Annotated in this window: 104 protein-coding genes and 1 tRNA gene (2 of these 105 cut by a window edge); 45 read left to right on the top strand and 60 right to left on the bottom strand. The window is 49.8% G+C overall.

Annotated features, from left to right (window positions below; translation table 11 throughout):
• The 5 genes from pcnB to panD form a co-directional block, all read left to right on the top strand.
• On the top strand, positions 1–1,099 hold the 3' portion of the coding sequence (gene pcnB / locus LVQ76_RS15460; RefSeq protein WP_226812135.1) for a polynucleotide adenylyltransferase PcnB. 299 nt of this gene lie to the left of the window's left edge; 1,099 of the gene's 1,398 nt are visible here — the last part of the coding sequence; its start codon lies off the left edge, out of view; it ends in the stop codon at positions 1,097–1,099.
• Complete coding sequence (gene folK / locus LVQ76_RS15455) at positions 1,096–1,575, top strand: 2-amino-4-hydroxy-6-hydroxymethyldihydropteridine diphosphokinase (RefSeq protein WP_232922007.1); 480 nt, start codon at positions 1,096–1,098, stop codon at positions 1,573–1,575. Before pcnB ends, folK begins: the two co-directional genes overlap by 4 nt.
• Positions 1,576–1,641: 66 nt before the next feature.
• The gene (gene panB, locus LVQ76_RS15450; protein WP_232922006.1) at positions 1,642–2,436 is read left to right on the top strand and encodes a 3-methyl-2-oxobutanoate hydroxymethyltransferase; all 795 of its coding nucleotides are present in this window, start codon (positions 1,642–1,644) and stop codon (positions 2,434–2,436) included.
• Positions 2,437–2,449: 13 nt separating this feature from the next.
• A complete protein-coding gene (gene panC / locus LVQ76_RS15445) occupies positions 2,450–3,304 on the top strand; it encodes a pantoate--beta-alanine ligase (RefSeq protein ID WP_034460889.1) in 855 nt (284 codons plus the stop codon).
• A gap of 93 nt (positions 3,305–3,397) precedes the next feature.
• Complete coding sequence (gene panD / locus LVQ76_RS15440) at positions 3,398–3,778, top strand: aspartate 1-decarboxylase (RefSeq protein WP_034460890.1); 381 nt, start codon at positions 3,398–3,400, stop codon at positions 3,776–3,778.
• A gap of 54 nt (positions 3,779–3,832) precedes the next feature.
• Here the strand turns inward: panD and LVQ76_RS15435 are convergent, their stop codons facing one another.
• The 4 genes from LVQ76_RS15435 to LVQ76_RS15420 form a co-directional block, all read right to left on the bottom strand.
• Positions 3,833–5,083: a polysaccharide deacetylase family protein gene (locus LVQ76_RS15435; RefSeq protein ID WP_232922005.1), complete on the bottom strand. Its 1,251-nt coding sequence runs from the start codon at positions 5,081–5,083 to the stop codon at positions 3,833–3,835.
• Positions 5,084–5,167: 84 nt separating this feature from the next.
• On the bottom strand, positions 5,168–5,599 hold the full coding sequence (locus LVQ76_RS15430) for a PTS sugar transporter subunit IIA (RefSeq protein ID WP_151994977.1): 432 nt from the start codon (positions 5,597–5,599) through the stop codon (positions 5,168–5,170).
• Positions 5,600–5,717: 118 nt separating this feature from the next.
• Positions 5,718–6,488, bottom strand: a complete 771-nt coding sequence (locus tag LVQ76_RS15425; RefSeq protein WP_034460895.1) for an ABC transporter permease — start codon at positions 6,486–6,488, stop codon at positions 5,718–5,720.
• Positions 6,485–7,411: an ABC transporter ATP-binding protein gene (locus LVQ76_RS15420; RefSeq protein ID WP_064516268.1), complete on the bottom strand. Its 927-nt coding sequence runs from the start codon at positions 7,409–7,411 to the stop codon at positions 6,485–6,487. Before LVQ76_RS15420 ends, LVQ76_RS15425 begins: the two co-directional genes overlap by 4 nt.
• A gap of 120 nt (positions 7,412–7,531) precedes the next feature.
• On the opposite strand from LVQ76_RS15420, the gene can reads away from it, so the two are divergent.
• Positions 7,532–8,212, top strand: coding sequence for a carbonate dehydratase (gene can, locus LVQ76_RS15415; RefSeq protein WP_064516266.1), 681 nt, complete (start codon positions 7,532–7,534; stop codon positions 8,210–8,212).
• 55 nt (positions 8,213–8,267) lie between these two features.
• Here can and hpt read toward each other — a convergent pair whose 3' ends face one another.
• Positions 8,268–8,804 (bottom strand): hypoxanthine phosphoribosyltransferase, encoded by a 537-nt coding sequence (gene hpt / locus LVQ76_RS15410; protein WP_064516264.1) that lies wholly within the window; start codon positions 8,802–8,804, stop codon positions 8,268–8,270.
• A gap of 160 nt (positions 8,805–8,964) precedes the next feature.
• On the opposite strand from hpt, the gene LVQ76_RS15405 reads away from it, so the two are divergent.
• Positions 8,965–11,379, top strand: a complete 2,415-nt coding sequence (locus LVQ76_RS15405) for a glucose/quinate/shikimate family membrane-bound PQQ-dependent dehydrogenase (RefSeq protein ID WP_233338010.1) — start codon at positions 8,965–8,967, stop codon at positions 11,377–11,379.
• Positions 11,380–11,455: 76 nt separating this feature from the next.
• On the opposite strand, the gene cueO is transcribed toward LVQ76_RS15405, so the two are convergent.
• Positions 11,456–13,033 (bottom strand): multicopper oxidase CueO, encoded by a 1,578-nt coding sequence (gene cueO / locus LVQ76_RS15400; RefSeq protein WP_232922004.1) that lies wholly within the window; start codon positions 13,031–13,033, stop codon positions 11,456–11,458.
• Positions 13,034–13,177: 144 nt separating this feature from the next.
• Between cueO and LVQ76_RS15395 the strand changes: the two genes are divergently transcribed.
• Positions 13,178–13,525, top strand: coding sequence for a YacC family pilotin-like protein (locus LVQ76_RS15395; protein ID WP_134187024.1), 348 nt, complete (start codon positions 13,178–13,180; stop codon positions 13,523–13,525).
• An 85-nt stretch (positions 13,526–13,610) separates the two neighbouring features.
• Here LVQ76_RS15395 and yacL read toward each other — a convergent pair whose 3' ends face one another.
• The 5 genes from yacL to LVQ76_RS15370 all read right to left on the bottom strand — a co-directional run bounded on the left by yacL (position 13,611) and on the right by LVQ76_RS15370 (position 20,302).
• Positions 13,611–13,976 carry a protein YacL gene (gene yacL / locus LVQ76_RS15390; protein WP_151994975.1) on the bottom strand — a complete coding sequence of 122 codons (366 nt, stop codon included), beginning with the start codon at positions 13,974–13,976 and terminating at the stop codon, positions 13,611–13,613.
• 152 nt (positions 13,977–14,128) lie between these two features.
• Positions 14,129–16,726 (bottom strand): bifunctional aconitate hydratase 2/2-methylisocitrate dehydratase, encoded by a 2,598-nt coding sequence (gene acnB / locus LVQ76_RS15385; RefSeq protein ID WP_232922003.1) that lies wholly within the window; start codon positions 16,724–16,726, stop codon positions 14,129–14,131.
• A 248-nt stretch (positions 16,727–16,974) separates the two neighbouring features.
• A complete protein-coding gene (locus tag LVQ76_RS15380) occupies positions 16,975–18,405 on the bottom strand; it encodes a 6-phospho-beta-glucosidase (protein ID WP_232922002.1) in 1,431 nt (476 codons plus the stop codon).
• A 14-nt stretch (positions 18,406–18,419) separates the two neighbouring features.
• The gene (gene bglK, locus LVQ76_RS15375; protein WP_232922001.1) at positions 18,420–19,310 is read right to left on the bottom strand and encodes a beta-glucoside kinase BglK; all 891 of its coding nucleotides are present in this window, start codon (positions 19,308–19,310) and stop codon (positions 18,420–18,422) included.
• A 272-nt stretch (positions 19,311–19,582) separates the two neighbouring features.
• Positions 19,583–20,302 (bottom strand): GntR family transcriptional regulator, encoded by a 720-nt coding sequence (locus LVQ76_RS15370; protein ID WP_232905128.1) that lies wholly within the window; start codon positions 20,300–20,302, stop codon positions 19,583–19,585.
• Positions 20,303–20,497: 195 nt separating this feature from the next.
• Between LVQ76_RS15370 and LVQ76_RS15365 the strand changes: the two genes are divergently transcribed.
• The 6 genes from LVQ76_RS15365 to LVQ76_RS15340 all read left to right on the top strand — a co-directional run bounded on the left by LVQ76_RS15365 (position 20,498) and on the right by LVQ76_RS15340 (position 26,131).
• Positions 20,498–20,812, top strand: coding sequence for a PTS sugar transporter subunit IIB (locus tag LVQ76_RS15365; protein ID WP_232922000.1), 315 nt, complete (start codon positions 20,498–20,500; stop codon positions 20,810–20,812).
• 91 nt (positions 20,813–20,903) lie between these two features.
• The gene (locus LVQ76_RS15360) at positions 20,904–22,226 is read left to right on the top strand and encodes a PTS sugar transporter subunit IIC (RefSeq protein WP_232921999.1); all 1,323 of its coding nucleotides are present in this window, start codon (positions 20,904–20,906) and stop codon (positions 22,224–22,226) included.
• A gap of 71 nt (positions 22,227–22,297) precedes the next feature.
• Positions 22,298–23,959 (top strand): carbohydrate porin, encoded by a 1,662-nt coding sequence (locus tag LVQ76_RS15355; RefSeq protein WP_232866145.1) that lies wholly within the window; start codon positions 22,298–22,300, stop codon positions 23,957–23,959.
• Between the two features lie 204 nt (positions 23,960–24,163).
• Positions 24,164–24,607 (top strand): hypothetical protein, encoded by a 444-nt coding sequence (locus LVQ76_RS15350; protein ID WP_232921998.1) that lies wholly within the window; start codon positions 24,164–24,166, stop codon positions 24,605–24,607.
• A gap of 126 nt (positions 24,608–24,733) precedes the next feature.
• Positions 24,734–25,447 carry a hypothetical protein gene (locus LVQ76_RS15345; RefSeq protein ID WP_232921997.1) on the top strand — a complete coding sequence of 238 codons (714 nt, stop codon included), beginning with the start codon at positions 24,734–24,736 and terminating at the stop codon, positions 25,445–25,447.
• 204 nt (positions 25,448–25,651) lie between these two features.
• Entirely contained in the window at positions 25,652–26,131 is a 480-nt protein-coding gene (locus LVQ76_RS15340) for an Hcp family type VI secretion system effector (protein ID WP_232921996.1), read from the top strand.
• Between the two features lie 29 nt (positions 26,132–26,160).
• Here the strand turns inward: LVQ76_RS15340 and LVQ76_RS15335 are convergent, their stop codons facing one another.
• Complete coding sequence (locus LVQ76_RS15335; RefSeq protein WP_232921995.1) at positions 26,161–26,367, bottom strand: hypothetical protein; 207 nt, start codon at positions 26,365–26,367, stop codon at positions 26,161–26,163.
• 167 nt (positions 26,368–26,534) lie between these two features.
• Here LVQ76_RS15335 and LVQ76_RS15330 point away from each other — a divergent pair, with 167 nt between their 5' ends.
• Both LVQ76_RS15330 and LVQ76_RS15325 read left to right on the top strand, forming a co-directional pair.
• The gene (locus LVQ76_RS15330) at positions 26,535–28,241 is read left to right on the top strand and encodes a DUF3300 domain-containing protein (protein WP_232921994.1); all 1,707 of its coding nucleotides are present in this window, start codon (positions 26,535–26,537) and stop codon (positions 28,239–28,241) included.
• 12 nt (positions 28,242–28,253) lie between these two features.
• Entirely contained in the window at positions 28,254–29,102 is an 849-nt protein-coding gene (locus LVQ76_RS15325) for a DUF2950 domain-containing protein (protein ID WP_232921993.1), read from the top strand.
• Between the two features lie 50 nt (positions 29,103–29,152).
• Here LVQ76_RS15325 and lpdA read toward each other — a convergent pair whose 3' ends face one another.
• The 4 genes from lpdA to pdhR all read right to left on the bottom strand — a co-directional run bounded on the left by lpdA (position 29,153) and on the right by pdhR (position 36,245).
• Entirely contained in the window at positions 29,153–30,577 is a 1,425-nt protein-coding gene (lpdA, locus tag LVQ76_RS15320; protein ID WP_232921992.1) for a dihydrolipoyl dehydrogenase, read from the bottom strand.
• 201 nt (positions 30,578–30,778) lie between these two features.
• Positions 30,779–32,662, bottom strand: a complete 1,884-nt coding sequence (aceF, locus tag LVQ76_RS15315) for a pyruvate dehydrogenase complex dihydrolipoyllysine-residue acetyltransferase (protein ID WP_232921991.1) — start codon at positions 32,660–32,662, stop codon at positions 30,779–30,781.
• 15 nt (positions 32,663–32,677) lie between these two features.
• On the bottom strand, positions 32,678–35,341 hold the full coding sequence (aceE, locus tag LVQ76_RS15310) for a pyruvate dehydrogenase (acetyl-transferring), homodimeric type (protein ID WP_232921990.1): 2,664 nt from the start codon (positions 35,339–35,341) through the stop codon (positions 32,678–32,680).
• 139 nt (positions 35,342–35,480) lie between these two features.
• Positions 35,481–36,245: a pyruvate dehydrogenase complex transcriptional repressor PdhR gene (pdhR, locus tag LVQ76_RS15305; RefSeq protein WP_034493407.1), complete on the bottom strand. Its 765-nt coding sequence runs from the start codon at positions 36,243–36,245 to the stop codon at positions 35,481–35,483.
• Between the two features lie 703 nt (positions 36,246–36,948).
• Here pdhR and aroP point away from each other — a divergent pair.
• From aroP to LVQ76_RS15290, 3 genes are all read left to right on the top strand, one after another.
• Entirely contained in the window at positions 36,949–38,310 is a 1,362-nt protein-coding gene (gene aroP / locus LVQ76_RS15300) for an aromatic amino acid transporter AroP (RefSeq protein ID WP_134187047.1), read from the top strand.
• 176 nt (positions 38,311–38,486) lie between these two features.
• The gene (locus LVQ76_RS15295) at positions 38,487–39,887 is read left to right on the top strand and encodes a glycoside-pentoside-hexuronide (GPH):cation symporter (RefSeq protein ID WP_232866413.1); all 1,401 of its coding nucleotides are present in this window, start codon (positions 38,487–38,489) and stop codon (positions 39,885–39,887) included.
• Between the two features lie 10 nt (positions 39,888–39,897).
• Positions 39,898–40,854, top strand: a complete 957-nt coding sequence (locus LVQ76_RS15290) for a glycoside hydrolase family 43 protein (RefSeq protein ID WP_232921989.1) — start codon at positions 39,898–39,900, stop codon at positions 40,852–40,854.
• An 18-nt stretch (positions 40,855–40,872) separates the two neighbouring features.
• Here LVQ76_RS15290 and ampE read toward each other — a convergent pair whose 3' ends face one another.
• Together ampE and ampD are read right to left on the bottom strand one after the other, a co-directional pair.
• On the bottom strand, positions 40,873–41,727 hold the full coding sequence (ampE, locus tag LVQ76_RS15285) for a beta-lactamase regulator AmpE (protein ID WP_232921988.1): 855 nt from the start codon (positions 41,725–41,727) through the stop codon (positions 40,873–40,875).
• Entirely contained in the window at positions 41,724–42,287 is a 564-nt protein-coding gene (ampD, locus tag LVQ76_RS15280; RefSeq protein ID WP_232921987.1) for a 1,6-anhydro-N-acetylmuramyl-L-alanine amidase AmpD, read from the bottom strand. The genes ampE and ampD overlap by 4 nt, the downstream gene beginning before the upstream one ends.
• A gap of 82 nt (positions 42,288–42,369) precedes the next feature.
• Here ampD and nadC point away from each other — a divergent pair, with 82 nt between their 5' ends.
• From nadC to hofC, 4 genes are all read left to right on the top strand, one after another.
• The gene (gene nadC / locus LVQ76_RS15275; protein ID WP_232921986.1) at positions 42,370–43,260 is read left to right on the top strand and encodes a carboxylating nicotinate-nucleotide diphosphorylase; all 891 of its coding nucleotides are present in this window, start codon (positions 42,370–42,372) and stop codon (positions 43,258–43,260) included.
• A gap of 188 nt (positions 43,261–43,448) precedes the next feature.
• The gene (ppdD, locus tag LVQ76_RS15270) at positions 43,449–43,898 is read left to right on the top strand and encodes a prepilin peptidase-dependent pilin (RefSeq protein WP_232921985.1); all 450 of its coding nucleotides are present in this window, start codon (positions 43,449–43,451) and stop codon (positions 43,896–43,898) included.
• 3 nt (positions 43,899–43,901) lie between these two features.
• Complete coding sequence (gspE, locus tag LVQ76_RS15265) at positions 43,902–45,281, top strand: type II secretion system protein GspE (protein ID WP_232921984.1); 1,380 nt, start codon at positions 43,902–43,904, stop codon at positions 45,279–45,281.
• Positions 45,274–46,479 (top strand): protein transport protein HofC, encoded by a 1,206-nt coding sequence (hofC, locus tag LVQ76_RS15260; protein WP_232921983.1) that lies wholly within the window; start codon positions 45,274–45,276, stop codon positions 46,477–46,479. The genes gspE and hofC overlap by 8 nt, the downstream gene beginning before the upstream one ends.
• 39 nt (positions 46,480–46,518) lie before the next feature.
• Here the strand turns inward: hofC and LVQ76_RS15255 are convergent, their stop codons facing one another.
• Positions 46,519–47,562 (bottom strand): GMP reductase, encoded by a 1,044-nt coding sequence (locus LVQ76_RS15255; RefSeq protein WP_064556719.1) that lies wholly within the window; start codon positions 47,560–47,562, stop codon positions 46,519–46,521.
• A gap of 309 nt (positions 47,563–47,871) precedes the next feature.
• Between LVQ76_RS15255 and coaE the strand changes: the two genes are divergently transcribed.
• The 3 genes from coaE to yacG are packed head-to-tail and all read left to right on the top strand — an operon-like array spanning position 47,872 to position 49,442.
• Positions 47,872–48,492, top strand: coding sequence for a dephospho-CoA kinase (gene coaE / locus LVQ76_RS15250; RefSeq protein ID WP_232921982.1), 621 nt, complete (start codon positions 47,872–47,874; stop codon positions 48,490–48,492).
• On the top strand, positions 48,492–49,235 hold the full coding sequence (gene zapD, locus LVQ76_RS15245) for a cell division protein ZapD (protein WP_232866393.1): 744 nt from the start codon (positions 48,492–48,494) through the stop codon (positions 49,233–49,235). Before coaE ends, zapD begins: the two co-directional genes overlap by 1 nt.
• A gap of 9 nt (positions 49,236–49,244) precedes the next feature.
• Entirely contained in the window at positions 49,245–49,442 is a 198-nt protein-coding gene (gene yacG / locus LVQ76_RS15240) for a DNA gyrase inhibitor YacG (RefSeq protein ID WP_034460927.1), read from the top strand.
• Here yacG and mutT read toward each other — a convergent pair.
• From mutT to secM, 3 genes are all read right to left on the bottom strand, one after another.
• Positions 49,439–49,828: an 8-oxo-dGTP diphosphatase MutT gene (gene mutT, locus LVQ76_RS15235; RefSeq protein WP_232905141.1), complete on the bottom strand. Its 390-nt coding sequence runs from the start codon at positions 49,826–49,828 to the stop codon at positions 49,439–49,441. The two genes, yacG and mutT, sit on opposite strands and share 4 nt — an antisense overlap.
• Before the next feature lie 64 nt (positions 49,829–49,892).
• Complete coding sequence (gene secA / locus LVQ76_RS15230; RefSeq protein WP_232866386.1) at positions 49,893–52,598, bottom strand: preprotein translocase subunit SecA; 2,706 nt, start codon at positions 52,596–52,598, stop codon at positions 49,893–49,895.
• Between the two features lie 67 nt (positions 52,599–52,665).
• Positions 52,666–53,172: a secA translation cis-regulator SecM gene (gene secM / locus LVQ76_RS15225; protein ID WP_232921981.1), complete on the bottom strand. Its 507-nt coding sequence runs from the start codon at positions 53,170–53,172 to the stop codon at positions 52,666–52,668.
• Between the two features lie 22 nt (positions 53,173–53,194).
• On the opposite strand from secM, the gene LVQ76_RS15220 reads away from it, so the two are divergent.
• The gene (locus LVQ76_RS15220; RefSeq protein ID WP_232921980.1) at positions 53,195–53,713 is read left to right on the top strand and encodes a DUF721 domain-containing protein; all 519 of its coding nucleotides are present in this window, start codon (positions 53,195–53,197) and stop codon (positions 53,711–53,713) included.
• Between the two features lie 8 nt (positions 53,714–53,721).
• Here the strand turns inward: LVQ76_RS15220 and lpxC are convergent, their stop codons facing one another.
• The 20 genes from lpxC to leuO form a co-directional block, all read right to left on the bottom strand.
• Positions 53,722–54,639, bottom strand: a complete 918-nt coding sequence (gene lpxC, locus LVQ76_RS15215) for a UDP-3-O-acyl-N-acetylglucosamine deacetylase (RefSeq protein ID WP_034460936.1) — start codon at positions 54,637–54,639, stop codon at positions 53,722–53,724.
• Positions 54,640–54,739: 100 nt separating this feature from the next.
• A complete protein-coding gene (gene ftsZ / locus LVQ76_RS15210) occupies positions 54,740–55,891 on the bottom strand; it encodes a cell division protein FtsZ (RefSeq protein WP_064539921.1) in 1,152 nt (383 codons plus the stop codon).
• 63 nt (positions 55,892–55,954) lie between these two features.
• Positions 55,955–57,211, bottom strand: coding sequence for a cell division protein FtsA (ftsA, locus tag LVQ76_RS15205; protein ID WP_034460940.1), 1,257 nt, complete (start codon positions 57,209–57,211; stop codon positions 55,955–55,957).
• 2 nt (positions 57,212–57,213) lie between these two features.
• Positions 57,214–58,050 carry a cell division protein FtsQ gene (ftsQ, locus tag LVQ76_RS15200; protein WP_151994952.1) on the bottom strand — a complete coding sequence of 279 codons (837 nt, stop codon included), beginning with the start codon at positions 58,048–58,050 and terminating at the stop codon, positions 57,214–57,216.
• A gap of 1 nt (position 58,051) precedes the next feature.
• Positions 58,052–58,972 carry a D-alanine--D-alanine ligase gene (locus LVQ76_RS15195; RefSeq protein WP_232921979.1) on the bottom strand — a complete coding sequence of 307 codons (921 nt, stop codon included), beginning with the start codon at positions 58,970–58,972 and terminating at the stop codon, positions 58,052–58,054.
• Positions 58,965–60,440: a UDP-N-acetylmuramate--L-alanine ligase gene (gene murC, locus LVQ76_RS15190; protein ID WP_232866381.1), complete on the bottom strand. Its 1,476-nt coding sequence runs from the start codon at positions 60,438–60,440 to the stop codon at positions 58,965–58,967. Before murC ends, LVQ76_RS15195 begins: the two co-directional genes overlap by 8 nt.
• 67 nt (positions 60,441–60,507) lie before the next feature.
• Complete coding sequence (gene murG / locus LVQ76_RS15185; protein ID WP_232921978.1) at positions 60,508–61,575, bottom strand: undecaprenyldiphospho-muramoylpentapeptide beta-N-acetylglucosaminyltransferase; 1,068 nt, start codon at positions 61,573–61,575, stop codon at positions 60,508–60,510.
• Positions 61,572–62,816 carry a cell division protein FtsW gene (gene ftsW / locus LVQ76_RS15180; protein ID WP_154151501.1) on the bottom strand — a complete coding sequence of 415 codons (1,245 nt, stop codon included), beginning with the start codon at positions 62,814–62,816 and terminating at the stop codon, positions 61,572–61,574. The genes murG and ftsW overlap by 4 nt, the downstream gene beginning before the upstream one ends.
• Positions 62,816–64,132 carry a UDP-N-acetylmuramoyl-L-alanine--D-glutamate ligase gene (murD, locus tag LVQ76_RS15175; protein ID WP_232921977.1) on the bottom strand — a complete coding sequence of 439 codons (1,317 nt, stop codon included), beginning with the start codon at positions 64,130–64,132 and terminating at the stop codon, positions 62,816–62,818. Before murD ends, ftsW begins: the two co-directional genes overlap by 1 nt.
• A 2-nt stretch (positions 64,133–64,134) precedes the next feature.
• Entirely contained in the window at positions 64,135–65,217 is a 1,083-nt protein-coding gene (gene mraY, locus LVQ76_RS15170) for a phospho-N-acetylmuramoyl-pentapeptide-transferase (RefSeq protein WP_034460947.1), read from the bottom strand.
• Entirely contained in the window at positions 65,211–66,569 is a 1,359-nt protein-coding gene (murF, locus tag LVQ76_RS15165; protein ID WP_232921976.1) for a UDP-N-acetylmuramoyl-tripeptide--D-alanyl-D-alanine ligase, read from the bottom strand. Before murF ends, mraY begins: the two co-directional genes overlap by 7 nt.
• Positions 66,566–68,053, bottom strand: a complete 1,488-nt coding sequence (gene murE / locus LVQ76_RS15160; protein WP_232921975.1) for a UDP-N-acetylmuramoyl-L-alanyl-D-glutamate--2,6-diaminopimelate ligase — start codon at positions 68,051–68,053, stop codon at positions 66,566–66,568. The genes murF and murE overlap by 4 nt, the downstream gene beginning before the upstream one ends.
• Entirely contained in the window at positions 68,040–69,806 is a 1,767-nt protein-coding gene (locus LVQ76_RS15155; protein ID WP_064516179.1) for a peptidoglycan glycosyltransferase FtsI, read from the bottom strand. Before LVQ76_RS15155 ends, murE begins: the two co-directional genes overlap by 14 nt.
• Positions 69,807–69,821: 15 nt before the next feature.
• Positions 69,822–70,187 (bottom strand): cell division protein FtsL, encoded by a 366-nt coding sequence (gene ftsL / locus LVQ76_RS15150; RefSeq protein ID WP_134187112.1) that lies wholly within the window; start codon positions 70,185–70,187, stop codon positions 69,822–69,824.
• Positions 70,184–71,125 carry a 16S rRNA (cytosine(1402)-N(4))-methyltransferase RsmH gene (gene rsmH / locus LVQ76_RS15145; protein ID WP_064516175.1) on the bottom strand — a complete coding sequence of 314 codons (942 nt, stop codon included), beginning with the start codon at positions 71,123–71,125 and terminating at the stop codon, positions 70,184–70,186. The genes ftsL and rsmH overlap by 4 nt, the downstream gene beginning before the upstream one ends.
• Before the next feature lie 3 nt (positions 71,126–71,128).
• Entirely contained in the window at positions 71,129–71,587 is a 459-nt protein-coding gene (gene mraZ, locus LVQ76_RS15140; protein WP_064516173.1) for a division/cell wall cluster transcriptional repressor MraZ, read from the bottom strand.
• Positions 71,588–72,151: 564 nt separating this feature from the next.
• Complete coding sequence (gene cra / locus LVQ76_RS15135; RefSeq protein ID WP_232866370.1) at positions 72,152–73,156, bottom strand: catabolite repressor/activator; 1,005 nt, start codon at positions 73,154–73,156, stop codon at positions 72,152–72,154.
• Between the two features lie 174 nt (positions 73,157–73,330).
• Positions 73,331–73,822, bottom strand: coding sequence for an acetolactate synthase small subunit (ilvN, locus tag LVQ76_RS15130; RefSeq protein WP_034460956.1), 492 nt, complete (start codon positions 73,820–73,822; stop codon positions 73,331–73,333).
• A 2-nt stretch (positions 73,823–73,824) separates the two neighbouring features.
• Complete coding sequence (ilvI, locus tag LVQ76_RS15125; protein ID WP_064516169.1) at positions 73,825–75,549, bottom strand: acetolactate synthase 3 large subunit; 1,725 nt, start codon at positions 75,547–75,549, stop codon at positions 73,825–73,827.
• Positions 75,550–75,959: 410 nt separating this feature from the next.
• A complete protein-coding gene (gene leuO / locus LVQ76_RS15120) occupies positions 75,960–76,904 on the bottom strand; it encodes a transcriptional regulator LeuO (RefSeq protein WP_151994942.1) in 945 nt (314 codons plus the stop codon).
• An 843-nt stretch (positions 76,905–77,747) separates the two neighbouring features.
• Here leuO and leuA point away from each other — a divergent pair.
• Genes leuA through leuD form a run of 4 tightly spaced genes read left to right on the top strand, consistent with a single transcriptional unit; the run spans position 77,748 to position 82,432 of the window.
• The gene (gene leuA, locus LVQ76_RS15115; RefSeq protein ID WP_232921974.1) at positions 77,748–79,319 is read left to right on the top strand and encodes a 2-isopropylmalate synthase; all 1,572 of its coding nucleotides are present in this window, start codon (positions 77,748–77,750) and stop codon (positions 79,317–79,319) included.
• A gap of 1 nt (position 79,320) precedes the next feature.
• Positions 79,321–80,412 carry a 3-isopropylmalate dehydrogenase gene (gene leuB, locus LVQ76_RS15110; RefSeq protein WP_232921973.1) on the top strand — a complete coding sequence of 364 codons (1,092 nt, stop codon included), beginning with the start codon at positions 79,321–79,323 and terminating at the stop codon, positions 80,410–80,412.
• Positions 80,413–80,414: 2 nt separating this feature from the next.
• Positions 80,415–81,815: a 3-isopropylmalate dehydratase large subunit gene (gene leuC / locus LVQ76_RS15105; RefSeq protein WP_232866363.1), complete on the top strand. Its 1,401-nt coding sequence runs from the start codon at positions 80,415–80,417 to the stop codon at positions 81,813–81,815.
• An 11-nt stretch (positions 81,816–81,826) separates the two neighbouring features.
• Positions 81,827–82,432: a 3-isopropylmalate dehydratase small subunit gene (leuD, locus tag LVQ76_RS15100; protein ID WP_232866361.1), complete on the top strand. Its 606-nt coding sequence runs from the start codon at positions 81,827–81,829 to the stop codon at positions 82,430–82,432.
• Between the two features lie 139 nt (positions 82,433–82,571).
• Here leuD and LVQ76_RS15095 read toward each other — a convergent pair whose 3' ends face one another.
• The 3 genes from LVQ76_RS15095 to trmB are packed head-to-tail and all read right to left on the bottom strand — an operon-like array spanning position 82,572 to position 84,388.
• A complete protein-coding gene (locus tag LVQ76_RS15095; RefSeq protein WP_232921972.1) occupies positions 82,572–83,288 on the bottom strand; it encodes a YggN family protein in 717 nt (238 codons plus the stop codon).
• A gap of 54 nt (positions 83,289–83,342) precedes the next feature.
• Positions 83,343–83,669 carry a YggL family protein gene (locus tag LVQ76_RS15090; protein WP_064516156.1) on the bottom strand — a complete coding sequence of 109 codons (327 nt, stop codon included), beginning with the start codon at positions 83,667–83,669 and terminating at the stop codon, positions 83,343–83,345.
• Complete coding sequence (trmB, locus tag LVQ76_RS15085; RefSeq protein WP_232905150.1) at positions 83,669–84,388, bottom strand: tRNA (guanosine(46)-N7)-methyltransferase TrmB; 720 nt, start codon at positions 84,386–84,388, stop codon at positions 83,669–83,671. Before trmB ends, LVQ76_RS15090 begins: the two co-directional genes overlap by 1 nt.
• A gap of 151 nt (positions 84,389–84,539) precedes the next feature.
• Between trmB and mutY the strand changes: the two genes are divergently transcribed.
• From mutY to LVQ76_RS15065, 4 genes are all read left to right on the top strand, one after another.
• The gene (gene mutY, locus LVQ76_RS15080; RefSeq protein WP_232921971.1) at positions 84,540–85,625 is read left to right on the top strand and encodes an A/G-specific adenine glycosylase; all 1,086 of its coding nucleotides are present in this window, start codon (positions 84,540–84,542) and stop codon (positions 85,623–85,625) included.
• Positions 85,626–85,627: 2 nt separating this feature from the next.
• Positions 85,628–85,900: an oxidative damage protection protein gene (locus LVQ76_RS15075; RefSeq protein ID WP_034460971.1), complete on the top strand. Its 273-nt coding sequence runs from the start codon at positions 85,628–85,630 to the stop codon at positions 85,898–85,900.
• A gap of 63 nt (positions 85,901–85,963) precedes the next feature.
• The gene (mltC, locus tag LVQ76_RS15070; protein ID WP_064516152.1) at positions 85,964–87,040 is read left to right on the top strand and encodes a membrane-bound lytic murein transglycosylase MltC; all 1,077 of its coding nucleotides are present in this window, start codon (positions 85,964–85,966) and stop codon (positions 87,038–87,040) included.
• Between the two features lie 256 nt (positions 87,041–87,296).
• The gene (locus LVQ76_RS15065) at positions 87,297–88,550 is read left to right on the top strand and encodes a nucleoside permease (RefSeq protein ID WP_232866357.1); all 1,254 of its coding nucleotides are present in this window, start codon (positions 87,297–87,299) and stop codon (positions 88,548–88,550) included.
• A 140-nt stretch (positions 88,551–88,690) separates the two neighbouring features.
• On the opposite strand, the gene LVQ76_RS15060 is transcribed toward LVQ76_RS15065, so the two are convergent.
• Positions 88,691–90,826 (bottom strand): ornithine decarboxylase, encoded by a 2,136-nt coding sequence (locus LVQ76_RS15060; protein ID WP_232921970.1) that lies wholly within the window; start codon positions 90,824–90,826, stop codon positions 88,691–88,693.
• Positions 90,827–91,304: 478 nt separating this feature from the next.
• Between LVQ76_RS15060 and LVQ76_RS15055 the strand changes: the two genes are divergently transcribed.
• A tRNA-Phe gene (locus LVQ76_RS15055) sits at positions 91,305–91,380 on the top strand.
• Between the two features lie 218 nt (positions 91,381–91,598).
• Here LVQ76_RS15055 and LVQ76_RS15050 read toward each other — a convergent pair.
• Entirely contained in the window at positions 91,599–91,955 is a 357-nt protein-coding gene (locus LVQ76_RS15050) for a TehB family protein (protein WP_232921969.1), read from the bottom strand.
• A gap of 234 nt (positions 91,956–92,189) precedes the next feature.
• Between LVQ76_RS15050 and LVQ76_RS15045 the strand changes: the two genes are divergently transcribed.
• Positions 92,190–93,551 (top strand): HdeD family acid-resistance protein, encoded by a 1,362-nt coding sequence (locus LVQ76_RS15045; RefSeq protein WP_232866352.1) that lies wholly within the window; start codon positions 92,190–92,192, stop codon positions 93,549–93,551.
• A 2-nt stretch (positions 93,552–93,553) separates the two neighbouring features.
• Here the strand turns inward: LVQ76_RS15045 and LVQ76_RS15040 are convergent, their stop codons facing one another.
• The 4 genes from LVQ76_RS15040 to LVQ76_RS15025 all read right to left on the bottom strand — a co-directional run bounded on the left by LVQ76_RS15040 (position 93,554) and on the right by LVQ76_RS15025 (position 97,080).
• Entirely contained in the window at positions 93,554–94,912 is a 1,359-nt protein-coding gene (locus tag LVQ76_RS15040) for an 8-oxoguanine deaminase (RefSeq protein WP_232921968.1), read from the bottom strand.
• Between the two features lie 205 nt (positions 94,913–95,117).
• On the bottom strand, positions 95,118–95,648 hold the full coding sequence (locus LVQ76_RS15035; protein WP_232866348.1) for an OmpH family outer membrane protein: 531 nt from the start codon (positions 95,646–95,648) through the stop codon (positions 95,118–95,120).
• Between the two features lie 174 nt (positions 95,649–95,822).
• Positions 95,823–96,383: an NlpC/P60 family protein gene (locus LVQ76_RS15030; RefSeq protein WP_232905155.1), complete on the bottom strand. Its 561-nt coding sequence runs from the start codon at positions 96,381–96,383 to the stop codon at positions 95,823–95,825.
• A gap of 193 nt (positions 96,384–96,576) precedes the next feature.
• Positions 96,577–97,080, bottom strand: a complete 504-nt coding sequence (locus tag LVQ76_RS15025) for an ESA_00282 family adhesion-associated protein (RefSeq protein WP_232866207.1) — start codon at positions 97,078–97,080, stop codon at positions 96,577–96,579.
• A 103-nt stretch (positions 97,081–97,183) separates the two neighbouring features.
• Here LVQ76_RS15025 and LVQ76_RS15020 point away from each other — a divergent pair, with 103 nt between their 5' ends.
• Positions 97,184–97,582, top strand: coding sequence for a hypothetical protein (locus tag LVQ76_RS15020; RefSeq protein ID WP_232905157.1), 399 nt, complete (start codon positions 97,184–97,186; stop codon positions 97,580–97,582).
• Entirely contained in the window at positions 97,582–97,974 is a 393-nt protein-coding gene (locus LVQ76_RS15015; RefSeq protein ID WP_232921967.1) for a cytoplasmic protein, read from the top strand. Before LVQ76_RS15020 ends, LVQ76_RS15015 begins: the two co-directional genes overlap by 1 nt.
• Positions 97,975–98,043: 69 nt before the next feature.
• Here LVQ76_RS15015 and LVQ76_RS15010 read toward each other — a convergent pair whose 3' ends face one another.
• The 3 genes from LVQ76_RS15010 to exbB form a co-directional block, all read right to left on the bottom strand.
• Positions 98,044–99,495 carry a methyl-accepting chemotaxis protein gene (locus LVQ76_RS15010; RefSeq protein WP_232921966.1) on the bottom strand — a complete coding sequence of 484 codons (1,452 nt, stop codon included), beginning with the start codon at positions 99,493–99,495 and terminating at the stop codon, positions 98,044–98,046.
• Positions 99,496–99,838: 343 nt separating this feature from the next.
• Positions 99,839–100,264, bottom strand: a complete 426-nt coding sequence (gene exbD, locus LVQ76_RS15005; protein WP_151994910.1) for a TonB system transport protein ExbD — start codon at positions 100,262–100,264, stop codon at positions 99,839–99,841.
• A gap of 4 nt (positions 100,265–100,268) precedes the next feature.
• Positions 100,269–101,003: a tol-pal system-associated acyl-CoA thioesterase gene (gene exbB / locus LVQ76_RS15000; protein WP_151994909.1), complete on the bottom strand. Its 735-nt coding sequence runs from the start codon at positions 101,001–101,003 to the stop codon at positions 100,269–100,271.
• Between the two features lie 188 nt (positions 101,004–101,191).
• On the opposite strand from exbB, the gene metC reads away from it, so the two are divergent.
• Positions 101,192–102,382: a cystathionine beta-lyase gene (metC, locus tag LVQ76_RS14995; RefSeq protein WP_232866217.1), complete on the top strand. Its 1,191-nt coding sequence runs from the start codon at positions 101,192–101,194 to the stop codon at positions 102,380–102,382.
• A gap of 180 nt (positions 102,383–102,562) precedes the next feature.
• Positions 102,563–103,222, top strand: coding sequence for a DedA family protein (locus tag LVQ76_RS14990; RefSeq protein ID WP_232921965.1), 660 nt, complete (start codon positions 102,563–102,565; stop codon positions 103,220–103,222).
• 48 nt (positions 103,223–103,270) lie between these two features.
• On the opposite strand, the gene LVQ76_RS14985 is transcribed toward LVQ76_RS14990, so the two are convergent.
• A complete protein-coding gene (locus tag LVQ76_RS14985) occupies positions 103,271–104,161 on the bottom strand; it encodes an AraC family transcriptional regulator (protein WP_151994906.1) in 891 nt (296 codons plus the stop codon).
• A 193-nt stretch (positions 104,162–104,354) separates the two neighbouring features.
• Here LVQ76_RS14985 and yqhD point away from each other — a divergent pair, with 193 nt between their 5' ends.
• Positions 104,355–105,518: an alcohol dehydrogenase gene (gene yqhD / locus LVQ76_RS14980; RefSeq protein WP_232866223.1), complete on the top strand. Its 1,164-nt coding sequence runs from the start codon at positions 104,355–104,357 to the stop codon at positions 105,516–105,518.
• Between the two features lie 105 nt (positions 105,519–105,623).
• The gene (dkgA, locus tag LVQ76_RS14975; RefSeq protein ID WP_232921964.1) at positions 105,624–106,451 is read left to right on the top strand and encodes a 2,5-didehydrogluconate reductase DkgA; all 828 of its coding nucleotides are present in this window, start codon (positions 105,624–105,626) and stop codon (positions 106,449–106,451) included.
• A 112-nt stretch (positions 106,452–106,563) separates the two neighbouring features.
• Here the strand turns inward: dkgA and LVQ76_RS14965 are convergent, their stop codons facing one another.
• The 5 genes from LVQ76_RS14965 to LVQ76_RS14945 form a co-directional block, all read right to left on the bottom strand.
• Positions 106,564–108,921 carry a YgiQ family radical SAM protein gene (locus tag LVQ76_RS14965; protein ID WP_502258294.1) on the bottom strand — a complete coding sequence of 786 codons (2,358 nt, stop codon included), beginning with the start codon at positions 108,919–108,921 and terminating at the stop codon, positions 106,564–106,566.
• 141 nt (positions 108,922–109,062) lie between these two features.
• Complete coding sequence (gene ftsP, locus LVQ76_RS14960) at positions 109,063–110,475, bottom strand: cell division protein FtsP (protein ID WP_232866226.1); 1,413 nt, start codon at positions 110,473–110,475, stop codon at positions 109,063–109,065.
• A gap of 94 nt (positions 110,476–110,569) precedes the next feature.
• Positions 110,570–111,325, bottom strand: coding sequence for a 1-acylglycerol-3-phosphate O-acyltransferase (locus LVQ76_RS14955; protein WP_232866228.1), 756 nt, complete (start codon positions 111,323–111,325; stop codon positions 110,570–110,572).
• A gap of 179 nt (positions 111,326–111,504) precedes the next feature.
• Positions 111,505–113,775: a DNA topoisomerase IV subunit A gene (gene parC / locus LVQ76_RS14950; protein ID WP_232921963.1), complete on the bottom strand. Its 2,271-nt coding sequence runs from the start codon at positions 113,773–113,775 to the stop codon at positions 111,505–111,507.
• Between the two features lie 285 nt (positions 113,776–114,060).
• Positions 114,061–114,465, bottom strand: coding sequence for a YgiW/YdeI family stress tolerance OB fold protein (locus LVQ76_RS14945; protein WP_034460999.1), 405 nt, complete (start codon positions 114,463–114,465; stop codon positions 114,061–114,063).
• Between the two features lie 192 nt (positions 114,466–114,657).
• Between LVQ76_RS14945 and qseB the strand changes: the two genes are divergently transcribed.
• Positions 114,658–115,317 carry a quorum sensing response regulator transcription factor QseB gene (qseB, locus tag LVQ76_RS14940; RefSeq protein WP_232921962.1) on the top strand — a complete coding sequence of 220 codons (660 nt, stop codon included), beginning with the start codon at positions 114,658–114,660 and terminating at the stop codon, positions 115,315–115,317.
• Positions 115,314–115,343 carry the 5' portion of a quorum sensing histidine kinase QseC gene (gene qseC / locus LVQ76_RS14935; protein WP_232905162.1) on the top strand. 1,326 nt of this gene lie beyond the right edge of the window, so the window shows 30 of its 1,356 coding nt (coding positions 1–30); its start codon is at positions 115,314–115,316; its stop codon lies off the right edge, out of view. Before qseB ends, qseC begins: the two co-directional genes overlap by 4 nt.

The raw sequence follows: 115,343 nt of genomic DNA, 5'->3' as shown, positions 1-115,343 counted from the left end.
TCTGGTGGGTCGTCGCTTCCGTCTGGCGCACGTGATGTTTGGGCCGGAAATCATCGAAGTTGCTACTTTCCGTGGTCACCACGAAGAGCAAAAGTCTGACAAACAGACTTCGCAGACCGGTCAAAACGGTATGTTGCTTCGTGACAACATCTTCGGTTCTATCGAAGAAGATGCACAACGCCGCGATTTCACAATCAACAGCCTCTATTACAGCGTGGCTGATTTCTCTGTTCGCGATTATGTCGGTGGCCTGCGTGATTTACGCAATGGCGTTATCCGTCTGATTGGCGATCCTGAAACACGCTACCGTGAAGACCCTGTACGTATGCTTCGTGCAGTGCGCTTTGCAGCCAAGCTGAATATGACGATTAGCCCGGAAACTGGCGAACCAATTCCGCGCTTAGCGACCTTGATTAACGATGTACCACCTGCTCGTTTGTTTGAAGAATCACTGAAACTTCTGCAAGCTGGCCACGGTTATCCAACTTACGAATTACTGCGCGAATATCAGCTGTTCCAGCCGTTATTCCCGACCATCACCCGCTACTTTACCGAGCAGGGTGACAGCCCGATGGAACGCATGATCGTTCAGGTGCTGAAGAATACCGATAACCGCATTCAGAATGATATGCGTGTTAATCCGGCCTTCTTGTTCTCTGCCATATTCTGGTATCCGCAACTTGAGATGGCCCAAAAGCTGACTCAGGAAAGTGGCCTTGCCTATATGGACGCTTTTGCACTGGCGATGAACGAAGTGCTGGATGAAGCTTGCCGTGCGCTGGCGATTCCAAAACGTATCACCACGCTGGTTCGTGATATCTGGGGCCTGCAGCTTCGCCTGTCACGCCGCCAGGGAAAACGCGCATGGAAGCTGATGGAGCATCCTAAATTCCGTGCAGCTTACGATTTGCTGGCACTGCGTGCTGAAGTGGAAAATAACCAGGAATTACTGCGCCTGACCAAATGGTGGGGTGAGTTCCAGGTTGCAGCTCCGCCGGCACAGAAAGATATGCTCGATGTTTTAGGTGATGAGCCAGCAGTACGCCGCCGCCATCGTCGTCCACGCAAGCGTGCACCACGCAGCGGTGGAAGTGCATGACGCTTGCGTACATCGCACTCGGCAGCAACCAGGCGTCTCCGCTTGAGCAAGTGACTCATGCGTTAGACGCCATTGCAACCATTCCGCAAAGCCGGGTGGTTGCAACATCTTCGTACTACCGCACTCCGCCGCTCGGCCCGCAAGACCAACCTGATTATCTCAATGCTGCTGTTGCCCTGGAAACCGAACTGTCTCCTGAAGCATTACTGGCCCATACTCAACGTATTGAGTTGGAGCATGGTCGCGTGCGCAAAGCTGAACGCTGGGGGCCACGCACGCTTGATCTCGACATTATGCTGTTCGGTAATCTGACTGTCGCAACACCAACGCTTATCGTGCCGCATTATGATATGAAAAATCGCGCGTTTATGTTGATTCCGCTGCTGGAAATTGCACCTGACTGCACCTTCCCCGACGGCAAGCGCGCCGCTGATATTTTAGATACTCTCTCCCAGGATGGGATTACGTTTTGGTAACCACGGACGTGTTCTGTTTGCTAATGTAGCGATTTGACCTCTCATTCTTATTTCTCTGGGATTGCCATGAAACCAATCACCATGTCTCAGTTGCGCCAGTGGAAACAGGCTCAACGCAAATTCGCCACCATCACCTCTTATGATTTCAGCTTTGCAAAACTGTTTGCCGATGAAGGCATTGGTGTGCTGCTGGTTGGCGATTCATTAGGGATGACTGTTCAGGGGCACGACTCCACTTTACCCGTTACCGTGGAAGATATTGCCTACCACACTCGCGCGGTACGTCGTGGTGCTCCAAACTGCCTGCTGCTTGCAGACCTGCCATTTATGGCATATGCCACACCTGAACAAGCGTTTGCCAATTCAGCCATCGTTATGCGCGCTGGTGCTAATATGGTCAAAATCGAAGGCGGACGCTGGTTGGTTGAAACAGTCAAAATGCTGACCGAACGTGCCGTTCCGGTATGCGGGCATTTGGGCCTGACGCCGCAATCCGTGAACATCTTCGGTGGCTATAAAGTCCAGGGACGTGATGAGGCAGCCGCACAGACACTATTCGATGATGCCGTGGCACTCGAAGCGGCAGGTGCACAATTGTTGGTGTTGGAATGTGTTCCGGTCGCTCTGGCAAAACGCATCACTGAAGCGCTGAGCATTCCGGTCATCGGTATTGGCGCGGGTAATGTCACTGATGGACAGATTCTGGTTATGCACGATGCATTTGGTATCACCGGTGGCCATATTCCAAAATTTGCCAAAAACTTCCTTACAGGAAACGGCGACATGCGAGCCGCGGTACGCCAGTACATAGCTGAAGTTGAATCAGGCACCTACCCAGGTGAAGAACATAGTTTCCACTGACAGGAGAAGGGTTGTGTTGATTATCGAAACGATACCGCTGTTACGTCAGCAAATCCGCCGCTGGCGCCAGGAAGGCAAGCGCATCGCACTGGTGCCGACCATGGGCAACCTGCACGACGGCCATATGAAACTGGTCGATGATGCGAAAAGCCGCGCCGATGTGGTGGTTACCACCATTTTTGTGAACCCAATGCAGTTTGACCGTCCGGATGATTTAACTCGCTACCCGCGCACCTTGCAGGAAGATTGCGAGAAACTAAACCGTCGCAAAGTCGATTTGGTGTTTGCCCCTGCCCCAGCCGATATTTATCCACAAGGACTGGACTCACAGACCTTTGTTGAAGTCCCTGGGCTTTCTACCATGCTCGAAGGCGCAAGTCGCCCAGGCCATTTCCGTGGCGTCTCTACCATTGTCAGCAAGCTCTTTAACATGGTGCAACCTGATATCGCCTGCTTCGGTGAGAAGGATTTCCAGCAAGTCGCCGTGATCCGCAAGATGGTGGCGGATATGGGCTATGACATCGAAATTATCGGCGTGCCAACGGTTCGCGCAAAAGATGGCCTGGCACTGAGTTCACGCAACGGTTACCTAACTGCAGAACAACGCAAAATTGCCCCAGGTTTGCATAAAGTGATGCAGTCTCTGGCAGATAAACTGCGGTCTGGTGAGCGTGATACCGAAGAAATGTTGGCTATCGCCGCCACCGAACTGAATGAAAAAGGTTTTCGTTCTGACGACCTACAAATCCGCGATGCCGATACCTTGTTAGAGCTGAACGTTGAGAGTAAACGTGCGGTGGTATTAATGGCTGCATGGCTTGGTCAGGCGCGTTTGATTGATAATATTCAGGTTGATCTGGCGCAGTAGACAGCATTCATAAATCGGGCAATACTGCCCGCTTATATTCATAGAGCTGATAAAATCAGCTCTATTCGGACCCCGTAATAAAGGTTTAATTTTATGATACGCACCATGCTGCAAGGCAAACTTCACCGTGTCAAAGTGACGCAGGCGGATTTGCATTATGAAGGCTCCTGCGCCATCGATCAGGACTTCCTTGAGGCGGCAGGCATTCTGGAATATGAAGCCATTGATATTTATAACGTCACCAACGGTAAGCGTTTTTCAACTTACGCTATCGCGGGTGAGCGCGGTTCAAAAATCATTTCGGTGAATGGTGCTGCAGCGCATTGTGCTGATGTGGGCGACATTATGATTATTGCCACTTACGTGACTATGCCAGATGAGCAAGCACGCACCTGGCAGCCGAAAGTCGCCTATTTCGATGGCGACAACGAAATGAAACGTCTCGCGAAAGCCGTACCGGTTCAGGTTGCATAACAACCTCCGAACGAATGAAAAAGACCTGCTTTGTTAAGCAGGTCTTTTTTTATCTTAAGACTTAGTCTGGTTACTAATTAGCCGTGACATCGTTTCTAGCGAGTCAGTTCTCAGTATATAAAGCCGTTTTAGCAAAAACGGATTATCCCCCGGCTTCACTTTCCCACGCACTGTCGTCACTGCCATATGGAACCCCGCATCGTTAGCGGCTGTTACCGCCTTATCGTTGTAACCGCCGAACGGATACGAAAGGTATAAAACATGCGGATTAAACTGCGCAAGCGCGCGTCGCGAGTGTTCAAAATCAAGCAGGATATTACGATAGGTGCGGCGTAAAAGTGTCGGCTGACGATTAGCGTCAACGCGATGCAAGAAATGGGTATGCGACTGGATATCAAACACATCCTGGCTGGCCTGTAATTCCGAGATACTCATAAATTGCAGCGTTTTCGGGTTCCAGGTTTGCGGATGCGCCTTGATGCGTGAAGAAATAATAAAGGACGTCGCTTTGAATCCATACTCTTTAAGAATCGGATAAGCGTAGCGATAGACCGATTTCAGCCCGTCGTCAAAGGTAATCACTACCGCCCGCGCAGGCAGATTCATACGGTTACGCACGTAGCCTTCGAGCTGATACATCGTAAGGGTGGTGTACCCCGTATCGCGCAACCAGGTCATTTGGTTGCTGAAAGCTACCACCGAGGTAGTTGTTGATGTATGGCGAAAGCGTGTGTTCTCTTCATCACGCAAAATATGGTGGTAGGTGAGTACCGGAATACCATTGTCCTGCTGCGCATCGAGACTGCTGACATACCCAAGACGATTGCCAATACGAATTTGATACCAGGTTTGGTTTAAATGGTCTTTCAGACTGGCAATAATTGGGTAGCGTAAATTATCGGCCAATGTACCAAACGTGGCGCTGCGGGTATCCGGTTCGTTATACACGGTAACATCACGGAAAGTGACCAGATTTTGGTTGCTCAGCGGTTTATTCAGGTCACCAAGTCGGTCTTCAATTCGTTGCTTACCAACAACCGGTTCAAGATGCGCTTTATCAATAAAGCCGGTGCCAAAACCAAAGTTAAATTCGTAATAGTCTGCCGCCATTGGCACGACCGCCAGAATCTGCCCTTCCTGAACAGTGCCAACAGAGATGACTTTATCCCCCACCTGCGCCCAGATATCAGCATCTTCAGTGGTTTGCATATATTGCGCGGGAGTGTGATTGCTGCTGAGCAGACTGGCATTAGCGCTACTGCCACAAATCAGCATCAGCACAGCAAAAATAAGGCGAGTTAGCATAACGAATTTGATAGCACTGAGTGTCTCAACGACGGAAAGAGGGTGTCATTCTAACAAAAGCCCACCCAATACCAACCTTTCAAATCAATATTGGTGGAGTAACACAAATGGTGGATTTTTTTGCTGTTGATGCCAGAGGCTGGTGATGTCATCGCCGCCCTGCTCAACAATGCGGTCACGGAACTCTTCGCTGGTCAGCGTTTCTCGATGCATACGCATCGCAAATAGCACAGGCAGCGTGACGCCAGAGATCACTTCACAATGGGAATGTTGGTGGCTCATGAGTGCAGCCGTACGATAAGGTGCAGCCCCGGTTTTATCGGTCAGAAAGACCACTCCATCCCCAGAATCGCAGTTGTACAATGCATCACACATCATACGGCTCAGCATATTGGTGCTAAGCCCATTCCAATAATTCACCGCATAACATTGCGGTTGCGGCCCAAAACGTCGCTCGATTGCATCCAGCATATCCTGAGCGTAATAGTCATGACCGGCAATAACCCAACCTAACATGGCGTTCTCCTTTTCGCAGAGCGCAAGTGTGCCAGAGCGAAAAATTTGCCACGTGATGCTAATCAAAACGGAGTAAGAAAACTCTCAGAAACCTCCCCTTTCGGGGAGGTTAGCAGAATTAGCTGCGCAGACCGCGGCCACGTTGAATCAGATACCAGCACAAGATATAGAAGGCGGCGATAAAGCCCACCAATACTGTGACAGTAAACAGCAATGGTACGTCGTTGATACCGAGGAAACCGTAACGGAAGCCACTGATCATATACACCACTGGGTTCAGGTGGGATAAAGCCTGCCAGAATGGCGGCAATAGTGTCAGGGAGTAGAACACACCGCCTAAATAGGTCAGCGGAGTCAGCACGAAGGTTGGGATCAGGCTGATGTCGTCAAAGGTCTTGGCAAACACGGCATTGAGCAAACCAGCTAGCGAGAACAGGATTGCAGTCAATAGCAGCGTCAGGGCGACAAAAAGCCATGAGTGAACCTGGAAAGGCACGAAGAACAGCGATACTGCCGTCACCAGAATCCCAACACACAGACCGCGCGCCACGCCGCCGCCAACATAACCGGCAATGATAATGTGTGTCGGCACCGGTGCCACCAGCAGCTCTTCAATGTTGCGCTGGAACTTCGCACTGAAGAACGAAGATGCCACGTTAGCGTAAGAGTTAGTAATCACCGCCATCATGATAAGGCCCGGCACGATAAACTGCATGTAGGTAAAACCATGCATTGAGCCAATCTGTGAGCCAATCAAATTACCGAAAATAATAAAATACAGGGTCATGGTGATGACCGGCGGCACCAGAGTCTGGATCCAGATACGCGTGAAACGGTGGATTTCTTTAGTCCAGATACTTTTTAGCGCCACCCAATAGAGATGCATCATGCCTGCTCTCCTTTCGAGCCATTTACCAGCGTGACGAACAACTCCTCAAGACGGTTAGCTTTGTTACGCATACTTAATACCTGAACCCCTTGCGAGCTTAACTGACTGAAGACACTATTTATTCCTTGCTCACGCAGCACTTCTACTTCCAGAGTGGAAGTATCCACCAGCCGATATTGGTAGCCATCAAGCTTCGGTAATGGGCTTTTCGGTGCTAAATCGAGAATAAAAGTTTCTGACTTCAGTTTTGAAAGTAGTGATTTCATCGAGGTGTTTTCGACTAGCTCACCGTTTTGAATAATGCCGATATTGCGGCACAGCATTTCTGCTTCTTCAAGGTAGTGAGTGGTCAGAATAATAGTGGTGCCTTTATCGTTCAGATCCTTCAGGAATCCCCACATCGAGCGACGCAGTTCTATGTCGACACCCGCTGTTGGTTCATCAAGAATCAGCAACTTTGGCTCATGCATTAAGGCACGAGCAATCATCAGGCGGCGTTTCATACCACCTGATAACATACGTGCACGTTCGTTGCGTTTTTCCCACAGATCGAGCTGTTTCAGGTACTTTTCGCTACGCGCGATGGCTTCGTTTTTTTCAACGCCATAGTATCCCGCCTGGTGTACAACGATTTGCTGTACGGTCTCAAATGGGTTGAAGTTAAACTCCTGCGGCACCAAACCAAGCTGGCGTTTAGCATTAACAATGTCTTTTTGCAGGTCATAACCAAACACGCGTACCCGACCAGAGGTTTTATTTACCAGCGAGCTGATAATACCGATGGTAGTGGATTTCCCTGCGCCATTCGGCCCCAGCAGAGCGTAAAAGTCCCCTGCCTCAACACGAAGATCTATGCCACGCAGTGCCTGAACACCGCCGGGATAGGTTTTCGTTAACTGTTCCAGTTCTAATGCAATGGTCATTATTTGCGGTTACCTTGTTCGGTACAAAAAAGTTAAGCTGTTTAAAAATTATTTCAGTTGCACAATCAGTTGCCCTATATTACCTCAACGCACTTCATCCGTTACAGGTTGTTAACCTCCATGAAAGACATTGATACCCTCATCAGCAATAACCAGGTCTGGTCAAAACTGATGGAGGACGAAGACCCGGGCTTTTTCGAACGTTTGTCTCAGGCCCAAAAACCTCGCTTCTTGTGGATTGGCTGTTCTGATAGTCGCGTACCAGCTGAACGTCTGACTGGCCTTGAACCTGGAGAGTTATTTGTTCACCGTAATGTGGCAAACCTGGTCATTCATACGGATTTAAATTGCCTTTCTGTAGTGCAGTACGCGGTAGATGTTCTGGAAGTTGAACACATAATCATTTGCGGTCACTACGGGTGCGGTGGTGTACAAGCGGCGGTTGAAAACCCGGATTTAGGGCTAATTAACAACTGGCTGCTGCATATCCGCGATATCTGGTTCAAGCATAGTTCGCTACTGGGAGAACTCCCACCGGAACAGCGTCTGGATACACTTTGCGAGCTCAATGTGATGGAGCAGGTTTATAACCTTGGCCATTCAACCATTATGCAATCCGCATGGAAACGCGGGCAGAAAGTCACTGTCCACGGTTGGGCTTACGGTATTCACGATGGACGCTTGCGTGACCTGGAAGTCACCGCAACCAGTCGCGAATCACTGGAGCAAGGTTACCGCAGCGGGATTTCGAACCTCCAGAACTCCCATCGCAGCCACAAGAATAGAACACCTTCGCAGTAATGCTGATAGCAAAAAGGGCCTTAAAGGCCCTTTTTTAATGGATGTAGCAAAAGACTTACTCGTCCAGCAGAACCACTTTACCAACGTATGGCAGATGGCGATAACGCTGAGCGTAATCAATGCCGTAACCCACTACGAACTCATCAGGAATAGCGAAACCAACCCACTCAACATTCACTTCCACTTCGCGGCGCTCTGGTTTATCCAGCAGCGTACAAATGGCCAGTGATTTTGGTTCACGCAGGCTAAGAATCTCACGGACTTTGCTCAGTGTATTACCAGAGTCGATAATATCTTCGACGATCAGCACGTCTTTGCCGCGGATATCCTCATCGAGATCTTTCAGGATTTTCACATCGCGGGTGGTCGACATGCCGCTGCCATAACTGGATGCGGTCATAAAATCCACTTCGTGGGGCACTTGCACTTCACGGCACAGGTCCGCCATGAACATAAATGAGCCACGCAGCAAGCCAACCAGCACCATATCACTACCGCTATCACGATAATGTTCAGTGATCTCACGACCCAATTCAGCGATACGGGCTTTGATCTCCGCTTCGGGGATCATCACTTCAACAGTATGTTTCATAGTTATAACCATATGATTTAAAAATAAATCATTCGATGCTGGTTAGATTTTAACCAACACAAAATATTCAGGCCAGCAGTATAACAGCAAAACCCATTCCCGTGCCCAATTGGTAAAAAAGCCATTTATGTGATGAATCTCACACTTGTTAATAACTATAATGAATTGCTATCAAACTTTTAAGAGCGTGATAATTGTGAAAACAAATAACTCAGGTTCGCGGGTAATCGCAACCTTAACAGTCCTGTTTGCGGTACTGACTGGACTGTATTTATTAATTGGCGGGATATGGTTAGTGGCAATTGGTGGGTCCTGGTACTACCCAATTGCAGGGGTGGTGATGTTAATCACCGCATGGTTACTTTGGCAACGCAAAGCTCTGGCCCTGTGGCTCTATGCTGCACTACTGCTTTGCACCGTGGCGTGGTCTGTCTGGGAAGTTGGTTTTGATTTCTGGGCATTAACACCACGTTTAGACGTTCTGTTCTTCTTCGGCGTATGGCTGCTACTGCCATTTGTTTATCGTCATCTGATTTTACCCACTGCAGGTGCGGCTCCGGCCCTTGGTGCGGTGCTGGCGATTACCGTTGTGGCACTGGCCTGGGCGGTATTTAACGATCCGCAAGAAATCAATGGCACGCTGACTGCGGATGCAACAACGCCAACTGCCACTTCATCAACCATTCCTGATGCCGACTGGCCTGCATATGGTCGTAATCAGGAAGGCCAACGCTACTCTCCTTTAAAGCAGATCAACGATAAAAACGTCGGCCAGCTTAAAGAAGCGTGGCGTTTCCAGACTGGCGATGTGAAACGCCCAAGCGATCCGGGTGAAATCACCAACGAAGTCACTCCGATTAAAATCCGCGACACGCTTTACCTGTGTACCGCACACCAGCAGTTGTTTGCGCTGGATGCGACCACCGGTAAACAGAAGTGGAAATTCGATCCGCGTCTGGATACGAATCCTTCGTTCCAACACGTGACTTGCCGTGGTGTTTCTTACCACGAAGCAACCGCGGATAACGCGACTCCGGATGTGGTTTCAGATTGCCCACGTCGTATCATTCTTCCTGTGAATGACGGACGTCTGTTTGCCATTAATGCCGATAATGGCAAGCTTTGCGAAAGCTTTGCTAACAAAGGCATCCTGAATCTGCAAACCAACATGCCGGTCACGACGCCTGGCATGTACGAACCGACTTCACCTCCGATTATCACCGATAAAGTTATCGTGATTGCCGGTGCGGTCACCGATAACTACTCCACTCGCGAGCCGTCTGGTGTTATCCGTGGCTTTGATGTGAACAGCGGTAAATTGCTGTGGGCATTCGATCCTGGTGCTAAAGATCCCAACACCATCCCTGGTGATGAGCATCATTACACCATTAACTCACCAAACTCCTGGGCACCAGCGGCCTATGACGCGAAGTTAGATTTGGTGTACCTGCCGATGGGTGTTACCACACCCGATATTTGGGGCGGCAACCGCACGCCGGAGCAAGAGCGTTATGCCAGCAGCATCGTGGCACTGAACGCGACCACCGGGAAACTGGCCTGGTCATATCAAACAGTTCATCACGACCTGTGGGATATGGATATGCCATCGCAGCCGACGCTTGCGGATATTACGGTTAAAGGCGAAACCGTTCCGGTTATCTACGCGCCTGCGAAAACCGGTAACATCTTTGTGCTCGACCGTCGTGACGGCAAGCTGGTGGTTCCGGCTCCGGAAAAACCTGTTCCACAAGGTGCCGCAAAAGGTGATTACGTGACGCCAACTCAGCCGTTCTCGGATTTGAGTTTCCGTCCGAAGAAAGACCTGAGCGGCGCGGATATGTGGGGCGCGACCCTTTATGACCAGATGGTTTGTCGCATCATCTTCCATAAGCTGCGTTATGAAGGCATTTTCACACCACCGTCTGAGCAAGGCACGCTGGTGTTCCCAGGTAACCTGGGGATGTTCGAGTGGGGTGGGATTTCCGTTGATCCTAACCGCCAGGTGGCAATTGCCAACCCAATGGCACTGCCGTTTGTATCTAAACTGATGCCACGTGGCCCAGGCAACCCGATGGAGCCGCCGAAAGACGCTAAAGGGTCTGGCACAGAAACTGGCATTCAGCCGCAGTATGGCGTGCCGTATGGCGTGACGCTTAATCCGTTCCTCTCTCCGTTTGGCTTACCGTGTAAGCAGCCGGCATGGGGCTACATCTCTGCGGTAGATTTAAAAACCAACGAAGTGGTATGGAAAAAACGTATTGGTACCGTGCGCGACAGCTCACCGCTTCCTCTGCCGTTTAAAATGGGGATGCCAATGCTGGGTGGCCCAATTTCTACCGCAGGTAATGTTCTGTTTATTGGCGCAACCGCAGATAACTACCTGCGTGCTTATAACATGAGCAATGGTGAGAAATTGTGGGAAGCGCGTTTGCCAGCCGGTGGCCAGGCAACACCGATGACCTATGAAGCGAATGGTAAACAGTACGTCGTGATTTCTGCGGGGGGCCATGGCTCCTTCGGAACCAAGATGGGTGACTATATCGTAGCGTACGCGTTACCGGACGACGCTAAGTAAAAAACTGTCGGATGGCGCTGCGCTTATCCGACCTACGAAACTGGCGGATGAACAGACTTCTGTTCATCCGCCTTTTTTACGCCACCGTAAAGCCAAGCATCATACCGGTGTCTTCATGTTCCAGCAGATGGCAGTGCGCCATATACGCCTGCTCTTTAGAAGCCGCATGATCGAACTTCACCAACACTTCACTGCGCCCACCTTCCACGCGAACAGTGTCCTTCCAGCCTTGCCGATGTTTTTCAACCGGCTTACCGTTTTCGCTCAAAATACGGAACTGCGTACCGTGAATATGGAATGGGTGAAGCATCATGTCGCCCTCACCGGAAATCGTCCATTTCTCGTATTTGCCTTTTTCAGCCGTAAAGGCTGGCGTGTTCATATCAAATGCTTTGCCGTTAATCTTGTTGGCATTATGGAAATCGAAGCCCTGCTTACCGTGGTTCATTCCGCCATGGTTCATCTTCCCATGATCCATCTGTCCCATATTACCCATGTTGCCATGCCCGGCCATGTTCATACCCGCCATTGCCTGCTGACCATATTTGTCCATCAGCGCCTGCATCCCCATCATATCTAGCATCGGGTCCATCATCAGTTGCAGCCAGCGCTCGGTGATCCCTTCAATATTTGGCAGAGCCGGGACGGTAACCAGTTTGTCTGGCATTTCGCCGGACGCCGCAATAATCAGTGGCTGAATGTGCACAACGGGCTGGGGTTTGTCGAAAGGCTTAACCGTCATACCCATTTGTTTGACTGGCAGCGTGACGATATCAAACGCTTTACCGTCGCTCGTATCCACCAGCACTTCGAAACGCTCGCCCATCAGCATAGGAAGTTCAGTGACTTTCACTGGCTCCGCGAGTAAGCCACCATCACTGCCAATCACGTATAGCGGGCGGTTATCGCTAGCTGCAATATTGAGCGAACGCGCGTTACAACCATTGAGTAAACGCAAACGCAACCAACCACGTGGGTTGGCATGTTGAGGATAAACCGCGCCATTGCACAGCAGAGTGTCACCAAACCAACCTACTGCGGCACTCATTACGTCTAGCTGATAATCAATTTGCCCATCGGCAGCAAAGCGTTTGTCCTGGATAATCAGCGGGACATCATCGATACCCCACTGTTTTGGTAAGCGTAGCGCGCGACTTTCTTTATCATCGATTAATACCAACCCTGCGAGTCCCATCGCAACCTGATGGCCCGTTTTGCCATGCTGATGTGGGTGGAACCAACACGTTGCAGCGCGTTGTTGCGGAGTAAATTTCACGGAGCGTTTACCACCTGCGGCAATTACTCCTTGTGGCCCACCGTCAACATCACCGGGAACTTCTAAACCATGCCAGTGAACCGTGGTTTCTTCTGTGAGGTTATTATTAATCTCAACGGTGACCTCTTCGCCCTGAGTCAGTTGCAAAGCAGGTCCTAGCAAGTTGCCGTTATAGCCCCAGGTCGTTGCAGTTTTTCCATTGAATGTGCTTTTGCCCGCTTGCACAGCTAAACGAATGCTATTCTTTGCATCAGGGGCGAGAATTCCGGGGATCGGTAGTGCGGGTCTATCAGCGGCCAATGCCGCTTTACTCCAGAGCGGTAAGGCGCTAAACGCACCAATGGCAGCAGAATATTTTAGAAAATCACGACGATGCATATTCAATTCCTTTAGGTTGCAGGCGTGCCATTAAGCATAAACCCTGCCCTTACAGGAAGGTCAAGTTTAGAGCAGATAATAATTCTCGTCGTGCCTCATTTAACTGTGTTACCGTTTCGTATCTGATAAAAAGTGGTAGATGTGATGAAGATGGGAGTTAGGGCGTTAATGCTGGGTTTGTTGCTGGCTTTTTCCACCAGCAGTCAGGCACTTAGCGAGTCTGAAGCAGAAGATATGGCCGATCTTACTGCGGTATTTGTGTTCCTGAAAAATGATTGTGGCTACCAAAACCTGCCTAACGGACAAATTCGCCGCGCATTGGTCTTTTTTGCCCAGCAAAACCAGTGGGATTTGAGCAACTACGACACCTTCAACATGAAGGCGCTTGGCGAAGATAGCTATCGTGATTTAAGCGGTATTGCCATTCCGACTGCCAAGAAATGCAAATCCCTTGCCCGGGACTCGCTCAGCTTGCTCGCCTACGTGAAATAGCCCGAACTTCCACAGCCCTTTGCGGAAAGTTATGCCGTCCCAAAAGTCTTCACACAGGCTTTTGGGACACTGCTTTGAAAATAAGTTATCGGTTCTGTGCGATAAACTCTCGGTATGCGTTCACAACCTGCATAAAATCCTCGACGCCGCAGAATGACAAACTCTCTTCATCGTAGTAGTTCATCCCTTCTTCCATTTCATCACCTGAAATTTCCAGCTGATTAGCACGAATCATCACTTCTTCACCATCGAGCAACACTGTGTATTCATGCCCGACACGCTGCCACTGGCGTTCACTGCCTTTGACTGAATTTGCCGCTTCTTCTACTTCATCAAGCAAGCCGAGATTATCTTTCACTTCTTCGTTAAACCAATGGCCCACGACTTCATGACCCATCGACATACGCACTTTCACCAAACCGGTGACATCGCGCAAAAATTCATATTCCATGGTGTTTTCCTCTACCCTGCCCGGGGAAATACAGTACCCCTTAGCGTATAGAGTAAGTATCGCAGCAAAGTCGTCGAAAAACAGCGTTCAGGCACGAGCGTGGCAAATAAAAAGGGAGGCCTAAGCCTCCCTTGTCGCAGATTGGGTAAATGTTATACCGCAGTCTGGAAAATCACGCCGTCAGCTTTCTCGGTGTACTGAGAAAGTTTGTCGAAGTTCAGGTAACGGTAAGTATCAACCGCCGTCTTATCCACCTGCGCCATAAAGGTCTGGTACTCGTCAGGCGTTGGCAGTTTGCCCAGCAGTGATGCCACTGCGGCCAGTTCTGCGGAAGCCAGGAACACGTTCGCACCAGTGCCTAAACGGTTAGGGAAGTTACGGGTAGACGTTGAAACCACGGTTGAACCGTCTGCCACACGCGCCTGGTTACCCATGCACAGTGAACAGCCTGGGATTTCGATACGCGCACCGCTCTTACCAAACACGCTGTAGTAGCCTTCTTCAGTTAACTGAGCGGCATCCATACGCGTTGGTGGCGCAACCCATAGACGAGTTGGTAACTGGCCTTTGTGGCTATCGAGCAGTTTACCCGCCGCACGGAAGTGGCCGATGTTGGTCATGCAAGAACCGATAAATACTTCATCGATTTTCTCGCCGGCGACATCAGACAGCAGACGCGCGTCGTCAGGATCGTTTGGCGCACAAAGAATTGGCTCTTTGATGTCATTCAGATCGATTTCGATGATTTCTGCGTATTCCGCATCAGCATCGGCTTCCATCAACTGAGGATCAGCCAGCCATTTTTCCATGCCCTGGATACGGCGCTCAAGCGTACGACGATCGCCGTAACCTTCTGCGATCATCCACTTCAGGAGCACAATGTTAGAGCTCAGATACTCTTCGATCGGCTCGCGATCCAACTTGATGGTACAACCAGCAGCTGAACGCTCAGCGGAAGCATCGGTCAGCTCAAACGCTTGCTCTACTTTCAGAGTTGGCAGGCCTTCGATTTCCAGGATGCGGCCAGAGAAGATGTTTTTCTTACCTTTCTTCTCAACAGTCAGCAGGCCTTGTTTGATGGCATACAGTGGGATCGCGTGAACCAGGTCGCGCAGCGTAATACCCGGCTGCATTTTGCCTTTAAAGCGCACCAGAACAGACTCAGGCATATCCAGTGGCATCACACCCGTTGCCGCAGCAAACGCCACCAGGCCAGAACCCGCAGGGAAGGAGATCCCGATTGGGAAACGGGTATGCGAGTCACCGCCAGTCCCGACGGTATCAGGCAGCAGCATACGGTTCAGCCATGAGTGAATAACACCATCACCCGGACGCAGCGACACGCCGCCACGGTTCATAATGAAGTCAGGCAGTGTATGGTGAGTATTCACATCCACAGGCTTAGGATAAGCCGCCGTGTGGCAGAAGGACTGCATCACCAAATCAGCGGAGAAGCCCAGGCACGCCAGGTCTTTCAGTTCATCACGGGTCATTGGCCCGGTGGTGTCCTGAGAGCCGACAGAAGTCATTTTTGGTTCGCAGTACTGGTTCGGGCGAATGCCTTCCACGCCACATGCGCGGCCAACCATTTTCTGCGCCAGAGAGAAGCCGCGCGTGCTGGCGACAACATCTTTCGCCTGCACAAACACTTCGCTGCGTGGCAAATCCAGCGCTTCGCGAGCTTTGGTTGTCAGACCGCGACCGATGATCAGCGGAATACGGCCACCGGCACGAACTTCGTCCAGCAACACGTCAGTTTTCAGCTCGAAGTTTGCGATAACTTCGTTGGTTTCGTGGTTACGCACTTCGCCTTTGTATGGATAGATGTCAATAACATCGCCCATATTCAGGTCGTTTACGTCAACTTCGATTGGCAGCGCACCGGCATCTTCCATAGTGTTAAAGAAGATTGGCGCGATTTTGCCACCAAGCACCACACCGCCGCCGCGCTTGTTCGGCACGTTCGGGATGTCATCGCCCATGAACCACAGCACGGAGTTAGTCGCAGATTTACGCGAAGAACCGGTACCAACAACGTCGCCCACATAAGCCAGAGGGAAACCTTTTTTGTTCAGCTCTTCGATCTGTTTGATCGGGCCAACGCTGCCAGGCTGATCCGGCTCGATACCTTCGCGGGCGTTTTTCAGCATCGCTAACGCGTGCAGAGGGATATCCGGGCGCGACCAGGCATCTGGAGCTGGAGACAAGTCATCGGTATTCGTTTCGCCGGTGACTTTAAATACGGTAACAGTGATTTTCTCAGCCAGTTTTGGACGAGACAGGAACCATTCGGCATCAGCCCAGGATTTCAGCACTTTTTGCGCGTGAACGTTACCCGCTTTGGCTTTCTCTTCTACGTCGTAGAAGTTATCGAACATCAGCAGCGTGTGAGACAGCGCTTTGCCCGCAATCGCGGCCAGTTTTTCGTTATCCAGCGCGTCAATCAGCGGATGAATGTTGTAGCCGCCTTGCATGGTACCAAGCAGTTCTACAGCTTTCTCAGGGGAGATTAACGGGGAAGTGGCTTCACCTTTGGTGATAGCAGCCAGGAAACCGGCTTTAACGTAGGCGGCTTCATCAACGCCTGGCGGAACACGATTGGTAATAAGATCTAAAAGGAATTCTTCTTCACCCGCTGGCGGGGATTTCAGCAGCTCGACCAGTGCGGCCATTTGGGATGCTTCTAAAGGTTTTGGAACAATCCCATCTGCAGCACGTTCGGCTACGTGCTTACGGTATTCTTCTAGCACGACGGTTCTCCTCGCTCTCATTGTCATTTCGGTTCCGGCTATTCTCTTCACGCTCCTGTGAGACAGCAGTTTGTAGGGTAAATGCCCGGTACCGCGACGGGCAGCATAGCAGGATTTTCAGGGGGGGTGAATGTGTTTACAAAAAAGCAACATTAAATACTTGCTGAATCGTTAAGGGCAAAATGAGAGGGTTTTGTAAGGTGGATAAGCAGCGTCATCCACCATTTACACAGAATAAATAAGAAGAGTTACAGTTGTTCGCCGTTAGACTTAATCACCTGCTGATACCAGGCGAAAGATTTCTTGCGGCTGCGCTCCAGCGTTCCATTACCTTCGTTATCTTTATCTACGTAGATTAAGCCGTAACGCTTTTTCATCTCACCGGTTCCTGCAGAAACCAGGTCAATACATCCCCACGGGGTGTAACCCATAAGGTCAACGCCGTCCTCAACTACCGCTTTTTTCATCTCGGCGATATGAGCAGACATATAGTCGATACGGTACTGATCATCCACCACGCCATCGCTTCCCTGAACATCAATCGCTCCAAAGCCATTTTCAACGATAAACAACGGCAGTTGATAATGATCCCAGAACCAGTTCAGTGAGTAGCGAAGCCCTACCGGATCAATCTGCCAACCCCAGTCTGATTTTTTAACGTGCGGATTTGAAACCAGGCTTTTGGATTCGTCGTAATCCAGCTGCGGGTTGTCGTCGGTGGCTTTGGTGGCAAACGACATGTAATAGCTAAAGCCGATGTAATCGACACAACCCTGTTTCAGATCTGCGAGGTCTTCATCGGTGATATCCAGCTCGAAACCACGGCGTTCAAAATAATTGAGCAGATGTTTAGGGTACGTGCCGCGCACATGAACGTCAGTAAACCAGTAACGACGGTGCATGGCGTTCATCGCCATCATCATATCGTTAGGCGCACAGCTCAACGGGTAGATTGGGCACATTGCGATCATGCAGCCTACCAGCAGATCGGGATTGATCTCACGCGCTGCTTTCACGGCCAGCGCGCTGGCGACCAGCTCGTAGTGCGCGGCCTGGAACATCACCGGCTCACGATCCTCGCCCGGTTCATACTTCAGGCCCGAGTTGGTAAACGGTGCAAAGTCTTCGTGGAAGTTAGCCTGATTGTTGATCTCGTTAAAGGTCATCCAGTACTTCACTTTGTGCTGATAGCGGGTGAATACCACTTTGGCAAAACGCACGAAGAAATCGATCAGCTTGCGGTTGCGCCAGCCGCCGTATTCGGTCACTAAGTGATAAGGCATCTCGAAATGCGAAAGGGTAATCACCGGTTCGATACCGTGCTTCAGGCACTCATCGAACAAATCATCATAAAATCGCAGACCTGCTTCATTAGGCTCCAACTCATCACCAAGCGGGAAGATACGCGTCCAGGCAATCGAGGTGCGGAAACATTTAAAGCCCATCTCGGCAAACAGCTGAATATCGTCTTTATAGCGGTGGTAGAAATCTATTGCGTCGTGGTTAGGGTAATTTTTGCCCGGCAACACGCCGTCGGTAATTTCGCGTGGCACACCATGAGCGCCAGCGGTCATGACATCAGCAACGCTTATCCCCTTGCCGCCCTCTTTCCAGCCGCCTTCCAACTGATGAGCTGCAACCGCGCCGCCCCATAGAAATCCATCTTTAAATCCGGACATATTCTTTCCCTCAATTAGAGATCGCGAGTTTGCGACCGGTATTGCTGATTGAAATGGTAGACCGCCCCGATAAGTCCGGCGTCATTGCCATGGCTGACGGTATCGACAAACTCGCCAATTCCAAACCAGGCCAGATGTTCACGAAGCAGCGCAAGAAACCCAGGGCGTTCGACAATGCCGCCACCCACCAGAATCGTTTGCGGATCGAATAAGTTGACGAGGTTATAAAGGCCGGTACCAATACCGTTGAAAAACTCTGCGACCAGACGCTGACAAACCACATCGCCAGCGTCATAACCATCGAAAACGTCTTCACCGGTCACCTCTTCCAGCGGCCTGGCTGCGTAATCAGCGTAGAGCTGACGCAGCACGCGCATGGTGCAGGTTCCATTCATCGTGTAGTGAGGGACATCGCGCGGGCCGGCACGTTCAGTCAGCATGTAACCGAACTCCCCCGCTCGAAAACGCGCCCCATGCACCAGTTGGTTATTGCAGAAAATTGCACCGCCGATACCCGTTCCAATCGTCAGCACCAGAAAGTTGGCCATCTCAGCCGCCTTGCCTTGCCAGCGCTCAGCAAGCAGCACGCAATTTGCATCGTTTTCAATGGCAACAGGCAGCTGGGTTTGTTCTTCGAGCCACGTTTTGATAGCGAAATTATCGAACTTGCGGATCGCCCCGCCCATCGAGATAAAGCCGGTATGCGGGTTCACGTAACCTGGAGCGCTGATTGCTATTCCTTCGCATTCCGGATGTGCCGCAATCCATTTAACAATGGCCTGCAAAATCTGTTCACCGTCGCTATGACTAATCGGCTGTTTTCTCTTCTCCAGAACTTCTCCGTCTGAGGCAATAACGCCCATTTTTAGCGCCGTACCACCGATATCAAATGCAGCAATTTTCATGCGGTTCGTTCCTTAATAATGAGTCGTTCCAGGTTATTTTTATTATCGAGCGTGGAGACGAAATCAATCTTATGAACCAGTAGTTCAATTAGCAAACCGCAACCCAATAATGCTTAAACCACTTTTGAACCTCTTTAGAAAGCCAGCACGCAAGAGGCTTGTGGCTACGTGTCAAATAATCATGGCGAGATGTGCATTTATTACTGGATTTATGAACAACTTTTTTACCGGGAATTGTGATCGATGATCGGAATTAACGCCCCTGCTCAGGATCATTTTTCGGCCTGAGTCATCTTACGAGGCAAGAAATATTTCACCTGGAACTCAAACACGTTGGTGTAAAGAATCGAATAATCGATGGGGCTGTTTTCTTCGTCTATCGATTGCGTCTCCATTTTAATAATGGGATCACGAACGCTGATATGCAGCATTTTGGCTATTTCCGGGGAAGGCAGCACGGGTTGAAACGACTCATAGCAGCCCTGAATGACGACCTGACATTCGTCTTCAATGTAAGAAAATTTTGATTTCTTCATGTGATTAACCGTCAGATCAGGAAAGCGATTGACGGAAAGCCAGGTTTCTTCAAGTTGCATCGGCACGTTATCAATATGGCGTAGCCGCTTTGAATAATATACGGGTTCACCGGTAGCCAACTGCAAGCGGATGGCGATTTCCTCTGATGCCGCCTGCAACTCAAATCTCAACACCTGGCTGGTGGGCTTTTTCCCTTCGCTACGGGCAATTTCCGTAAAGCTATCCAGATGGGTGACAAAAGCCTGGAAATGCTTGTTGCGTAAATAGGTTCCTGAGCCGTGTCTACGCTCAATTAATTCTTCTTCCTCCAGGACTTTTAACGCTTTACGCAACGTATTGCGGGAGACATTGCAGTACTCCGCCAGTTCCTTTTCCGACGGGAGAATATCGCCAATGCTGTACGCTGGACTGCTAATTTTGTTTTTTAGTACATTGACAACATCTTTGTAAACCACTTTTGCACCTCTACAATTCTTTAAGAATCACTAAGTTATATTATTTCTAGTTGTTACAGCCAATCACACGTTCATTTATAAAGGACATATTAAACAACTCAGCCCTTACTAACTGTGATCAAAATTGCAGATGCTTTAGTGAATATTCATTAAGTTACCCCGCACTGAACATCAACCTATATTAAGAGGATCGAAATGAAAAATATATTATTGGTTTGTGCTGCGGGGATGTCCACGAGCATGCTGGTAAAGCGTATGAAAGAACATGCTGCTACGAATAATGTTGAAGTCAATATTAACGCGCTGGCAATTTCTGAAGCAAAAGACAGAATAAAGAAAAATGAAGCAGATATCGTACTTCTTGGGCCACAGGTGCGCTTTCAGAAAGGTGAAATAGAAGAAATAGCCCAGGGGAAAATACCTGTCGCCGTCATCGATATGAAACATTACGGGCAAATGGACGGAAAAACCGTGTTAGAAAATGCGTTAACCCTGCTTGCCAGTCATTAAGATTTTTTGTTTTAGGACATTAAGTTACGCCCCGTAATTAATTACATACTTTCGTTCCCCCATATATATACATAACCCTAAGGGACTCGTCATGAGTTTAATGGATACTTTTGAACGCGGCATGGAGAAAATCCTTGTCCCGGTTGCTATTAAATTAAATTCTCAGATACATGTTTCTGCCATTCGCGATGCCTTTATTTTGTCATTTCCTATCGTGATGGCAAGCTCGCTAATCGTTTTAATTAACTTTGCTATTCTTTCACCCGATGGTTTCATTGCTTCACTATTGCATTTAGGAACGTTATTCCCCAATTTAGCCGAAGCGCAAAAAATATTTTCTCCAGTCATGAATGGCTCCGTCAACATCATGTCCATTATGATTGCCTTCCTGGTTGCGCGAAATATTGCGATTAACTACCAGCAAGATGATTTACTTTGTGGACTTACGGCTATCGGCGCTTTCTTTGTCGTTTATACGCCTTATCAAATGGTAGGAGGGCAAGCGTATTTAACCACCCAATATTTGGGGCCACAGGGGCTTTTTGTTGCCATTATTGTCGCCATGTTGACCAGCGAGATTTTTTGCCGTCTTTCGCGTAACCCTAAAATCACCATCACGATGCCAGATGCCGTTCCTCCTGCAGTGGCCCGTTCCTTTAAGGTACTGATCCCGATTTTCTGCGTGATGATTTTCTTCTCCGTCGTTAACTACTGCCTGACGAAGATATCGCCAAATGGGCTGAATGAGCTTATTTACACACTTATTCAGGCACCGCTGAAAAATATGGGTACCAATATTTTTGCGGTGTTAATACTTGGCGTAGTCGCGAACTTCTTGTGGGTGTTGGGGATCCACGGGCCAAATACGGTCGCAGCGATTCGTGAAACCATTTTCTCTGAAGCCAATCTGGAAAACTTATCATTTGCCGCATCTAACGGGACGACCTGGGGTGCGCCTTACCCGATTACCTGGGGTGGCATAAACGATGCCTTTGCCAACTATGGTGGCTCAGGTATGACACTAGGCTTGCTGTTAGCAATATTTATTGCCTCACGCCGCGCCGATTATCGCGACATGGCAAAAATGGCCTTCGTTCCTGGATTATTTAATATTAACGAGCCCATTATTTTTGGCTTACCGGTTGTTTTGAACCCAATACTCATCATTCCATTTATTACCGTACCATTTGTTAATTCATTGGTGGGATATTTCTTTGTCAGCATGGAAATCATTCCACCTATTGCTTATGCCGTCCCCTGGACAACCCCCGGCCCGTTAATCGCATTCTTCGGAACAGGAGGAAACTGGCTGGCACTCTTTGTGGGAATATTGTGCCTGGCGATATCAACATTAATTTATTTACCTTTCGTTATTGCGGCAAACAAAGTGAACACCGCACAAGCAGCACAGTAATCATCGTCTGAATTACCCTCCTTCAGTCTCCCAAACTGAAGGAGAATAATAATTATATTTAGAGGTATAACATGTATTCAAAACCATTGAAGGTTAGCTTATTGTCTTTATCAATACTTCTGGCTTTATCCTCAACGAATGTTCTGGCGGCTAAATTAACCGTTGAGCAGCGCCTTGAGCTTCTTGAAAACCAATTATTAGAAAACCAAACTGAACTAAAGAAAACGCAGAAAGAATTAGCCAGTTATAAAAACAAAGTGGCGAGTTTAGAAAAAAACACACCACCGCAAATTGCTCAAGTCACTCAATCAGAATTATCACCAGCTGCGGATAATATCGAGAACGAGAATAAACCCGTGGGTGAGGTTTCGTCTCCGACACCAGTGAATGGCACCCAGAAAGTTGCGGTAATTAACCACGAAGGAGGGAAAACCCGCGTAGAAAGCGTCACATTAAAAGATATCAGCAAGTTTATTAAGGATGATATCGGCTTTAGCTACCAGGGTTACTTCCGCTCAGGCTGGGCGGCTTCTAATCGTGGCTCAGCACAAACCTATGCGGCAGGGTCGCTCGGCCGTTTTGGCAACGAGATGAGCGGTTGGTTCGACTTGACCCTGAATCAGCGGGTCTATAACCAGGACGGTAAAACCGCCAACGCCATTGTCACCTACGACGGTAACGTTGGTGAGCAATACAATGATGCCTGGTTTGGTGACAGCGATAATGAAAATATTCTGCAATTTAGCGATATTTTCCTGACCACCCGGGGCTTCCTTCCGTTTGCACAAGAGGCTGATTTTTGGGTAGGTAAACATAAACTGCCAGAATATGAAATCCAGATGCTCGACTGGAAGACACTCACCACCGATGTTGCCGCAGCCGTCGGTATTCAGAACTGGCAACTTGGGCCGGGGCAATTGGACGCATCCGTGAGTCGTAATGACGTTGACGTTTACTCGCGAGATTTCAGCCACACCACGCAGATGAACACCAATTCCGTGGATTTACGCTACCGCAATATCCCACTGTGGCAGGACGGATCGTTATCATTAATGGGCAAATACGCGTTTGCCAATAAAACAGACGATCAGAAATCCAATGAAGATAATGGTTCCTTCTTCAAGCTGGAGGATACCTGGATGACGACCGCCATCGTGCGCCAGAATCTGCCACGCGATGCCTTCAATGAGTTCACGCTCCAGGTTGCCAACAACTCTTATGCCAGCAGCTTCGCCAACTTCTCAGGTGCCAGTAACTCGATGGCAGCAGGGCGTTATTATTACGGCGATCATTCCGACGGCATTGCCTGGCGTCTGATTTCTCAGGGTGAGATGTACCTCGCAGACCGAATCATTATGGCGAATGCGTTAGTCTGGTCTCACGGTGAAGATGTCTACAGTTATGAGAGCGGTGCCCACAGCGATTTCAATAGCCTGCGCGCGGTGATCCGCCCGGCATGGATTTGGGATACCTGGAATCAGACCGGTGTGGAACTAAGCTGGTTTGCTCAGAAAAACAAAACGGAACAAGGCGTTAACCTGAAAGAGTCAGGATTTAAAACGACGCTTTACCATGCACTTAAAGTCGGGCCAAGTTTGCTGGGTTCGCGTCCGGAAATTCGTTTCTACGGCACCTACCTGAACATCCAGGATAACGAACTTTCGCAGTACAAGTTTAATGACGACAGCAATAACGAATTTATGGCGGGAGTTCAGGCAGAAGTCTGGTGGTAATCATCCCCTAAATATTGTGGAGCGCGTGACCCACTTTGAGAGCAGCACGTTTTACGTTAACCGCGTCATTCTGGCTGTGCCACTTGATGCCAGCAGCACAGAGAGTAAATCCTGATTAATGTATTAAACGGAGATTTCCGCGCCATCGTTGTTAACCCAGTAGATCCGAATGACGGCAATAAGTGCCAGCTGAAAGTATTGGGCATGATGGAGGGTATAACGGATGAGGATTTACCCTGGGCTGAATACCTGCTACCGCTTAACTACCAATTCACGCCTAACCAAAAAGGTGATCACGTGTGGGTAGACTTCCCTTACAACGGCGATACGCGTCGCCCGCGCATATGCGGGGCCGCTATGGATTGGCAAGGCGATGGAAAAGCAAACGTCCCGGCTGAAGCTGGTGGCAAGGGTACGGCATATACACCGCCGAGTGGTGGCGACCGTCCAGCAGGCGTTAAGGTAACCAGCCAACAAGACCAGGTGATTAACCGCAACAAACTGTTAGAAGTGCGCTCAGTCGGTGGCGGGTATCAGACCGCAAACGGCGCGCCTGCATCATTGCGTGAAGGGATAGCGCACATGTTTTTAGTCGAAAGTGTAGAAAGCGATTTTAATACTTTTGATGAAGATTTTAAGCTGGAATAAATCTATCTATCAAAGCCTCCATTTTGGGGGCTTTTTGTGCGCTGAATTATCTCAAAACTCCAGCTCATATTGTCCATGATGGATATAGGGTTTAATCTAACTAAAATTATAAGGAGATAATTCAGTATGTCGGCATCGGATTTATTGAGAGCAAAATATACCAGCGACAGACATTTAGCTATGGCAGCTCAAAACGCTTTTGGCGGTGTCATGCAATCAGCGAGAGGTGTGGCTTCAGATATATATTCAGGCGTTGAGCGGGCAAGCTGGTATTCATCATGCCTTATTCCAAAGTACAACGATGTGTGTCAGGAGCTAAAAAAAGAAGAAATAAGGATGGTCTATTCCATTCACTCGATATATAGATACCGCGATGTTATTGCTCAAATGCTGATTATATATTTCAAGCTAATAAGCAAAGACGTTAAAGATGGCAATGAGGGCGGTTCGGCGCAAAACTTTATCAGAAAGGTAACGGGCGTTTTGACTCAGATCAGAGTTGCTGGAGGCACCCGGTACGCTTTTTCTGAGGCGGCAAGTCAGGCGCTGGCACATTCTAACCTTATGTCTAAAATCGTTGTTGAGCGCATAGCGGCAAAGGCTCCAAAGGCTGTGTTTGGGCTGCAATATTTTGGCATGGAGCAAAAAGCCGCGCTGGCGGCACGACATCTTAAAGCGATGTACCCCGATTATTATTGGGCGCTCTATGAGGCAAAGCTGGAAATGCTTTATTATTTTGCCGAACCAATTATTGAGCCAATGATTAAAAAGACTTTATCCGGCGCGCTTGCCACGCTGGACGATCTGGCTGACTTCTTGAGCGAGGATTTCGGTGTTTAAAATCGAAATTGCGATGTTTATCGACGGCGTGATATTCCCTGCGCTGGTGATAGGCTTCGGCATGATATGGCTGCATTTCTTTCCTGAATATTTCGTATTACTTACATTTATCACGTCTATTGTTTTGCTGTGTATATTCCCGGACTACCCGAGGAAAGTTAAAAAAATCAAATCCAGATTCAAAAACAAATAAAAGGAATTTATATGTCTAACCCAGCTTACTTATGGTTAACGGATGAGAACGGATCGCCTATGGTTGGCGGTTCGCTGGTGGTTGGGCGCTTAGGTGCCATCGAAATGAAATCACTCACCCATAATGTGAACATCCCGACCGACTACAACACAGGGCGACTGACGGGTACGCGCATTCACGCACCAATTCAGTTTCAAAAGGAGTTTGATAGGGTTACGCCGCTATTGTACCGGGCATTAACCCGAGGCGACGTGCTCAAGTCCGGTACGATAAAAATGTACAACATCAATGAAACTGGGATGGAGCGGGAATATTTCAACATCATTCTGGAAAACGTGAAAATCACGTCCATTACTCCCGACCTGTTTCCGAGCGCTGCCACTGGCACACACCTGGAAACCATACTGGTTCATTACGAGAAGATTACCTGGAAGCACTGCGACGGCAATATTATTTATACTGACCAATGGAATACCCACGCCACTTACTGAAAAAAGCCCCCAGCTCGGGTCCTTTCGTTTTATGGCGCTACGGTAACCGCTACCGTTACGTCAGTTCCTCCCGCGGCATGAACGGTGATTGTCGCCGTACCCGCTTTGGCCTTCGGCGTGATAGTGAATACGCCGCTGGTTGGTGTCGCTGGCACATCGGCTATCGTTGCATTTAGGTACGCAAATGCCTGAGCCTTTTCCTGGAAAGTCACCTGAATACCCTCATAACACTTCACTTTCCCAACACGCCTTCAGCGCAATTCGAAATAATATTTCACGATTTCGGACAAGATTCCCAGCAAGAATCACCGTTTAAGTCAAAAATTAAACTATCAGCTCTCTATACTCGCCAGAATTGCCGCTTCCCGGCACAGCTCTACTTCTGAATACCAGGAGAAGTTAAATGAAGTTGCCCTTTAAGCCTCATATTCTTGCCATTATTTGCAGTGCCGGAATTCTGGCGGCGTCTGGTGTTCTTTTCGTTAAGAGCCAGACGATTGAACCCGCGCCCGCAGCCTCAGCCGCACAAACGGCACCGGTAGCCGCTCCAGCGACGCCAACAACTCCAGCCCCGGCGGCGCCCGTGGCGACGGCGGCTACACCACCAACGTTCAGCACCGCTCAACTCGACCAGTGGGTTGCGCCTGTTGCGCTTTATCCTGACCCGCTTTTGTCACAGGTTTTGATGGCGTCAACTTACCCGGCCAACGTGGTTCAGGCGGTGCAATGGTCACGCGATAACCCGAAGATGCAGGGCGATGCGGCGATTCAGGCGGTAGCGAACCAGCCGTGGGACCCGAGTGTGAAATCTCTCGTCGCCTTCCCGCAGTTAATGGCTTTGATGGGTGAAAACCCGGAATGGGTGCAAAATCTGGGGGATGCGTTTTTAGCCCAGCCGCAGGATGTGATGGATTCCGTGCAGAAATTGCGCCTGCTGGCGCAGCAAACGGGTTCGTTAAAAACCACGCCGCAGCAAACGGTGACCAGCACGCCCGTAACGGTTAACCAGAATACAACGGTTGCCGCACCCGCTCCGGCCACCAACAGTTCATCATCATCAAAAACCGTCGCGGCAGCGCCTGCGGAAACCATCATTAAAATCGAGCCAACCGACCCGCAGGTGGTGTATGTACCGAATTACAACCCGTCAACGGTGTATGGCACCTGGCCGAACACGGCCTATCCGCCGACATATCTCCCACCGCCTCCGGGGCAACAGTTTACCAACAGCTTTGTGAATGGCCTGGGGTTCAGTCTGGGAGTGGCGACCACCTATGCGATATTCAGTAACATCGACTGGGACGATGACGATTATCACCATCATGATGATTACCATGGCGGCGGCAGCAACAATAATATCAATATCAACAACGTGAATAACTTCAACCGTATTTCCGGGCAAAACCTCCAGAACCGCAACACGACCTGGCAGCATAATCCGGCCTATCGCGGTGGCGTTCCCTATCACGACAACGCAGTCGCCCAGCGTTATCACCAGACCAACGTTGCAGGTGGTTTGAGTGCAACACAACGCGCGCCGGTTAATCGTGATGCCCAACGGCAGGCGGCGGCCACACAGTTGCAGCAAAATAAAGGGCGTATTGACGCGGCAGCGCCGCAGCTGGCTTCGCGCGATGCCCAGCGTAAGGCTTCAACGCAGCAACTGAATCAGATTGCCCAGCGCAATAACTATCGTGGCTATGATTCGCAAAATACCGACGCGCGCCGCGATGCCGCAAAACAGCAGTTCAACAACTCGACATCCCAGCAGCGTAAAGACGCGGTCAAAAATCAGGTCAATCACCCGACCGCGCAGCAGCAACAGCGTCGTGAAACGGCTAAATCGCAAGCCAACCATCCGACTGCTCAGCAACAACAGCGTCGCGATAACGTCCAGCAACACCGGAGTAGTGGCAATCTTGGTCAGGAACAACGCCTGCAACGCACTGCGTCCACACGTTCAAATGCGTTTAGCGGCAATGACAGCCGCTCCCCTTCCTGGCAGGCACAAAGTCAGCGCGGGCAGCAAAGTCTTAATCGCGCCAGTCATCAACAACGCCCGGCAAACCGAGAACGTCCAGCTGAGCATCGTGAATTTCATCGTCGCTAACGGGGAGGCATCATGAAAAATCGTATGAAGTTAAGTGCACTTGTAATGTTGATGCTGCCTGCCTTTGTTCAGGCGCAACAAATGTTTACCACGCCCGAAAAGGCGGCCACCTCATTTGCTACGGCGGTGATAAACCAGGATGAAGCGGCGCTGACCGAAGTGCTGGGCGATAACTGGCGGCAATATTTGCCAGACGAAAAAGCCGACCCGGAAGCCGTTGCCCGTTTTGTTCGTGACTGGAAAGTCAGCCACAATATCGATGAACAAGGCGATACCGCGCATCTGAATGTCGGGCAGGAAAACTGGCAGTTGCCGATCCCGATGGTGAAATCGGACGCGGGCTGGCATTTCGACATGCAGAAAGCCGCAGATGAAATTCTCACCCGCACAATCGGCCTGAACGAGCTATCAGCCATTCAGGCTGTGCAGGCCTACGTTGCGGCACAGCAGGATTATTACCAGCTCGATCAACAATACGCCCAGAAATTTCTCAGTTCGGAAGGCAAGAAAGACGGCTTGTACTGGCCCGCCACGCCTGGCGAAGCACCCAGCCCACTCGGCCCCAGTTTCAGCCCAGAACACCCGGAAATGGGTTATCACGGCTACCATTTCCGGATTCTGACTGCTCAGGGTGCAGACGCACCTGGCGGGGCGAAGAACTATATTCGCGACGGGAAAATGGCGGATGGCTTTGCTTTAGTCGCCTGGCCTGTGGAATACGGGGAAACGGGCGTCACCACGTTTATGGTGAATAACCAGGGCGTGGTTTATCAGAAGGATTTGGGCGAAGAAACCGCGCAGAAAGTGCAGGAAATAAAAGAGTTCAAGCCGGATAAAAGCTGGCAAGAAGAGCAACAATAAATCATAAAAAAAAGCGGCCTGGGCCGCTTTTTTTCTTATCCTTCAGGCGATTACTTCTTTTTCGCTTTCGGGTTTGGCAGGTCGGTGATGCTACCTTCGAAGATCTCAGCAGCCAGGCCGACAGACTCGTGCAGAGTCGGGTGCGCGTGGATGGTGAGCGCGATATCTTCAGCGTCACAACCCATTTCGATAGCCAGACCGATTTCACCCAACAGCTCGCCGCCGTTAGTGCCGACAATCGCACCACCGATAACACGATGAGTTTCTTTGTCGAAGATCAGTTTGGTCATACCGTCTGCGCAATCGGAAGCGATAGCACGGCCAGAAGCTGCCCACGGGAAGGTGGCGGTTTCGTAGCTGATGCCTTTTTCTTTCGCTTCTTTCTCGGTCAGACCAACCCATGCAACTTCTGGTTCGGTATAAGCGATTGAAGGAATCACTTTCGGGTCGAAGTAGTGCTTCATGCCGGCGATAACTTCAGCGGCAACGTGGCCTTCGTGAACACCTTTGTGAGCAAGCATTGGCTGGCCCACGATGTCGCCGATAGCATAGATGTGCGGCACGTTAGTGCGCATTTGCTTGTCGGTACGAATGAAGCCACGGTCATCAACTTCAACGCCAGCAGCGCCAGCATCGAGAAGCTTACCGTTAGGTACGCGGCCGATTGCCACCAGAACCGCGTCGTAACGCTGTGGTTCAGCAGGCGCTTTTTTGCCTTCCATCGTGACGTAGATACCATCTTCTTTGGCTTCTACCGCAGTCACTTTGGTTTCCAGCATCAGGTTGAACTGCTTGCTGATACGCTTGGTGAACACTTTCACCACGTCTTTGTCGGCAGCCGGGATAACCTGGTCGAACATTTCAACCACGTCAATCTCTGAACCCAGCGCATGGTACACAGTACCCATTTCCAGACCGATGATCCCGCCGCCCATTACCAGCATGCGTTTTGGTACGGATTTCAGTTCCAGTGCGTCGGTAGAATCCCATACGCGTGGATCTTCATGCGGAATGAATGGCAACTGAATCGGACGAGAACCCGCCGCGATGATTGCATTGTCGAAGGTGATAGTCGTTGGACCATTTTCGCCTTCAACAACCAGGGTGTTAGCGCCGGTAAATTTACCCAGGCCGTTCACCACTTTAACTTTACGACCTTTTGCCATACCGGACAGGCCACCAGTCAACTGGTTGATAACCTTTTCTTTCCAGGTACGGATTTTGTCGATGTCAGTTTTCGGCTCGCCGAAAACGATGCCGTGCTCAGCCAGTGCTTTCGCTTCTTCGATAACTTTAGCAACGTGCAGCAGGGCTTTAGAAGGGATACAGCCAACGTTCAGACAAACACCACCGAGGGTGCTGTAACGCTCTACAATGATGGTCTCCAGACCTAAATCAGCGCAACGGAATGCAGCAGAGTAACCTGCCGGGCCTGCCCCAAGTACGACGACCTGAGTTTTGATTTCAGTACTCATCATGACCTCTTAATTTATTTCCGGCGGTCCCTGGTCTTTAACGCCCATTGCCACCGGGACGTTCTATCCGCACGTAGTCTACAAAACTGTTAACAATTTTGAAACAACAAACGGCAAACGAATTGTCCTTTGCATCAGATAATCTCGAACTGCATCACGAGATTACCAGAAAAAAGCCGACCGAATGGCCGGCTTTTTGGCTTACATCACCAGACGGCGAATGTCGGCCAGCGTATTGTTGATGATGGTAATAAAGCGCGCACCATCAGCACCGTCGATCACGCGGTGGTCGAAGGAAAGAGACATCGGCATCATCAGACGCGGAGTGAACTCTTTACCATTCCAGACCGGCTCGATAGCAGACTTGGAAACACCGAGGATGGCCACTTCCGGCGCGTTAACGATTGGCGCGAAGTGAGTCGTCCCGATACCGCCGAGGCTTGAAATGGTGAAGCAACCGCCCTGCATTTCGCCAGCAGTCAGCTTGCCATCGCGAGCTTTCTTAGAAATCGCCATCAGTTCGCGGGACAGCTCAGAGATGCTCTTCTTGTTCACATCTTTGAACACCGGAACAACCAGACCGTTTGGCGTATCAACCGCCACACCGATGTTGATGTATTTCTTCAGCGTCAGCTTCTGGCCGTCTTCAGACAGAGAACTGTTGAAGCGTGGCATCTGCTCAAGAGCAGCAGCAACCGCTTTCATGATGAACACGACAGGCGTGAACTTCACATCCAGCTTACGCTTAGCAGCTTCGTCGTTCTGCTGCTTGCGGAACGCTTCCAGATCGGTGATATCGGTTTTGTCGAAGTGCGTAACGTGCGGGATCATCACCCAGTTACGGCTCAGGTTCGCACCAGAGATTTTCTGGATACGGCCCAGTTCAACTTCTTCGATTTCGCCGAACTTGCTGAAATCAACTTTCGGCCATGGCAGCATGCCTGGCAGACCGCCGCCGGTAGCCGCAGCTGGTGCAGATTCTGCACGCTTAACCGCGTCTTTCACGTAAGCCTGAACGTCTTCGCGCAGGATACGACCTTTACGGCCTGTCCCTTTCACTTTCGCCAGGTTCACACCAAACTCACGCGCCAGGCGGCGAATCAGTGGGGTGGCGTGAACGTATGCGTCGTTTTCAGCGAATTCAGTTTTGCCTTCCGCTTTCGCAGGAGCCGCAGCTGGTTTTTGCGCCGCAGTCGCAGGAGCCGGAGCTGCTGCTTCTTGCTTAGCGGCAGGAGCTGGTGCAGCACCTTCCACTTCAAAGACCATAATCAGGGAACCGGTAGACACTTTGTCTCCAGTATTGATTTTGATTTCTTTAACAACACCCGCGAACGGAGCCGGGACTTCCATAGAAGCTTTGTCGCCTTCTACGGTGATAAGTGATTGTTCAGCGGCAACTTTATCGCCCACTTTAACCATCACTTCAGTCACTTCAACTTCGTCACCGCCGATGTCTGGCACGTTAACTTCTTTCGAGCCAGATGCCGCTGGTGCCGCTGCCGGAGCCGCTTCTGATTTGGCTTCGGTTGCAGCTGGCGCAGCGCCCGCTACTTCGAAGACCATAATCAGAGAACCGGTAGACACTTTGTCGCCAGTGTTGATTTTGATTTCTTTTACAACGCCTGCGAACGGTGCCGGGACTTCCATAGAAGCTTTGTCACCTTCAACGGTGATAAGACTTTGTTCTGCTTCTACTTTGTCGCCAACTTTAACCATAATCTCGGTAACTTCTACTTCGTCACCGCCGATGTCTGGCACGTTCACTTCTTTAGCAGCAGCGGCTGCTGGAGCTGCTGCTGGCGCTGCTTCTTTCTTCTCTTCAGCCTGAGCAGGTGCAGCTTGCGCTGCACCTTCGGCGGATTCGAAAATCATAACCAGTTTGCCGGTTTCAACTTTGTCACCTACCGCAACTTTGATCTCTTTGACCACGCCTGCTTGCGGAGAAGGGACTTCCATTGAAGCCTTGTCACCTTCCACGGAGATAATGGACTGGTCAACTTCAACCTTGTCGCCCACTTTCACCATGATTTCGGTCACTTCAACTTCGTCTGCACCGATGTCCGGCACTTTGATTTCGATAGCCATTTTATTCTTTACCTCTTATGCCAGACGCGGGTTGACTTTATCTGCATCGATGTTGAATTTGGTGATAGCGTCTGCCACCACTTTCTTATCGATTTCGCCACGTTTAGCCAATTCGCCAAGTGCTGCAACAACCACGTAAGATGCGTCCACTTCGAAGTGGTGACGCAGGTTTTCGCGGCTGTCTGAACGACCGAAGCCATCAGTACCCAGTACGCGGTAATCGCTAGCCGGGATGAAGTTACGGATCTGCTCAGCGAACAGTTTCATATAGTCAGTAGATGCCACTGCTGGTGCATCGCTCAGAACCTGAGCAACGTACGGTACACGTGGTTCTTCAGTTGGGTGCAACATGTTCCAACGCTCACAGTCCTGGCCATCACGAGCCAGTTCAGTGAAGGAAGTTACGCTGAATACATCAGAGCCAACGCCGTAATCTTTCGCGAGGATCTGCGCTGCTTCACGAACGTGACGCAGGATGGAGCCTGAGCCCATCAGCTGAACTTTACCTTTGCTACCTTCAACTGTTTCCAGTTTGTAGATACCTTTACGGATGCCTTCTTCCGCGCCTTCTGGCATGGCTGGCATGTGGTAGTTTTCGTTCAGTGTGGTGATGTAGTAGTAAATGTTCTCTTGTGCTTCACCGTACATACGCACCAGGCCGTCATGCATGATGACTGCAACTTCGTAAGCGTAAGATGGATCGTAAGAGATACAGTTAGGGATAGTCAGAGACTGAATATGGCTGTGGCCATCTTCGTGCTGCAAACCTTCACCGTTCAGAGTCGTACGACCGGAAGTACCACCGACCAGGAAGCCACGCGCCTGTTGGTCACCCGCTGCCCAGCACAGATCGCCAATACGTTGGAAACCGAACATGGAGTAGTAGATGTAGAACGGGATCATTGGCAGATCGTTGGTGCTGTAAGAGGTCGCAGCAGCCAGCCAGGAAGAACCTGCGCCCAGCTCGTTGATACCTTCTTGCAGAATCTGGCCTTTCTCGTCTTCTTTATAGTAAGCAACCTGCTCACGGTCCTGCGGGGTGTACTGCTGGCCGTTCGGGCTGTAAATACCAATCTGACGGAACAGACCTTCCATACCGAAAGTACGCGCTTCATCAGCAATGATTGGAACCAGACGGTCTTTGATAGACGGGTTCTTCAGCATCACGTTCAGGGCACGAACGAAAGCGATAGTGGTGGAGATTTCTTTGTTCTGCTCTTCTAACAGAGAGCTGAAGTCTGCAAGTGTTGGCAGTTCCAGTTTCTCGGTGAATTTTGGCAGACGCGTCGGCAGGTAGCCGTTCAGTTTTTCGCGCTGGCCATGCAGATATTTGTACTCTTCGCTGCCTTCTTCGAACTTGATGTAAGGCAGTTTTTCGATCTCAGCATCGGTCACTGGAACATTGAAACGGTCACGTACATAACGCACGCCGTCCATGTTCATTTTCTTAACCTGGTGCGCGATGTTTTTACCTTCGGCAGTTTCACCCATGCCATAACCTTTAACGGTATGAGCAAGGATTACAGTTGCTTTGCCTTTGGTTTCTTGTGCATTTCGCAGTGCAGCGTAGATTTTCTTCGGATCGTGGCCGCCACGGTTCAGTGCCCAAATCTCATCGTCGGACATATCTTTAACCAGTGCAGCAGTTTCTGGATAACGACCGAAGAAGTGCTCACGTACGTAAGCGCCGTTTTTGGATTTGAAGGTCTGATAGTCGCCGTCTACGGTTTCGCCCATCAGCTGCAGCAGCTTACCGCTGGTATCTTTACGCAGCAGTTCGTCCCAACGAGAGCCCCAAATCACTTTGATAACGTTCCAGCCAGCACCCGCGAAGATACCTTCCAGTTCGTTAATGATTTTGCCGTTACCGGTTACTGGGCCATCCAGACGCTGGAGGTTACAGTTGATGATGAAGCACAGGTTGTCCAGTTTCTCACGGGTAGCGATAGTGATCGCACCTTTAGATTCTGGCTCATCCATTTCACCGTCGCCCAGGAACGCGTAAACGCGCTGTGCGGAGGTGTCTTTCAGGCCACGGTGTTCCAGGTATTTCTGGAATTTAGCCTGATAGATTGCACCGATTGGACCCAGACCCATTGATACGGTCGGGAACTGCCAGAATTCAGGCATCAATTTAGGGTGCGGATAAGAGGACAGACCATTACCGTGAACTTCCTGACGGAAATTGTTCATCTGGTCTTCAGTCAGGCGGCCTTCAAGGAAAGCACGTGCATATACGCCTGGGGAGATGTGGCCCTGGAAGTACACCAGATCGCCGCCATCTTTCGCATTGCGTGCGCGGAAGAAGTGGTTGAAACACACGTCATACACGGTTGCAGAAGACTGGAAAGAGGACATATGGCCGCCCAGATCGAGGTCTTTTTTAGACGCACGCAGGACAGTCATGATGGCGTTCCAACGGATAGCAGAACGAATACGGCGTTCCAGCTCCAGATTCCCCGGGTATTCCGGTTCATCTTCAACGGCGATGGAGTTTACGTACTGACGGGCAGCAGAACCTTCTGCAACTTTTACTCCGCCTTTACGGGCTTCGCTCAGTAACTGATCGATCAGGTACTGTGCGCGCTCAACACCTTCTTCACGGATGACCGATTCGATCGCCTGTTGCCAGTCGCGAGTTTCGATCGGATCCACGTCATTTGGGAAACGTTCTGACATGGGTGGTATTCCTTATCTGTGTCTAATACGTTGATTTTCTGGAACCTGTCCCATTGTATTTTCCTTGGAAAAACACAATAAGACAGGTTCTGCGTTTAGTTGCCGCGCTCTAAAATTGGCGCTTAGAACCTAACGGTTCTTATTCCTTACGTTGCTGTAAGCGCCGCAGAGAACGTTCTCGACGACTCTGTTCGCGGCTGCGATCCAGCAATATTTCTTCGATAAATGCCAGGTGACGGTGCGACGCTTCGCGCGCCTGCTCCGGCTGGCGAGCCATAATCGCCGCAAAAATGCTGGCGCGATGGCTGCTCACTTGCGCCAGCATTTCACGGCGCGCATAGAGCAATTCAAAATTCTGACGAACGTTTTGTTCGAGCATCGGTGACATACAGCGCAACAAGTGTAGTAGCACAACGTTGTGGGCGGCTTCCGTCACGGCGATTTGATACTGCATAACCGCATCGGACTCAGCGTCCAGGTCACCAGATTCTTGTGCTTGTTGAATAGCAAAATGGCAGTCGCCAATACGTTTGAGGTCTTCGTCTGTACCACGCAATGCAGCGTAATAGGCAGCGATACCCTCAAGTGCGTGGCGAGTTTCAAGCAGATCAAACTGGGATTCAGGATGGTCAGACAGCAGTTCGACCAGAGGATCGCTTAAACTTTGCCAAAGACTGTTTTGGACAAAAGTACCGCCACCCTGACGACGAAGCAGGAGTCCTTTCGCTTCGAGACGCTGAATGGCCTCGCGTAGTGAAGGACGAGAAACGTCGAATTGTTTTGCCAATTCGCGCTCTGGTGGGAGTTTTTCGCCGGGACGCAAGGTTCCCTCGAGGATGAGAAACTCCAACTGCTGCTCAATCACATCGGATAGTTTTGGTTGGCGGATTTTGCTGTAGGCCATTTTTTCCCTGTCTCTGCCATTAGCCCTATACCCGTCATACTTCAAGTTGTTGGTGCGTTAGCTGCTCTCGTTCACCCGAATCACTTACTTATGTAAGCTCACCGTGACTCTCTCGTTTGCCGCCTTCCCACAACTCGAATTATTTGGGGTATATCCCCTTCAGACTTCAAATCATCTGGGGCTAGTCAATTGGTATGACCAATTTCACATTCTTGACGCTAAAGTAACAAAGTATTCACCTTCTGTCCATATTGGTTTTGATTGAAATCATTAAACCAGGCACATTTTAACAACATTACAGAAATGACGTTTCAAAGCTGTAACTTTGCACAAATGTCACATTTACTCACACACAGACGTATTTAACGTTTACGAAACAGCAAAAAGTGCCTTTTCTTGCAATATGAACCGATTCATCAGTTTAAAATATGAATATTAATTCAACGAATTCGCTTAACGTGGATAAATAACAGGCGGAATAAATAATTCGGGCGGAAGAACAACTGGTTTCTTTTTATTCAACTCGTCACGGCAATAATAGAAAGCAGGTGCAAACACTGCCACTTACCACTATTCTTTGCGCTGCGGTAGTCCAATGCGCAAAATACTGGAATTAAAAACCGTAAAATAAAGACTACACATTACGGAATTACAAACTTACAGAGGCGCGGCCAGCGCCCTGAAAATGACCACACGAGGTTAAATGATGGAACAAGGCGACACGCTGAAACGCGGCCTTAAAAACCGCCATATCCAGCTCATCGCGCTAGGTGGAGCTATTGGGACAGGCCTGTTTCTGGGCAGTGCGTCTGTCATCCAATCTGCCGGGCCGGGGATTATTCTTGGTTACGCGATCGCAGGCTTTATTGCCTTCTTGATCATGCGCCAGTTAGGTGAAATGGTCGTTGAGGAGCCGGTAGCGGGCTCATTTAGCCATTTTGCTTACAAATACTGGGGCGGATTCGCAGGTTTTGCTTCTGGCTGGAACTACTGGGTACTGTATGTACTCGTTGCCATGGCAGAACTTACTGCAGTTGGTAAATACATTCAGTTCTGGTATCCGGAGATCCCAACCTGGGCATCTGCCGCAGTCTTTTTCGTCGTCATCAATGCCGTTAACCTCACTAATGTAAAAGTGTTTGGTGAGATGGAGTTTTGGTTCGCGATTATTAAAGTCATCGCGGTTGTCGCTATGATCGTGTTTGGCGCATGGTTGCTGTTTAGCGATCACGCAGGCCCACAGGCGACAGTGCGCAACTTATGGGAACAAGGTGGATTCCTGCCACACGGCTGGACCGGGCTTGTGATGATGATGGCGATTATCATGTTCTCATTCGGCGGTCTGGAGCTGGTTGGGATTACCGCTGCGGAAGCAGATAACCCACAGGTTAGCATTCCGAAAGCAACCAACCAGGTTATCTACCGTATTCTGATTTTCTATGTGGGTTCCCTGGCTGTGCTGTTGTCTCTGATGCCATGGACTCGCGTTACCGCTGATACCAGCCCGTTCGTACTTATCTTCCACGAACTGGGTGACACCTTTGTTGCTAACGCACTGAACGTTGTGGTTCTTACCGCCGCGCTGTCTGTTTATAACAGCTGTGTTTACTGCAACAGCCGTATGCTGTTTGGCCTGGCTCAACAAGGCAACGCACCGAAAGCACTGCAGAAAGTTGATAAACGTGGCGTTCCAGTGAATACCATTTTGGTATCTGCGCTGTTCACCGCACTGTGTGTACTGATCAACTACCTGGCACCAGCGGAAGCCTTTGGCCTGCTGATGGCACTGGTGGTGTCTGCACTGGTCATCAACTGGGCGATGATTAGCCTGGCGCATATGAAGTTCCGCCGTGCTAAACAACAACAGGGCGTGAAAACGCGTTTCCCTGCCCTGTTCTATCCATTGGGCAACTACGTCTGCCTGCTGTTTATGGCGGCAGTATTGGTGATTATGGCGATAACTCCAGGAATGGCTATCTCCGTATGGCTGATTCCAGTATGGGTGGTCGTTCTCGGTATCGGTTATTTTATCAAACAGAAGAATCTGAAGAGCGTTAAAGCTTAAGTCTCCCTTCTGCTCAAAGCGCCCCGACGAGCCATCGCTCATCGGGGCGCTTTGTTATCTGCTTCACATATTCTTAACAATGACAGTATTGTCCATCTCTGTGGCGGATTACAGACACGCAAATTTTCTCCAATAGCTCAATACTCTTGTCCATATTCTGGTCAGGAGCATTTTCTATGGAAAGCAGCAAATTATCTGTGAAAGAAAAGATTGGCTACGGAATGGGGGACGCCGGATGTAACATTATCTTTGGCGCCATTATGTTGTTTGTTAACTATTTTTATACGGATATTTTTGGCCTTGCCCCGGCATTAGTGGGTGTTATGCTGCTTTCAATCAGGGTGATTGATGCAGTAACTGACCCGATTATGGGCGCCATTGCTGACAGAACGCAGAGTCGCTGGGGACGTTTTCGTCCATGGATTTTATGGATGGCAGCGCCCTTTGCCTTCTTCAGTTACCTGATGTTCACCACGCCTGATTGGGCTTATAGCAGCAAAGTTATCTATGCCTTTGTTACCTATTTCCTGCTCTCTTTAACCTATACCGCAATTAATATTCCTTACTGCTCACTTGGCAGTGTGATTACCAACGACCCCAAAGAACGTGTCGCTTGTCAGTCGTATCGTTTTGTTATGGTTGGTATTGCAACGTTGATTCTCTCGCTTTCCCTGCTGCCGATGGTTGACTGGTTTGGTGGCGGCGACAAAGCCAAAGGCTACCAAATGGCGATGGGTGTGCTGGCGGTACTTGGCATGTGCATGTTCCTGTTCTGCTTCACAACCGTCAGAGAGCGTGTTCGCCCGGCTGTACCCAGCAATGACGATCTCAAAGCAGACCTGAAAGATGTCTGGAAAAACGACCAGTGGGTGCGCATTCTTCTGCTGACACTGTGCAACGTCTGCCCTGGGTTCATCCGTATGGCGGCAACCATGTATTACGTCACCTGGGTGATGGGCCAAAGCACCAGCTTCGCGACATTATTTATTAGCCTCGGCGTAGTCGGCATGATGGGCGGCAGTATGCTGGCTAAAGTGTTAACCGACCGTATCTGCAAACTGAAAGTGTTCTTCTGGACCAACATTGTATTGGCCATTTTCTCCAGCGGTTTCTACTTCCTCGACCCGCACGCCACGACACTGATTGTCGTGATGTATTTCCTGCTGAACATTCTTCACCAGATCCCGTCGCCGCTGCACTGGTCACTGATGGCTGACGTTGACGATTACGGCGAGTGGAAAACAGGTAAACGCATCACCGGCATCAGCTTCTCCGGTAACTTGTTCTTTCTGAAGCTGGGGCTTGCGATTGCAGGCGCAATGGTTGGTTTCCTGCTTTCCTGGTACGGCTACGATGCCGGTGCCAAACAGCAAAGCCCTGAGTCAATTAACGGTATTGTGATGCTGTTTACCATCATCCCTGGCGTTGGCTACCTGATTACCGCAGGCGTTGTGCGCTTGTTGAAAGTTGACCGTGAATTAATGCAGCGCATTCAGGCAGACCTTGAAAAGCGCCGCATCAACTACCGGGAATTGAATGAATACCACGACAGCAAACCTGTTGAAGCCAAACTGTAAGGAAAGCCCTATGAATCAGGAGCAATGGCCTAATCCATTTATTGAGCAGCGCGCCGATCCGTTTATTTTGCTACATGAAGATTGCTACTACTTTATTGCGTCAGTACCAGAGTACGACAGGCTGGAGATCCGCCGCGCGGACACAATAAGCGAGCTGCCAGAAGCGAAACCTACCGTAGTATGGCGCAAACCCAATCATGGCCCAATGAGCGAGCTTATCTGGGCACCAGAGCTGCATCATATCGACGGTAAGTGGTACATCTATTTCGCTGCCACCCACACACAGGCACTGGATCAGTTAAATATGTTCCAGCACCGCATGTTTGCACTGGAGTGTGCGGATGCAGACCCGCTCACCGGGAAATGGGTTGAAAAAGGCCAGGTAAAAACGCAATTCGACAGCTTCTGTCTTGATGCGACAACCTTCAGTCATCAGGGCAAGCAGTGGTATTTATGGGCGCAGAAGGATCCTGATATTGCAGGTAACTCCAATATCTATCTTGCCGAGCTGGAAACACCCTGGGCCATCAAAGGCACACCGGTGATGTTAAGCAAGCCGGAGCTGGACTGGGAATGCAGAGGTTTTCTGGTTAACGAAGGGCCAGCGGTCGTGGTTCACGGCGATAAGCTGTTTGTCAGCTATTCCGCTAGCGCCACCGATGAAAACTACTGCATCGGCTTGTTGTGGATCGACCTGAATGCTGACCCAACTAACCCTGCTAACTGGCATAAATCGCCACAACCAGTGTTTGCCACCAGCTACGAGAACAAGCAGTTTGGGCCGGGTCATAACAGCTTTACCAAAACCAAAGACGGGAAAGATGTGCTGGTGTATCACGCGCGCAATTACACCGAAATTGAAGGCGACCCGCTATATGACCCGAATCGCCATACGCGCCTGAAAACACTCGAATGGGATGAAAACGGTATGCCGGTGTTCGGCATACCGCCTGTAGATAATCGCTAACTTATGCGGCGCTCTGGCTTAAACCAGAGTGCCGTAAATAGTCAATAATGCCACTACCACCAAAATCACCAACGACGTTTTCTTCGCCATCGAAACCGCCGCCTTCGGCGTTTTGATTTTATCGAGATGTGGCTCTCGGGCTAGCGAATACTGAGCCAGCCTGGTCAATACCTGATATTGCGAAGTATGACGATCGGCTAACGACGCAAACCACGCAGGAAGCGCCCTTTCTCCATGCCCCAGTAGTGCATATGCCACACCAAACAGACGCACTGGCACCCAGTCCAGCACATGTAAAATGGTATCAATACCGGAATGCAAACGCTCTTGCGGAGAATGATGGCGCGCAAGCCACGTCTGCCACGCACGCAAAAAAGCGTAACCCGCAAGTGTTACCGGCCCCCAAACACCGCCGACGATAAACCAGAAAAGCGGTGCGAGATAAAAACGAAAGTTAATCCACAACAGCGCATTTTGCAGCTCTTTCAGATACTCACGCTCGTCACAATCGGGTGGAACACCGTGAATCAGCGTCAGTTCACTCGCCATCGCATCTCGCGCGTGACTATCGCCATGGCTCACTGCCTGCAAATACGCATGGTAATGCAGTCGAACCTGCCCTGCGCCAATACACAACACGCCGAGTGCAATCCAGAAAACGAGCAGCGGTACGTTAAAGAACAAACCTTGCAACGCGCGAATACAGAGGAAAACCACCAACATACATAGGGCGGTCATCAGAATGGTACGTAATAACGAAAAGTTTTTTACTCGCCGGAAAAGCACTTCAAGGCGGTGATCTAGCTGCCAGTGTTCGCCCAGCTTAAATAACCGTTCCCAAATCATCACCAGCAGTAATGTAAACAGCGTCATTCCATCTCCTTATTCGGCGTTACCTCTACCGAGTAGCGAAAACGCGACCAGTCGAATGCAGGACCTGGGTCGGTTTTACGCTCCGGTGCAATATCGCAATGTCCCGTCATATGGTCAGCAATTGCAGGATAGACGTGTACCAGCATATCTGTAATCGCAGCAAGCTGTTGATATTGTTCATCAGTATAGGGCAGCGTATCTGTCCCCTCCAACTCAATACCAATCGAAAAATCGTTACAGCGTTCACGCCCTTGATACAAAGAAACCCCTGCATGCCAGGCACGTTTATCAAAAGCAACATATTGAACGATTTCGCCATCACGGCGAATAAGACAATGTGCTGAAACCCGTAAATGTGCGATACCTGCGAAGTACGGATGAGCTTGCGAATCAAGTGTTCCGGTAAACAACGCATCAATCCACGGCCCACCAAATTCGCCTGGCGGTAAACTGATGTTGTGCACCACCAATAAGGAAGGTGTTTCATCCTCTGGTCGGCAATCGAAATGTGGGGATGGGACATGTTTAACACCCACCAGCCAGCCGTCTTTTAGCTGCATCCACGGTCTCCTTAGAGTGGTACTTGAGGTCGCATCAATGTAGCATGTTTCGACATTAACTAAGCCATTTCGGAGTTTTATCATGCCTCCTCGCCGTTATAACCCAGACCGCCGACGTGACGAGCTTCTCGGCCGTATTAACCTTGATATTCCAGCAGCTGTTTCTCAGGCTTTGCGTGAAGATCTTGGTGGTGACGTCAATCCCAATAACGATATCACTGCGCAGCTCCTGGATGCCGATCACCGTTCACATGCCGTAATCATCACCCGTGAAGATGGCGTGTTCTGTGGTAAACGTTGGGTCGAAGAGGTTTTCATCCAGCTTGGCGGGGATGTCAAAGTGACCTGGCATGTTGAAGATGGCGATCTCGTTGCCGCTGACCAGCCACTTTTCGAATTAACTGGATTATCACGCGTGCTATTAACTGGTGAGCGTACCGCGCTTAACTTTGTGCAAACTCTGTCTGGAGTTGCAAGCGAAGTGCGCACCTATGTTGATTTGCTGGCAGGCACAAACACCCAATTGCTAGATACCCGTAAAACTCTGCCGGGTCTACGTACCGCGTTGAAATACGCAGTACTGTGTGGCGGTGGTAGCAACCACCGTTTAGGTCTGTCCGACGCATTTTTGATTAAAGAGAACCACATCATCTCCTCAGGTTCCATTCGCCAGGCGATAGAAAAAGCCTTCTGGTTCCATCCGGATGTACCTGTTGAGGTTGAAGTCGAGTCTCTTGATGAACTGGAACAGGCACTGCATGCCGGGGCTGACATTATCATGCTCGATAACTTCAACGTTGAAGATATGCGTAAAGCTGTCGCTATCACCAATGGTAAAGCACGTCTGGAAGTTTCAGGAAATGTAACCAAAGAAACTATCCGTGAATTTGCTGAAACAGGTGTCGATTTTATCTCTGTTGGCGCACTGACTAAACATGTCCGCGCGCTCGATCTCTCCATGCGTTTCCGCTAATTTCTGCCAGGCAGATGAGCTAAAACTCATCTGCCTATTTCTTCCCGTTACGGTATCGCTCGCATTTTTATTGCCGTCTCTGCAAATACCTAAAATATTTTGGAAGACAACATCCTGATGTTTACACTCGCACTCGCCTGAAGAATTTAAACGACGCAAAGTGCCGCTATCTCAAACAGGAGCGGCATATGAACAAACAACAAGGATTCACACTTATTGAGCTGATGGTAGTCATCGGTATTATTGCGATTCTTAGCGCCATCGGTATTCCCACCTATCAAAACTACCTGCGTAAAGCGGCTCTGACTGACGTGTTGCAAACCTTCCTGCCCTACCGTACCGCCATTGAACTTTGCGCGATTGAAAGGGGCGGAGTTAGCGAATGTGACGCGGGGAGCAACAGTATTCCTTCACCTAAAACCACCCGCTACATAAGTAGCATGAGCATCGAACAAGGTGCTGTTACGCTTGCGGGGCAAGAAAGTCTCAACGGGCTGACCATTTCCCTGTCTCCACGCTGGAGTGATGTAGAAGGAATCGAAGGCTGGTCACGAACCTGTAGCGCTGCCAGTAATAATTCCCTTCAACAAACCTGCGAAGAAGTCTTCCGTTTTGATAATAAACAAGCGGGAAATTAAACCATGGCAAATCAGCAGATTCTCGCACTGTGTAACCAATATCAGGCGATATTGCTTTCTGAAGCTCCATTGCTGCATATCGCTATTGCACCAAACCCACCCGTACAGTTTTTTGAAGCATTGCGTTTTATCTGTGATAAGCCTGCCAATGTTGAATACTGGCCAGTTGAACAGCTGGAAAAAGCAAGGCACTCACGGCCGTCTGTTAGCGCAGAAGAACCTCTTGAGAATACAGCTCCAGTGGTTCAACTGTTGCAAGATACACTCCACAAAGCCCTGCAACTCAGGGCATCAGACATTCACTTCGAACCGGTAGATCAAGGGTATCAAATTCGTTTTCGCGTTGATGGCGTGCTGCAACTGCAACCCCTGCTGCCAGCGCATCTGGCTGCACCGCTAACCGCACGACTTAAGGTATTGGGAAATCTGGATATAGCAGAACGCCGCCTTCCTCAGGATGGGCAAATGGAGATCGAAATTGAACATCGCAAATGTTCATTTCGCATAGCGACCCTGCCGGTGTATCACGGTGAAAAAGTTGTCTTACGTTTGATGGCACAAACAGAGCAAACCTTTGAACTATCAGAGTTAGGCATGTCACCAGAGGATAGCTCTCGCTTTCAAAGCGCTTTAGCCAATCCGCAGGGCATGATTCTCGTCACTGGCCCCACTGGGAGTGGGAAAACAATCACGCTTTACAGTGCATTAAAGATACTCAACCAAGTCTCAACCAATCTATGTAGCGTTGAAGACCCAATAGAAATCCCTATGCAAGGTCTTAATCAAACGCAAATTAACACTAAAGCGGGGCTTAATTTTCAAAGTGTTTTACGCGCATTACTACGCCAGGATCCGGATATCATCATGGTGGGCGAAATTCGAGATGGCGATACGGCAGAAATAGCCATTAAAGCCGCGCAAACAGGGCATCTGGTACTTTCAACACTGCATACTAATTCCACGACTGAGACTGTCGTTCGCCTCGAACAAATGGGAGTCGAGCGATGGATGTTAGCATCTGCACTGAATATGGTCGTTGCACAGCGCCTGGTACGTAAACTCTGCCCACACTGTAAAGAACAACTCCCCGAAGACATCATCCTACCCACATCGCTTTGGGCAACTGCTTTGCCTCGTTGGCAAGCAACTGGCTGTGAACGCTGTTATGGAGGGTTCTACGGACGAAGTGCATTATTTGAAATTTTGCTTATCGATACAGCACTTCAATCAGCAATTATTGCCGGCATGCCAGCCTATGAAATCGAAACGCTGGCAAGACAACAAGGCATGATGACGCTATTTGAAAGTGGCTGCCAGGCTGTTGAACAAGGGCTAACCACTCTCGAAGAACTATATCGGGTGCTTGGTGTTCCTCATGGCTAAGTTTGTACTCTGGCACTGGAAAGCAGTCGATCAACACGGGCAAATTCAACAAGGGGATGTGCTTGCGGATGATGCGGAATCTGTCAGCGAACAGTTAATCACTTCGGACCTCCAGCTTTTACAATTGCGGAAAATATCGCACACCCGCCGAGGTTGCTGGCATATTCAGCAAAAAATACAGGTATTCCGCCAGTTGGCGACGTTGCTTCAGGCGGGAATATCCTTGTCTGACGGACTAATACTTATTGCGCAGCAACACCCTTTTGGTGAATGGCGGGCATTACTTAAGGACATCGGGCATCGCGTTTCTAATGGCATCTCTTTTTCTACCGCCTTACAACAATGGCCTGGGATTTTCCCGCCGTTATTCATCGCTCTGATTCATATTGGTGAGCTAACCGGAAAGCTAGACGAGTGCTGCCAAAAGCTGGCAACTCAACAAGAAAAACTGTACCAGCTGCGTAAAAAAGTCATGAAAGCCCTGCGTTATCCACTGTTTATCGTAGCGATAGCACTACTGGTGACTATCGGGATGATGAGTTTTGTACTGCCTGAATTTGCCAATATTTATCGTTCATTTAATGCCCCCTTACCCGCTATTACAGTGGCGGTAATGGCAGTATCAAACTGGGTGACAACACAGGGAAAATGGTGGCTGTTAGCCACTCTTATACTCACGGCCTTTGGCTATTATTTGCGAACAAAGAAACCTCACTGGCAAGAGTACGAACAACGTCTGATGCTGCAAACCCCACTGCTCGCTCCGCTATGGCGTGGGCAAATCCTTAGCCAAATCTATACCACGTTATCCCTTTCCCAGCAGGCAGGAATTCCCTTGCTGCAAGGGCTTAAAGCTGTAGAAACCACTTTGCCGCAACTACTGTGGAAGAAGGTTATTGTGCAAATAAACCACCAGGTGACTCAAGGAATCCCCCTGTGGCAAACACTCTCACAAAGCGAGCGCTTTACACCATTGTGTTGCCAATTGATACGAATAGGAGAAGAGTCAGGCGCCCTGGATTTAATGCTCGAGAAGCTAGCGAGTTGGCATCATAACCATACCGAGGAACTGGCAGACAATCTTGCCGCCGCTCTGGAGCCAGTAATGATGTTAGTTGTGGGGATTATCATTGGGACGCTGGTCATCGCGATGTATCTGCCTATTTTTCAGTTAGGCGATGCAATGAGTGCGGGATGACGGCGTAGCGAAAATGCCACGCCGTATGTCGCTGATAGCTTAGAGGCTATTGAAAACGCGGTTTTCCTGCTCATTCACACGAATGAACGTAGTACGCTTGGTCAACTCTTTCAGGCGAGAAGCACCAACGTAAGTACATGCAGAGCGCAGGCCACCCATAATATCGCGGGCAGTATTTTCAACAGGGCCACGCAATGGCAACTTAACGGTTTTGCCTTCTGCTGCACGGTACTGTGCAACTCCACCAACATGGCGGGTCATTGCAGATTCGGAGCTCATACCGTAGAACAGCATGAATTTCTCGCCGTTTTCTTCAACGATTGTGCCACCACTTTCGTCATGACCAGCCAGCATACCGCCCAGCATCACGAAATCTGCACCACCGCCAAATGCTTTAGCAACATCGCCCGGCATAGTACAACCGCCGTCACTGACAATCTGGCCACCGAGGCCATGAGCAGCATCAGCACATTCAATAACAGCAGAAAGCTGCGGGTAACCAACACCTGTTTTCACACGAGTAGTACATACAGAACCAGGGCCGATACCGACTTTAACGATGTCCGCACCGGAAAGGATAAGCTCTTCGCACATTTCGCCAGTAACAACGTTACCTGCACAGATAACTTTGTCCGGCCATGCTTCACGCGCTTTAGAAACGAACTGAGTGAAGTGTTCGGAGTAGCCGTTAGCCACATCAATACAGATAAATTTCAGAGCAGGGTTAAGAGAAAGAATCTGCTTAGTTTTCTGGAAGTCAGCGTCAGATGTACCGGTTGAAACCATTACGAACTTCAGGATGTCATCTGAAACAGACTTAACGAAGTTGCTCCACTCTTCAACAGAGTAGTGCTTATGAACGGCGGTGAGGATATCAAACGAGGCCAATGCCTGGGCCATGCCGAATGTACCAACGGTGTCCATGTTAGCAGCGATGATCGGAACACCTGACCATGCAATACCGGAGTGTTTGAAAGTGAACTGGCGCTCGAGCTCTACATCAGAGCGGCTTTTCAGTGTGGAACGTTTCGGGCGGATAAGAACGTCTTTAAAACCTAACTTCAAATCTTCTTCAATACGCATGTTGCAGATTCCTGGGTCGAATGGCGAAGGACGCGTGAACGCAATCAGCAATCTATACCCTGAATAATTCAAGTTGCAGAAAGGCGCAAGGGAGCAAATCCCCGGGAGCTTACTTGAGTAAGTAACTGGGGTTTGTGAGTGCGGCCAACACATCTGCGGCTTGAATTATGGCGGGTATAACTACCAATTCCAGTGACGCTATCATACGCACTATTAATGCAGCCGCAAGACTGCGAAAACAGTCTTTTTTACGCTACAATCGTTAAAATTTACCTTAGAAATATAAAATCGCTTCAGGGTCCGACTCTTATGGTTTATACGGTTGCATTAACGGGTGGCATTGGCAGTGGTAAGAGTACTATCGCCGATAACTTTTCCCGCTTAGGTATTACCGTTGTTGATGCTGATGTGATTGCGCGTCAGGTCGTAGAGCCAGGTCAGCCCGCTCTTCGCATTATTTCTGACCATTTTGGTGATGAGATCCTCCTTCCGGATGGCACTCTCAACCGTCGAGCTCTTCGCGCAAAGATCTTTTCTTCAGCGGAAGAGAAAAAATGGCTCAACGCGCTGCTACACCCACTTATCCATCAGCGAACCCAAGATGAAATCAACCAGGCTCTTTCACCCTACGTTTTGTGGGTTGTTCCGTTGTTAATTGAGAATAACCTACAACAAAAGGCCGATCGTGTTCTGGTTGTTGATGTCTCGCCAGAAGTGCAAATCGCACGTACTATTGCGCGCGATAAAGTTAGTCCCGAACATGTGCTGCAAATCCTTGCAGCACAGGCGACACGCGAGGCACGCTTAAGCGCCGCCGATGATGTAATTAATAATGATGGTGGCACTGCACAAGTGGCCGCACATGTTGACCGTCTGCACCGCCAGTATCTGGAACTGGCAGCCCAGGCCGCACAGCAGGATAACGAATAATGAGCACCCAGATTCTTTTTGAGCACCCACTTAATGAAAAAATGCGTACCTGGTTGCGTATCGAGTTCTTAATCCAACAACTCGAAAGTTCATTACCAGTAGACGAAACGGCCAAAGCACTTCATTTTTTCCGCAATATCGGTGACCTGCTTGATGTCTTTGAGCGCGGTGAGATTCGCACAGATATTCTTAAAGAACTGGAACGCCAGCAGCGTAAGTTATTGAACTGGTCTGAAGTTCCGGGTGTAGATATGCAGCGAATTGATTCACTGCGTAGCCAACTCAAAGAACGCGGCGGTGTTTTAATGGCAGCTCCTCGCCTGGGGCAGGCATTACGTGAAGACCGTTTGATTGCCCTGGTTCGCCAGCGTCTGAGTATTCCTGGCGGGTGCTGTAGCTTTGATTTGCCAACATTGCACATCTGGCTGTATTCACCTCAAGATCAACGCGATGCACAAATTAATAGCTGGCTTGCGACGTTGCAGCCATTAAAGCAATCGCTGGATCTGGTACTCGATATTATTCGTAATTCTGCACCCTTCCGTAAACAAACCAGCCTGAATGGTTTTTATCAGGATAACGGGGATGATGCCGATTTACTGCGTTTACAGCTGGACCTTTCGTCGCAACTTTATCCGCAGGTTTCTGGTCATAAGAGCCGTTTTGCGATCCGTTTCTTACCGCTGGATAGCGAAAATGGGCTCATCCCTGAACGTCTCGATTTTGAGCTGGCGTGCTGTTAAGGAGCTAACATGACTGAAACAATAAAAGTGAATTGCCCGGGCTGCGGTAAAGTTGTCATCTGGGATGAAACCAGCCCATATCGCCCATTTTGCTGCAAACGCTGCCAGTTGATTGACCTAGGTGAATGGGCCGCCGAGGAAAAACGAATTCCTAGCAGCGGCGATTTATCAGAAAGCGACGACTGGAGTGAAGAAGATCTGCGTTAACCTTGCTGTAATTTGCTAATTACCGGTTCATTAGCTGGTGGAAAATCTGACGCCACCAGCGCATTTTGCGCAATCCATTGACCCGGTTGCCCTTCTTTTCCCCACGGCTCGCCTTCCCAGCTTTCCACCATGAAAAACCACAGTGTGATGTGCCTGTCCGGGAACTGGTAAGCCAGTTTATCAAACAGTGTGAAATTGGTGGCTGTAATACCTGTTTCTTCCTGAAGTTCACGGACTAATGCTTGTTCAGGCGTTTCATCGGCTTCAATCTTCCCACCGGGAAACTCAAGCTTGTTGGCCATATGTGCATCAGCCGCTCTTTGAGTAATGAAAATTTCACCCGTTTTATTGCGGATGATACCGACGGCGATTTGTAGTTGTTTCATTTTTGTGCAGGTACTCCATAGAAAAAAGGCGCAGCAAGCTGCGCCTTTATCGACAATTACGTGTTTAGCTTAAACGGCCATGACACTGTTTGAATTTCTTACCAGAACCGCATGGGCACGGATCATTACGACCCACTTTGCGCTCACCGGTTTCTGCTGCCAGTGATTCTGCAGCCAGTGTGTCGTCATCCTGGTGGCTCAGCTGTTGCATCTGTGCCAAACGCTCAGCTTCTTCACGGCGCTGCTGTTCCATTGCCTCAACTTCTTCAGGCATACGAACCTGCACTTTGCTCAACGTACTGATCACTTCATATTTCAGCGCTTCAAGCATTGATGCAAACATGGCGAAAGATTCACGCTTATATTCTTGCTTAGGATCTTTTTGCGCATAGCCACGCAAGTGGATACCCTGGCGCAGGTAATCCATCGCTGCAAGGTGCTCTTTCCACAGTGAATCCAGAGTCTGCAACATGACGCCTTTTTCGAAGTGACGCATCATTTCAATGCCAACCACTTCTTCTTTACGTTGATACACTTCAATAGCGTTTTGCAAGATACGCTCACGCAGTGTTTCTTCATGCAGCTCCGGCTCTTTATCCAGCCACTCTTTAATTGGCAGCTCGAGATCAAAGTCGTTTTTCAGGCGCTCTTCCAGACCTTCAACATCCCACATTTCTTCCAGTGATTGCGGTGGAATGTGTGCGTCGATAGTCACTTTAAAGACGTCTTCGCGGATGCTGTTGATGGTTTCGCTAACGTCGCTCACATCCAGCAATTCGTTACGCTGGCTGTAGATCGCGCGACGCTGATCGTTGGCCACATCATCATATTCCAGAAGCTGTTTACGGATATCGAAGTTACGGCTTTCAACTTTACGCTGGGCGTTAGCAATTGCCTTAGTAACCCATGGGTGTTCAATCGCTTCGCCCGGTTTCATACCGAGTTTACGCATCATGCCTGAAACACGATCCGATGCGAAAATACGCATCAGTGAATCTTCCATGGACAGGTAGAAACGAGATGAACCCGCATCACCCTGGCGGCCGGAACGGCCACGGAGCTGGTTATCGATACGGCGAGATTCGTGACGCTCAGTACCAATGATGTGCAAACCACCCGATGCGAGAACTGCATCATGACGAATCTGCCACTCAGCTTTAATCTGCGCGATTTGCTCAGGAGTTGGGTCTTCAAGCTCAGCAACTTCTGCTTGCCAGCTACCACCCAACACGATATCCGTACCACGGCCTGCCATGTTGGTTGCGATGGTCACGGCGGCTGGATAACCGGCCTGAGCAACAATACCCGCTTCGTTAGCGTGGAACTTGGCGTTCAGAACGTTGTGTTTGATTCCAGCTTTGGTCAATTCAGCAGAAACCACTTCGGATTTCTCGATTGAAATAGTACCGACCAGCACAGGCTGACCGTTGGTAGTACGCTCTTTAATATCTTCAATGATTGCCACAATCTTGTCTGCTTCAGTCATATAGACCAAATCAGGCATGTCTTTACGAATCATTGGGCGGTTAGTTGGCACAACGATGGTATCGAGCTTGTAGATAGAGCTGAATTCGAACGCTTCGGTATCCGCAGTACCCGTCATACCCGCCAGTTTTTCATACAGACGGAAGTAGTTCTGGAAGGTAATGGATGCCAACGTCTGGTTTTCGTTCTGAATGTCCACGCCTTCTTTGGCTTCAACAGCCTGATGCAGGCCATCAGACCAGCGGCGACCTTGCATGGTACGACCAGTGTGTTCATCAACGATGATAACTTCGCCATCTTTAACGATGTAGTCAACGTCACGGGTGAACAGCACATGCGCACGCAGTGCAGCCGTCACGTGGTGCATCAGCATAATGTTAGTTGGGGAGTACAAAGACTCGCCTTCCTCCATAATGCCTTCCTGAACCAGCAACTCTTCAACCAGTACCAGACCACGTTCAGTAATGTTTACCTGACGAGATTTTTCGTCCACCGAGAAGTGGCCTTCGCCCTGGAAAGTATCAGAATCTTCTTTTTCCTGACGGATCAGGCTCGGGATGATTTTGTTTACTTTACGGTACATCTCGGAGCTGTCTTCAGCTGGACCAGAGATGATAAGCGGCGTACGCGCTTCATCGATAAGAATTGAGTCAACCTCATCCACCAATGCATAGTGCAGTTTGCGCTGAACGCGTTCTTCAGGGCTGAATGCCATATTGTCGCGCAGGTAGTCAAAGCCGTATTCGTTGTTGGTGCCGTAAGTGATGTCTGCTGCATAAGCTTCACGCTTTGCTGGTGCAGGCATGTTTGGCAAGTTGATGCCAACGCTCAAGCCCAGGTATTCGAACAGCGGACGGTTGTTTTCAGCATCACGCTGAGCCAGATAGTCGTTCACGGTAACAACGTGAACACCACGGCCACTTAAGGCGTTCAGGTATGCAGGCAGAGTAGCCGTCAGTGTTTTACCTTCACCAGTACGCATCTCTGCGATACAACGTTCGTTCAGAACCATACCGCCGAGCAACTGCACGTCGAAGTGGCGCATGCCGAATACACGTTTACTCGCCTCACGAACAACAGCAAAAGCTTCTGGGATCAGATTTTCCAGCACTTCGCCTTTCTCAAGGCGCGCACGGAATTCGCCCGTTTTTGCTTTTAATTCATCATCGGAAAGTTTTTCAATTTCCGGTTCCATGCTGTTAATCAGGGTGACAACTTTACGCATACGACGCAGGGTGCGGTCGTTACGGCTACCAAAAACTTTAGTTAATAATTTGATTAGCATAATTAATTCTCAAACGCCTGCCATCGGGGCAGAGCTAAAAATAACGTTATAATTAAAGGAAATGGAGTTAGCTGAGGCGTTGTGGGCCGGCGCGGATACCGTGAACCTGGCTTATCCAAATGGCAGGACTAAAAGTCTCGACAGCTGGGGATTGCCAAAGTGCAGTGTGGCGCACAATAACTGGGGGTTTGCTTTCCTGAGTGAGCAGCGCACTGAGCGTGTCCAGTAAAGCGAGTTTATGTGCCTGAAGTGGCAAACTCTCTTGTGCTGCTGGCTGCGTTTGCGGTGCCATTGCAAAAGAAAGGTGACGAATTACAGTTCGAATTGCATGCTGATGCCAGTAATCGACACTAAATGATGGTCGGCGGGTACTTTCCTGCAATAATGCCAAACTATTGAAGCTGACCTTGTTGAGGTAATCGTGGCTACTGGTGGATGTTTCAGCAGGGGCTGTTGGCTCGGTATTTTGGCTGAGCGCAGGCATACCAAAACTCGCCGCGACCATCCCTAATAAGAGATGCGGCCAGAAATAACGTCTGCCAAACTGTCGCCAACAATTTAGAATACCAATCACTTTATCCGCCGGAGCATTATGTATGCGTGATAGTCGCCCACAATCTTTAGATCATTTGTTCGATGATGCTGGAGCCGAAAGCGTGTTGCAAAACGTGCAACAACGCGCAACTGCACTACTTAGGCTCAACAGGGCTGTGAAAGGGATATTACCCGCTCAACTACATCCCTGGTGCCGGGTAGCAAATTTCCGACAAGGCATTCTCGTACTTGAAACTGCAAATGCTAGCTGGTTGATGCGTTTACGCTATGAACAAGCCACGCTACTGAGTGCATTACGTGCACAAATATTACCATCATTGACATCAATCGACATCAGGATTAATCCATCACTGGCTGCAATTGGGCAAGAATCAGTACAAGAAAACAGCATTCAAACAGTGAAGGGGAAAACTGAAGGGGTTAACAGAGTTCTGAGCCAGCAAAGTGCAGAGGCATTAAGAATGGTGGCTGAACGTAGCCCTGAGAAACTGAAGGTAATAATAGAACGACTGGCATCATTGGCCGGAGAGAGTACCAATGAAACCAGTCGCAATAAATAATTCTGGTGTTATGCCAGAACCATTTTTGGTGCTTTGAACGCTAGCGGGAGCTCAGCATCGTCTTCGAAGGTTGCCCATTCCCAGGCTTCCTGCTTCGCCAGAACCGCTTGAAGCAATTTGTTATTCAGCGCATGACCAGATTTATAGGCGGTAAACGCGCCGATAATGTTGTGGCCGCACATGAACAAGTCACCAATTGCATCGAGCATTTTGTGACGAACGAATTCATCTTCAAAACGCAAGCCGTCTTCGTTCAGTACGCGATAATCGTCAACAACGATGGCACAATCGAAGCTACCGCCCAGGCACAAACCACGGGACTGCAGATATTCGATATCACGCATGAAACCGAAGGTACGAGCACGACTAATCTGGCGCATAAACGCGTCAGCAGAGAAGTTCATGCTGTAGCGTTGGGTGCTGGCATCAATCGCCGGATGGTTAAAGTCGATGGTAAAATCCAACGAGAAACCATTATACGGCTTGAATTCAGCCCATTTGTCGCCGTCTTCAACGCGCACTGTTTCTTTAACGCGTACAAATTTCTTCGCACAGTTTAATTCGTCAATCCCGGCATCAAGCAGCAGGTAGACGAATGGCGCTGCACTACCGTCCATAATTGGGATTTCAGGGGCATTGACTTCAATAATGATGTTATCAATACCTAATCCCGCAAGGGCGGCATTCAAATGCTCAACGGTAGAAATCCGCACATCGTGCTCGTTCACCAGGCAAGTACAGAGCATGGTATCACGCACAGATTTGGCATCTGCCGGAAAATCTACCGGAGGATTCAAGTCAGTGCGACGATAGATGACCCCGGTATTTGCCGGCGCAGGGCGTAACGTCAGCATGACTTTCTTGCCGGTATGTAAACCGACACCAGTCGCCTGAACGATACGTTTAAGAGTCCTTTGTTTGATCATCGTATAATCTCGCCAAATTAACTATCCAACCGAAGTGTATATCACAATCGGTGGGCCAGTTTAGCACAAAGAGCGCAGTTCCCCAAATTCCGGTTTATTCTTAATCAGCTTGCTTGCGCAAAAACGCTGGAATATCCAGATAATCAGGCTCTTTCGTCGTTTGTGGCGTATTGTCATTAACTACCTTGGCAACAGGTTTCTGCTCTTGCTGAAGCGGAGCCATACCGTGTTGTTGGTAGCGATCCATAACTGGCTGCTGAGTCTGCTTGTTAGTAACCAGGGTAATTTCTGGACGTTTGTCCATGCCAATACCGGTTGCAACAACAGTTACACGCAGTTCGTCGTTCATCTCTGGATCCAGAGAAGTACCGATAACCACAGTCGCGTTATCAGATGCGAACGCACGAATGGTGTTACCCACAGTTTCGAACTCATCCAAACGCAGGTCGAAGCCAGCGGTGATGTTGACCAGAACGCCACGAGCGCCGGACAGATCGATGTCTTCCAACAGTGGGCTGGAAATCGCCATTTCTGCCGCTTCTTCAGCACGGTCTTCGCCACTTGCAACACCAGAGCCCATCATGGCATAACCCATTTCGGACATTACGGTGCGCACGTCAGCAAAGTCGACGTTCATCAGGCCCGGACGAGTAATCAGTTCTGCGATACCCTGCACTGCGCCTTTGAGCACATCGTTTGCTGCGCCAAAAGCGTCAAGCAAAGAAATACCACGGCCCAGCACTTTCAACAATTTGTCGTTAGGGATGGTGATCAAGGAGTCGACGTGCTTAGAGAGCTCAGCAATACCCTGCTCCGCGAATGCCATGCGCTTCTTGCCTTCAAAATTGAATGGCTTAGTCACAACAGCAACGGTCAGAATGCCCAGATCTTTAGCAACCTCTGCAACTACAGGTGCAGCACCTGTACCTGTACCACCGCCCATACCTGCAGCGATAAATACCATGTCTGCGCCTTCAAGGGCCGCACGTAACGCGTCACGGTCTTCTTCCGCAGCGGTACGACCCACTTCAGGGTTCGCTCCAGCTCCCAGACCTTTGGTAATACCATTACCAATCTGGATAGTCTGGCCTACAGCAGTTTTACGTAACGCTTGAGCATCAGTATTCACTGCAAAGAATTCAACACCTTCGATGCGTTCACGCACCATGTGTTCAACGGCATTACCGCCGCCACCACCGACGCCGATGACTTTAATCACCGCGTCGTTGGTCAGTTCCATAGGTTCAAACATAGTTTCTCTCCGTTTTGTGCCTGTCGCCTGAGACCGCTAATTTTGTCTGGTCTCTTATAAAATTTAAAACTCTTTTCTCAGCCAGCTGTTGATTCGTTTAATCCATGAGCCGACAGAGGTTCGTTTTTCCACTTCTGCTTCACCACTGAGATGTGTTTCTTTCCCGTAGTGCAGCAAGCCGACTGCTGTGGAGTAATAAGACTCCTGGGCATAATCAGTCAGGCCTGTAATATTAAGCGGTTGCCCGATACGTACTTGCGTATGGAACACCCGTTGTGCACAGGCAGCCAGCCCTTCGATTTGCGCGGCACCACCTGTCAGAACAATCCCAGCGGCCAGGTGGTGCTTCACACCTTGCTGGCGAAGTTGTTCTTGTAACTGCAAAATCTCTTCGTTTACCAGGTTCAATAATTCGGTATAACGAGGCTCGATAACTTCTGCGAGCGTCTGGCGTTGTAGGCTACGCGGTGGACGTCCACCTACGCTTGGTACTTCAACGTTTTCGTCTTTACCTACTATCGAACCCAGCGCGCACCCATGGCGCACTTTAATGGCTTCAGCATCACTCGGTGGAGTGCCGAAAGCATATGCGATATCACTGGTCACCACATTCCCGGCATAAGGGATAACTTTGGTGTGGCGTAATGCGCCGCCAGTGTAAACCGCGATGTCCATAGTACCACCACCGACATCGACTACGCAGACCCCTAATTCACGTTCATCTTCGGTCAATACTGCATAGCTCGCTGCAAGACCTGCAAAAATTAGTTGGTCAACTTTGAGCCCACATCGTTCAACAGCTTTGACGATGTTTTTAGCCATATCGTTGTGGCAAGTAATCAAGTGCACTTTAGCCTGCATACGTACACCCGATAAACCTACAGGATTTTTGATGCCTTCCTGGTAGTCAATCGCGTATTCTTGCGGGATTACATGCAAAACACGATGTTCGTCACGTACACGCACCGACTTTGCGGTGTGAACAACGTTCTCAACGTCTTCCTGCGTCACTTCTTCTTCAGAGATTGGCACCATACCAATCTCGTTTTGACAGCTAATATGCTTACCTGACAGCGCAAGGTAGACCGAAGATATCTGGCAATCAGCCATCAACTCGGCTTGGTCTATCGCACGTTGAACGCATTTAACGACTGACTCAAGATCGTTTACGCCACCTTTGTCCATACCACGCGATGGGCAACTGCCCACGCCAATAATATTGACCATACCGTCAGGCAGAACTTCCCCTACTAAAGCGGCAACCTTTGCGGTACCGATCTCCAGTCCTACTACCAGTTTTCTGTCCGTCGCCTTGATCATTGTTATTCTGCCTGTGCCTGATTCTGTTGCTGATTAGGATTAGGTTGTTCTGTTACGGGAGCAGGCTGCCAGCCTACTGCCGCGCCTGAGTCATAACGCAAGTCGACATAACTAATCCTTTTGTTGTCGGCTTGCTCTTGCTGCTGCAGAACAGGGTAAAGTTCCACAAAGCGACTCAAGCGTTTCATCGTATCGCCCCGGCCCAAGTTGAGCTTAATGCCATTATTCAACGTCAATTGCCAGGAACGACGAGCGGTCATCGCCGCTTCTTTCAACGTAAATTTATCCTTTGCCAGCACTGCGCCCATGTCGCGGAAGCCTTCCAACACTTCACCTTCACTGCCTTCTGGCCCGGATAACATAGGTAAAGTCTGCTTTGCAGAACGTTCTGCAGGAACACTAAACGAATTTCCTTGCGCATCAATCATATGCTGATCATTCCAGCGCGCGATGGGCACATATTCAACCAGATGAATCTTCAATTCGTCGGGCCACTGCTTTCTTACACTCGCCTGCTTAATCCATGGCAAGCGTTCAATTTGCTGCTGGATGATATTCACATCCTGGGTCATAAAGGTGCCAGGGGGCCCAAGTGCCAGAATTGACTGACGAATATCATCGTTACGGGTGTAATGCCGTTCACCAGTAACCACCAACTTCGATAGCGGCAGGCGCTGAGCATCTTCCATCCAGCCGACCACAATCCAGCCGCCGATAAATACCGTAAACAGTACTGCGCTCAGGAAAATTATCCCGGCCAGTCGCCCACCATTACTGCGACGAGAACTGGTTTCTTCTTCTTCCTGGCGATTACGCGTATTCAGAGCTGCTTGCGACATATCAGTCTGCCAACTCCAGAATACGCACTACCAGTTGAGAGAACGTCATACCTGCCTGACGTGCTGCCATTGGCACAAGACTATGGCTGGTCATACCCGGAGAGGTGTTAACCTCAAGCAGATAAAACTGACCGTCGCTATCTAGCATGACGTCTACGCGCCCCCAGCCACTGCAGCCCAAAACTTGCCAGGCTTGCAGCACTAAAGCCTGCAATTCTTGTTCGCGCTGCTCAATTAAACCGCTCGGGCAGAAATATTGTGTCTCATCAGAGAGATACTTCGCCTCATAATCATAGAAAATTCCAGCGGGTTGGATACGAATTGACGGTAATATTTCTTCGCCAAGAATCGCAACCGTGTACTCAGGGCCACTTAACCATTTCTCAATGAGCACTTCTTCGTCATGTTCGAAGGCTAATTCAAGCGCTGCAGGCAGTGCTGCAACGTTATCAACCTTAGACATACCAACGCTTGAGCCTTCACGGCTTGGCTTAACGATGACAGGTAGCCCTAAGCTTGCGATGCGTTCAATTGTGGTTGCATTAATGCCCGCTTCAACATCACGACGAGTTAACGCAACCCACGGAGCAACCGGTAAATCTGCACCTTTCCACAGCAATTTGGTACGCAATTTATCCATAGTGACAGCAGAAGCCATCACGCTGCTACCGGTGTACGGCAACTTTAAGAATTCCAGCAATCCTTGCAGCGTTCCGTCTTCCCCGCCACGACCATGTAAGGCAATAAATACTTTGTCAAAACCCAGCGCTTTTAGCTCGGTCACTGGCGTGTTTTTAGGATCGACTTCGTGTGCATCAATTCCTGCTTCTCGAAGACCTGCAAGTACTGCAGCACCTGATTGCAATGACACCTCACGTTCAGCGGAAGTACCGCCCAGCAGGACAGCGATTTTATCAGCCATGTTGGTCTCCTTCCTTAGTGTGGGGCTGCAATTTGAATTCAGCCAGGTTTCTGGCAACTTTTCCAACATTTCCCGCACCTTGCACCAGGATCAAGTCATTTCCCGACAAAACGGGTGCTAAAACGTCAGCGATCTGACTGGCATCTGGGACCAGAATCGGGTCCACTTTTCCGCGGCCACGAATGGTGCGGCAAAGTGAACGACTATCAGCACCGGGAATTGCAGCTTCGCCAGCAGAATAAACGTCCAGCATCAGCAATGAATCCACTTGCGACAATACGTTAGCAAAGTCATCGTACAAATCACGGGTACGAGTGAAACGGTGTGGCTGGAAAATCATGACCAGGTTTTTATCCGGCCAGCCCGCGCGCGCCGCCTTAATGGTTGCATCGACCTCTGTCGGATGGTGACCGTAGTCATCCACCAGCATTGCAGTACCTTCTTTGCCATTCACTTGCGCGAGTGGATACTCACCGAGGAAATCAAAGCGGCGGCCTGTCCCCTGGAAGCTTTCCAGGGCACGCAGAATATCGGCATCATCAATACCTTCTTCTGTGGCAACAGACACCGCAGCAGCCGCATTTAATGCATTGTGGCGGCCAGGTGCATTCAGGGTAACGTGCAACGCAGGTTTATCCTGACGCGAAATAGTGAAGTGGCCCTGAGCCCCTTTCTGCAGATAACTTTCAATGCGCACATCCGCATCTTCGCTAAAACCGTATGTAGTGATTTTGCGACCTACGCGCGGCAACAACTCGCGGATCACCGGATCATCGACACACATTACAGCTAAGCCGTAGAACGGTAAGTTGTGCAGGAAGTTAATAAACGTCTGCTTTAAGTTCTCGAAGTCACCCTGGTAAGTGTCCATGTGGTCAGCTTCGATATTCGTGACCACAGAAACCATTGGTTGCAGGTGTAGGAATGACGCATCACTCTCATCTGCTTCTGCAATCAGGTAACGGCTGTGACCTAAACGCGCATGTGTTCCTGCCGCTTTAACCAGGCCGCCATTCACAAAAGTAGGATCGAGGCCTGCTTCTGCATAAATACTAGAAATCATCGCCGTAGTGGTCGTTTTACCGTGCGTACCGGCAATCGCGATGCCATGGCGGAAACGCATCAGCTCGGCCAGCATTTCGGCACGACGAATAACGGGAATACGTGCTTCATGAGCTGCAACAATTTCCGGGTTATCCATAGAGATAGCTGTGGAAACCACCACAACGCTCGCATCAAGCACGTTTTCCGGGCGATGGTTGAAATAAATCGTGGCGCCCAGCGCCGACAACTGCTGAGTGACCGGGTTCGGAGCCAGATCAGACCCACTAATCTGGTAACCTTCGTTAGCTAAAACTTCAGCAATACCGCCCATACCGGCGCCGCCGATGCCAACAAAGTGAATGTGCCGGACGCGACGCATCTCGGGCACGATAGAACGCAGTTTCGCCAGTTGTTGTGTATTCATTCTCTAACCTGCAGCGTCAAACGCCATTACTTCAAATATTCATGGGCAACATAGCCACCCACAATGATTACGCCAGTGCTGCGGCGCTCACTTCTTTTGCTACCCGCTCTGTGGCATCAGGAATGGATACAGCACGCGCACGCTCGGCCATTGCCAATAACGTTGCTCTGTCCCACCCGGCGAGAGTTTGGGTAACGGCATCCACGGTAAACTGCGGTTGCTCCAGTATTTTTGCCGCTCCAGCTTTTTCCAACGGCAGCGCATTCCAGTATTGCTGCCGGTCTTTGTGCTGGAAGGGAACAAACAGTGCAGGTAACCCTGCGGCCGCGACTTCACTAACGGTTAATGCACCGGAGCGACAGACCACGACATCGGCCCACGCGTAAGCGGCGGCCATATCATCAATAAATTCGGTTACTTTATGCTGTGGCTGTCCTGCGTCTGCATAACCTTGCTTAACAAACTCCTCGCCACCTTTGCCACTCTGGTGCCAAATGGTGACGGCATCGCCCAAGCGGCCTGCAACCTGCGGGATGGTCTGGTTCAGCACTCGTGCACCCTGAGAACCACCAACAACTAATACCCGCACAGGGCCTTCGCGCCCGGAAAAACGTTCTTGTGGCAATGGTAAAGCCAGCACATCCGTACGTACCGGGTTGCCCACTACGTCAGCATTTGGGAATGCACCCGGAAACGCCTGCATCACTTTTTTAGCGATCTTTGACAGCCATTTGTTGGTTAACCCGGCAATCCCGTTTTGCTCATGCAACACAACCGGAATACCCAGTGACCATGCCGCCAGTCCGCCAGGTCCGGACACATAACCGCCCATCCCCAGAACCACGTCCGGACGATAGGCTTTCATGATGGCCCGCGCTTGACGCCAGGCATTGAAAATACGAACCGGCGCCAGCAACATTGCTTTCAGGCCTTTGCCACGCAAGCCAGAAATACGAATAAAATCGATCTCAATCCCATGCTTAGGAACTAAGTCAGCTTCCATACGATCGGCAGTTCCGAGCCAGCGTACTTGCCAGCCCTGAGCCATCAAGTGATGAGCCACTGCAAGACCCGGGAACACATGCCCGCCGGTCCCGCCTGCCATCACCATTAACCGCCGGGTTTGATTACTCATCGCACACCCTTCGTAAACGCCTGCGCTTTGGCCAGACGTGTTTCATGATCGATACGCAGCAACATCATGATTGCTGTAGACATAATTAATAGACTCGAACCACCGTAACTGATCAGTGGTAATGTCAGACCTTTCGTTGGCAACATGCCCGCTGCTGCGCCCACGTTTACCAGTGCCTGGAAACTAAACCAGACTCCAATTGAGCAACCTAAGAAGCCCGCAAAACGCTGGTCCATTTCTAATGCACGTTTGCCGATGGACATCGCACGAAAAGCCACGAAGAATACCATCAATAAAGCCAGTACCACACCGATATATCCCAGCTCTTCAGCGATAATCGAGAAGATGAAGTCGGTATGTGCTTCTGGTAAATACTCGAGTTTTTGAACTGAGTTACCTAAACCCTGCCCCCACAATTCGCCGCGTCCAAATGCCATCAGAGACTGTGTTAGCTGGTAACCACTACCAAACGGGTCATCCCATGGGTTCCAGAATGACGTTACGCGGCGGATACGATACGGTTCAGCAAGGATCAGCAGAATAACGGCTGAGATACCCATACCGATAATGGCCAGGAACTGCCAGAGTTTGGCTCCCGCCAGGAACAGCATCGCAAGCGTGGTAACAAACAGCACAACCACCGTACCAAGGTCAGGCTGCGCCAGCAGTAGCACGGCTAATACCAGAATAACGCCCATCGGCTTGAGGAAGCCGCGCAGGTTATTACGCACCTCATCAACCTTACGAACCAGATAGTTGGCGAGATAACAGAACAACGACAGTTTAGTGAATTCAGCTGGCTGAATACGCAACGGGCCGAAAGCAATCCAACGTGATGCACCGTTAACCGAGCTACCGACAACCAGTACAATCAAAAGCATAGCGATTGAGAGCAACAGCATTGCGGTACTGTGACGCTGCCAGAAATCCATCGGCAGGCGCAGCGTCACCATTGCCAGAGCAAACGCCAGAATGATGTATAACCCGTCGCGTTTCGCAAACAGGAAGGGATCATTGGCCAGGCGCTGCCCTACTGGCATAGATGCAGATGTCACCATAATGAAACCGACAGCTGCTAACCCGAAGGTCAGCCATAACAACGTGCGGTCATACATCACGATGTTATTGGAATCTGCTTCCTTGGTGCCCATCACCCAGCCTTTAAGCGCCGACCCCAACCAGGCCAGGATGGCAAATCCAGGCACGCGAGGCATACGCAGGCGAGGGAGAGATAAGCGCATCAGCCAAGCTCCTTCGCAAGTAAGGTGAATTGGTCACCACGTTGCTCAAAGTTTTTGAACTGATCGAGGCTTGCACAGGCAGGGGAAAGCAGAACCATATCACCTGCCTTGATACGAGAAGCGATTAATTTCATCGCCTCTTCCATCGTTTCAGTTTGCTCAGCAACATCCGGACGCAATGCAGCAAGTTCAGCACCATCGCGGCCAAAACAGTAAAGACGAATTGCAGAGCCCTGCAGGTATTGAGCAAGTGAAGAGAAATCAGCAGATTTGCCGTCGCCACCTAACAACAGATGTAGCGTACCCTCAACTTTCAAGCCATTTAGCGCCGCTTCAGTACTGCCAACATTGGTTGCCTTCGAATCGTTAATCCAGCGCACGCCGTTACGTTCCCAGGCAAGCTGGAAGCGATGAGCAAGGCCGGTAAATGTTGTAAGTGCTTTCAGACTACTGGAACGCGGAAGTTTCACCGCATCGGCCAGCGCCAGCGCAGCAAGCGCGTTGGTGTAGTTATGACGACCAACCACTTTCATTTCTTTAGTGTTCAGTATTTTCTCGCCTTTCACCCGCAGCCAGGTATCGCCTTGCTGGTGGTTGAGATGATAGTCACCTACGTCGACGCCAAAGCTGATGCAGCGTTCATCTGCACCACGCACAGGCATCGTCAACGCATCATCGGCGTTGACTACACAAACAGCGGCGTTTTCATAAACACGTAATTTGGCTGCACGATACTGCTGCAAACCAAACGGATACCTGTCCATATGGTCTTCAGTGACGTTAAGAATCGTCGCTGCAGCAGCTTTCAGGCTAAAGGTGGTTTCCAACTGAAAGCTTGATAACTCAAGCACGTAAAGCTCACGATTTGGCTCCAGCAGCATTAACGCGGGTAGGCCGATATTTCCGCCGACACCCACATTCACACCAGCCGCTTTAGCCATTTCACCGACTAAAGTGGTGACGGTGCTTTTACCATTCGAGCCAGTAATCGCCACAATCGGCGCTTGTGCTTCACGGCAAAAGAGTTCGATATCACCCACAATCTCAACACCGGCATCAGCCGCACGGCTCAAAGCAGGATGGGCAATTGCGATACCAGGGCTGGCAACAATCAAGTCAGCCGCTAACAACCAGTCTTCGTTGAGTGAGCCAGTGTGTCGCTCCACCGCTTCGGGCAGTTTATCCAGACCCGGCGGTGAAATGCGGGTGTCCATCACACGTGGCGTAACACCACGCGCAAGGAAAAAGTCCACGCAAGACAGGCCCGTGAGGCCCAATCCGATAATGACGACATTTTTACCCTGGTAATCAGTCATAGTTAACGCACCTTCAGGGTAGCCAGGCCAATCAGGACCAGCATCAGCGAAATAATCCAGAAGCGCACAATAACTCGCGGCTCAGGCCAGCCTTTCAATTCGTAGTGGTGATGAATCGGAGCCATGCGGAAAATACGCTGTCCGCGCAATTTGAAGGAGCCGACTTGCAAGATGACTGACAGTGTTTCAACCACAAACACGCCACCCATAATCACTAACAAGAATTCCTGACGCAGCAACACAGCGATAGTTCCGAGTGCGCCACCAAGCGCCAGAGAACCTACGTCACCCATAAAGACTTGCGCCGGGTAGGTGTTGAACCACAAGAAGCCAAGCCCTGCACCGACAATCGCCGTACAGACGATGACCAGTTCCCCGGCATGGCGCAGGTATGGAATATGCAGATATTCAGCAAACTTAATGTTACCAGTCGCCCAGGCAACCAGCGCAAAACCTGATGCCACCAGCACAGTTGGCATAATTGCCAGCCCATCAAGGCCGTCTGTCAGGTTTACTGCGTTGCCAGTACCGACGATAACGAAGTACGCCAGTAGCACATAGAAAAGACCAAGCTGCGGCATTACGTCTTTAAAGAACGGCACAACCAGCTCGGTGGCTGGCGTTCCTTTTCCTACGCTGTACATCGTGAAAGCTACAGCCAGCGCGATAACCGACATCCAGAAGTATTTCCAGCGTGCAATCAGACCTTTAGTATCTTTACGCACCACTTTGCGGTAGTCATCGATAAAGCCAATCACCCCGTAACCAATCAGCACGAACAACACACACCAGACATACGGATTTGATGGATATGCCCACATCAACACGGAGATAACGATAGAAGTGAGGATCATAATCCCGCCCATCGTTGGTGTACCGCGTTTGCTGAAGTGAGATTCCGGGCCGTCGTTACGCACAACCTGGCCGAAGGAGAGTTGCTGCAAACGAGCAATCATACGCGGCCCCATCCATAACGAGATGAATAGAGCAGTCAGCAGGCTGACAATGGCGCGAAACGTCAGATAGGAAAAGACGTTAAAGCCGGAATAATATTTGACCAAGTGTTCGGCCAGCCAAACTAACATGTTCCATTCTCCTGTAATGCGTGTACTACCTGTTCCATGGCGGCACTACGTGAACCCTTCACTAAAATGGTAATCATTGAATGCTCAGCGAGTAGCGCCCTCAGGCGCACAATTAAAGAAGGCTTATCGGTAAAATGTTCGCCAACTTCAGAGGCAGTACTGATTGTTTCGCTCAGTGTGCCCACGCTTAGTACGCAATCGATGCCTGACGCTTTTGCTGCTTCACCCACCTGACGATGGCACTCAACAGACTCTGCACCCAACTCACCCATATCACCGACCACCATCACGCGGTAACCCGGCATTTCAGACAGCACCTGTGCTGCAGCGGTCATCGACCCCACATTGGCGTTGTAACTGTCGTCGAGGAGCAGTTGGTTTTCAGAAAGTTGAATCGGGAACAGACGCCCAGGAACGGCTTTAAGGCCCGCCAGACCGGTTTTAACTGCTTCCAGAGAAGCCCCCACCGACATCGCAAGTGAGGCCGCAGCCAGCGCATTAGCAATGTTATGGCGACCAGGGAGTGGCAGCGTAACATCAACGTCACCCGCTGGTGTTTTGATGGTGAAATCGGTGCCATGCGCGGTGATGTGCACATTGGTTGCAGTAAAATCACTACCTGTGGCATTAGGTGAAAAACGCCATACTTTGCGCTCACCAATCACTTCCTGCCAGTTCAGCCAATCATTGTTATCTGCGTTGAGAATAGCGATGCCGTTCCCAGGCAAACCAGTGAAGATTTCACCTTTTGCTTTCGCAACACCGGCAAGCGAACCAAACCCTTCCAGGTGTGCGGCTGCCAGGTTATTGACCAACGCAGCTTCCGGGCGTGTGAGGTTCACAGTCCAGGCGATTTCACCCTGGTGATTCGCACCGAGCTCAATGACCGCATATTCATGTTCTGGCGTCAGGCGTAACAACGTCATCGGCACGCCAATATCGTTATTCAAATTGCCAGCCGTATATAATGTGTTACCGCACTCACGCAAAATAGCGGCTGTCATCTCTTTTACAGAGGTTTTGCCGGAAGAACCTGTCAGCGCGACAATACGTGTTGGAACTTGCTGGCGCACCCAGGCTGCGAGTTCGCCAAATGCCTGATGCGTATCGGCGACTACAAGCTGTGGAACATTGATAGCTAGCTTGCGGCTAACCAATAACGCTCCAGCCCCACCCTTCACGGCATCTTGCACAAAGTCATGAGCATCAAAACGCTCACCTTTCAGTGCGACGAACAGACAGCCCGGCGTTAATTTGCGCGTGTCGGTAGTGACATCAATGATATCGGCGTCAGCACCATGCAACTCTCCCTTCAGGACAGTGGCAAGTTGGCTCAAGGAAACGCGGATCATGCCACAACCCCCAACAGACGGGCGACAGTGACACGGTCGGAGTAGTCCAGACGGCGCACACCCACAATTTGATAATCCTCATGACCCTTGCCGGCAACCAGAACCACATCGTTTTCTTTGGCTTGCATAATCGCGTTAGTCACAGCTTCGGCGCGGCCTGAAACCACATGCGCGCGGCCTGCATCCAACATGCCTACCAGGATATCGGCAACAATCGCTTTTGGCTCTTCAGTGCGAGGGTTGTCATCGGTAACAACAACAACATCGGCATACTGTTCAGCGATACCACCCATAATTGGGCGCTTGCCTTTATCGCGATCGCCGCCGCAACCGAACACGCACCACAGCTTGCCGCTACAATGTAAACGCGCGGCTTGCAGGGCTTTTTCCAGCGCATCTGGCGTATGGGCGTAATCCACCACAACCGTCGGCTTACCAGGAGCTGTGAAAACTTCCATGCGACCGCAAACAGGTTGCAGGCTCTGAGCCGTTTTCAGCAGTTCTTCGAGTGGGTAATCCAGCACTAACAGAGTGGCAAGCGCCAGCAGCAAGTTGCTAACGTTAAACGCGCCCATCAGGCGGCTTTCAATTTCGCCATCCCCCCATGAAGAGCTGAACTGGATAGTGGCCCCGCCATCGTGATAATGCACGTTGGTTGCTTTCAACCAGCGTCCACGGCAGCCGGGCTGCAAATTGTTTTCCATCGTAACGGCAACAGCGTCAGGCAAGCGTGCTAACCAATTGCGTCCGATTTCATCATCAGCATTAATGATTGCATTGCCGTAATCATGTTCGGAGAACAGCAACCATTTCGCAGCTTCATAGCCTGCCATATCACCATGGTAATCCAGGTGATCTCGGCTGAGATTGGTGAACACGCTGGCAGTGAATTTCAATGCGGAAACACGATGCTGAACCAGCCCGTGTGAGGAAACTTCCATCGCTGCAAAGCTTGCGCCTTCATCAGCCAGTGTCGCCAGCACGTGCTGCACGTCAACGGCAGAGCCAGTGGTGTTTTCGGTCGGTTTCACATTGCCGAGTAAACCGTTGCCCACGGTACCCATAACGGCACTGGTTTCGCCTAATAACTGGCTCCACTGTGCTAGCAACTGAGCGGTAGTCGTTTTGCCATTTGTGCCCGTCACGCCAACCAGGCGTAATGCACTTGAGGGTTCGTTGTAAAAACGCCCTGCCAAAGCAGAAAGTCGTTGATGCAACTGGCTCAGATAAATAACCGGCACACCGTGCATTTCACGGATTTCACCATCTACTGCTTCGCCTTCAGCTTCAGCAACGATAGCGGCTACACCTTGCGCTATTGCCTGCGGGATATATCGACGCCCGTCCGCCTGATGACCGACTATAGCTACAAAAAGGTCGCCCGATGCCGCCACGCGGCTATCGAGTGTCATTTCTCGCAGAGCTCTCTCCGGCGCTTGTGGCACCCACGGAGCAAGAAGGTCGCGCAAATTACGATCTGCCACCTGATCCCTCATTTTGATTAATTACAAATTCACTTTTTTCACCTGTCGCCAGAGCATCCGGTTCGATATTCATGGTGCGCAGAACGCCGCCCATAATGGCACCGAACACAGGTGCAGAGACGGCACCACCGTAATACTTCCCTGCTTGTGGGTCGTTAATCACCACAACCAGCGCAAATCGAGGGTTACTTGCTGGCGCTACGCCCGCGGTGTAAGCAATGTATTTGTTGACGTATTTTCCGTCCGGCCCGACTTTTTTCGCCGTACCGGTCTTAATTGCAATGCGGTAGCCTTTGATGGCCGCTTTAACGCCACCACCACCAGGCAATGCCACACTTTCCATCATATGAACGACGGTACGAACCAACTGTTCAGGGAAGATACGTTCACCTGGAACAGGGGGATCAACCTTCGTAATTGACAGTGGGCGATACACACCGTAGCTGCCAATCGTTGCGTAGACTCGCGCTAACTGTAACGGGGTTACCATTAGCCCGTAGCCGAAAGAGAAGGTGGCCCTCTCTATGTCAGACCACCGTTGTTTTTGCGGATATAAGCCACTGCGTTCTCCGACCAGCCCCAAGTTGGTCGCTTTTCCCAATCCAAAACGTGAGTAAGTATCTACCAACGCTGAGGAGGGCATCGCTAACGCCAGTTTAGAAACCCCGACGTTACTCGACTTCTGTAGCACCCCGGTAAGGGTCAATTCGCTGTAGCGCGCCACATCTTTGATCTCATGACCATTAATGCGGTACGGCACGGTATTCAGAACGGTATTTTCACGTACCACGCCACGTTGCAGCGCAGTCATGACCACCATCGGTTTCACTGTAGAACCCGGCTCGAAAACGTCCGTAATGGTACGGTTACGCATCACGTCTTTCGGGGTTCCACTTAAATTATTTGGGTTATAGGATGGGCTGTTTGCCATCGCTAAAACTTCGCCAGTGCTCACATCAACCAGCACCGCACTGCCCGATTCCGCTTTGTTGAAGGCCACAGCATTGTTTAGCTCGCGATAAACCAACGCCTGTAAGCGCTCATCAATACTCAACGCGAGGTTATGAGCGGCCTGACTATCGGTTGAAGAAATATCTTCAATGACGCGCCCGAAACGGTCTTTACGCACGACGCGCTCGCCCGGTTGGCCGGTCAGCCATTTGTCGAAGCTTTTTTCAACGCCCTCAATACCCTGGCTATCCACGTTAGTGAAGCCAATAAGGTGAGCGGTTACTTCGCCTGAAGGGTAGTAACGGCGAGATTCCTGGCGTAAATGAATACCGGGAAGTTTCAGTTTTTTGATGTAATCGCCAATATCAGGGTTAACCTGACGGGCGAGATAAATAAATCGGCCTTTCGGGTTGCTGTTAACACGGGAAGCCAGTTGATCAAGAGGGATTTTCAGAGCATCCGCCAGCGCTTTCCAGCGGTTATCCAGCGTAATACCACCTGCATCATGCAGCTCTTTCGGATCGGCCCAAATCGCATTCACCGGCACGCTTACTGCCAATGGGCGACCAGCGCGATCGCTAATCATGCCACGAGAAGTAGAGACTTCCTGCACACGCAAAGAGCGCATGTCTCCCTGGCGAACCAGCATATCTGGCGCAATGATTTGCAGCCAGGCAACGCGCCCCAGCAAGAAAACCAGCGCCAGCAAAATGCAACCGCAAAGCAACGCAAAACGCCAACTTACAAAGTTGGCCTGTTCTTCCTGGCGTTTCGGTTTAAGCGTTTTTGCCGCTGCTCTCATCTGCCACGCGATTCCTTATTGCTGAACTACAATGTTTTCCTGCGATGGGTCAACATGCTGCAATTGCAGCTTTTCCGTTGCGACCCGCTCCACCCGGCTATGATCGCCCAGTGCATTTTCTTCCAAAATCAGATTTCGCCATTCGATATCCAGCGCATCACGTTCCACAACCATTTGCTCACGCTGAGCGGTGAGCAGTCGGGTGTGGTGAGCGGTAGTCACAACAAAAATGGCGGTAACGATAATGGCGGTGAACAAGATCAGCGGTAGTTTCCCATGACGCAACAAATCACCACCAATCACTGTTGGTAGAGCATGCCGCTCGCCACTGCTCAACTGGCCAGTAACTTTATTCAGGGCTTCTGCCACTCTGCTGATCATGCGTTCGTCCTTTCAGCGATGCGCAGAACCGAACTACGCGCACGCGGGTTTTCCGCCACTTCTTCATCGCCTGGCATCATTTTGCCAATTGATTTTAAATATCTGCCACCAAGCTTATTCAACTGGGCTTCAGTCATTGGGATACCGGCCGGAACCTGTGGTCCACGGGTGTTTTCACGCATAAAGCGCTTAACAATTCGGTCTTCCAGAGAGTGGAAACTGATAATTGACAGGCGGCCACCCGTTGCGAGCGTTTCAATCGAGCCTTTCAGTGCCTTTTCGATCTCATCAAGTTCGCTGTTGATCCAGATACGAATAGCCTGGAAAGTACGCGTGGCCGGGTGTTTGAATTTGTCTTTAACCGGCATTGCTGCAGCTACAACCGTCGCAAGTTCTTTAGTGCGTGTCATTGGCTGTTCACGGTTGCGCTCGATAATGGCGCGCGCAATACGTTTGCCAAACTTTTCTTCACCGAAGGTTTTAATCACCCAGGCGATATCTGCTTCTTCAGCACTGAGCAACCATTCCGCAGCTGACTGGCCACGAGTCGGGTCCATACGCATATCCAACGGGCCATCACGCATAAACGAGAAGCCGCGTTCTGCATCATCAAGTTGCGGTGAAGAGACGCCAAGATCCAACAGGATGCCGTCAATTTTGCCCAGCAAGTCGCGTTCGCGTGCGTATTCAGCTAATTCAGAGAAAGGTCCATGAATGATAGAGAAGCGCGGATCATCAATTGCCCTGGCAGCCTCAATTGCTTGAGGATCTCGGTCGATTGCCAGCAGGCGCCCTTCTGGTCCCAGTTGGGAAAGAATCAGGCGAGAGTGACCACCGCGGCCAAACGTGCCATCAATGTAGATGCCATCCTGACGAATGTTGAGACCATTCACGGCCTCATCAAGCAGGACTGAAGTATGTTTAAAATTTTCCATCATTATTTATAGTGACAAGTCCTGCAGACGGTCCGACAAGGTGGTTGTCGTAGCCTGCTCAGCGTCGATGTCTTCCTTGACCTGTTGATGCCAGGTCGTTTCATCCCACAGTTCAAATTTATTGAACTGCCCAACCAGCATCACTTCTTTGGTTAGCCCAGCGTATTGGCGCAAAACAGGTGCTAGCAATAATCGCCCGGCGCTATCCATCTGACATTCACTGGCATGCCCGAGTAACAATCGCTGCACGCGACGCTCAACCGGGTTCATGCTCGACAGACGAGCTAGCTTTTGTTCAATAATTTCCCACTCGGGAAGGGTATAAAGCAGCAGGCATGGGTGATGGATGTCGATGGTACAAACCATCTGACCTTCAGAGGTTTCGACAAGCGCATCCCGGTAACGGGTAGGTACGGCAAGCCGCCCTTTGCTGTCGAGATTGACTAATGTTGCCCCACGGAACATGCCAGCCTCACCCTTAAATTCCCCTTTCCACCACTTAGACCCACAAAATCCCACCTAAAGGAGTTTACGGAGCGGAGGAAAACCTTGTCAAGCAAGCTACAACGCTGATGGAAATAATTTTCATCTCCTAAGCGATTGATAAATGACTGGCGTGAAAAGGCGCTACATCCACGATGCAAAATTAACGTTATGAATATTTGAAAGAAAAAAGATCAATAAGCATAAATATCGTTAAATCGACTGAAAACCTGCAAGGTAAAATATGAAGTGTTCAGTTTGCGACGCGGTCGGCATTTTAAGGTATTTCTCTGCAGGATAACAGCGCCAGATGCAGGCGAAACGCGGGCTGCGGGTTAGTTTGAAGGGGCACTGAGAACTATTGTTTAATTATCGGGCACTTTTACACACTGCTATGTAACAAAATAATTCAGAAGAAGGAATTATATCGATTCTGGAATTAAGAGAAGTGTCTATTATCAATGAAAAATAATTACCTGAATAACTAAGGGAAATAAAACGAGATTATTCTTAATTAAGAATGGCAGCCGTAACTGCCATCTCTTGTTAGTGCCGACTTAAACTGCCACGACGATATAGATTACGACGAATACGTGTTAATCCAGGCTTAGGTTTACGTGGCTCATCGAGGCTTGCCAATACCAATTCCAGTACTCTTTCGGCTACATCACGGTGGCGCTGCGCAACAGCCAATACTGGACATTGCAGGAAATCAAGCAACTCATTGTCACCGAAAGTCGCAATTGCTAACTCTGACGGCAAATGCCCTTCACGGCGCAATGTTACATCCATAACACCTTGTAATAATGCAAAAGACGTCGTGTATAGAGCCTGCGGCATTGGGTGAGTTTCCAACCACTTGTCAAAAAGCTGCGCTGCGGCTTCACGCTCATAACTGTTGGCATATAAGAAGTGTACTTCACGTGGATCATCTTTCCACGCGGTGCGGAAACCTTGTTCGCGCAAGTAGCTAACTGATAGCTCCGGCAATGCGCCAAGATAAAGAACCGTTTCAGCAGGGAAAGTACGCAGCTCACTGGCCAGCATTTCCGCATCTTCCTGGTCTGCACCGACTACGCTAATGAAATTTTCGCGATCTAATGCACGATCGAGCGCGATGATTGGAAAAGGGTCGTTCGCCCAGCGTTGATAGAATGGATGTTCAGGCTGCAGTGACGTTGAAACAATGATCGCATCAACCTGACGTTGTAGCAGGTGCTCAATACAACGCATTTCATTATCAGGCTGGTCTTCCGAGCACGCGATAAGCAACTGATATCCACGCTGACGAGCCTGGCGCTCCAGATAGTTGGCGATACGGGTGTAGCTTGTGTTCTCAAGGTCTGGAATAACTAATCCGATAGAACGCGTGCGCCCGGCACGCAATCCTGCAGCCACAGCATTCGGGTGGTAGTTATGTTCGCGTACAACTGCCATGACTTTCTCAACGGTCTTATCGCTAACGCGATACTGTTTTGCCTTACCGTTGATGACGTAGCTCGCCGTAGTGCGCGAAACTCCAGCCAGGCGCGCGATTTCATCCAATTTCACAGTAGCCCCTTATTTAGGATTTCCATAACCATACCCTGGTCATGGTTTCATTTTTATCATCTAAGCGCAGAATAATACCTCGGGCAACCGCTTTTGCTGGCAGTTGCTGCGCTATTTGCAAAAAAAAACCCGGTACGTGTTTTACCGGGTTTTTTATTTAGCCGCCATTACAGGCTAGCGCATAATCTTATCGCCACGCGATACGCCCACAATACCTGAGCGTGCGACTTCCACAATCTTAGCCACTTCACGAATGGTATTCAGGAATGCGTCCAGTTTGTCGCTAGTCCCTGCCAGTTGAACCGTGTAGAGCGTTGGTGTGACATCAATGATTTGCCCACGAAAGATTTCCGCGTTGCGTTTCACTTCTTCACGCCCGTAACCACTCGCCTGCACTTTTACCAGCATGATTTCACGCTCGACATGCGCCCCTTGCACCAGTTCGCTGACACGCAGGACATCCACCAGTTTATGCAGCTGCTTTTCAATCTGCTCCAGCACTTTCGCATCACCAACCGTTTGGATAGTCATGCGAGACAGTGTGGGATCGTCAGTTGGAGCCACGGTCAGGCTTTCAATGTTGTAACCGCGCTGAGCAAATAAGCCTATTACACGGGACAGCGCCCCGGACTCATTTTCGAGTAATACAGATAATATCCGGCGCATAATCAGGTTCTCTCCGTTTTGCTTAACCACATCTCATCCATACCACCGCCACGGATCTGCATCGGGTACACATGCTCAGTGCCATCAACTGCGACGTCGACAAATACCAGACGCTGGTTACGCACGGCCTCCAGCGCTTCGATCAACTTGCTTTCCAGCTCATGCGGCTCGTTAATGTTGATCCCTACATGCCCATAAGCTTCCGCAACGCGCACAAAATCAGGTAAAGACTCCATATAGGATTGAGAATGGCGGCCAGAGTAAATCATGTCCTGCCACTGTTTCACCATACCGAGATAACGGTTGTTGAGGTTAAGCACCAATACCGGCAAACCATATTGCAGCGCGGTAGAGAGTTCCTGGATATTCATTTGAATACTGCCATCACCCGTAACGCAAACCACGGTCTCGTCTGGCAATGCCAGCTTCACACCCAGTGCGGCTGGCAAACCAAAGCCCATAGTGCCGAGACCGCCAGAGTTAATCCAACGGCGAGGCTTATCAAAGGTGTAATAAAGTGCAGCAAACATTTGGTGCTGACCGACATCAGAGGTGACGTAAGCCTCACCTTTGGTCAGACGATAGATAGTTTCAATAACCGCCTGTGGCTTAATCTTATCGCTTGTTCTGTCAAACTCCAGGCACTGGCGTGCACGCCATTGCTCAATCTGTTGCCACCAGTCACGGATATCATCGCAGGACTGCGACGTATCTTCCTGCGCCATCAACTCCAACATTTGCTGTAAAACCTGACGCGCATCGCCAACAATAGGAATATCCGCACCGACAGTTTTAGAAATAGAAGTTGGGTCGATATCAATGTGCAGCACTGTCGCATTCGGGCAGTACTTCGCGAGATTGTTGGTGGTGCGGTCATCAAAGCGCACACCAACTCCGAAAATCACGTCAGAGTTGTGCATCACCATGTTAGCTTCATAAGTTCCGTGCATCCCCAGCATGCCTAATGCCTGGCGATGAGTCCCTGGAAACACGCCAAGACCCATTAACGAGGAGACGACCGGAATATTCAGCTTCTGGGCTAGTTCAAGCAGTTCATCATGACAGGCAGAAGTGATCGCACCGCCACCGACATACATGACCGGCTTTTTCGCCGCCAGCAAGGTTTGCAATGCGCGCTTAATCTGCCCTTTGTGACCCTGAGTGGTCGGGTTATAAGAACGCATACTGACTGTTTCGGGGTAGCTGTAAGGGAACTTATTTGCCGGACTCATAATGTCTTTTGGCAAATCGACCACAACCGGCCCTGGGCGGCCACTTGCTGCAAGCCAGAAGGCTTTTTTGATGATGCCAGGAATGTCTTCTGCTTGTTTGACTAAAAAGCTGTGTTTCACGACCGGGCGCGAAATCCCCACCATGTCGCATTCCTGGAATGCATCATAGCCAATCAGCGATGTTGCAACCTGACCAGAAAGCACCACCATTGGAATGGAATCCATGTAAGCCGTAGCAATGCCGGTGATTGCGTTTGTAGCACCTGGACCGGATGTCACCAGCACGACCCCCACTTCACCGGTTGCACGCGCCAGGCCATCAGCCATATGCACTGCCGCTTGTTCATGGCGTACCAGTACGTGATCAATGCCACCAATAGTATGAAGCGCATCATAGATATCGAGTACTGCGCCTCCTGGGTAACCGAATACATGTTTAACGCCCTGATCGATAAGCGATCGGACGACCATCTCGGCTCCTGACAACATCTCCATGGTTTGCCTCCAGGCTTACGTGTTTGACCGACCACCGAAATCATTTCGGCTAAGTCGTTGAGGCAGGTTGTTGCGCCCTGCATATGTCTTTTTATTATTGATAGTTGCCTAACATAACCGTTGAAAATCTGGCAATCAATTGCCAATCTTCAAGCCTCAAACAAGGATTTTTTTACGAACACTACAAAACCCTCGAGTGGCAGAGTTAAGCTCTGACCATAAGCAGAAATTATGAATGAAAATACCATGGATGGTGGCTTTGCAGGATAAATCTAATTAGCGCACGATTTATCATATGTTCTGGAGAGAAAGCACAAAAACAACTAAAGAAGAAAAAACTATAAAGGCTAATAAAAGAAGGATAACCGGATAGTTTAACCATCCGGATTACTCAGACAAGGATTCTAAATCTACTTACTGCACACTGTAGTCAGTAATTTTTCCATCCATTGATGCCCTTTATCGCGCCCTGCTGCTTCATGCCACGATAAATAACAAGTAGCTGTATTTTCTTTAAGCGGCAGTGTGAATGTTTGTAAATTCAGCGAGTCAGAAAACTCCTCAGCTAACCAGCGTGGTGCTATCGCAACCAGTTGAGTCTGCGACACAATATTTAAAACGCTGATCATTGCCATCCCTTGATAAGCAATACAGGCCAGTTTATCTGCTGTTTGATACCATGGTGCACTGAATGATGCAAAGCGATCCAGGGAAACAACCGCATGTTTTTCGTTATAAACGTCTTCTTCAGTTAATGGTTTAACTAAGCGTGGATTTTTCTTACTCGCCACCAGAACCATTTCATCTTCAAATAGTGGAATACATGTGAACTCAGGTCGACGAAATTCAGAATAGCTAATAACAAACTCTGTTTCCTGATAACGTAATTGGTGTTCAATATCTTTATTTAAAGACGATTTAAAGAGTAACTGAATACCTGGCGCAAAGCGTTTCACATTATTAAAGATAACAGAGGTTAAAAAATTATCTAAAGGGCTGCTAACACAAATGTTAAACACCCTTTCACTGCTGCTCGGGTCGAAACCTGCTCCTGGTAACTCATTCTGTACCAGCTGCAATGCCTGGCGAATGGAGCCAAACAGTTGGAAGGCGCGAGCCGTAGGCTGAATGCCTCGGCCATAACGTACGAATAGTTCATCATTGAACATTATTTTCAACCGGGCTACCGCATTACTCACTGCGGGCTGAGACATCCCCAGGGTTTGAGCAGCACGGGTAATATTCTGCACTTGCATAACAGCATCAAATACAGTTAATAAATTTAAATCAACAGAACGTAGTTGAGGTTTAAACCCATCATGAACTGTTGGTTGTTCTACATAATTATCAGACATGGCAAACTCCACTAAGATGGTTCGTCCTTTTTCACAGATTAACTCTGTGGGCTATCCCTATTATCACTTGCTAAGCAGAACATGCTGATCAATACAATTGAAAACATTATTTAAAAATAAAAATAAAATTTTTAATTCACGTTTCCTGACACGCCAACACGGCTTCAGCTACTGACAAGTCTGGTATAACTATAAAGATGTATATAACTTTTTTGTGTCAGTTGATTTCCTGAACATGCTAATGAAATCACAAAATGACTTATCGCACAATGATTCACCTAATGAATTATATATCAACCATGGATGACATCGCTGGTCGGAAACAATAGTTCTACTGAGAATCGAGTGATAAGGAAAGGAGATAAATTCCTAAAATAGGATTCTTGCCTTGATTAACCCTCGTAAATCATAATCATGATGAATAACACTGGTAATAAACACATTTATTTTTAATTGTTTCTGACGATTTCATTTTTACATAAAACGGTAAACAGTCCTTTTCCATACCTTTTATAAATATTATGAAAAATTGATATACCAGCACAAATAACTGGCCGTCACACCCACCTTACTATCGCCAAAACTGTGCCTGAGAGAATCGATTGTTGACACAGCAGGGCAGATCAAGTACCAATAAATGCATAACGAATTCACTTGGGGCTTGAAAACATGATTCGCACCATTCGCCTACTAGGTCTACTACTAAACGCAACTTCTTTGCGCGGTAGGCTGGTGGGCGAAATCGAGCGTTGATTCAAGCCATCAGACAGAAAAAACCCGCGCCACTGCGCGGGTTTTTTTATGCTCGTAGCAAGGGCCCCTAAGACGAGAAAGGACCACAACATGAGCCAACAAGTCATTATTTTCGATACCACTTTGCGTGATGGTGAGCAGGCATTACAGGCAAGTCTGAGTGTAAAAGAGAAGCTGCAAATTGCGATGGCACTGGAACGTATGGATGTTGATGTAATGGAAGTCGGTTTCCCTGTTTCCTCTCCTGGTGACTTCGAATCTGTACAGACCATCGCTCGCAATATCAAAAATAGCCGTGTATGTGGCCTCGCTCGTTGTGTAGATAAAGATATCGATGTTGCCGCCGAGGCGCTGAGGATTGCCGAAGCATTCCGTATTCATGTGTTCCTGGCCACGTCCACCATGCACATCGAAACCAAATTACGAAGTACCTTCGATGATGTTTTAGCTCGTGCAGTCAATTCTGTTAAACGCGCCCGTAACTACACCGACGACGTAGAGTTCTCATGTGAAGATGCTGGCCGTACTCCAATCGATAACCTGTGCCGTATAGTAGAAGCAGCCATTGGCGCAGGCGCTACAACTATCAACATTCCAGACACTGTGGGCTACACCACTCCAGTCCAGTTCGGCGGTATTATTCAGACTTTGTATAACCGCGTCCCTAACATTGATAAAGCGATTATCTCTGTCCACTGCCACGACGATTTGGGCATGGCAACAGGCAACTCTATCGCAGCAATTCAGGCCGGTGCCCGTCAGGTTGAAGGCACACTGAACGGTATAGGCGAACGTGCCGGTAACACTGCGCTGGAAGAAGTCATCATGGCGATTAAAGTACGCGGCCAAATGTTAGACGTGCATACCAATATTAATCACCATGAAATCTATCGCACCAGCCAGATTGTCAGCCAGCTGTGCAACATGCCAATCCCGTCGAACAAAGCGGTTGTCGGTTCAAACGCATTCGCCCACTCCTCCGGTATTCACCAGGATGGCGTGCTGAAAAACCGCGAAAACTACGAAATCATGACGCCGGAAACCATCGGCTTGAACCAGGTGCAATTGAACCTGACCTCCCGCTCGGGCCGCGCCGCAGTGAAACACCGTATGGAAGAGATGGGCTATAAAGAAGCCGACTACAATCTGGATTCTTTGTACGACGCCTTCCTGAAGCTGGCCGACAAAAAAGGCCAGGTCTTTGACTACGATTTGGAAGCATTGGCCTTCATCGGCAAGCAGCAGGAAGAACCAGAACATTTCCGCATGGAATACTTCAACGTGCAGTCGGGTTCAAGCGTGATTTCCACCGCTTCCGTCCAACTGCAATGTGGCGAAGAAACGCATTCAGAAGCCGCGACCGGCAACGGCCCGGTTGACGCTGTCTACCAGGCGATTAACCGCATCACAAATTACGACGTTGAACTGGTGAAATATCAGCTGTCTGCGAAAGGCCAGGGCAAAGACGCATTGGGCCAGGTTGACATCGTTGTGACCCACAAAGGCCGCCGCTTCCATGGCGTAGGTCTGGCGACCGACATCGTTGAATCTTCAGCGAAAGCGATGATTAACGTGCTGAACAACATCTGGCGTGCGGGCATCGTCGAAAAAGAATTGCAACGCAAAGCTCATAATAAAGAAAATAATCAGGAAACCGTGTGACATGTCAAAAACTCATCATATAGCAGTATTGCCGGGTGACGGCATTGGCCCAGAAGTTATGGCTCAGGCGCTGAAAGTGCTGGATGCAGTTCGTAAGCGCTTCGATATGCGCATTACCACCAGTCAATATGACGTAGGTGGCATTGCTATCGACCGTCACGGCAACCCGCTGCCACCCGTTACCGTTGAAGGCTGCGAGCAAGCAGACGCAATTCTTTTCGGCTCCGTGGGCGGCCCTAAGTGGGAACACCTGCCTCCGGCCGAGCAGCCAGAGCGTGGCGCGTTATTGCCGCTGCGTAAGCACTTTAAGTTGTTCAGTAACCTGCGCCCTGCTCGCCTGTACCAGGGTCTGGAAGAGTTTTGCCCACTGCGTGCTGACATCGCCGCGAACGGCTTTGACATTCTGTGTGTGCGTGAACTGACTGGCGGGATCTACTTCGGCCAGCCGAAAGGCCGTGAAGGCTCCGGCATGCACGAGAAAGCATTTGATACCGAAGTGTATTACCGCTTTGAGATCGAGCGTATTGCACGCATCGCTTTCGAGTCGGCCCGTAAACGTCGCAGCATCGTCACCTCAATTGATAAAGCGAACGTGCTGCAATCGTCGGTGATGTGGCGCGAAATCGTCGGCGAAATCGCGAAAGAATACCCGGACGTTGAGTTGGCACACATGTACATCGACAACGCCACCATGCAGCTGATTAAAGACCCGTCGCAGTTTGACGTGCTGCTGTGCTCCAACCTGTTTGGCGACATTCTGTCTGACGAATGCGCGATGATCACCGGCTCCATGGGCATGCTGCCATCGGCAAGCCTGAACGAGCAAGGTTTCGGCCTGTACGAACCTGCGGGCGGTTCCGCGCCTGATATCGCAGGTAAAAATATTGCTAACCCAATTGCGCAGATCCTGTCTCTGGCTCTGTTAATGCGCTACAGCCTGGATGCTGAAGAGGCCGCTTTGGCCATCGAAAACGCTATCAACCTTGCGCTGGAAGAAGGTTTCCGTACCGGCGACCTGGCTCGTGATGGCAACGCAATCAGCACCGACGAAATGGGCGATACCATTGCTCGCTTCGTGGCAGAGGGGAAATAATCATGGCGAAAACGTTATATCAAAAGTTGTACGATGCCCACGTCGTCTACGAAGCAGTCGATGAAACACCACTGTTGTACATCGACCGTCATCTGGTGCACGAAGTGACCTCCCCGCAGGCGTTTGATGGCCTGCGGGCCCATAAGCGCCCGGTGCGTCAGCCAGGCAAAACTTTTGCCACCATGGACCACAACGTTTCTACGCAGACTAAAGACATCAACGCTTCCGGCGAAATGGCCCGTATTCAGATGCAGGAATTGATGAAAAACTGCAAAGAATTCGGCGTTGAATTATATGACCTGAACCACCCGTTCCAGGGCATCGTTCACGTGATGGGGCCGGAGCAAGGCATTACGTTGCCGGGCATGACCATCGTGTGTGGTGACTCCCACACCGCGACCCACGGCGCATTTGGCGCGCTGGCGTTTGGTATCGGCACTTCCGAAGTTGAACATGTGCTGGCGACGCAAACCCTGAAACAGGGCCGCGCCAAAACCATGAAGATTGAAGTGACCGGCACTGCCGCACCTGGCATCACCGCAAAAGACATCGTGCTGGCGATTATCGGCAAAACCGGTAGCGCTGGCGGCACCGGGCACGTAGTGGAATTCTGCGGTAGCGCGATTCAGGCGCTGTCGATGGAAGGCCGTATGACGCTGTGTAACATGGCTATCGAAATGGGTGCCAAAGCAGGCATCGTGGCACCAGACGAAATCACCTTTAACTATGTGAAAGGCCGTCTGCATGCCCCGAAAGCCGCCGACTGGGACGACGCCGTGGCTTACTGGAAAACCTTCAGCACTGACGAAGGCGCGAAATTCGACACCATCGTCACACTGGACGCCGCAGAAATCGCTCCGCAAGTCACCTGGGGGACCAACCCAGGCCAGGTGATTTCCGTTACCGAAAACATCCCGAATCCAGAATCGTTCGCTGACCCGGTAGAACGCGCTTCTGCCGAGAAAGCGCTGGCGTATATGGGCCTGAAACCCGGCATTCCATTAACCGAAGTCGCTATCGACAAAGTGTTTATTGGTTCATGCACCAACTCACGTATCGAAGATTTGCGTGCTGCGGCAGAAATTGCCAAAGGCCGTAAAGTTGCTCCAGGCGTGCAGGCGTTAGTGGTTCCAGGTTCTGGCCCGGTAAAAGCACAGGCGGAAGCGGAAGGTCTGGATAAGATTTTCATCGAAGCCGGTTTTGAATGGCGCTTGCCAGGCTGCTCGATGTGTCTGGCGATGAACAACGACCGCCTGGAACCGGGCGAGCGTTGTGCTTCTACCAGCAACCGTAACTTTGAAGGCCGCCAGGGCCGCGGTGGCCGCACTCATTTGGTTAGCCCGGCAATGGCCGCCGCAGCCGCTGTATCCGGTCACTTTGCTGACATCCGCACGTTGAAATAAAGGAAAACACCATGGCAGAGAAATTTATCCAACATACCGGCCTGGTCGTTCCGCTGGATGCCGCAAACGTTGATACCGACGCAATCATTCCGAAGCAGTTTTTGCAGAAAGTCACGCGCACCGGTTTTGGCGCACATTTGTTTAACGACTGGCGTTTTCTGGATGATGCAGGCCAAAAGCCTAATCCAGAATTCGTGCTGAACTTCCCGGAGTTTAAGGGCGCTTCTATTTTGCTGGCGCGAGAAAACTTCGGCTGCGGTTCTTCCCGTGAACACGCGCCGTGGGCGTTGACTGATTACGGTTTCAAAGTGGTTATCGCGCCAAGTTTTGCGGATATTTTCTACGGCAACTCATTCAACAACCAGTTACTGCCGGTGACGTTGAGCGAAGCAGAAGTCGATGAGTTGTTCAAACTGGTCGCGGCCAATCCAGGTATTAAATTCGTTGTCGACCTGGAAGCGCAGACGGTGATTGCGGGTGAGAAAAGCTATTCATTTAATATCGATACTTTCCGCCGCCACTGCATGTTAGAAGGGCTGGATAGTATTGGCCTGACGTTGCAGCACGAAGGTTCAATTTCTGCTTACGAGCAGAAACAACCGGTGTTTATGCGTTAACAGACTCCAATTCTTATACCCAAAATAATTCGAGCTGCATCGAGGCGGTAAGTGTTCGAGGCCCAGGGAGCTTACATAAGTAAGTGACCTGGGCGAGGACACGCAGCCAACAAAGAGGCAGCTTGAAGTATGAAGGGTATTACTTCAGCGTTTCGACCAACCCCTTCCGCTGCCCTTCCAGCGTCACCACTTTGCTACACACATCGCGGCCAAACTGCTCGAAATCTTTTTCCTGATTCTTCCACTCGTTTTGAATAGAAGTCTGTAAGCCACCGAGGCTACCCAGCACGCCTTGCAGCGGATTGCCGCCACCTTTCAAAACGGCTTTCGCACCCATCTCGTTGATGCTGTCCTGCAAGATGCCGCCCATCGCCTGATTCACCAGTTGTTGCCCTTCGGAGCGCACTTGATCAATCGCTTTATAGTGGAAGGTTAAACCATCCGAGCGGGTTTCAATAATACGGTTCATCTGCTGCTTGAGTTGCGCGTCGAGTTTAGTCAGACGGCCACGCATATTGCTGCTCTCGCCCACTTCTTTAGCGATGATTTTATCCAGCGCAACACGGCCCTTTTCAACACGGGTCAATGCACCGTTGTTAATCCACGGAAGATCGCTACGCAACGCTTTCTGGTAATCCAGAGCCAGCTGGCGCTGCGTCGCGTTTAATGTGTGTGGCTTGCCGTTAAACTTCAGGCTGCCATCGGGGGCAATAACCAGATTGCCATTCTCACCAACAACCTGAACGGATTGCGGGTTGATTACCACGTCATCGCGAGGCGTGACGCTGCATTTATAGTCGGCCTGTGCCTGCATCGCAGTTAGCAGCAGAACGCCCATCAAAGCCTTACGAATCATAGTCACTCCTGAAAAAAAGGGCCGGTTCTCACCAGCCCATTTGTTCTATTTCAATCAATCCCACCAGACATCAAACAGATCGCTGGTGCGAACGTCTTCAGCCTTGTGATCTTCAAGCCATTTGCGCACCAGAGCTTGATGCTCTTCGGTGCATTTGCCGATTTCCTGCAGGCAAATTAAGCCTTCCCAGGAAAGGTGGCCGCCGCCATCAAAAGCCAGACCATTTTTATCGATCACTTCATCGATGAATTCATCAACGATTTTATCGATTTGTTCTTCGGAGGTGCCTTCCGGGAAACGCCATGCAACAGAGAACCCCACTTCCTGGAATTCGTCGATGTGCATTTTCTTACGCAAACGACGGCTACGATTAATTGCCATTACTTTACCCTCTCGAACATTAAGTCCCATACGCCGTGACCAAGACGATGGCCACGTTGTTCAAATTTGGTCACCGGACGTGAATCCGGGCGTGGTACGTAGTCGTTAGTCTCTGACTGGTTTTGATAACCGTCGACAGAGGACATCACTTCGAGCATGTGTTCAGCATAAGGTTCCCAATCGGTCGCCATATGGAACACACCTCCCAGTTTCAGTTTGCTTTTCACAAACTCGGCAAACGGCACCTGAACGATACGGCGCTTATTATGACGCGCTTTGTGCCACGGATCAGGGAAAAAGAGCTGAACCATGGATAAAGAATTGTCAGGAACCATTTTTTGCAGCACTTCCACCGCGTCGTGACACATCACGCGCAGGTTCTCAACGCCCTCTTCATGAGCGGTCGCAAGGCATGCGCCCACGCCCGGCGAGTGCACTTCAATGCCTAAAAAGTTCTGCTGTGGATTAGCCTTCGCCATTGCCACCAGCGACGTGCCCATGCCAAAACCGATTTCCAGCGTGACTGGCGCTTCGCGGCCAAACAGCTCGGTAAAATCAACAGGCGCGTCTTGATATTCAACGCCCATCACCGGCCAATAGTTTTCCAGTGCGAATTCCTGGCCCTTAGTCAGGCGGCCCTGGCGGCGCACAAAACTACGAATCCGGCGCATTGCGCGGCCTTCTTCATTAAATTCCGGTGAGATGACGTCATTTTTCATGGTGTTCAGGCTTTCGTTAGTGTTCGGGAAACGGGCATTATCCAAAGTTAATGATGAGAAGCAAGCACCAGAAAGTTCCGGTTTACAGCACGGAGTCGTCTGTGCTGGAATCAGCCCCCTAATTTATATTCTTATCGGATGCCAGGTAACAATGACACATGCGCCGCAATTCTCCCACCAGGTTCTCGACTGGTATCAAAAATACGGCCGCAAAACACTGCCATGGCAACTCGAAAAAACGCCTTATAAAGTATGGCTGTCTGAGGTGATGTTGCAACAAACTCAGGTTGCGACCGTCATTCCTTACTTTGAGCGCTTTATGGAGCGCTTCCCGACTGTCACCGATCTCGCCAATGCCCCGCTCGACGAAGTACTGCATCTGTGGACGGGTCTGGGTTATTACGCCCGCGCCAGAAACCTGCATAAAGCGGCGCAAATGGTGGCGAACCAGCATGGCGGCATTTTTCCGGAAACCTTTGAAGAAGTGTCTGCACTGCCAGGCGTTGGGCGCTCGACTGCGGGCGCGATCCTTTCTCTGTCGCTCGGTAAACACTTCCCGATTCTCGATGGCAACGTAAAACGCGTGCTTGCACGTTGTTATGCCATTGGAGGCTGGCCGGGTAAAAAAAACGTCGAGAAAAAACTTTGGGACATCAGCGAGCAAGTCACGCCAGCCAAAGGGGTTAGCCAGTTTAACCAGGCGATGATGGATCTTGGGGCGATGGTTTGTACCCGCTCGAAACCAAAATGCGAACTTTGCCCGGTGAATAATATCTGCGAGGCCTGGGCCAATAACAGTTGGGCCAGTTATCCAGGTAAGAAGCCTAAAGTTACAATACCGGAACGCACCGGCTATTTATTGATGATGCAGCACCAGGACAGCGTACTACTTGCCCAGCGTCCACCGGTTGGTCTGTGGGGTGGCTTGTACTGTTTCCCACAATTCGAAACCGAAAATGAACTGCGCGACTGGCTGGCACAACACCAGATTCCAGCAGATAATCTCACGCAATTAACCGCCTTCCGCCATACATTCAGCCACTTTCATTTGGACATCGTCCCAATGTGGCTCCCAGTGCCTTCATTTAGTGGGTGCATGGATGAAGGAACAGCTCTCTGGTATAACTTAGCGCAGCCACCGTCCGTAGGACTGGCGGCCCCTGTAGAACGTTTATTACAGCAATTGCACGCCGAGCCGGTAGTCGTAAAAGCGGCCCGAGCCGTTGAAGAGGAATAATGATGAGCAGAACTATTTTTTGTACTTACCTACAACGTGACGCAGAAGGCCAGGATTTCCAACTTTATCCAGGCGAACTTGGCAAACGTATTTATAACGAAATTTCTAAAGAAGCGTGGGCGTTATGGCAGGCAAAGCAAACCATGCTGATTAACGAACGTAAAATGAGCATGATGAATCCAGAGCATCGCAAAGAGCTGGAAGCTGAAATGGTCAACTTCCTGTTTGAAGGCAAAGAAGTCCACATCGAAGGCTACACGCCGCCAGAAAAATAAAAATACGAGGGCCATCGGCCCTTATGCAAACCAACAAGCACAAGCATACGTATACACGGAACGATGAAAAAATTTCTCGCGCTAGCTCTGGTTGTCCCGTTGCTCATCTCCTGTTCGAGCAAAAAAGATGATTCCTATAACGAGGCCTTTGTTAAGGACACTAATGGTTTCGATATTTTGATGGGGCAATTTGCTCACAACATCGAAAATATCTGGGGTATGAAGGAAGTGTTGATTGCGGGTCCAAAAGACTACGTAAAATATACTGACCAGTACCTGACACGTAGCCACATCAACTTTGACGACGGTACGATTACCATTGAAACCATTGCTGGCACCGATCCTGCGGCGCACCTGCGCCAGGCGATCATCACTACTTTGCTGATGGGTGACGATCCTGGTTCTATCGATCTTTATTCCGATGCCAACGATGTGTTGATCTCCAAACAACCGTTCCTGTATGGCCAGGTTGTTGATAACACCGGTCAGGCAATTCGCTGGGAAGGCCGCGCTGCCAAATTTGCTGACTATCTGCTGCAAACTCGCCTGAAAAGCCGTAGTACCGGGCTTAAAATTGTTTATAGCGTGACTATCAATCTGGTACCAAACCACCTTGATAAACGTGCACATAAATATATCGGCATGGTGCGTAAAGCATCGAAGAAGTACGGTGTCGATGAATCGTTGATTCTGGCCATTATGCAGACTGAATCAAGCTTCAACCCATACGCAGTAAGCCACGCAGACGCGCTCGGTTTGATGCAAGTTGTACAGCACAGCGCAGGGGTTGATGTATTTAAATCTCAGGGGAAATGGGGCAAGCCAAGCCGCAGCTACTTGTTTGATCCTGAAAGCAATATCGATACGGGTACTGCTTATCTGGCCATTTTGCAAAATAGCTACCTGAGTGGAATTGATAACCCAACATCACGTCGCTACGCTGTGATAACTGCTTATAACGGCGGTGCGGGTAGTGTTCTGCGCGTGTTCAACAACGACAAGAACCGTGCCTACAACATTATCAACAGTATGGATCCGGGCGATGTGTATCAGACTCTTACTACACGCCACCCTTCAGCGGAATCACGCAACTATCTATACAAAGTGAATACCGCACAGAAGAGTTACCGCCGACGCTAATTTCTGATGCTTGTCCTATCTCCCACCAGCCGTTTCTACGGTGGGAGATATCACTCTCCCTCCGGTTTATCGCCTGATTGCGCAAAAAGTGTAACCTAAATCACTATTCTCGAATGCAATTCGAAGATGTTTTCATTTATTTGCTGAATGTACCAAAAATTACTTCACGGCACTGCTAATGTTACTTTCACAACATATTTCATGTCATATGTTAGAAATGAAACATTCAACACCAAAATCCTGTGAGGAAATTTACATGAACCTTAAGCTGCAGCTAAAAATACTTTCGTTTCTGCAGTTCTGCCTGTGGGGGAGTTGGCTCACTACGCTCGGCTCCTATATGTTCGTCACCCTCAAGTTCGATGGCGCAGCTATCGGCGCGGTGTACAGTTCGTTAGGTATTGCGGCGGTATTCATGCCGACGTTACTCGGCATTATTGCGGACAAATGGGTTAGTGCGCGCTGGCTCTACGCGGCTTGCCATATTGTCGGTGCCATCACCTTGTATTTCGCCGCACAGGTCACAACGCCAAGCGCGATGTTCATCGTCATTCTGCTGAACTCGCTGGCCTATATGCCAACGCTTGGGCTGGTGAACACGATTTCTTACTATCGCCTGCAATCAGCGGGAATGGACATCGTCAGTGACTTCCCGCCGATCCGTATCTGGGGAACCATTGGCTTTATCTTCGCCATGTGGGGCGTGAGCTTCTCAGGCTTTGAACTGAGCCACATGCAGCTTTATATCGGTGCAATCTTATCTGTGGTGCTGGCGTTGTTCACTCTGACGCTGCCGCATATTCCGGTTGCCAACGCGCAGAAAAACCAGAGCTGGAGCTCAATGTTAGGGCTGGATGCCTTTGCGCTATTCAAAAACAAACGCATGGCGATTTTCTTCATCTTCTCCATGCTGTTAGGCGCCGAGCTGCAAATTACCAATATGTTCGGCAACACCTTCCTGCACAGCTTTGACCAGAACCCACTGTTCGCCAGCAGCTTTATTGTCGAACATGCGTCGGTGCTGATGTCTATTTCGCAGATTTCTGAAACCGTATTTATCCTGACGATTCCGTTCTTCCTGATTCGTTACGGCATTAAAAACGTGATGCTTATCAGTATCGTGGCGTGGATGCTGCGCTTTGGTCTGTTTGCCTTTGGCGACCCATCACCAATGGGTACTGTGTTGCTGGTGATGTCGATGATCGTCTACGGCTGTGCCTTCGACTTCTTCAACATTTCCGGTTCAGTATTCGTTGAAAAAGAGGTGAGACCAGAAATCCGTGCCAGTGCACAGGGCATGTTCCTGATGATGACTAACGGTTTTGGTTGCATCCTGGGCGGGATTGTCAGCGGTAAAGTGGTGGAGAACTACACTACGGCGGGGATTACCGATTGGCAAAGCGTATGGCTGATTTTCGCCGGTTATTCACTGGTGCTGGCCTTCGCCTTCGTCGCCCTGTTCAAATATAAACATGTCAGGACGCCAGCGGCCATTCAGCCAGCAGTCTGATAGTTCAGGGATTGCTTCAATAACCTAAATAATTCGAGGTGCAGGCAGGCGACCAGACCGTTAGTCCCCAGGAGCATAGGTAACTATGTGACTGGGGTGCACGGGTGCAGTCAACACACCTGCAACTTGAAGTATGACGGTTATTTCATCATATATCCGTACAAACGCTTAATTCCGTCGGCATCCGTTTCGCTATACACGCCCTGCAACTCCGGCGAGAAGCCCGGCAACATATTCACGCCCTCTTCAAGCGCCAGGAAATAACGCAACGCGGCACTGCCCCAGACTTCGCCTGGCACCACACAAAGCACGCCCGGTGGGTACGGCAACGCTCCCTCCGCTGCAATACGCCCTTCTGACTGACTCAGGCGCACCAGTTCCACATTGCCGCGAATAAACTCGCTGTTGGCATCCTGTGGGTTCATGGCAACGGCAGGGAAACTGGCTTTACGGAACATCGCTTTTTGCAGATCCTTCACTTCAAAGCTGACGTAAAGATCGTGCATCTCCTGGCAAAGTTGACGCAGCGTGTAGCCTTTATAGCGTTGGGAATACTTCTGATAGATCGTCGGCAACACATCCACCAGCGGCGTATCATCTTCAATATGCTGTTCAAATTGCGCTAGCATCGCTACCAAATGCGCCATCTTCTCCGCACTTTCCGCAGGTGTCAGCAGGAAAAGAATTGAGTTGAGATCTGCTTTTTCGGGGACAATACCGTTTTCACGCAGGTAGTTTGCAAGAATCGCGGCAGGTACGCCGAAGTCTGTATATTGCCCAGTTTGGGGATCGATCCCCGGCGTAGTCAGCAGCAGCTTGCAAGGATCGACAAAGTATTCATCCTGCGCATAGCCTTCAAAACCATGCCACTTCTCACCCGGCTCAAAGCTAAAGAAACGACGTTCCTGGGCAATTGCTGTAGTTGGGTGATCCTGCCACGGTCTGCCCGCAACTACCGGTGGAATAAACGGTTTGATCATCTTGCAGTTAGCGATGATCGCTTTGCGCGCTTCAATACCTAGATCGACACACTCAGCCCACAGGCGGCGGCCGCTCTCCCCTTCGTGAATTTTCGCATTCACATCAAGAGCCGCAAACAGCGGGTAGAACGGACTGGTTGAAGCGTGAAGCATGAAAGCATTGTTCAGCCGCTTGTGTGGGCAAAAACGCGCTTGCCCGCGCAAATGGTTATCTTTCTTGTGGATCTGCGAAGTTTGCGAGAATCCAGCCTGCTGTTTATGCACCGATTGCGTAACAAAAATGCCTGGATCATTTTCGTTAAGATCCAACAGCAGTGGCGAGCAATCAGCCATCATCGGGATGAATTGTTCATAACCGACCCAGGCTGAATCAAACAAAATGTAATCGCAAAGATGGCCGATGTTATCCACTACCTGGCGTGCGTTATAAACCGTGCCGTCATAAGTACCGAGCTGGATAATTGCAAGACGGAACGGGCGTTTTTGCTGAGCACGTTCTGGTGCAACTTCTGCAATCAATTCACGCAGATACTTTTCATCAAAGCAGTGCGCGTCTATTCCACCGATAAAACCAAATGGGTTGCGAGACGCCTCCAGATAAACCGGCGTCGCCCCCGCCTGAATCAATGCACCGTGATGGTTTGATTTATGGTTATTACGATCGAATAGGACCAAATCGCCACGGGTCAGCAACGCATTGGTCACGACTTTGTTTGCAGCCGAGGTACCGTTTAAAACGAAGTAAGTTTTATCGGCATTAAATACTTTGGCGGCAAATTTCTGTGCATGTTTGGCCGACCCTTCATGGATCAGCAAATCCCCGAGTTTAACGTCGGCGTTGCACATATCAGCGCGGAATAGATTCTCACCGAAGAAATCATAGAACTGCCGCCCTGCCGGGTGCTTTTTGAAAAACTCACCATGTTGGTGGCCCGGGCAGGCAAAAGTGCTGTTTTCCATCGCGACATATTTCGTCAACGTATCGAAAAACGGAGGAAGCAAGCCTTCTTCATAATCTGTTGCGGCGGTTTCGAGCTCCAGATATTCCTGCGCTTTGCCGGTGATCAGTCCCGTAATACCTTCCTGCTCGCCTGACCAGGCATCAGCAGCTAGAAAAACGGGTATCGAAAAACCAGTCCGTTTAAGCAACGCAAGAATACCGCTGCGGCTATCGGCTACAGAAAGAACAACAGCGGCAATATCGGTGAAGTCTGTGCTATCAAGCGCAACCACTTCACGATGCGTGGACAGAGTTGCAACCACATCGTGGCTGGCGGCAATTTTCAAAGATTTCATATGCACAAATCCCAGAGGCCAAGGATGAGTGAGTGCCTTATGGCACAGCAAAGGGAGCATTCCCCGGCGAATGTGTCTTGATGGTCTGAAGGATAATACCCACTCCGACCGCCAGACATCAGTAAAACCAGGCATCGCCTAATTTTACTGATGTCCTACAGTGAGCGTGCGTTGCCCTCACCGCATGGTGAGCAAGGGTCTTCGGGATACGAGCGAGAGGTGAACGAGCGCCATCGAGAGATGAACGAGCGCCATCGAGAGATGAACGAGCGCCATCGAGAGATGTCGGTGAACATTGACTATAAACATCAATAAGCGACCCGTTGCAGATGTGTGAAATTTCGCGCAATCATGGCACCTTCTGACCTGTGGTTCAAGACAGCGCTGCTACCTGGAGCACATTATTCGTGCAAACGCACGGCTTATTAACACAAAACCGTTGACGCCAAACGGCCTTTACGGTTTAATGCGCCCCGTTGCCCGGATAGCTCAGTCGGTAGAGCAGGGGATTGAAAATCCCCGTGTCCTTGGTTCGATTCCGAGTCCGGGCACCACATTTAGAAGAACCCGCCTATGGCGGGTTTTTTGCTTTCTGGGATTCGGACTCTCCATCGAACTTGGTTCGATTACTCGTCGCATCCATGCGACTCGCCCTGCGGGCCAGCGCAAGCGCTGTTCAAAAACGTTCCCGACGTTTTTGTCAGAGTCCGGGCACCACTATTTAAAGAAACCAGCCTACGGGCTGGTTTTTTGCTTTATGGGATTCAGGAATTCAACTTTTCGCCGTATTCACCACTTGCCCGAACCCCTTCCCTTCAAGCTCTGCTTCTGGAGCCGCAAAAAAATCAATATTGAAATATGTGTCTTCGGTAAGCAGTTCAATACGGTGCCAATATTGCGGCGGGCTTACGCCAAAATGACCTTCCTCAATAATCACTTCTATCTCAGCAACGGTGTCATTTTCATTTTTGAAGCCGATATATTTGACCGCTCCTGCCATTACAGACAGACGCCCATAAACATTTTTTTTGGTGTTGTGATGGGTGAGCAAAGCTTTAGGAACCGAGTCTTTGTTCCAGAATGGAGTTGAACGAGTGTGTTTGTAATCTACCGGGATACGAGCTGCCATAGTGTTCTCCAGAAATAAAAAGTATCTGGATGATAAAGAGCAACATGCATGCCACTTATTTATCACATTGTATTTAAAGGGATTATTAAAAAAGCAGTGACTAATAAAGTCATTATGACAATAAAGAAACGGTCAAAATGACTGCATTGAGTCATTTTGACTATTTCAGGTATTAGCGCACGTTACCCGTGGGTGGGCTATATATTTGAAAGATTCAGTTTTGGATTTCTCCTCATGATGCGGCTAACAATGATCCTGCTTGGTGTTGATTTCCTGCGCTCCCACTGGCGCGGGCTGCGCCGTTTCGGCTGGGTTACGCTAATTGCCGGCGTGGTGATATTCATTGATGCGCTGGATGGTACGCTGTTCTTCCCTATCGAACCTTTTGCCTGCTTAATGCTGGTCGAAGGATGTGCGACGCTGATGGTTGCTCATAGCGGTATGGGCGGGCAGCGTGTGCTGCGCTACGTAAAAGGTGGGGCATTTACTGTCGCTGCGCTGTTGATTCTGGCGGGTCACCATGACGGAAACTTCGTATTAGCAATGATCTTCGGCACGCTATTTATGTTTGATGGTGCGCTGCAAATTGCCTCTGCATTAGTGGTGCGCTATCGGCGCTGGCGGCCAGCTTTATGGGGCGGAATTGTCGAAATCGCACTGGCAATATTCTTTTTCCAGCCCTGGCCCTCGCACTATGCAGGTACGGCTCCTTACTGCCTCGGGCTGGGCCTGGCTTTTGCGGGCTGGAATATGTTTATCCTCGCTAACCGCGTTAAAAGCGCCGCTGCAAACCCCGGGCTTAAAGGTGCGGTCTTTATGGAAGAAGCTGATGTTCCGCCGCTTAAGGTCGTGGAATGGGACGGGCCACCGGGTGACGATGAAAAAGCACTGACAGTTCATGTCTGGACACCTGCTGGCTCAGCCCCGAGCGAGACAATTCCCCGCCCGGTGATTAGCCGTTATATCGCCGCAGTCGACCGCAACGGGGTTATCTCAACCGGCCATGCAGCCATTGAGTCCCCAGGTGGAATTTACATCAGCCTCTACCCTGCCGAGCTAATTGACCAGTCGCCCGACGAGTTCGCCCGCCTGTTGCGCGCAACCCCGGAAAACAACGTTGCAGGATTATTTCAGCCCGATTATGCGACGGAGGCCGCAAAGTGGTGCCCGTCCACAAGAAAAGTGCGCATCCGTAATTACAACGAAGCAAAGCTGAAAGCATTCTGGGAAAGTTACCGCCAGAATGAATCCTACAACCTGACGTACCGCAACTGTTCCAGCAGCGTGGCGCGGGCTTTAGAGGCCGCGCTCGAAGGGTCAGTTGGACGATTGTGGCACAAACGAGGGTTCTGGATGGCAATGGGGAAACTGATGTCTACCCCAGAGCTTTGGGTGGCGTTACAACTACGCAAACGAGCTGAAACCATGGCCTGGACACCGGGCCTGGTTCTGGATTACGCCCGTGCCCTGAGTATGCTTGCCGACCCACGACCAACAGGTTGGTTTAACACCACAAGCCGGGCGCTGAAAAAGATGTTTAACCGCCGTATTGCCTGGGGAAAAGGGAAAAGCGGCGAAGAGGCCGCTGAAGAGTAGCGCTAAACACCTGCCACTAATTTTGCCGCGGCACGGCGATGACGAGAAATCAGATCCGGCACATCAAGACCGATGATATTACCCTGTGTCACGCGCCACTTCCCGCCGACCATTACATGTTCAGCCTTTTCCGCGCCGCATAACAACAGCGCAGAGATGGCATCATGACTGCCGCTAAAACGCAGTTCATCCTGAGCAAACAAGGCTAAATCAGCCTGCTTCCCAACGGAAATTTCACCGATATCAGGGCGTCCGATGAGTTTCGCTGAACCTTGTGTCGCCCAACCCAGTACCCGCTGCGGAGTAATGGCTTCAGCGCCATAACGAAGGCGTTGTAGATAGAGTGCCTGCCGCGCTTCATACATTATGTTTGAAGCATCGTTAGATGCAGATCCATCCACGCCAAGCCCCACAGCGGCACCTGCATTTTCTAAATCCACTGTCGGACACATGCCTGATGCCAGGCGCATATTGGAAACCGGACAATGGCAAACGCCAACTCCCGCACGCCCAAGCCGTTGAATCTCACGCTCATCAAAGTGAATACCATGTGCAAGCCAGGTTCTGTCATTAAGCCAACCTACGCTTTCCAGATAATCCACAGTTCGTAGGCCGAAACGTTGCAGGCAGAAGTTCTCTTCATCCAGTGTTTCAGCCAGATGAGTATGCAAACGCACATTTTCTTGCTCAGCAAGTTGGGCGCTGTCGCGCATGATTTCGGTAGTCACAGAAAATGGCGAGCATGGCGCGAGGGCTATTTGTAGCCACGCCCCTTCCCCGCGCTGATGGTAGCGTTTAATCAACCGTTCGCTGTCGCGTAAGATTGTCTCCGCCTGCTGTACGGTGTGCCGTGGAGGCAAACCGCCTTCGTCTTCACCAAGGCTCATCGAGCCACGCGTTAACACCGCACGCATCCCCAGTTCGCCAACCACACCCACCTGCACATCAATCGCCTCTTCCATTCCCTGCGGAAAAAGATAGTGATGATCCGTGGTGGTGGTGCAGCCAGAAAGCAGCAGCTCTGCCATTGCGACTTTGCTGGCAAGAGCCAAGGCTTCGGCATCGAGACGAGCCCAAATGGGGTAAAGCTGCTTTAACCACGGGAATAGTGGCACGTTAACCACCGGAGCCCAGGCGCGAGTCAGAGTTTGGTAGAAATGATGATGTGTATTGATAAGGCCGGGCAGCAGGACAAGATCGCGGGCGTCGAACACCGTATCGCAAGGCATGGAAGGCTCGCCACCAGCAGGAATTAATTCGCTGATAACCGCACCTTCAATCACCACACCACCGGAGGCATCTTGTGTATTAGCGGTAAAAACTGCGCGGGGATTTTTGATCCACAAACGTTGTGCAGTCATAACTGGCTCCTGAAAATGAAGATAAAGGGAAGCCAGCTCAGTTATGGCCTGTCTGCTGATCCAGGCATTGCTCGGGCAATTGACGCCATTCTACCCAGGAATTTTGAGCAGTATTATCGCATTTACTTATGGGGGGTTTTGACAGGAGCTCTCGGATGAATTGAAGCTTCGCTGAGTATCTCAACGAAGCTTTTTACTTACTGGACTATTTTGCAGCCGGTCCACTCGCTTTAACGGCGAAATCTGGCAGTTTTGGGAATTCTAGTTTTGTAGTTTTAAGCTTCTGGGTCAGATCGGCACTGACATCCAGTTCTGGTGAAACTGACATCGCTACTTGTGTCGGCAAAATCACGCCAATTTTCTTGTCGTTACGGTAAGCATCGGTCGCACTCTTCAATGCAGCCATCACCACATTACGCGCAGCTTGTTGCTGCCCTTTCCATTGTTGTGTAAGAACATTTCTATCCGCTTTTCGCGCGGCATCAACTTTATTCGCAGGCATACTGATGTAATTCTTTTCAGCCAATTGCTGACCCTTGTGCAAACTTTCATTCACAGCTTTGAGGTGATCCTGCTCTTGCTTCAGCAAACCAGAATCTACTAAGACCATTTCTACATTTACAAATTTCACTGACGCTTCTCCTGCTTGTTTTGCATCACAACCTATGAGCATCGTACCCGCAACAAGGACCACCATTACTGCACCCGCCATACGGTGAATTAAATTTCTTTTCATTTAATAACAATCTCGTTGGAAATAAGAATATAAATCTCATGGACTTATATTCAAACCAAATACATTAATACGATCTCATTCATTGAATACATAAGTTAGAATGAATATTTCAAAAAGAATGGCCATAATAATGTTGGTGAAAGCAAAATAAAACCTCAGAAATATTATTTATATTCAGCCAATCATTTTTAAACGCCGAGCCGTTTCATAATGATCCATCCAGTAACGGTTAGCCAGTGAGGAAATGGTTACTCCCACGCTGCTTGAGGCATGGATAAACTGGTTATTACCGACATACACGCCAACATGGCGGGTGCCCGGAGAAGTTTGAAAAAAGACTAAATCGCCTGGTTTAAGCTTTTCTTTATTGACGTGCTCACCATTTTGAATTTGCTGAGTTGTGGTTCTTGGCAAAGACTTGTGGAAAGAATCACTAAAAATATGCTGCATGAGTGCAGAGCAATCCACACCTTTATGTGTGGTACCACCAAAACGATAGTGTGTACCTTTCCAATTGGAAAATTCAGCCAATATAGCGGACCTGATATTATTAGAAGTTGTTTTTCTATCATCCTTTATAAATGAGGCATGCTTAGAAAACACATCTTTATTAGAAAGGTTTTTAACCCCTAATGATGCAAATTCCTTTGGCATATTAAAAGCAAAGGAATTTGCACTAATAACTAAAGGGATAATTAAAAGTGAAGCGGTAATGATTTTTTTAAACAAATACATGAGTCATATCTTTTTTGAAGGCAAATACTGTATTACTGAATCTTCAGCAACGTGGCGAACAACTCCTTTTGGGTGAGCAAATAATAAACAGTGCTGAGTGTTAATCCAGCAGATAATCAGTCCATTTTTAGATTTGGCTTTTTTTAGTTTAAAAAACAGCCTGATATCAAATCAGCCTAATTGGCAAAATGCACTATACATTCTCAAGACAGACTTCCGGTCTCTGAAGATGCGGCCATACCAAAGCAACCAACGCGGGGTAAGCATCATGACTGAACTCATCAAAGCACTGGCGTAAATTCAGTAGCTCGATATCAGCAAAAGGTACCTTCTCCCCCTCGGAACAGCGCTTTCTGAGATTATCGTAATAGCGGTAGATGGCAGAGTGTAAATCACTACAACGCCGCTGAGCGTTAAAGAGTGTCAGGTCAGCGCTAAGTTCGTCAATATGCATCCGTTTGATAGTGGCATGATTGAAATCCACATATTCATGGCTCACTCGCCAGTAATAATCAGGCGTTATTTTTAACATTAACTTAGCAAAATAATCTTCACGCTCGTCAATTTCAGATAAATTTAATTTAGGGATACTAGCGGGGGTTAATTTAACTTTGGGATGCGATATCTCACGCATCAGCACCAGTACTACGCACAGCAATAACAATATTAATACAATTGAATAAAAGACGCTTTGCATGGGAACTCCTGTTTTTTTTATAGTAATTTTGAGGCAACATATAGTCAACCTGGCATCTGTTAACCGTAAAAATTTATTCCATTGATATAAAAGGACATCTCTAATGCTGCCCAACAACCTGGTGCCAGTGACCTTTCCTGTCTCTCAGGCTGATATTGCCGGATCAGAAGAACATAGCGCTCTAACGCTAAATCCTCAGGATAATCTTTTAGTTCTGGAGAAAACGATTCTGAGCGCTCCTCATTATGCTGGGCAAGCGAAAAATACATTGCTTGAAGAGAACGACCGGCATTTAAAAGATCGTTTGTTTTATGCAGTGAAAATTGAAGCGATAGTGACAGTATTAAATGAACTCATAGAGCAAGAAAAAATCAACTCAGCCGATCTGCAAATGCTAATAGAAGATAAAAAATTGCAGATAAGTCACCATTCACAGCAAATCTGGGTCAATCAGTTAACTCAGGAAAAAAGCTGGCCTCTGTTTTATTCTCTGGATGAGTAATGCCAATGTCAGAATTGCAATTTCCCCCAGTTCAAACGGCCGCATCATCTGACGATACCGCGTCTGATAATACGTTATTACGTGAAAATATTGCCGCGCTGGTACAGATTAAAAATGAAAATATTGCTCGCATCGCGCAAGGTCAGATCAATATCACTGCGGCATTGGTTGAACAAAAATGGCATAACCGCCATCAAATTTACCCATATCGTGTGAAAGATGAGATTTACGGCTCAGTTCTCAGCGAGATCATCAGCCACCACCCCAGGCTTAAAACCGAAGTTCTGGCTCGACTAGAGGCGGTGTATCAGAAGTTGAGAGATGAAGAAACACAAACACTCTCACGTACCCGTGCATTGCTGGAAAACAGCTACAAAACTCCGCACTTATAAGATTTCTGGAGCGCATGCGAAAAGCAGGCGCTCTTCTTTGGCGACATAAATACGCTTACGAACCGGTTATCAGGCCAGACGAAATACTGAGATTGCCTGCTGCAAATCATCAGCTTGTTGCTGTTGTTGGCGCGCAGCCTGTACGGTTTGCGCAGTATGTTCCACGTTATACCTCACGCTTTCATCGATACTGGCGATGCTCTCATTCATTTGCGTAATGCTGATACTTTGCTGTCCACTCATATCAGAAAGCTCTTCCACCAACTCTGCCAACGCATTGATGGAACCAATCACTTCACGCATAGTTTGCCCCGCGTTCTCCACTTGTACCGAGCCTGTCCGAGTACACTCTACCGATACGCTTATCAACTGACGGATGTCTTTGGCCGCATTTTCGCAACGTAACGCCAGTGTGCGTACTTCAGAAGCCACCACCGCGAATCCTCGACCATGAGCACCTGCCCGGGCTGCTTCAACGGACGCGTTTAGCGACAGAATATTAGTCTGGAAGGCAATGCCATCGATCAGTTCAAGAATATTGCTGATGTGGTCAGACTCTTCGCGGATTTGTTCCATAGTGTGTGTGGCAGCATCAATACTGACTCCACCTTTGCTGGCGAGATTACTTGCCTGAGTGGCAAGTATTCTGGCACTTTTCGCTTTGTCACTAGTCGCGACTGCGGAGGAGCTGAGTTGTTCCATGGCACTGGCTGCAACGGCCAGTGCGGCGGCCTGCTCGTCAGTACGTTTAGACAGTGCGGCATTACGTTGGATGATACTTTCCGAAGCTGTGAGTACTGATGCCACACCAGCGCGCACCCGGTTTAGCGTGTCTCTCATCGTGGTAAGCGTAGTATTAAAGGTTTGAGCAAACGGCGTGCGGCTTTGTCTTTCACTACGCGTAAGGGTCAGGCAACCCGGCTGGCGGTTAATCTGCGCCGCCAGTTGCGCGACTTCGCTGGCGGAACGGGCATCGTCTGCCATTCGCAATGCCATATAAATCAGGATTGCCGTTTGCGCCACCACAAAAATGGCATGGAATACCACCATATGAATGCCGGGATGCATAAAGCAAGTGATACCAAATAAGTCATTAGCTTGCAGCCAGGCAAATAATACATGGTGAAGCGCTGCAACCATCGCCCCTATTAATAATGGTCGATAATCGCGATAAGCTAATAATGCTGATAGCAATACAAAAACCGAAAAGTGATATTCAGTTTCACCGTTACCTAATTGAATGAGCAATGCGGCAAAACCGATTAATGTGAACGCATAATACAAGCGGGTAAATAGCTTACCGGGTAGTAATACTTTGATAATACTGGAACTCAACGCAAGTAAACTGCCCACTACCAGCGCCACCGGTAGCGCATCATAAGCCCACCCCACCGCCAGTGAAATAACAAACATTCCCCACACGACCCAAAACATTAAAACATCAGCATGCAGATAAATGTTTCTCAGAGACACCACGTCGGGCTGTTTATTGCCGGTATGCAAAACAGTCATCGTTGCCATTTGGTTATCCACGCTTCTGTTATCAGATATTTTCAGGACGGAATAATCCCGCATATACCCAAAATAATTCGAGTTGCAGGTAGGCGGCAAGGGAGCAAATCCCCAGGAGCTTACTTAAGTAAGTGACTGGGGTTTGTGAGTGCAGCCAACACCCCTGCGGCTCGAAGTATGACGGGTATAGAAATAGCATAGATAAACATTGTTTTATCGCGAATAAGTTTCACACGTTATCAATAATACGTTCGTGTGATTTTAAAATTTGAATTAAGTCAGACGGGAATGCGGACAAAAGAAAAACGGCCCGTTAGTTGAGCTAACAGGCCGTTGTAAGAGCATGCAAAACTTATTTGGCGGCAGTGACTTCTTGTCCCACCAACCCGATCTTCAAATACCCTGCCTGATGCAGCGTATCCATCACGTTCATCATGGTTTCGTAATCAACCGTTTTGTCTGCGCGGAAGAAAATCGTGGTGTCTTTCTTGCCTTCCGTCGCAGCCATCAGAGCATTAATCATGTTCTCTTTGGTCACTTCGTCATTGCCAATAAACATTGTGCGATCGGCTTTGACAGACAGATAGACCGGTTTTTCCGGACGCGGTTGCGGCTGGCTTGAAGATGCAGGAAGGTTAACCTTCACATCCACTGTCGCAAGCGGTGCGGCCACCATGAAGATAATCAGCAGTACCAACATGACATCGATAAACGGCGTCACGTTGATGTCATGCATTTCGCCGTTATCATCGTGGTTTTCGTTAAAACTCATTGCCATGGGATCAACCTACACGCAGTTTCTGAGCGGTACGTACTGGGCGAGACTGAGAGCTAGCCGCTAAATCCAGATCACGACTTTGCAGCAGCAGAACCTGAGCAGCAACGTCACCCAGAGACGCTTTATAGCCGCCAATCACTCGGGCAAAGACGTTATAGATAACAACCGCAGGAATCGCTGCAACCAAGCCAATAGCCGTTGCCAGCAACGCTTCTGCGATACCAGGTGCAACAACCGCCAGGTTAGTGGTCTGCGACTGAGCAATCCCAATGAAGCTGTTCATGATGCCCCAGACCGTACCAAACAGGCCGACGAATGGAGAGATCGCACCGATGGTCGCAAGGAAGCCGTTACCGCGTCCCATGTGGCGACCCGCTGCCGCAACACGGCGCTCAAGGCGGAAACCGGTACGCTCTTTAATGCCTTCGTTATCTTCGCTGCCTGCGGAAAGCTCCAGTTCGTTCTGTGCTTCGTTGATAAGCATAGTGCTGAGGCTTTTCGAATCAAACGTTTCGGCCATTTCACTGGCTTCATCCAGAGAGCGGGCATTAGCCAGTTGCTGCTGTTCACGCTTAAGACGGCGCTTCTGCGATGACAGCTCAACACTTTTGCTAAAGAAGATTGCCCAAGTGACGACAGAGGCCATAATCAGGCCGATCATCACAATCTTTACCACGATGTCGGCATGTTGATACATGCCCCAGACAGAGAGGTCTGTCTGCATCAAATTATTCGTCACTCTTACTCTCCACCACGAAACAATACAAAAACTGGTCGTAATAATATCAAAACGGCATCGAATTGATAGTAGTTCTCATTAGTATTTAAAGAGTGCCTTAAATTGTCTATGCATTCCTTGCGCTTACGCAGCAAAAAGATGATAAGTTAGATTTAGACATCCAGATGGTTAAACAGGGTAAAGTGAACATGACTGCGAAGAAGCACATTGAAACGGCGCTGGTTAATGCCGGGCGCGATAAAAAATTCACCCAGGGTTCGGTTAACAGCGTCATTCAACGCGCTTCCTCGTTGGTTTTTGAAACTGTTGAAGCCAAAAAGCAGGCGACGGCTAACCGCGCGAAAGGCGAACTTTTTTATGGTCGCCGCGGCACCCTGACCCACTTCTCTTTACAAGAAGCAATGTGCGAGCTCGAAGGTGGTGCGGGTTGTGCGCTTTACCCTTGTGGCGCCGCAGCCGTTGCCAATGCGATTCTGGCGTTCGTCGAGCAAGGTGACAATGTGCTGATGACCGGCTCCGCTTACGAGCCCAGCCAGGACTTCTGCACCAAAATCCTCGCTAAACTCGGTGTGAGCACCACCTGGTTTGACCCAATGATTGGCGCAGGCATTGCTGAACTTGTGCAACCCAATACTAAAGTCGTATTTCTGGAATCGCCTGGCTCTATCACAATGGAAGTACATGACGTTCCAGCCATTGTACAGGCGGTACGTAGCGTTGCCCCAGACGCCATCATCATGATTGATAACACCTGGGCGGCAGGCATTCTCTTTAAGGCGCTGGATTTCGGTATCGATATTTCGATTCAGGCCGGCACCAAATACCTGATTGGCCACTCGGATGCGATGGTTGGTACAGCTGTATCAAATGCACGTTGCTGGGATCAGTTGCGCGAGAACTCTTATCTGATGGGGCAAATGTTGGATGCCGATACCGCTTATATGACGAGCAGAGGTCTACGCACTCTTGGTGTGCGCCTGCGTCAACATCATGAAAGTAGTCTGAAAATTGCCGAATGGCTGGCACAACACCCGCAGGTTGAACGTGTTAATCACCCTGCACTGCCCGGCAGCAAAGGGCATGAATTCTGGAAACGAGACTTTACAGGTAGCAGCGGCTTGTTCTCATTTGTGCTGAAGAGTCGCTTAAATAACGAGCAATATCAGCACTACCTGGATAATTTCCACTATTTTAGTATGGCCTATTCCTGGGGCGGCTATGAATCGCTTATCCTAGCCAACCAACCGGAAGAACTCGCAGAGATCCGCCCGGCTGGCGGGGTAGACTTCAGCGGGACGCTAGTGCGCATTCACATTGGCCTGGAAAATGTTGACGATCTCATCGCCGATCTTGAAGCAGGTTTCCAACGGATCGCCTAAAATTGCCAGAAGTGGACGCCCATAAGGACAGTTTTTGCTATCCCATAATGATTTGTTGAGCCTGTGATCAAGATGTCGCAGGCTTTTTAGCGTTACACTAAGTTCCTAAAACTAAGGTGTGCCTAATCTAACTACTGTAGATTCAGGCCTGCTCAATAAAGCGGTTCCACAGGATTTGCCATGGCTGTTATACACAATATCGTTCAAGCGCTTTGGCAACATGACTTTGCTGCACTCGCGGACCCTCATGTTGTTGGAGTGGTTTATTGCGTCATGTTTGCGACGCTGTTTCTCGAAAATGGATTACTGCCCGCCTCGTTTTTGCCAGGTGACAGTCTGCTATTACTCGCAGGAGCGCTAGTGGCAAAAGGGGTTATGAATTTCGTCCCGACAATCGTTATTTTAACCGCGGCAGCAAGCCTCGGTTGCTGGTTGAGCTATGTGCAAGGCCGCTGGCTCGGCAATACCCGGGTGGTGAAAAGCTGGCTGAAACAACTCCCACCGCAGTATCACGAGCGAGCGACGGTGATGTTTGACCGACACGGTTTATTCGCTTTGTTAGCTGGCCGTTTTTTGGCGTTTGTGCGCACACTGCTGCCAACCATGGCGGGCATTTCTGGCCTTAGCAATCGCCGCTTCCAGGTATTTAACTGGTTTAGTGGGTTGTTATGGGTTGGTAGCGTCACCAGCCTGGGTTATGCCCTGAGCATGATTCCATTTGTGAAACGCCACGAAGATCAGGTGATGACCTGCCTGATGATTCTGCCGATGGTTCTGCTGGTCGTAGGTCTGGTAGGCACACTATTTGTGGTTATCAAAAAAAGATTTAACCCCGCATAAAAATTACAGAGTGGATAATGCGAAATTATCCACTCTGTAAGCTTCAGCTTAAATGACTCGCATACGAGCGGCATCTTCACCCGGAGTCACCCCAAAGTAGCGTTTAAACTCGCGGCTAAACTGCGAAGCACTTTCATATCCCACACGAATAGCCGCAGCGCTAGCTTTCACCCCATCATGCAAAATCAACATTCGCGCTTTATGCAGGCGGTAGCTTTTGAGGTATTGCAGCGGCGAAGTACTGGTCACCGACTTAAAGTTATGGTGAAACGCAGAGACGCTCATATTCGCTTCAGCGGCTAGTTGGTCCACAGAGAGGTTCTCGGTATACTGCGTTTCAATACGACGCAACACACGGCTAATCAGGCTGAAATGCGTCTGTCGACTAACCAATGCCAACAGCGCCCCGCCACACGGCCCAATTAAAATGTGGTAGAGAATCTCGCGAATGATCTGTTTTCCCAGAATTCGCGCATCAAGCGGGTGTTCGAGCACGTCCAGCAAACGCTCGGCGGCACACAGGATCTCTTCGGAAATCTCGGCTGAGTTAATCCCTGTTGAGTTGTTATGCGGATGCGATAAATCATCCTCGCCAATATCCATCAGCAAATCCTGAAGCTGCAAGATATCGATATTAATTCGCAAGCCCGCCAGTGGCATTTCAGGTGAGGCAAAGGTTTCACATTCAAAAGGCAGTGGCACCGTTAATAGCAGATATTCATTAGCATCGTAGCGAAACACACGATCGTTCAAATAACCCGTTTTTTGCCCTGAAAAGAGAATAATGATTCCCGGCTCATACATTACTGGCGTGCGGGCATAGGGTTTAGTGCCATACAACAAAGTGACATTTGGTAATGAAGAAAGACCACTATTTTCTTTTTGTATCAAATAATTAATCTTATTTGTTAATTGCTGGCAAATCTCTTCCCGCTTCATTCCCTTCCGCTCCACAAGGCTTTTATGACGTGATAAGTCTGCGACTAATTTATATTTTTCTCCAGAGGTAAGTAGAAATAGGCAAGACAAAGGCAGGAATAAGCATTGAGAGATAGCCAGCCGAAGCCGACAATGGCTACCATCAAATTCAATAAGTATTGTCTCTAACGATCCAAACCACAGGAATCAAATAATGAACAACTTCAACCTACATACCCCAACTCGCATCCTGTTTGGTAAAGGCGCTATTTCCGAACTGCGCGCACAAATTCCTGCTGATGCCCGCGTATTGATCACCTACGGCGGCGGCAGCGTGAAGAAAAATGGCGTGCTGGACCAGGTTTACGCCGAACTCAAAGGGCTGGATGTACTGGAGTTTAGTGGTATTGAACCTAACCCGACTTACGAAACGCTGATGAAAGCGGTAGAAGTTGTGCGCCAGCAGAAAGTCACTTTCCTGTTAGCGGTCGGTGGCGGTTCTGTGCTGGATGGCACTAAATTCATCGCCGCAGCAGCCAACTATCCGGCTGATATCGATCCATGGAATATCCTGCTAACTCATGGCAACGATGTGAAGAGCGCAATCCCAATGGGTTCTGTTCTGACGCTGCCTGCGACCGGTTCTGAATCCAACAAGGGTGCCGTAGTTTCTCGCCGTGAAACAGGCGACAAACAAGCGTTTATGTCTGAACACGTTCAGCCTGTATTCGCGGTACTTGACCCGGTTTACACCTACACTTTGCCACCGCGCCAGGTTGCAAACGGTGTAGTCGACGCCTTTGTTCACACCGTTGAGCAGTACATCACTTACCCAGTGAACGCCAAGGTGCAGGACCGTTTTGCCGAAGGCATTCTGTTAACGCTGGTTGAAGACGGCCCAATTGCACTGAAAGAGCCAGAAAACTATGACGTGCGTGCCAACGTAATGTGGGCGGCGACCATGGCATTAAACGGCCTGATCGGTGCCGGCGTACCGCAGGACTGGGCGACTCACATGCTGGGTCATGAACTGACTGCGATGCACGGCCTGGATCACGCGCAGACTCTGGCGGTGGTTCTGCCATCTTTGTTGAATGAAAAACGTAACGAGAAACGCGGCAAACTTCTGCAATACGCTGAGCGCGTGTGGAATATCACTGAAGGCTCCGAAGAAGAACGTATTGATGCGGCAATTGCTGCAACCCGTAATTTCTTCGAGCAAATGGGTGCCCCAACTCGCCTGTCTGCCTATGGTCTGGATGGCAGCACCATCCCGGCTCTGTTGGTAAAACTGGAAGAAAAAGGCATGACTAAATTAGGTGAGCGCCAGGACATTACTCTGGACGTAAGCCGTCGTATTTACGAGGCAGCACGCTAAGTAATTTAGCCATTTTTTTCACGTTTCTGAGTATTTGGTCCAGACTTAAATGCAATTGTTACACCGGAAGCCCCTTCCGGTGTATCGCTTATTAAGGAGGAATACATGGCAAATCCAACAGTAATCAAGCTTCAGGATGGAAATGTAATGCCACAATTGGGGCTCGGTGTCTGGCAAGCCAGCAACGATCAAGTCCTGATTGCCATCGATAAAGCGCTGGAAGTCGGCTATCGCTCCATTGATACCGCTGCGGCGTACAAGAACGAAGACGGCGTGGGCAATGCACTAAAACAGGCTGGAATTGCGCGCGACGAACTGTTTATCACCACCAAACTGTGGAATGACGATCAGCAAAGGCCACGTCAGGCGCTGGAAGACAGCCTTGAAAAGCTCCAGCTCGATTACGTCGATCTGTATTTGATGCACTGGCCGGTGCCGAGCAAAGATCACTATGTTGAAGCCTGGAAAGGTATGATTGAGCTGCAAAAACAAGGGCTGGTCAAAAGCATTGGCGTCTGTAATTTCCAACTCAACCATCTCCAGCGTCTGATTGATGAAACGGGCGTCTCGCCGGTTATCAACCAGATTGAACTCCACCCACTGCTGCAACAACGCCAGCTTCATGCCTGGAATGCGACACATAAAATTCAGACCGAATCCTGGAGCCCACTGGCTCAGGGCGGAGAGGGTGTGTTTGATAAGAAAATCATCCGTGACCTTGCCGATAAATACGGTAAAACCCCGGCACAGATTGTCATTCGCTGGCATCTGGATAGCGGGTTGGTTGTGATCCCGAAATCGGTGACCCCATCGCGTATTGCTGAGAACTTTGACGTGTTTGATTTCCGTCTTGATAAAGACGAGTTAAGCGAGATTGCGAAGCTGGATAGTCATAAGCGTCTGGGACCAGACCCTGATGTGTTTGGCTCGTAAAACTGTTTCATAGTGTCGGATGGCGCTTACGCTTATCCGATCCAGGAAAGATATTGTAGCGCCAAGGCGGATGTCGTTTGCGACATCCGCCCTGGCTGTTTCACTACAATCCTTAAGCCGGGCGTTTCCTGCTTGTAGGCCTTGATACAACTTTAGGTGCAGGTCTTGCACCAGTAGCCGCTTTAGCACCAGCTGTAGGTTTAGCACCAGCTGTAGGCTTCGCGCCAGCAACAGGTTTAGCACCAGCCGTAGGCTTCGCACCAGCAACAGGTTTAGCACCAGCCGTAGGCTTCGCACCAGCAACAGGTTTCCCACCGGCAGCAGGCTTAGTGTCGCCAGGTGCACGACGCTGATGTGTCATTGGCGTATGTTTCGTCAATGCTGGACGCGCTCCACGGTTATAACGGCGCGCTTCACGCATCTCTTCAATCGTTGGCGAAGGCACCAGGCACTCACGGCGGCCACCAATCAGGTGCTTTTTACCCATCGCTTCCAGCGCTTCACGAATCAGCGGCCAGTTGGCTGGATCATGGTAACGCAGCAACGCTTTATGCAAGCGGCGCTGACGATCGCCTTTCGGCACCACCACATCTTCACTCTTATAACCAATCTTACCCAACGGGTTCTTGCCGGTGTAATACATGGTGGTCGAGTTCGCCAGCGGCGACGGGTAGAAGTTCTGCACCTGATCCAAACGGAAGCGGTTCTTCTTCAGCCACAGAGCCAGATTCACCATGTCTTCATCACGCGTACCCGGGTGCGCAGAAATAAAGTAAGGAATCAAATACTGCTCTTTACCTGCCTGTTTGGAGTAAGTATCAAACAGCTCTTTAAAGCGCTGATAACTGCCCATACCCGGCTTCATCATCTTAGATAGCGGCCCTTCTTCGGTATGCTCCGGAGCAATCTTCAGATAACCACCAACATGGTGCGTCGCCAGCTCTTTGATATAACGTGGATCTTCCACTGCGATATCGTAACGAACACCGGATGCGATCAGGATCTTCTTAACCCCTTTAATCTCACGGGCGCGGCGATACAAGTTGATCGTCGGCTCATGGTTGGTGTCCATGTGCGGGCAAATGTCCGGATACACGCAAGACAAGCGGCGGCATGTCTGTTCCGCACGCGGCGACTTACAGCGCAGCATATACATGTTAGCGGTTGGGCCACCGAGATCCGAAACCACGCCGGTAAAGCCTGGAACGGTATCGCGCATCGCTTCAATTTCGCTAATGATCGAATCTTCAGAACGGCTCTGAATGATGCGGCCTTCGTGTTCGGTAATGGAACAGAATGAACAGCCACCGAAGCAGCCACGCATGATGTTCACTGAGAAACGAATCATCTCATAAGCAGGAATTCGCGCCTTGCCATAGGCTGGGTGAGGAACGCGCTTGTAAGGCAGTGCAAATACGCTGTCCATCTCTTCAGTGGAAAGAGGGATGGCTGGCGGGTTAATCCAGATAAAACGGTCACCGTGTTTTTGCATCAACGCACGAGCACAACCTGGGTTGGTTTCATGGTGCAAAATACGTGAAGCATGCGCATACAGCACTTTGTCGTTTTTGACTTTTTCAAAGGACGGCAGCAACACGTAGGTTTTTTCCCACGGCTTCATCGGCGCAGGTTTAACCACGATAGCCTGAGCTTCGTTAATTGGCTTATCCGGTTTACCGGTTTCTGCACACGGCAAATCTTCACCGTAAGGGTGTGGAATCGGGTCGATACGGCCAGGCATATCCAGACGCGTAGAATCCACACCAGACCAGCCCGGCATCGCTTCTTTACGCATCATGGCGGTGTTACGCACATCGCAAATTTGATCGATTTTCTCGCCCATTGCCAGGCGGTGAGCCACTTCTACCAGCGGGCGCTCGCCGTTGCCGAAAATCAGCATATCGGCTTTCGCATCGACCAGGATTGAGCGACGAACGGTATCAGACCAGTAATCGTAATGCGCGGTACGGCGCAGGCTCGCTTCAATGCCACCAAGAATGACGGGCACATCGCGCCAGGCTTCTTTACAACGCTGGGTATAAGCAAGCGACGCACGATCCGGGCGTTTACCCGCCACGTTATCTGGCGTGTAAGCATCGTCATGACGCAGCTTACGATCCGCGGTGTAACGGTTGATCATGGAGTCCATGTTGCCTGCGGTCACACCGAAAAACAGATTCGGTTTGCCAAGACGCATGAAGTCTTCTTTAGTATTCCAGTCTGGTTGGGCAATGATACCCACGCGGAAGCCTTGGGCTTCCAGCATTCGGCCACAGATCGCCATACCAAAACTTGGATGGTCAACGTAGGCATCTCCGGTAACCAGAATGATGTCACAGCTATCCCAACCTAACTCGTCCATTTCCTTGCGTGACATGGGTAAAAATGGTGCCGGGCCGAAACAGGCTGCCCAGTATTGTGGCCACGAAAAGAGTTCGCGATCGGGCTGGATCAAGCTAATAGAGCTCATAATGCTTCCGAAAAATGAATAAAAAATGATTTAAAAATAACCAAAGCCGGCGATTATACGCTGGTATGGGGTCAAAAATGAAGTGTTATTGCCGTGTTAAAATCTAAGGCCCTTTCACTGATGGAAAGGACCTAAAATGGTTTATGGCGCAGGCTGCACCAGCAATTGACCGATAGAACCACGGTCTGCCATTTCAAGCGTCTGACTTGTATAGAGGAATGGGAAATGTTCCCAGGAAGGCTGGCCAAAATAAACCAATAACTCGACCTGCCCATCAACCCAAACCGTATCTTTCCAGCCGCGGTCTTCACCAAATGGTGCTGCGCCATTGACGTTTTTAATCAGGAAACTCACGCCTTCAATATGGAAAGATTGCGGCATATCGGAACGCACGGTCCAGCGCTCCCAGGTGCCTTGCTGAGTCTGAATATCAATGCGTTTCATATCCCATAGCTGACCGTTAATACCGGGATCTTCGCCGAGAGTAATTTCACGGCTACGCGCCGGGTTGCCATTGATAATCTCATCCGGCAGCAAGCGCATTGGTAATGTATCAGTCACTAACGGCAGCAGACCGGTGGCACGCAACGTCAGAACCAACGTGGAAATAAGAATGCTCGACGGCTCAAAGAAACCACGGATTCTATCCATGATACCGGCCGCTTCACCGCAGGTTATCGACACTTCTTTGCCGTCACTCATATCCACCAGAATCTCACGGCGTTCGCCCGGAGCCAGTGAAAGTTGCTTTACGGAAACCGGTGCAGGCAGGAAACCCTGGTCGCTGGAAATAACATGCATCGCACGGCCATCGCTCATTTGCAGTAGATAGCGGCGTGAGTTAGAAGCATTCAGCAAACGCAAACGCACCCAGCCGCGAGAGACCTCAACATACGGCCCCTGCACACCATTCACCAGCAGTGTGTCGCCCACAAATCCACCATTGCCTGGCTCTTCATATTCAGGCGCGCCAAAGTTATCGAGGCGCTTATCTTGAATAATGACCGGGAAGTCATCGACACCATAGTGGTTAGGAATAGGCAGATTTTTGCTGACTTCATCTTCAATCAGCCACATGCCCGCAAGGCCATTGTAAACCTGCTTTGCGGTACGGTTAGGCGTGTTGGCGTGATACCAAAGCGTCGCCGCTTGCTGGCGAATTGGCAGAACCGGCGCCCAGTCGACGTTGGGCTGCATCATGCGTGCAGCGCCACCCATAAGCGGACCTGGAACCTGCAAACCGGCAATCGTCATGGCGATATTTTCTTGTAGACGATTGCTGTAAATCATCTTCACGTCATCACCGCTCCATACCCGGATGGTCGGCCCGAGATAACGTCCGTTCAAACCCCAGACCGGCGCCTTAGCACCACCGGTAAATGACCAGTGTGCTCGTTGTAACGTAAGGAACAATGGTTGCCCACGGCGGGATTCTAATAAAGGTGGTACGGGTAAAGGTTGCTGCAGCCCTGCTGCGTTTGCCCTCAGTGGCACCGAGCCGGCACAAAGTGCGACTCCTGATGCCTGAATAAACTGACGCCGACTGAGTGACATAATTACTCCATGTGAAACTGACTTACGTAGTGCGGCACAAAACGTGCCGCCAAAATATCCCCGTAATACTCTAATTGCAGGGGTATAAAAATGATTAATTCGCCTGCTTTTTCTCAACTCGACCGGAAGCTTCACGCTCCGCGACTTCTTTATCTAATTCGGCGATTTTTTCCCTCATGATATCGCGGCAATGAGTAGCGAGTTTACGCGCCTGATCTTTGCCATAACCGCTGATATCAATTGGCTCCAGCATTTCGACAATCACCAAACCGTTATTCCAACGGTTTAGCTTAATTTTATTACTGGTATTGGAAACACACACCGGAATAATTGGGACGCCCGCAGCAATTGCGGCGTGGAACGCGCCGGTTTTGAACGGCAACAAGCCACGACCACGGCTACGCGTGCCTTCAGGGAACATCCAGACCGATATTTTGCGTTTCTGAATCTGCGCCACCACCTGGGAAATGGTGCTCAGGGCTTTGGCGCGATTGTCACGGTCAATCAGCATATTTCCGGTTAACCAGTAGATTTGGCCAAAAAAGGGAATCCACAGCAGGCTTTTTTTCCCGACGGTTACTGTCGGCGGCTGCACAATACTCGCTGCTGTCACCATGTCGAAATTATTCTGGTGGTTACAGATATAAATCGCCGTCGGGTGATTTTCATGACCTTCCGGTAAACGGGTTTCGACTTTCAAACCGAACACTGGTGCCAGGCGCCCAAACAGATGGCCAAAAGTTGCAACGTGGCGCGGGTTACGTGGGCTGAACAGGCAATAAATACAGCCAAAAATGCTCACCAGGATGCAATAAATTATAACGATAATAAAACGTACGATGGATAGCATAACAACCTCAAAAGCCAAAAGCGCTGACAAGTATACCCTAAATAATTCGCGATGCAGGAAAGCACCAGACTGTAAGTATGGAGGTAGTCAGGGCACTGCAACTTGAATGATGACGGGTGTACGACTTGCTTAAGCGTAAAATATACCAATCTGGCGGCCTTTCAGCCGCCATTTTTTGATTACTCTTCGCTATCACCTGCACTTGCGCGAAGCGGAGAATCAACTTCAACACGATCAATGCGTTGTAGACCACGCATCAATGTGCCGCGACGGCCACGCTCACCAGTGATTTTTTGAAGCTCTTCCGGACGAAGTTTAATTTTGCGCTTGCCGACGTGCAAAGTAACGGTGCTTTGCGGCGGCAATACAAATAGATGAACCAGTTTGTCTTCGCCTTTTGCCGCTTCCGCCGAAGGAATCGAAATGATTTTATTCCCTTTACCTTTGGAAAGCTGCGGCAAATCACCGACCGGGAACATCAGCATACGGCCTGCGGCGGTAATCGCCAGCAGCATGTCGTCCACACTTGAAATTTCCATTGGCGGCATGACTTTCGCATTTTCCGGCAATGAGATCAGCGTTTTACCCGCACGGTTGCGTGCCACTAAATCGTTAAAGGTGCAGACAAAACCATAGCCCGCGTCAGACGCCATCAACAGTTTCTGGTCGTCCGGTGCCATTAATACGTGCTCAACGACTGCACCTGGCGGCGGCGTCAGTTTACCGGTCAAAGGTTCACCCTGGCCACGAGCCGAAGGCAACGTTATCGGGTCAAGCGCGTAGCTTCGCCCGGTGGAGTCGATAAACGCCACCGGCTGGTTGCTCTTGCCTTTGGCTGAGCCGAGGAAGCTATCGCCCGCTTTGTAGTTTAGCCCTTGCGCGTCGATATCATGGCCTTTGGCGCTACGCACCCAGCCCATTTGCGACAACACAATGGTTACAGGCTCAGACGGCGTCATGTCGTGCTCGCTCATGGCTTTCGCTTCGCCACGTTCACGCAGTGGTGAACGGCGGTCATCGCCATAAGCATCAGAATCTGCCTGCAACTCTTTCTTCAGCAAGGTATTCATTTTGCGTTCAGACGCCAGAATGCCCTGCAATTGGTCACGCTCTTTTTCCAGATCGGCTTGTTCGCCGCGAATCTTCACTTCTTCGAGTTTTGCCAGGTGGCGTAATTTCAGCTCGAGGATAGATTCAGCCTGGGTTTCACTTAACTCAAAGCGCGACATCAACACCGGCTTCGGCTCATCCTCAGTACGAATGATGTGGATCACTTCGTCAATATTGAGGAACGCCACCAGCAAACCTTCGAGGATATGCAGGCGTTTGAGGACTTTTTCCAGACGATAGCTCAGGCGGCGGCGCACCGTTTCGCGACGGTAAACCAGCCACTCGGTAAGAATTTCCAACAGGTTTTTCACCGATGGACGGTTATCCAGACCGATCATATTGAGGTTAATGCGATAGCTTTTCTCAAGATCGGTGGTGGCAAACAGGTGGTTCATCACCTGCTCGACGTCGATACGGTTGGAACGTGGCACAATCACCAGACGCGTCGGGTTTTCGTGGTTCGACTCATCGCGCAAGTCTTCAACCATTGGCAGCTTTTTAGCGCGCATTTGGTTGGCGATTTGCTCAAGCACGCGCGCACCGGAAACCTGATGTGGTAACGCGGTGATCACCACATCGCCATCTTCTTTTTTCCACACGGCACGCATACGCACAGAACCACGGCCGTTCTGGTAAATTTTGCGGATCTCTTCACGCGGGGTGATGATTTCGGCTTCTGTCGGGTAATCCGGGCCCTGAACAATATCCAGCAGCTCATCGAGCGTAGTTTTCGGCTGGTCAATCAGAGTGATTGCCGCTTTCGCTACTTCACGTAAGTTATGCGGCGGGATGTCAGTTGCCATACCAACGGCAATGCCGGTGGTGCCGTTAAGCAGGATATTCGGCAGACGTGCAGGTAGCATTTTCGGCTCCTGCATGGTGCCGTCAAAGTTCGGCACATAGTCAACCGTCCCCTGCCCTAATTCACCAAGCAGGACTTCAGCATATTTCGACAGTCGCGATTCGGTATAACGCATCGCGGCGAAGGACTTCGGATCATCCGGCGCACCCCAGTTTCCCTGGCCATCAACCAGTGGGTAGCGATAGGAGAATGGCTGCGCCATCAATACCATGGCTTCATAGCAAGCGCTGTCGCCGTGCGGATGGTATTTACCCAGCACGTCACCAACGGTACGGGCTGATTTTTTGAATTTAGCGCTATTGCTTAATCCCAACTCCGACATCGCATAGACGATACGACGCTGTACGGGCTTTAAACCATCGCCAATGAACGGCAGAGCGCGGTCCATAATGACGTACATGGAATAGTTGAGATAAGCATTTTCCGTGAATTCGTGCAGCGCAAGGCGTTCTGCACCATCATGAGTTAAATCACTCATTAATTATTCATCCTCAAACTGACGAGCCGAGTGTGGCCACATACCCTAAATAATTCGAGTTGCAGAAAGGCGGCAAACTCAGAAATCCCCAAGAGCTTACTTAAGTAAGTGACTGGGGTGACTGAGTGCAGCCAACGCATCTGCAGCTTGAAGTATGACGGGTATAAACGGCGTAATTGCCGCCGATAGTACCTTATCTGGCAGTCGTAGTCACAGAGGAGTGAGTATCTTTAGATGAAGTAAGACGATAAGAAATGAGCCGCAAATTGCGGCTCATTTGGGGCATTATTTTACTTTGGTAATTTGCTTCACGTCGATTTCAACAGAGTTCCAGTCCTTATCGACTTCACCTTGAATCTCAACGGTATCTTGCGGAGTGATGGTCTGGCCGTTCCAACGCTTATGGTCGATATCGACATTAATGGTGCCAGATGTATCACGGAAGATGTAATGGTCACCGCCGATGCGTGACTCAATCTTGCCGCGCAAAGTGACCCAGGTATCGTCAGACAGTGACTTGGCCTGTGTCGCCGTGGTGTTGCTGCCACTTGGGCCGACAAAACCGCCTGCGGTTTGAGTTTGTGTGGTGGCAGGAGCTGCGTTCGGATCGGAGAACCCGCCCTGATTTGCAGCCAGTGCAGGTGCTGCGGTAATAGCGAGAATAGTCATAATAGCGGCTATTTTTTTCATTTTAATTTTCCTTTTATGAATGATTTCATGAGTGCTATTTAACGTGATAGATCTTAACGCGATCTTAATTCTCCCATCAAAAATCGCTTTTTTTAGTAAATTGCGCACTATGCCGAAGCATCGTATTTTTCCCCTGTACACACCCTCACAAAAGTTATTAACTTCCCGCAAATGGGCAGTAAGGGAAACACTATGCGCATATTACTAATTGAAGACGATAAGCTCATTGGCGACGGACTCAAAGCCGGGCTGACAAAAATGGGTTTTACCGTCGACTGGTTTACAGATGGCCTTCAAGGTCAGTCAGCTCTGAGTTTAGCCCCCTACGACGCAGTGGTGCTGGATTTAAGTCTGCCGGGAATCGACGGACTGGATATCTTAAAATACTGGCGTCGTAATGGCCGAACTGAACCTGTGTTAATTCTAACCGCGCGCGATGCCCTGGAACAACGAGTTGAGGGATTACAACTTGGTGCCGATGACTATTTGTGTAAACCCTTTGCGTTAATAGAAGTTGCCACCCGCTTACAGGTTTTAATCCGCCGTAACCATGGGCAGGCTCAATCTACCCTTTGCCATGCTGGTGTCGAACTTGATCCGATTAAATTAACCGTTACCCGCGACGGTGAACCACTGCAACTAAAACCCAAAGAGCTTGCCTTGCTGGAACTGTTTATGCGTAACACAGGACGAGTATTACCGCGCACGCTTATTGAAGAGAAACTTTATAGCTGGGAGAACGATGTTTCCCGAAATGCGCTGGAAGTACATATCCATCATTTACGCCGCAAACTCGGCAGTGGGTTTATTCGCACGGTACACGGCATCGGTTATACGTTAGGTGAAGAATGATAAAAAAAGTGACTCAGAGTTTACGC

This window comes from Buttiauxella cochleicola (assembly GCF_021283185.1).
GTDB classification, from domain to species: Bacteria; Pseudomonadota; Gammaproteobacteria; order Enterobacterales; family Enterobacteriaceae; genus Buttiauxella; species Buttiauxella massiliensis.
The sequence above is the reverse complement of the archived record's forward strand: the minus strand, read 5'-3'. Positions and strand labels throughout refer to the sequence as shown.

Coding starts and splice junctions, on each gene's coding strand:
- folK (WP_232922007.1), top strand. CDS start 1,096: ATGACGCTTGCGTACATCGCACTCGGCAGCAACCAGGCGTCTCCGCTT.
- panB (WP_232922006.1), top strand. CDS start 1,642: ATGAAACCAATCACCATGTCTCAGTTGCGCCAGTGGAAACAGGCTCAA.
- panD (WP_034460890.1), top strand. CDS start 3,398: ATGATACGCACCATGCTGCAAGGCAAACTTCACCGTGTCAAAGTGACG.
- LVQ76_RS15435 (WP_232922005.1), bottom strand. CDS start 5,083: ATGCTAACTCGCCTTATTTTTGCTGTGCTGATGCTGATTTGTGGCAGT.
- LVQ76_RS15430 (WP_151994977.1), bottom strand. CDS start 5,599: ATGTTAGGTTGGGTTATTGCCGGTCATGACTATTACGCTCAGGATATG.
- LVQ76_RS15425 (WP_034460895.1), bottom strand. CDS start 6,488: ATGATGCATCTCTATTGGGTGGCGCTAAAAAGTATCTGGACTAAAGAA.
- LVQ76_RS15420 (WP_064516268.1), bottom strand. CDS start 7,411: ATGACCATTGCATTAGAACTGGAACAGTTAACGAAAACCTATCCCGGC.
- can (WP_064516266.1), top strand. CDS start 7,532: ATGAAAGACATTGATACCCTCATCAGCAATAACCAGGTCTGGTCAAAA.
- hpt (WP_064516264.1), bottom strand. CDS start 8,804: ATGAAACATACTGTTGAAGTGATGATCCCCGAAGCGGAGATCAAAGCC.
- LVQ76_RS15405 (WP_233338010.1), top strand. CDS start 8,965: ATGAATTGCTATCAAACTTTTAAGAGCGTGATAATTGTGAAAACAAAT.
- cueO (WP_232922004.1), bottom strand. CDS start 13,033: ATGCATCGTCGTGATTTTCTAAAATATTCTGCTGCCATTGGTGCGTTT.
- LVQ76_RS15395 (WP_134187024.1), top strand. CDS start 13,178: ATGAAGATGGGAGTTAGGGCGTTAATGCTGGGTTTGTTGCTGGCTTTT.
- yacL (WP_151994975.1), bottom strand. CDS start 13,976: ATGGAATATGAATTTTTGCGCGATGTCACCGGTTTGGTGAAAGTGCGT.
- LVQ76_RS15380 (WP_232922002.1), bottom strand. CDS start 18,405: ATGTCCGGATTTAAAGATGGATTTCTATGGGGCGGCGCGGTTGCAGCT.
- bglK (WP_232922001.1), bottom strand. CDS start 19,310: ATGAAAATTGCTGCATTTGATATCGGTGGTACGGCGCTAAAAATGGGC.
- LVQ76_RS15365 (WP_232922000.1), top strand. CDS start 20,498: ATGAAAAATATATTATTGGTTTGTGCTGCGGGGATGTCCACGAGCATG.
- LVQ76_RS15360 (WP_232921999.1), top strand. CDS start 20,904: ATGAGTTTAATGGATACTTTTGAACGCGGCATGGAGAAAATCCTTGTC.
- LVQ76_RS15355 (WP_232866145.1), top strand. CDS start 22,298: ATGTATTCAAAACCATTGAAGGTTAGCTTATTGTCTTTATCAATACTT.
- LVQ76_RS15350 (WP_232921998.1), top strand. CDS start 24,164: ATGATGGAGGGTATAACGGATGAGGATTTACCCTGGGCTGAATACCTG.
- LVQ76_RS15345 (WP_232921997.1), top strand. CDS start 24,734: ATGTCGGCATCGGATTTATTGAGAGCAAAATATACCAGCGACAGACAT.
- LVQ76_RS15340 (WP_232921996.1), top strand. CDS start 25,652: ATGTCTAACCCAGCTTACTTATGGTTAACGGATGAGAACGGATCGCCT.
- LVQ76_RS15330 (WP_232921994.1), top strand. CDS start 26,535: ATGAAGTTGCCCTTTAAGCCTCATATTCTTGCCATTATTTGCAGTGCC.
- LVQ76_RS15325 (WP_232921993.1), top strand. CDS start 28,254: ATGAAAAATCGTATGAAGTTAAGTGCACTTGTAATGTTGATGCTGCCT.
- lpdA (WP_232921992.1), bottom strand. CDS start 30,577: ATGAGTACTGAAATCAAAACTCAGGTCGTCGTACTTGGGGCAGGCCCG.
- aceF (WP_232921991.1), bottom strand. CDS start 32,662: ATGGCTATCGAAATCAAAGTGCCGGACATCGGTGCAGACGAAGTTGAA.
- aceE (WP_232921990.1), bottom strand. CDS start 35,341: ATGTCAGAACGTTTCCCAAATGACGTGGATCCGATCGAAACTCGCGAC.
- pdhR (WP_034493407.1), bottom strand. CDS start 36,245: ATGGCCTACAGCAAAATCCGCCAACCAAAACTATCCGATGTGATTGAG.
- aroP (WP_134187047.1), top strand. CDS start 36,949: ATGATGGAACAAGGCGACACGCTGAAACGCGGCCTTAAAAACCGCCAT.
- LVQ76_RS15295 (WP_232866413.1), top strand. CDS start 38,487: ATGGAAAGCAGCAAATTATCTGTGAAAGAAAAGATTGGCTACGGAATG.
- LVQ76_RS15290 (WP_232921989.1), top strand. CDS start 39,898: ATGAATCAGGAGCAATGGCCTAATCCATTTATTGAGCAGCGCGCCGAT.
- ampE (WP_232921988.1), bottom strand. CDS start 41,727: ATGACGCTGTTTACATTACTGCTGGTGATGATTTGGGAACGGTTATTT.
- ampD (WP_232921987.1), bottom strand. CDS start 42,287: ATGCAGCTAAAAGACGGCTGGCTGGTGGGTGTTAAACATGTCCCATCC.
- nadC (WP_232921986.1), top strand. CDS start 42,370: ATGCCTCCTCGCCGTTATAACCCAGACCGCCGACGTGACGAGCTTCTC.
- ppdD (WP_232921985.1), top strand. CDS start 43,449: ATGAACAAACAACAAGGATTCACACTTATTGAGCTGATGGTAGTCATC.
- gspE (WP_232921984.1), top strand. CDS start 43,902: ATGGCAAATCAGCAGATTCTCGCACTGTGTAACCAATATCAGGCGATA.
- hofC (WP_232921983.1), top strand. CDS start 45,274: ATGGCTAAGTTTGTACTCTGGCACTGGAAAGCAGTCGATCAACACGGG.
- LVQ76_RS15255 (WP_064556719.1), bottom strand. CDS start 47,562: ATGCGTATTGAAGAAGATTTGAAGTTAGGTTTTAAAGACGTTCTTATC.
- coaE (WP_232921982.1), top strand. CDS start 47,872: ATGGTTTATACGGTTGCATTAACGGGTGGCATTGGCAGTGGTAAGAGT.
- zapD (WP_232866393.1), top strand. CDS start 48,492: ATGAGCACCCAGATTCTTTTTGAGCACCCACTTAATGAAAAAATGCGT.
- yacG (WP_034460927.1), top strand. CDS start 49,245: ATGACTGAAACAATAAAAGTGAATTGCCCGGGCTGCGGTAAAGTTGTC.
- mutT (WP_232905141.1), bottom strand. CDS start 49,828: ATGAAACAACTACAAATCGCCGTCGGTATCATCCGCAATAAAACGGGT.
- secA (WP_232866386.1), bottom strand. CDS start 52,598: ATGCTAATCAAATTATTAACTAAAGTTTTTGGTAGCCGTAACGACCGC.
- LVQ76_RS15220 (WP_232921980.1), top strand. CDS start 53,195: ATGCGTGATAGTCGCCCACAATCTTTAGATCATTTGTTCGATGATGCT.
- lpxC (WP_034460936.1), bottom strand. CDS start 54,639: ATGATCAAACAAAGGACTCTTAAACGTATCGTTCAGGCGACTGGTGTC.
- ftsZ (WP_064539921.1), bottom strand. CDS start 55,891: ATGTTTGAACCTATGGAACTGACCAACGACGCGGTGATTAAAGTCATC.
- ftsA (WP_034460940.1), bottom strand. CDS start 57,211: ATGATCAAGGCGACGGACAGAAAACTGGTAGTAGGACTGGAGATCGGT.
- ftsQ (WP_151994952.1), bottom strand. CDS start 58,050: ATGTCGCAAGCAGCTCTGAATACGCGTAATCGCCAGGAAGAAGAAGAA.
- LVQ76_RS15195 (WP_232921979.1), bottom strand. CDS start 58,972: ATGGCTGATAAAATCGCTGTCCTGCTGGGCGGTACTTCCGCTGAACGT.
- murC (WP_232866381.1), bottom strand. CDS start 60,440: ATGAATACACAACAACTGGCGAAACTGCGTTCTATCGTGCCCGAGATG.
- murG (WP_232921978.1), bottom strand. CDS start 61,575: ATGAGTAATCAAACCCGGCGGTTAATGGTGATGGCAGGCGGGACCGGC.
- ftsW (WP_154151501.1), bottom strand. CDS start 62,816: ATGCGCTTATCTCTCCCTCGCCTGCGTATGCCTCGCGTGCCTGGATTT.
- murD (WP_232921977.1), bottom strand. CDS start 64,132: ATGACTGATTACCAGGGTAAAAATGTCGTCATTATCGGATTGGGCCTC.
- mraY (WP_034460947.1), bottom strand. CDS start 65,217: ATGTTAGTTTGGCTGGCCGAACACTTGGTCAAATATTATTCCGGCTTT.
- murF (WP_232921976.1), bottom strand. CDS start 66,569: ATGATCCGCGTTTCCTTGAGCCAACTTGCCACTGTCCTGAAGGGAGAG.
- LVQ76_RS15155 (WP_064516179.1), bottom strand. CDS start 69,806: ATGAGAGCAGCGGCAAAAACGCTTAAACCGAAACGCCAGGAAGAACAG.
- ftsL (WP_134187112.1), bottom strand. CDS start 70,187: ATGATCAGCAGAGTGGCAGAAGCCCTGAATAAAGTTACTGGCCAGTTG.
- rsmH (WP_064516175.1), bottom strand. CDS start 71,125: ATGATGGAAAATTTTAAACATACTTCAGTCCTGCTTGATGAGGCCGTG.
- mraZ (WP_064516173.1), bottom strand. CDS start 71,587: ATGTTCCGTGGGGCAACATTAGTCAATCTCGACAGCAAAGGGCGGCTT.
- ilvN (WP_034460956.1), bottom strand. CDS start 73,822: ATGCGCCGGATATTATCTGTATTACTCGAAAATGAGTCCGGGGCGCTG.
- ilvI (WP_064516169.1), bottom strand. CDS start 75,549: ATGGAGATGTTGTCAGGAGCCGAGATGGTCGTCCGATCGCTTATCGAT.
- leuO (WP_151994942.1), bottom strand. CDS start 76,904: ATGTCTGATAATTATGTAGAACAACCAACAGTTCATGATGGGTTTAAA.
- leuA (WP_232921974.1), top strand. CDS start 77,748: ATGAGCCAACAAGTCATTATTTTCGATACCACTTTGCGTGATGGTGAG.
- leuB (WP_232921973.1), top strand. CDS start 79,321: ATGTCAAAAACTCATCATATAGCAGTATTGCCGGGTGACGGCATTGGC.
- leuC (WP_232866363.1), top strand. CDS start 80,415: ATGGCGAAAACGTTATATCAAAAGTTGTACGATGCCCACGTCGTCTAC.
- leuD (WP_232866361.1), top strand. CDS start 81,827: ATGGCAGAGAAATTTATCCAACATACCGGCCTGGTCGTTCCGCTGGAT.
- LVQ76_RS15095 (WP_232921972.1), bottom strand. CDS start 83,288: ATGATTCGTAAGGCTTTGATGGGCGTTCTGCTGCTAACTGCGATGCAG.
- LVQ76_RS15090 (WP_064516156.1), bottom strand. CDS start 83,669: ATGGCAATTAATCGTAGCCGTCGTTTGCGTAAGAAAATGCACATCGAC.
- trmB (WP_232905150.1), bottom strand. CDS start 84,388: ATGAAAAATGACGTCATCTCACCGGAATTTAATGAAGAAGGCCGCGCA.
- mutY (WP_232921971.1), top strand. CDS start 84,540: ATGACACATGCGCCGCAATTCTCCCACCAGGTTCTCGACTGGTATCAA.
- LVQ76_RS15075 (WP_034460971.1), top strand. CDS start 85,628: ATGAGCAGAACTATTTTTTGTACTTACCTACAACGTGACGCAGAAGGC.
- mltC (WP_064516152.1), top strand. CDS start 85,964: ATGAAAAAATTTCTCGCGCTAGCTCTGGTTGTCCCGTTGCTCATCTCC.
- LVQ76_RS15065 (WP_232866357.1), top strand. CDS start 87,297: ATGAACCTTAAGCTGCAGCTAAAAATACTTTCGTTTCTGCAGTTCTGC.
- LVQ76_RS15060 (WP_232921970.1), bottom strand. CDS start 90,826: ATGAAATCTTTGAAAATTGCCGCCAGCCACGATGTGGTTGCAACTCTG.
- LVQ76_RS15050 (WP_232921969.1), bottom strand. CDS start 91,955: ATGGCAGCTCGTATCCCGGTAGATTACAAACACACTCGTTCAACTCCA.
- LVQ76_RS15045 (WP_232866352.1), top strand. CDS start 92,190: ATGATGCGGCTAACAATGATCCTGCTTGGTGTTGATTTCCTGCGCTCC.
- LVQ76_RS15040 (WP_232921968.1), bottom strand. CDS start 94,912: ATGACTGCACAACGTTTGTGGATCAAAAATCCCCGCGCAGTTTTTACC.
- LVQ76_RS15035 (WP_232866348.1), bottom strand. CDS start 95,648: ATGAAAAGAAATTTAATTCACCGTATGGCGGGTGCAGTAATGGTGGTC.
- LVQ76_RS15030 (WP_232905155.1), bottom strand. CDS start 96,383: ATGTATTTGTTTAAAAAAATCATTACCGCTTCACTTTTAATTATCCCT.
- LVQ76_RS15025 (WP_232866207.1), bottom strand. CDS start 97,080: ATGCAAAGCGTCTTTTATTCAATTGTATTAATATTGTTATTGCTGTGC.
- LVQ76_RS15020 (WP_232905157.1), top strand. CDS start 97,184: ATGCTGCCCAACAACCTGGTGCCAGTGACCTTTCCTGTCTCTCAGGCT.
- LVQ76_RS15015 (WP_232921967.1), top strand. CDS start 97,582: ATGCCAATGTCAGAATTGCAATTTCCCCCAGTTCAAACGGCCGCATCA.
- LVQ76_RS15010 (WP_232921966.1), bottom strand. CDS start 99,495: ATGGCAACGATGACTGTTTTGCATACCGGCAATAAACAGCCCGACGTG.
- exbD (WP_151994910.1), bottom strand. CDS start 100,264: ATGGCAATGAGTTTTAACGAAAACCACGATGATAACGGCGAAATGCAT.
- metC (WP_232866217.1), top strand. CDS start 101,192: ATGACTGCGAAGAAGCACATTGAAACGGCGCTGGTTAATGCCGGGCGC.
- LVQ76_RS14990 (WP_232921965.1), top strand. CDS start 102,563: ATGGCTGTTATACACAATATCGTTCAAGCGCTTTGGCAACATGACTTT.
- LVQ76_RS14985 (WP_151994906.1), bottom strand. CDS start 104,161: ATGAAGCGGGAAGAGATTTGCCAGCAATTAACAAATAAGATTAATTAT.
- yqhD (WP_232866223.1), top strand. CDS start 104,355: ATGAACAACTTCAACCTACATACCCCAACTCGCATCCTGTTTGGTAAA.
- dkgA (WP_232921964.1), top strand. CDS start 105,624: ATGGCAAATCCAACAGTAATCAAGCTTCAGGATGGAAATGTAATGCCA.
- LVQ76_RS14965 (WP_502258294.1), bottom strand. CDS start 108,921: ATGAGCTCTATTAGCTTGATCCAGCCCGATCGCGAACTCTTTTCGTGG.
- ftsP (WP_232866226.1), bottom strand. CDS start 110,475: ATGTCACTCAGTCGGCGTCAGTTTATTCAGGCATCAGGAGTCGCACTT.
- LVQ76_RS14955 (WP_232866228.1), bottom strand. CDS start 111,325: ATGCTATCCATCGTACGTTTTATTATCGTTATAATTTATTGCATCCTG.
- parC (WP_232921963.1), bottom strand. CDS start 113,775: ATGAGTGATTTAACTCATGATGGTGCAGAACGCCTTGCGCTGCACGAA.
- LVQ76_RS14945 (WP_034460999.1), bottom strand. CDS start 114,465: ATGAAAAAAATAGCCGCTATTATGACTATTCTCGCTATTACCGCAGCA.
- qseB (WP_232921962.1), top strand. CDS start 114,658: ATGCGCATATTACTAATTGAAGACGATAAGCTCATTGGCGACGGACTC.